98 protein-coding genes (2 of these 98 running past the window's edge) are annotated in these 115,343 nt (G+C 42.4%); 62 read left to right on the top strand and 36 right to left on the bottom strand.

Features of this window, described 5'->3' with window-relative positions; all coding sequences use genetic code 11:
- A protein-coding gene (gene guaB / locus BBW65_RS02345) for an IMP dehydrogenase (RefSeq protein ID WP_066339161.1) crosses the window boundary here: on the top strand, positions 1-961 show its 3' portion. It extends 485 nt beyond the left edge of the window; the window shows 961 of its 1,446 coding nt (coding positions 486-1,446); the start codon falls outside the window, past its left edge; it ends in the stop codon at positions 959-961.
- 2 nt (positions 962-963) lie between these two features.
- Complete coding sequence (locus BBW65_RS02340; RefSeq protein ID WP_066339158.1) at positions 964-1,530, top strand: ComF family protein; 567 nt, start codon at positions 964-966, stop codon at positions 1,528-1,530.
- Here BBW65_RS02340 and BBW65_RS02335 read toward each other — a convergent pair.
- The 5 genes from BBW65_RS02335 to BBW65_RS02315 are packed head-to-tail and all read right to left on the bottom strand — an operon-like array spanning position 1,495 to position 6,567.
- On the bottom strand, positions 1,495-2,643 hold the full coding sequence (locus BBW65_RS02335) for an ABC transporter permease (RefSeq protein ID WP_066339155.1): 1,149 nt from the start codon (positions 2,641-2,643) through the stop codon (positions 1,495-1,497). The two genes, BBW65_RS02340 and BBW65_RS02335, sit on opposite strands and share 36 nt — an antisense overlap.
- Positions 2,640-3,767, bottom strand: coding sequence for an ABC transporter permease (locus BBW65_RS02330; RefSeq protein WP_066339150.1), 1,128 nt, complete (start codon positions 3,765-3,767; stop codon positions 2,640-2,642). Before BBW65_RS02330 ends, BBW65_RS02335 begins: the two co-directional genes overlap by 4 nt.
- Before the next feature lie 5 nt (positions 3,768-3,772).
- A complete protein-coding gene (locus BBW65_RS02325) occupies positions 3,773-4,807 on the bottom strand; it encodes an HlyD family secretion protein (RefSeq protein WP_066339142.1) in 1,035 nt (344 codons plus the stop codon).
- A gap of 11 nt (positions 4,808-4,818) precedes the next feature.
- On the bottom strand, positions 4,819-6,198 hold the full coding sequence (locus BBW65_RS02320; RefSeq protein WP_066339138.1) for a TolC family protein: 1,380 nt from the start codon (positions 6,196-6,198) through the stop codon (positions 4,819-4,821).
- On the bottom strand, positions 6,199-6,567 hold the full coding sequence (locus BBW65_RS02315; RefSeq protein ID WP_066339136.1) for a rhodanese-like domain-containing protein: 369 nt from the start codon (positions 6,565-6,567) through the stop codon (positions 6,199-6,201). It abuts the gene before it with no gap.
- A 252-nt stretch (positions 6,568-6,819) separates the two neighbouring features.
- On the opposite strand from BBW65_RS02315, the gene gyrA reads away from it, so the two are divergent.
- From gyrA to BBW65_RS02300, 3 genes are read left to right on the top strand one after another with little or no spacing between them, the layout of a single operon-like run.
- Positions 6,820-9,291 carry a DNA gyrase subunit A gene (gyrA, locus tag BBW65_RS02310; protein ID WP_066339133.1) on the top strand — a complete coding sequence of 824 codons (2,472 nt, stop codon included), beginning with the start codon at positions 6,820-6,822 and terminating at the stop codon, positions 9,289-9,291.
- Complete coding sequence (locus BBW65_RS02305; RefSeq protein WP_199919501.1) at positions 9,209-9,712, top strand: hypothetical protein; 504 nt, start codon at positions 9,209-9,211, stop codon at positions 9,710-9,712. The genes gyrA and BBW65_RS02305 overlap by 83 nt, the downstream gene beginning before the upstream one ends.
- Positions 9,709-11,013 carry a sigma-54-dependent transcriptional regulator gene (locus BBW65_RS02300; RefSeq protein WP_066339127.1) on the top strand — a complete coding sequence of 435 codons (1,305 nt, stop codon included), beginning with the start codon at positions 9,709-9,711 and terminating at the stop codon, positions 11,011-11,013. Before BBW65_RS02305 ends, BBW65_RS02300 begins: the two co-directional genes overlap by 4 nt.
- A 24-nt stretch (positions 11,014-11,037) precedes the next feature.
- Here the strand turns inward: BBW65_RS02300 and prfA are convergent, their stop codons facing one another.
- Both prfA and rpsT read right to left on the bottom strand, forming a co-directional pair.
- Entirely contained in the window at positions 11,038-12,105 is a 1,068-nt protein-coding gene (gene prfA, locus BBW65_RS02295) for a peptide chain release factor 1 (protein WP_066339126.1), read from the bottom strand.
- A gap of 57 nt (positions 12,106-12,162) precedes the next feature.
- The gene (rpsT, locus tag BBW65_RS02290) at positions 12,163-12,438 is read right to left on the bottom strand and encodes a 30S ribosomal protein S20 (RefSeq protein ID WP_066339123.1); all 276 of its coding nucleotides are present in this window, start codon (positions 12,436-12,438) and stop codon (positions 12,163-12,165) included.
- Positions 12,439-12,542: 104 nt separating this feature from the next.
- Here rpsT and glmM point away from each other — a divergent pair, with 104 nt between their 5' ends.
- The 16 genes from glmM (at position 12,543) to BBW65_RS02210 (ending at position 23,674) form a co-directional block, all read left to right on the top strand.
- Positions 12,543-13,892: a phosphoglucosamine mutase gene (glmM, locus tag BBW65_RS02285; protein ID WP_066339122.1), complete on the top strand. Its 1,350-nt coding sequence runs from the start codon at positions 12,543-12,545 to the stop codon at positions 13,890-13,892.
- A 2-nt stretch (positions 13,893-13,894) separates the two neighbouring features.
- Positions 13,895-14,431, top strand: coding sequence for a signal peptidase II (gene lspA, locus BBW65_RS02280; RefSeq protein WP_083986008.1), 537 nt, complete (start codon positions 13,895-13,897; stop codon positions 14,429-14,431).
- 38 nt (positions 14,432-14,469) lie between these two features.
- A complete protein-coding gene (thrS, locus tag BBW65_RS02275; protein ID WP_066339119.1) occupies positions 14,470-16,278 on the top strand; it encodes a threonine--tRNA ligase in 1,809 nt (602 codons plus the stop codon).
- Positions 16,275-16,793 carry a translation initiation factor IF-3 gene (gene infC / locus BBW65_RS02270; protein WP_066339118.1) on the top strand — a complete coding sequence of 173 codons (519 nt, stop codon included), beginning with the start codon at positions 16,275-16,277 and terminating at the stop codon, positions 16,791-16,793. Before thrS ends, infC begins: the two co-directional genes overlap by 4 nt.
- A gap of 30 nt (positions 16,794-16,823) precedes the next feature.
- Positions 16,824-17,018 carry a 50S ribosomal protein L35 gene (gene rpmI / locus BBW65_RS02265; protein ID WP_066339116.1) on the top strand — a complete coding sequence of 65 codons (195 nt, stop codon included), beginning with the start codon at positions 16,824-16,826 and terminating at the stop codon, positions 17,016-17,018.
- A gap of 82 nt (positions 17,019-17,100) precedes the next feature.
- Positions 17,101-17,451 carry a 50S ribosomal protein L20 gene (gene rplT, locus BBW65_RS02260; protein WP_066339114.1) on the top strand — a complete coding sequence of 117 codons (351 nt, stop codon included), beginning with the start codon at positions 17,101-17,103 and terminating at the stop codon, positions 17,449-17,451.
- A gap of 64 nt (positions 17,452-17,515) precedes the next feature.
- The gene (locus BBW65_RS02255; protein WP_066339112.1) at positions 17,516-17,881 is read left to right on the top strand and encodes a chaperone NapD; all 366 of its coding nucleotides are present in this window, start codon (positions 17,516-17,518) and stop codon (positions 17,879-17,881) included.
- Positions 17,871-18,254, top strand: a complete 384-nt coding sequence (locus tag BBW65_RS02250) for a diacylglycerol kinase (protein WP_407645229.1) — start codon at positions 17,871-17,873, stop codon at positions 18,252-18,254. The genes BBW65_RS02255 and BBW65_RS02250 overlap by 11 nt, the downstream gene beginning before the upstream one ends.
- A gap of 79 nt (positions 18,255-18,333) precedes the next feature.
- Positions 18,334-18,645 (top strand): DMT family transporter, encoded by a 312-nt coding sequence (locus tag BBW65_RS02245; protein ID WP_066339106.1) that lies wholly within the window; start codon positions 18,334-18,336, stop codon positions 18,643-18,645.
- Positions 18,642-18,965 carry a DMT family transporter gene (locus BBW65_RS02240; RefSeq protein WP_066339103.1) on the top strand — a complete coding sequence of 108 codons (324 nt, stop codon included), beginning with the start codon at positions 18,642-18,644 and terminating at the stop codon, positions 18,963-18,965. The genes BBW65_RS02245 and BBW65_RS02240 overlap by 4 nt, the downstream gene beginning before the upstream one ends.
- Before the next feature lie 219 nt (positions 18,966-19,184).
- Positions 19,185-19,985 (top strand): 30S ribosomal protein S2, encoded by an 801-nt coding sequence (gene rpsB, locus BBW65_RS02235; RefSeq protein ID WP_066339101.1) that lies wholly within the window; start codon positions 19,185-19,187, stop codon positions 19,983-19,985.
- On the top strand, positions 19,978-21,045 hold the full coding sequence (gene tsf / locus BBW65_RS02230) for a translation elongation factor Ts (RefSeq protein ID WP_066339099.1): 1,068 nt from the start codon (positions 19,978-19,980) through the stop codon (positions 21,043-21,045). Before rpsB ends, tsf begins: the two co-directional genes overlap by 8 nt.
- Positions 21,045-21,689 (top strand): ABC transporter ATP-binding protein, encoded by a 645-nt coding sequence (locus tag BBW65_RS02225; RefSeq protein WP_066339097.1) that lies wholly within the window; start codon positions 21,045-21,047, stop codon positions 21,687-21,689. Before tsf ends, BBW65_RS02225 begins: the two co-directional genes overlap by 1 nt.
- A 9-nt stretch (positions 21,690-21,698) precedes the next feature.
- Positions 21,699-22,988 (top strand): glutamate-1-semialdehyde 2,1-aminomutase, encoded by a 1,290-nt coding sequence (gene hemL / locus BBW65_RS02220; RefSeq protein ID WP_066339095.1) that lies wholly within the window; start codon positions 21,699-21,701, stop codon positions 22,986-22,988.
- Positions 22,981-23,277: an AtpZ/AtpI family protein gene (locus BBW65_RS02215; protein ID WP_066339093.1), complete on the top strand. Its 297-nt coding sequence runs from the start codon at positions 22,981-22,983 to the stop codon at positions 23,275-23,277. The genes hemL and BBW65_RS02215 overlap by 8 nt, the downstream gene beginning before the upstream one ends.
- Positions 23,237-23,674, top strand: a complete 438-nt coding sequence (locus BBW65_RS02210; protein ID WP_066339090.1) for a hypothetical protein — start codon at positions 23,237-23,239, stop codon at positions 23,672-23,674. The genes BBW65_RS02215 and BBW65_RS02210 overlap by 41 nt, the downstream gene beginning before the upstream one ends.
- Here the strand turns inward: BBW65_RS02210 and BBW65_RS02205 are convergent.
- Genes BBW65_RS02205 through flgB form a run of 4 tightly spaced genes read right to left on the bottom strand, consistent with a single transcriptional unit; the run spans position 23,671 to position 26,705 of the window.
- Positions 23,671-25,440, bottom strand: coding sequence for a peptidoglycan D,D-transpeptidase FtsI family protein (locus BBW65_RS02205; protein ID WP_066339087.1), 1,770 nt, complete (start codon positions 25,438-25,440; stop codon positions 23,671-23,673). The genes BBW65_RS02210 and BBW65_RS02205 overlap by 4 nt on opposite strands.
- A gap of 3 nt (positions 25,441-25,443) precedes the next feature.
- Positions 25,444-25,758, bottom strand: coding sequence for a flagellar hook-basal body complex protein FliE (gene fliE / locus BBW65_RS02200; RefSeq protein WP_066339086.1), 315 nt, complete (start codon positions 25,756-25,758; stop codon positions 25,444-25,446).
- A gap of 10 nt (positions 25,759-25,768) precedes the next feature.
- The gene (gene flgC, locus BBW65_RS02195) at positions 25,769-26,263 is read right to left on the bottom strand and encodes a flagellar basal body rod protein FlgC (RefSeq protein WP_066339083.1); all 495 of its coding nucleotides are present in this window, start codon (positions 26,261-26,263) and stop codon (positions 25,769-25,771) included.
- Between the two features lie 10 nt (positions 26,264-26,273).
- Positions 26,274-26,705 (bottom strand): flagellar basal body rod protein FlgB, encoded by a 432-nt coding sequence (gene flgB / locus BBW65_RS02190; RefSeq protein WP_066341773.1) that lies wholly within the window; start codon positions 26,703-26,705, stop codon positions 26,274-26,276.
- A 170-nt stretch (positions 26,706-26,875) separates the two neighbouring features.
- Here flgB and BBW65_RS02185 point away from each other — a divergent pair, with 170 nt between their 5' ends.
- Positions 26,876-28,033: an FtsW/RodA/SpoVE family cell cycle protein gene (locus BBW65_RS02185; protein ID WP_199919458.1), complete on the top strand. Its 1,158-nt coding sequence runs from the start codon at positions 26,876-26,878 to the stop codon at positions 28,031-28,033.
- Here BBW65_RS02185 and BBW65_RS02180 read toward each other — a convergent pair.
- From BBW65_RS02180 to BBW65_RS02145, 8 genes are read right to left on the bottom strand one after another with little or no spacing between them, the layout of a single operon-like run.
- Positions 28,011-28,844, bottom strand: a complete 834-nt coding sequence (locus BBW65_RS02180) for a tetratricopeptide repeat protein (RefSeq protein WP_066339080.1) — start codon at positions 28,842-28,844, stop codon at positions 28,011-28,013. The genes BBW65_RS02185 and BBW65_RS02180 overlap by 23 nt on opposite strands.
- A gap of 1 nt (position 28,845) precedes the next feature.
- On the bottom strand, positions 28,846-29,454 hold the full coding sequence (locus tag BBW65_RS02175) for a tetratricopeptide repeat protein (protein ID WP_066339078.1): 609 nt from the start codon (positions 29,452-29,454) through the stop codon (positions 28,846-28,848).
- Between the two features lie 24 nt (positions 29,455-29,478).
- A complete protein-coding gene (locus BBW65_RS02170; protein ID WP_066339076.1) occupies positions 29,479-35,103 on the bottom strand; it encodes an autotransporter outer membrane beta-barrel domain-containing protein in 5,625 nt (1,874 codons plus the stop codon).
- Entirely contained in the window at positions 35,100-42,365 is a 7,266-nt protein-coding gene (locus BBW65_RS02165) for a hypothetical protein (protein ID WP_066339073.1), read from the bottom strand. Before BBW65_RS02165 ends, BBW65_RS02170 begins: the two co-directional genes overlap by 4 nt.
- 52 nt (positions 42,366-42,417) lie before the next feature.
- Positions 42,418-44,937, bottom strand: a complete 2,520-nt coding sequence (locus BBW65_RS02160) for an autotransporter outer membrane beta-barrel domain-containing protein (protein WP_066339071.1) — start codon at positions 44,935-44,937, stop codon at positions 42,418-42,420.
- The gene (locus BBW65_RS02155; protein WP_066339069.1) at positions 44,927-46,159 is read right to left on the bottom strand and encodes an autotransporter outer membrane beta-barrel domain-containing protein; all 1,233 of its coding nucleotides are present in this window, start codon (positions 46,157-46,159) and stop codon (positions 44,927-44,929) included. Before BBW65_RS02155 ends, BBW65_RS02160 begins: the two co-directional genes overlap by 11 nt.
- Complete coding sequence (locus BBW65_RS02150; protein WP_066339067.1) at positions 46,156-49,143, bottom strand: autotransporter outer membrane beta-barrel domain-containing protein; 2,988 nt, start codon at positions 49,141-49,143, stop codon at positions 46,156-46,158. The genes BBW65_RS02155 and BBW65_RS02150 overlap by 4 nt, the downstream gene beginning before the upstream one ends.
- Positions 49,143-50,066: an NAD(P)H-dependent glycerol-3-phosphate dehydrogenase gene (locus tag BBW65_RS02145; protein ID WP_066339063.1), complete on the bottom strand. Its 924-nt coding sequence runs from the start codon at positions 50,064-50,066 to the stop codon at positions 49,143-49,145. The genes BBW65_RS02150 and BBW65_RS02145 overlap by 1 nt, the downstream gene beginning before the upstream one ends.
- Before the next feature lie 257 nt (positions 50,067-50,323).
- Here BBW65_RS02145 and BBW65_RS02140 point away from each other — a divergent pair, with 257 nt between their 5' ends.
- The 3 genes from BBW65_RS02140 (at position 50,324) to BBW65_RS02130 (ending at position 57,390) form a co-directional block, all read left to right on the top strand.
- A complete protein-coding gene (locus BBW65_RS02140) occupies positions 50,324-53,962 on the top strand; it encodes an autotransporter outer membrane beta-barrel domain-containing protein (RefSeq protein ID WP_066339060.1) in 3,639 nt (1,212 codons plus the stop codon).
- Between the two features lie 239 nt (positions 53,963-54,201).
- Positions 54,202-54,798: a c-type cytochrome gene (locus BBW65_RS02135; RefSeq protein ID WP_083986000.1), complete on the top strand. Its 597-nt coding sequence runs from the start codon at positions 54,202-54,204 to the stop codon at positions 54,796-54,798.
- Between the two features lie 15 nt (positions 54,799-54,813).
- Entirely contained in the window at positions 54,814-57,390 is a 2,577-nt protein-coding gene (locus tag BBW65_RS02130; RefSeq protein ID WP_083986174.1) for a molybdopterin guanine dinucleotide-containing S/N-oxide reductase, read from the top strand.
- Between the two features lie 68 nt (positions 57,391-57,458).
- On the opposite strand, the gene BBW65_RS02125 is transcribed toward BBW65_RS02130, so the two are convergent.
- From BBW65_RS02125 to BBW65_RS02110, 4 genes are read right to left on the bottom strand one after another with little or no spacing between them, the layout of a single operon-like run.
- Positions 57,459-58,619, bottom strand: a complete 1,161-nt coding sequence (locus tag BBW65_RS02125) for a pyridoxal phosphate-dependent aminotransferase (protein ID WP_066339055.1) — start codon at positions 58,617-58,619, stop codon at positions 57,459-57,461.
- A 24-nt stretch (positions 58,620-58,643) separates the two neighbouring features.
- The gene (locus BBW65_RS02120) at positions 58,644-59,498 is read right to left on the bottom strand and encodes an autotransporter domain-containing protein (protein WP_066339053.1); all 855 of its coding nucleotides are present in this window, start codon (positions 59,496-59,498) and stop codon (positions 58,644-58,646) included.
- Positions 59,499-59,552: 54 nt separating this feature from the next.
- A complete protein-coding gene (tsaD, locus tag BBW65_RS02115) occupies positions 59,553-60,554 on the bottom strand; it encodes a tRNA (adenosine(37)-N6)-threonylcarbamoyltransferase complex transferase subunit TsaD (protein WP_066339051.1) in 1,002 nt (333 codons plus the stop codon).
- Positions 60,551-61,948 (bottom strand): phosphomannomutase/phosphoglucomutase, encoded by a 1,398-nt coding sequence (locus BBW65_RS02110; RefSeq protein ID WP_066339049.1) that lies wholly within the window; start codon positions 61,946-61,948, stop codon positions 60,551-60,553. The genes tsaD and BBW65_RS02110 overlap by 4 nt, the downstream gene beginning before the upstream one ends.
- Before the next feature lie 1,028 nt (positions 61,949-62,976).
- Between BBW65_RS02110 and BBW65_RS02100 the strand changes: the two genes are divergently transcribed.
- Entirely contained in the window at positions 62,977-66,507 is a 3,531-nt protein-coding gene (locus BBW65_RS02100; RefSeq protein WP_066339043.1) for an autotransporter outer membrane beta-barrel domain-containing protein, read from the top strand.
- Here BBW65_RS02100 and BBW65_RS02095 read toward each other — a convergent pair.
- Entirely contained in the window at positions 66,504-66,692 is a 189-nt protein-coding gene (locus BBW65_RS02095) for a hypothetical protein (RefSeq protein WP_066339040.1), read from the bottom strand. The two genes, BBW65_RS02100 and BBW65_RS02095, sit on opposite strands and share 4 nt — an antisense overlap.
- A 1,025-nt stretch (positions 66,693-67,717) precedes the next feature.
- On the opposite strand from BBW65_RS02095, the gene greA reads away from it, so the two are divergent.
- The 11 genes from greA to BBW65_RS02030 are packed head-to-tail and all read left to right on the top strand — an operon-like array spanning position 67,718 to position 76,251.
- The gene (greA, locus tag BBW65_RS02080) at positions 67,718-68,218 is read left to right on the top strand and encodes a transcription elongation factor GreA (protein WP_066339034.1); all 501 of its coding nucleotides are present in this window, start codon (positions 67,718-67,720) and stop codon (positions 68,216-68,218) included.
- Positions 68,208-68,648 (top strand): dUTP diphosphatase, encoded by a 441-nt coding sequence (gene dut, locus BBW65_RS02075; protein ID WP_066339027.1) that lies wholly within the window; start codon positions 68,208-68,210, stop codon positions 68,646-68,648. Before greA ends, dut begins: the two co-directional genes overlap by 11 nt.
- Positions 68,649-68,655: 7 nt before the next feature.
- A complete protein-coding gene (locus tag BBW65_RS02070) occupies positions 68,656-69,240 on the top strand; it encodes a hypothetical protein (protein WP_066339025.1) in 585 nt (194 codons plus the stop codon).
- Entirely contained in the window at positions 69,224-70,231 is a 1,008-nt protein-coding gene (locus BBW65_RS02065) for a hypothetical protein (RefSeq protein ID WP_066339022.1), read from the top strand. The genes BBW65_RS02070 and BBW65_RS02065 overlap by 17 nt, the downstream gene beginning before the upstream one ends.
- Entirely contained in the window at positions 70,231-70,884 is a 654-nt protein-coding gene (locus BBW65_RS02060; protein ID WP_066339019.1) for a type III pantothenate kinase, read from the top strand. Before BBW65_RS02065 ends, BBW65_RS02060 begins: the two co-directional genes overlap by 1 nt.
- A complete protein-coding gene (locus BBW65_RS02055) occupies positions 70,871-71,548 on the top strand; it encodes a sulfite exporter TauE/SafE family protein (protein WP_066339015.1) in 678 nt (225 codons plus the stop codon). Before BBW65_RS02060 ends, BBW65_RS02055 begins: the two co-directional genes overlap by 14 nt.
- Positions 71,549-71,557: 9 nt before the next feature.
- Positions 71,558-72,100, top strand: a complete 543-nt coding sequence (locus BBW65_RS02050; RefSeq protein WP_066339014.1) for a D-glycero-alpha-D-manno-heptose-1,7-bisphosphate 7-phosphatase — start codon at positions 71,558-71,560, stop codon at positions 72,098-72,100.
- Positions 72,084-73,085 carry an ADP-glyceromanno-heptose 6-epimerase gene (rfaD, locus tag BBW65_RS02045; RefSeq protein ID WP_066339013.1) on the top strand — a complete coding sequence of 334 codons (1,002 nt, stop codon included), beginning with the start codon at positions 72,084-72,086 and terminating at the stop codon, positions 73,083-73,085. The genes BBW65_RS02050 and rfaD overlap by 17 nt, the downstream gene beginning before the upstream one ends.
- Positions 73,086-74,480: a D-glycero-beta-D-manno-heptose-7-phosphate kinase gene (gene rfaE1 / locus BBW65_RS02040; protein WP_066339011.1), complete on the top strand. Its 1,395-nt coding sequence runs from the start codon at positions 73,086-73,088 to the stop codon at positions 74,478-74,480.
- A complete protein-coding gene (gene gmhA / locus BBW65_RS02035) occupies positions 74,477-75,034 on the top strand; it encodes a D-sedoheptulose 7-phosphate isomerase (protein ID WP_083985998.1) in 558 nt (185 codons plus the stop codon). Before rfaE1 ends, gmhA begins: the two co-directional genes overlap by 4 nt.
- The gene (locus BBW65_RS02030; RefSeq protein WP_199919457.1) at positions 75,031-76,251 is read left to right on the top strand and encodes an HD domain-containing protein; all 1,221 of its coding nucleotides are present in this window, start codon (positions 75,031-75,033) and stop codon (positions 76,249-76,251) included. Before gmhA ends, BBW65_RS02030 begins: the two co-directional genes overlap by 4 nt.
- On the opposite strand, the gene BBW65_RS02025 is transcribed toward BBW65_RS02030, so the two are convergent.
- From BBW65_RS02025 to BBW65_RS01990, 8 genes are all read right to left on the bottom strand, one after another.
- A complete protein-coding gene (locus tag BBW65_RS02025) occupies positions 76,252-76,800 on the bottom strand; it encodes a tetratricopeptide repeat protein (protein ID WP_066339010.1) in 549 nt (182 codons plus the stop codon). It lies immediately after the preceding gene.
- Positions 76,797-77,825, bottom strand: a complete 1,029-nt coding sequence (pyrC, locus tag BBW65_RS02020; RefSeq protein WP_066339002.1) for a dihydroorotase — start codon at positions 77,823-77,825, stop codon at positions 76,797-76,799. The genes BBW65_RS02025 and pyrC overlap by 4 nt, the downstream gene beginning before the upstream one ends.
- Before the next feature lie 2,265 nt (positions 77,826-80,090).
- Positions 80,091-85,469: an autotransporter outer membrane beta-barrel domain-containing protein gene (locus BBW65_RS02015; protein WP_066339000.1), complete on the bottom strand. Its 5,379-nt coding sequence runs from the start codon at positions 85,467-85,469 to the stop codon at positions 80,091-80,093.
- A 251-nt stretch (positions 85,470-85,720) separates the two neighbouring features.
- Complete coding sequence (yedF, locus tag BBW65_RS02010) at positions 85,721-86,434, bottom strand: sulfurtransferase-like selenium metabolism protein YedF (protein ID WP_066338997.1); 714 nt, start codon at positions 86,432-86,434, stop codon at positions 85,721-85,723.
- Complete coding sequence (gene dapE / locus BBW65_RS02005) at positions 86,431-87,558, bottom strand: succinyl-diaminopimelate desuccinylase (protein WP_066338994.1); 1,128 nt, start codon at positions 87,556-87,558, stop codon at positions 86,431-86,433. The genes yedF and dapE overlap by 4 nt, the downstream gene beginning before the upstream one ends.
- A 9-nt stretch (positions 87,559-87,567) precedes the next feature.
- Complete coding sequence (gene cmoA / locus BBW65_RS02000; protein WP_066341757.1) at positions 87,568-88,281, bottom strand: carboxy-S-adenosyl-L-methionine synthase CmoA; 714 nt, start codon at positions 88,279-88,281, stop codon at positions 87,568-87,570.
- A gap of 23 nt (positions 88,282-88,304) precedes the next feature.
- Positions 88,305-89,690, bottom strand: coding sequence for an NAD(P)H-hydrate epimerase (locus BBW65_RS01995; protein WP_066338992.1), 1,386 nt, complete (start codon positions 89,688-89,690; stop codon positions 88,305-88,307).
- Positions 89,690-91,120: an acetyl-CoA carboxylase subunit A gene (locus tag BBW65_RS01990; protein WP_066338989.1), complete on the bottom strand. Its 1,431-nt coding sequence runs from the start codon at positions 91,118-91,120 to the stop codon at positions 89,690-89,692. The genes BBW65_RS01995 and BBW65_RS01990 overlap by 1 nt, the downstream gene beginning before the upstream one ends.
- 456 nt (positions 91,121-91,576) lie before the next feature.
- On the opposite strand from BBW65_RS01990, the gene BBW65_RS01980 reads away from it, so the two are divergent.
- The 10 genes from BBW65_RS01980 to BBW65_RS01930 all read left to right on the top strand — a co-directional run bounded on the left by BBW65_RS01980 (position 91,577) and on the right by BBW65_RS01930 (position 101,577).
- Positions 91,577-91,900 (top strand): hypothetical protein, encoded by a 324-nt coding sequence (locus BBW65_RS01980; protein WP_066338984.1) that lies wholly within the window; start codon positions 91,577-91,579, stop codon positions 91,898-91,900.
- Positions 91,884-92,153 (top strand): type II toxin-antitoxin system YafQ family toxin, encoded by a 270-nt coding sequence (locus tag BBW65_RS01975; RefSeq protein WP_407645233.1) that lies wholly within the window; start codon positions 91,884-91,886, stop codon positions 92,151-92,153. The genes BBW65_RS01980 and BBW65_RS01975 overlap by 17 nt, the downstream gene beginning before the upstream one ends.
- Positions 92,154-93,748: 1,595 nt before the next feature.
- Positions 93,749-96,541, top strand: coding sequence for a nitrate reductase catalytic subunit NapA (gene napA / locus BBW65_RS01965; protein ID WP_066341756.1), 2,793 nt, complete (start codon positions 93,749-93,751; stop codon positions 96,539-96,541).
- A gap of 2 nt (positions 96,542-96,543) precedes the next feature.
- Complete coding sequence (gene napG, locus BBW65_RS01960; RefSeq protein ID WP_066338976.1) at positions 96,544-97,308, top strand: ferredoxin-type protein NapG; 765 nt, start codon at positions 96,544-96,546, stop codon at positions 97,306-97,308.
- A complete protein-coding gene (gene napH / locus BBW65_RS01955; RefSeq protein WP_066338975.1) occupies positions 97,308-98,204 on the top strand; it encodes a quinol dehydrogenase ferredoxin subunit NapH in 897 nt (298 codons plus the stop codon). Before napG ends, napH begins: the two co-directional genes overlap by 1 nt.
- The gene (locus BBW65_RS01950; RefSeq protein ID WP_066338972.1) at positions 98,194-98,706 is read left to right on the top strand and encodes a nitrate reductase cytochrome c-type subunit; all 513 of its coding nucleotides are present in this window, start codon (positions 98,194-98,196) and stop codon (positions 98,704-98,706) included. Before napH ends, BBW65_RS01950 begins: the two co-directional genes overlap by 11 nt.
- A 237-nt stretch (positions 98,707-98,943) precedes the next feature.
- Entirely contained in the window at positions 98,944-99,672 is a 729-nt protein-coding gene (gene modA, locus BBW65_RS01945; protein ID WP_066338970.1) for a molybdate ABC transporter substrate-binding protein, read from the top strand.
- A complete protein-coding gene (locus BBW65_RS01940; RefSeq protein WP_066338967.1) occupies positions 99,669-100,061 on the top strand; it encodes a TOBE domain-containing protein in 393 nt (130 codons plus the stop codon). Before modA ends, BBW65_RS01940 begins: the two co-directional genes overlap by 4 nt.
- The gene (gene modB / locus BBW65_RS01935; RefSeq protein ID WP_066338965.1) at positions 100,061-100,729 is read left to right on the top strand and encodes a molybdate ABC transporter permease subunit; all 669 of its coding nucleotides are present in this window, start codon (positions 100,061-100,063) and stop codon (positions 100,727-100,729) included. Before BBW65_RS01940 ends, modB begins: the two co-directional genes overlap by 1 nt.
- Positions 100,726-101,577: a sulfate/molybdate ABC transporter ATP-binding protein gene (locus BBW65_RS01930; RefSeq protein WP_066338962.1), complete on the top strand. Its 852-nt coding sequence runs from the start codon at positions 100,726-100,728 to the stop codon at positions 101,575-101,577. The genes modB and BBW65_RS01930 overlap by 4 nt, the downstream gene beginning before the upstream one ends.
- Here the strand turns inward: BBW65_RS01930 and BBW65_RS01925 are convergent.
- The 4 genes from BBW65_RS01925 to BBW65_RS01910 form a co-directional block, all read right to left on the bottom strand.
- Positions 101,574-102,314 carry a tRNA1(Val) (adenine(37)-N6)-methyltransferase gene (locus BBW65_RS01925; protein ID WP_066338961.1) on the bottom strand — a complete coding sequence of 247 codons (741 nt, stop codon included), beginning with the start codon at positions 102,312-102,314 and terminating at the stop codon, positions 101,574-101,576. The two genes, BBW65_RS01930 and BBW65_RS01925, sit on opposite strands and share 4 nt — an antisense overlap.
- Positions 102,299-103,330 carry a bifunctional diaminohydroxyphosphoribosylaminopyrimidine deaminase/5-amino-6-(5-phosphoribosylamino)uracil reductase RibD gene (gene ribD, locus BBW65_RS01920; protein WP_066338960.1) on the bottom strand — a complete coding sequence of 344 codons (1,032 nt, stop codon included), beginning with the start codon at positions 103,328-103,330 and terminating at the stop codon, positions 102,299-102,301. Before ribD ends, BBW65_RS01925 begins: the two co-directional genes overlap by 16 nt.
- A complete protein-coding gene (locus BBW65_RS01915; protein WP_066338958.1) occupies positions 103,330-103,770 on the bottom strand; it encodes a ribosome maturation factor RimP in 441 nt (146 codons plus the stop codon). Before BBW65_RS01915 ends, ribD begins: the two co-directional genes overlap by 1 nt.
- A 112-nt stretch (positions 103,771-103,882) precedes the next feature.
- Complete coding sequence (locus BBW65_RS01910) at positions 103,883-105,202, bottom strand: MFS transporter (RefSeq protein ID WP_066338957.1); 1,320 nt, start codon at positions 105,200-105,202, stop codon at positions 103,883-103,885.
- A gap of 88 nt (positions 105,203-105,290) precedes the next feature.
- Here BBW65_RS01910 and BBW65_RS01905 point away from each other — a divergent pair, with 88 nt between their 5' ends.
- The 15 genes from BBW65_RS01905 to trpS all read left to right on the top strand — a co-directional run.
- The gene (locus BBW65_RS01905) at positions 105,291-105,902 is read left to right on the top strand and encodes a non-canonical purine NTP pyrophosphatase (protein ID WP_066338954.1); all 612 of its coding nucleotides are present in this window, start codon (positions 105,291-105,293) and stop codon (positions 105,900-105,902) included.
- Positions 105,899-106,732 (top strand): tRNA pseudouridine(55) synthase TruB, encoded by an 834-nt coding sequence (gene truB, locus BBW65_RS01900; RefSeq protein WP_066338951.1) that lies wholly within the window; start codon positions 105,899-105,901, stop codon positions 106,730-106,732. The genes BBW65_RS01905 and truB overlap by 4 nt, the downstream gene beginning before the upstream one ends.
- Positions 106,726-106,956 carry a carbon storage regulator gene (locus BBW65_RS01895; RefSeq protein ID WP_066338949.1) on the top strand — a complete coding sequence of 77 codons (231 nt, stop codon included), beginning with the start codon at positions 106,726-106,728 and terminating at the stop codon, positions 106,954-106,956. Before truB ends, BBW65_RS01895 begins: the two co-directional genes overlap by 7 nt.
- Positions 106,953-107,708: a 4-(cytidine 5'-diphospho)-2-C-methyl-D-erythritol kinase gene (locus BBW65_RS01890; RefSeq protein WP_066338946.1), complete on the top strand. Its 756-nt coding sequence runs from the start codon at positions 106,953-106,955 to the stop codon at positions 107,706-107,708. The genes BBW65_RS01895 and BBW65_RS01890 overlap by 4 nt, the downstream gene beginning before the upstream one ends.
- A complete protein-coding gene (gene smpB, locus BBW65_RS01885; protein WP_066338943.1) occupies positions 107,705-108,166 on the top strand; it encodes an SsrA-binding protein SmpB in 462 nt (153 codons plus the stop codon). Before BBW65_RS01890 ends, smpB begins: the two co-directional genes overlap by 4 nt.
- On the top strand, positions 108,166-108,594 hold the full coding sequence (gene exbB, locus BBW65_RS01880; RefSeq protein WP_066338940.1) for a TonB-system energizer ExbB: 429 nt from the start codon (positions 108,166-108,168) through the stop codon (positions 108,592-108,594). Before smpB ends, exbB begins: the two co-directional genes overlap by 1 nt.
- 24 nt (positions 108,595-108,618) lie before the next feature.
- Entirely contained in the window at positions 108,619-108,999 is a 381-nt protein-coding gene (locus tag BBW65_RS01875) for an ExbD/TolR family protein (protein ID WP_233702135.1), read from the top strand.
- Positions 109,000-109,066: 67 nt separating this feature from the next.
- Positions 109,067-109,201: a 50S ribosomal protein L34 gene (gene rpmH, locus BBW65_RS01870; RefSeq protein ID WP_027327788.1), complete on the top strand. Its 135-nt coding sequence runs from the start codon at positions 109,067-109,069 to the stop codon at positions 109,199-109,201.
- A complete protein-coding gene (rnpA, locus tag BBW65_RS01865; RefSeq protein ID WP_083985989.1) occupies positions 109,161-109,595 on the top strand; it encodes a ribonuclease P protein component in 435 nt (144 codons plus the stop codon). Before rpmH ends, rnpA begins: the two co-directional genes overlap by 41 nt.
- Entirely contained in the window at positions 109,588-109,959 is a 372-nt protein-coding gene (gene yidD / locus BBW65_RS01860) for a membrane protein insertion efficiency factor YidD (protein ID WP_066338935.1), read from the top strand. Before rnpA ends, yidD begins: the two co-directional genes overlap by 8 nt.
- Positions 109,960-109,962: 3 nt before the next feature.
- Positions 109,963-111,588, top strand: coding sequence for a membrane protein insertase YidC (gene yidC / locus BBW65_RS01855; RefSeq protein WP_066338933.1), 1,626 nt, complete (start codon positions 109,963-109,965; stop codon positions 111,586-111,588).
- Entirely contained in the window at positions 111,585-112,337 is a 753-nt protein-coding gene (locus tag BBW65_RS01850) for a Jag N-terminal domain-containing protein (protein ID WP_066338930.1), read from the top strand. Before yidC ends, BBW65_RS01850 begins: the two co-directional genes overlap by 4 nt.
- Positions 112,318-113,667 carry a tRNA uridine-5-carboxymethylaminomethyl(34) synthesis GTPase MnmE gene (mnmE, locus tag BBW65_RS01845; protein WP_066338929.1) on the top strand — a complete coding sequence of 450 codons (1,350 nt, stop codon included), beginning with the start codon at positions 112,318-112,320 and terminating at the stop codon, positions 113,665-113,667. Before BBW65_RS01850 ends, mnmE begins: the two co-directional genes overlap by 20 nt.
- Entirely contained in the window at positions 113,668-114,372 is a 705-nt protein-coding gene (locus BBW65_RS01840; RefSeq protein WP_066338927.1) for a methyltransferase domain-containing protein, read from the top strand.
- Positions 114,369-115,343: the 5' portion of a tryptophan--tRNA ligase gene (gene trpS / locus BBW65_RS01835; RefSeq protein WP_066338926.1), read on the top strand. 6 nt of this gene lie beyond the right edge of the window; 975 of the gene's 981 nt are visible here — the first part of the coding sequence; the start codon lies at positions 114,369-114,371; its stop codon lies beyond the right edge, outside the window. The genes BBW65_RS01840 and trpS overlap by 4 nt, the downstream gene beginning before the upstream one ends.

The following is a 115,343-nucleotide window of genomic DNA, read 5'->3' as shown; positions in this document are numbered from 1 at the left end:
GGGGATCAGCCTAGAGGAAGCCAAAGAGATGATGCATAAGCATCGTATCGAAAAACTACCCATTGTGGATAAGGACTATGTGCTCAAAGGGTTAATTACGATCAAGGATATTCAAAAAAAGATTCAATACCCTCAAGCAAATGTGGATGATTTTGGTCGCTTGCGTGTTGGCGGTGCGATTGGTGCAGGTCAGATCGATCGTGCTAGAGCATTGTATGAAGCTGGGGTTGATGTGCTAGTGTTGGATAGTGCGCACGGACATTCCAAAAACATCATCAAGACATTGGAATCAATCAAGCGTGATATGCAGGTTGATGTCATTGTGGGGAATGTCGTGACAGCTCAAGCGACTAGTGATTTGATACAGGCTGGAGCCGATGCGATCAAAGTGGGGATTGGTCCGGGAAGTATTTGCACAACAAGGATTGTTGCGGGTGTGGGTATGCCTCAGATTTCAGCGATTGCAGGGTGTGCAGAGATTGGTCATAAACACAATGTGCCCATCATCGCAGATGGGGGTATCAAATATTCAGGGGACATTGCCAAAGCTTTGGCTGTTGGAGCCTCTAGCGTGATGATTGGGAGCTTGCTAGCAGGAACTGCGGAGAGTCCGGGGGATTTGATGATTTATCAAGGGCGTCAATACAAAAGCTATAGAGGGATGGGGAGCATTGGGGCAATGAGCAAGGGTAGCTCAGATCGCTATTTCCAAGAGGGGACAGCTCAAGATAAACTTGTGCCAGAGGGTATTGAGGGTAGGGTGCCATATCGTGGAAAAATCGCAGATGTGATGCATCAGCTTGTGGGGGGATTGCGAAGCTCGATGGGGTATTTGGGAAGTCAAGATATTGCAACAATGTGGCAAAAGGTAGAGTTTGTGCAAATCACTTCTGCAGGGCTAAGAGAGTCGCATGTCCATGATGTCGTGATCACACAGGAAGCCCCAAATTATCACGGATAAAAATGAAATGCATTGTTTGTGCAAAATGGAGCTTTAGGCTTATTTGCACGCAGTGTCTAGATCAAATCAAAATCACACCTAGCACCCGTCTTGTCGATGAGATGAGTGTGTATAGTTTTTATGCTTATAGTGATGTGGAATTGCTCATCCATTACAAGTATCAAGCTGTGGGGGCTAGGATCTATCATATTTTGGCACACAAAGCAAAAGACTATTATCTGCAAAATATTTCTGCTCCACTATCTGATGTGTATGGGGTAGGGATTGATGATTGCGTGGATAAGGGGTATTCTCACAATGGGGTGATTCTCAAAGCATTCCAAGAAGTCGGCATTTGCCCTATCTATGGGCAATTAATCGCAAAGAATCAGATTCGATATGCTGGTAAAACACTGCAATATCGCAAAGATCATCCCAAAAATTTCCAAAGCAGTGTGAGCGATAAGCAGGTGGTTTTGTTTGATGATATTATCACAACAGGCACGAGTCTCAAGGAAGCCAAGCATTTGCTAGAAAAACAAAACAATCAAGTTTTATTTGCTTTGACTCTGTGTAATGCGAGACTTTAGTGTGTAGATCATTAGGCTCAACAAAGTGTATAAGCAGCCAAGAGCCAAAAGATGTTTGAAATAAGAAAACACTTCTTGAAAACTTGCATTCATCTCATTAAGTCGCAGGAGTGCATTCACGCCTTGAAAAACTGGGATGAATTGCACGCAGAAATTGATGGGTGCAGGTATGGCATAAGAGGGCCAAATGAATCCAAGCAAAAACACAAGTGGTAATGAGCAAAGCAAAATAATCATTGTCGCTCTATATGGCTGTGTGATCAATGAGGCAAAAAAGTTTCCAAAAGAGACTATGGCAAAAATAAAGGCAAGGGCAATGAGCCAAAAATCTGCAATATCTGCTTGACGCCCTACACCATAATAAGCAAAGCCAAATCCAAAATAAAAAGCAAACAGCAAGATTGCCAAAATCGTAAAGATGATACTGCGTGCTGTGACAAGATACAAAATCTTGTGCAAAGGGTTGTGTATGTATGTCGCACCAAAAATCCCCATCCCCACTAATAGCATTTGGTGCAAAATCACAATAAAAATTGCAGCGAGTGCATAATTGATATAGCCCAAAGAGGGATTGAAAAGTGGAGAAGATTGAAGTGTGATCAAGTCTTTTTGGACACTTAGGTTTTGACTACTTTTGGTTCCAAAATCCCCATATAACACTTTTTGTTTTTCTTTGATGAGGGGATTGAGTGCTTGGGTGGAATGATGAAGTCCATTGATGATAGAGCCATAAATCAAAAAATAAGAAGAATTAGCCAAAAATGCTAGACTAGGGGAGCTTTGCAGGTAGGCATTTTTTTCAAAACCTTTGGGGATATACACAATGCCAAAAATCTCTCCCCTCTCAAGCATTCTTTGTGCTTGGATGAGTGAAGTGGAATATTGATAGATCTCTACCTCTGAACTTGCATCAGCCAAAAAGGCTAGTTCTTGAGAGAGTCGCGTGTTGTCTTTGTCAATGATGGCGATTTTTTGCGTTTTGATGACATTGTTTTCGTATGGGCTAGGATAGAGTAGGAAATAGGCAAGGGGTCCGACTATACATACCATTAGGACAGAAGCATTGGTAAAAAAACGCTTGATTTCATCAATCAAAGTGTAGAAAAAGTTCATTTTTGATTCCTCAAAACAAGGAGTGATATTGCAATGATCCCAAAGAGCAAAAAAGGCGTGTTGGTCGCAATCAATCGCAACGCCTCTTGCACACTTCCCCCATAGTTGGCTTGTTGGATATAAAGCTCCAAATAGTGGCTAATGGGTAGAAAGTTGCTCCAAAAAAGAGAAAAGGTATTCATACTATTTGTGGGAAAAGTGATCCCTGCAAATGCAAAACTAGGGGCACTATAAACGCTAATGATACTGATTGCCCTTGTGCTTTGTTTGGTAAGGACGAAAATAAACAGCGTAATGGCATTGTAAGCTAGAATCAAAGTCAAAGCCCCGACAAAAAGTAGTTTCCAATCCCCTCGCATTGGAAGTTGCATCACAACGACAAAAAAGAACATCATCATACACCAAATGATGAGATAGAACATCGTGTTGTTCAAGACTTTGGCAAAAATAGCACATAGCAATTCGCGTGTTGGCACTTGGATCTCAAAAGATGTCCGAGGATCGCGTATCATCGCATTGAGCATTGAACAGCAAACCAAGATGACAAAAGAACAAGGCAAGATCGCAGTGAGTAAAAATTGTGCGTAACTACTATCTGGATTGTAGAGTGCCGTGATTTGTTCAGAGATCGGGACAGATTTGCTCAAGGCTCCTACAAAGGTTTTGTTTTCTACAAGATTTTTTGCCATTTTGAATTTGACATTTTCTGTTCCGATGATTTGCAAAACTTTGGATTGCAGGGTTTTGGCGACAAGCAAAAATTGTGCATTATAAAAAAACGGAATAGGAGTTTGTATCCCTTTTTTGATATTGCTTTGCAAATGCTCTGGAATCACAAGAAGTCCGAAGATTCTTGCATTGGCAAGATCTGATTTTGCATCTTCCAAATTTGTATAGTATTTTTGGATAGATATAGCAGGGGAGGCATTGAGGGCAAAAATGATCTCTGATGAATGGCTTGAGTGGTCTTCATCGACAATGCCGATGGGCATTTGTTTCAAGATACCATTGCCAATAGCAAAATAAAGCAAAAGTGCAATGAGTGGTGCTGGTAGGATGAGAATCAAAAGGGAAAAGGGGCGGTGAAATAGGGAGTGCAAGTCCTTTTTGATTTCTCCAAACATCTGTATCACCAAGATTGAGTTGTGGTTTCTTGAGGTTGGCTGATACTTTTGGGGCTAGCGTTGTGTTTTTGTATCACAACACTCATTCCGATTCTTAGGTTTTCTATAGGTTTGGTGGGTTTGGCATTGATTTCAAAAGTGCGGATGTCATAACCTTTGTCTTGAGTGCTTGATTTCCAAGTGGCAAAATCGCCCATCACAGAGATAAAAGTCACTTGAAATTCTGCATAAGTGTCAAGAGCAGGGATATAGGCTTGGAATTTTTGCCCTTTTGGATAGTGCTTGAGTTCATCCTCTGTGATATTTAGCCTCAAATAAGCTTCACTCATATCTGCCAAAAGCACGACAGGGAAACCACTGGGGGCCAATTCTCCCTCGTGCAACAAAATATTGCTCACCTCTCCATCTGTTGGAGCCAACACCTGCGTGTCTTTGGCATAAGCTTCCACTTCTGTCACACTACCTGCTGCGGCTTTTTCTTTTTCTTCTAGAGCCTTTTTGGTCTCTTGTGTCGCACCCTCAAGGGCTAGTTGGTATTGTTGATAGGCAGTGTTTTCTTTGAGTTTGGCAGCTTCAAAGTTCGCATAGGCTTCATCACGCTTTTGCAAACTCACTACGCCACTTTTGTAGAGATTTTCCACACGCTTGTATGTTTTTTCAGCAAGTTCTCTTAGAGTTGTGGCAGAAAGCCATAAATCTTTGGCAGAGATGATTTGCTGTTCTCTAGCACCTTTTTGAGCTTCTGTGCTGAGTGCTTTGGCTGCTTCATATCCAGCTTTGGCTTGTTGGAGTTTTGCCTCAAGTTCGGGAGAGCTGATGACATAGATCAAATCTCCCTTTTTGACCATATCTCCTTTTTTGACTAGCACTTCTTGGATTCTTCCTGCAATTTTGGAAGACACATTGTATTCGCGTGTCGCTATCTGCCCTTGCAGAATCTCGGGTTTGGGTTGATAGGCTTTGTAAAAACTCATAGAGAGCCAAGCAATCAATAAAACAATACTAGCTAGTAGCGTCAAGATAACGATGATTCTTTTCATTGTTTCTCCTTTTAGTAATCTTTGAAATCTTGGGTTTGATCACATAGTGCCGTGATTTTGGCGATACTCAAGATGTATTTGTAAGCAATGCTTTGCTGTTCGATTTTGGCTTTTGAGAGTTGGTTGCGCGCATCTATGACTTGGGTGCTTGTAGCGATACCTTGCTTGAAAGCCTCTTCTTGCAATCTTAGATTCTCTTCAGCAAGGGCGATTGAGGATTTTAGTGTTTCATAAAGTTCTCTTGAATGCAAAGCCTCTTTGTAAGTTTTTTCGACAAGCAAAGAAATATCTTTGATTGCTTGGGTTTTGATTTTTGCAACTTCTAGTTGTGCGATTTTACTTGCTTGGAATTTTTGATAAGAGCCTTTGTTGTCTAGCAATGGCATACTCGCTTGGATCCCCACAAACCAGCTAGGCAATGAGCGTCCGATAATCGAATCGTGTTGATGATAAGAATAATTTCCAAAAAGGGTGAAATGTGGAATGAAACCAGATCGAGCCATCGCAAGAGCTTCTTTGGCTTGTTTTTCTTTGATATCTACCATTTGCAATGCAGGATAAGAAGCTAGAGTGCGTTTTGTGATTTCTTCAAGGCTCAAGTGTTTGGCATTGGGTTTGATCGTGAGTTGGGAGCTTAGAGTGTAGTCATCGGCTTTTGGGTTAGAAAGCAAGGTTTTGAGTGCAAGTTGTGCAAGTTCTAGCGAATCTTTGGCTTTGAGCGTGTCGTTTTTTGCCCTTTCATAGGCTACTTGTGCGGCTAACACTTCGATTTTGGCGATTTGCCCTTGTTTTTTGAGCTTTTTGGTATTTTCTAGATGTAGCTGATGTCCGCTTTCTATGCTTTGAAGGGTTTTTAGCACTTCTTGATTGAGTAATACTCCATAATACACATTGGCAAGTTGCTCAAATGTGGATAGCTTTTTTAGCCTTAGTGCTTCTTGTGCGTCTTTGAGGGCAAGTTTGCCCAAGGCATTGACTGCTTGGATCGCACCACCCATATAGATTGGATAAATTGCACGAATGGAAGCTGTGATGATGTGTTGATTGCTAAGCTCTAGTGGTTGGAGGCGATCTGTGATTTGGTTGAATATGGGGGCGATTGTTGGAGGGATTTGCTGCGGAAGGTTTGAAGCTACATCTTTGACCATGCTTTTGAGATCAAGCTCGATTGGTTTGCCAAGATAAGCATACCCCGCACTCAGGGTGATATTGGGTGCATAGAGCATTAGGTTGGCTTCACTCATTTTTTCTGCCTTTTGCACTGCAAATGCACCTGCTTGGAGAGAATCATTGTTTTTTAGGACTCTCTCCCAAGCTTCTTGGAAGCTCAAATCTGCTCCAAAAGCAAACTGAACAACAAGACCAAGAGATAGATAGAATTTGTAGCTCATTTATAAATCTCCTTGATTGGGGTATGTCAGAGGAAAATATTCTGCAATGATTTGCAAGTATTCATCAAGCATAAAGATATTTTTCAATCCAGATTCGACAAGTGAGGAGCCATATTCTGCGGCTTGTGCACCGCCATTGCATACAAGTAAAATGGATTGATTCTGATGTTCTTGACAGAAAATGCGTAGTTTTTCAAGTGATGAAATGTTTAACGCCCCTTGCATGTGAGGGGTGTTTTGGAAAACTTGAGGCTCTCTTACATCGATAATAATGTATTGATTTGGAACAAGAGAGTGGAGCGAAACCTTTTTGGCTTTTGTGGTGTGGTTTTGATCTCTTAGGATCTTTTTTAGAATATCTTTTCCCATTGTCGTGTGTCTGTAAAATTCCTTTAAATTTCAAAAATTAGCAATGTTTGTTTTGCACTTCTACCCAAATCTTAGATTAAATGAAAAATTTAATTTTATACTAAAAATCTTAATTTTATCGGTTAATGTATTACGAAATAAAACACCCTAAGACTGCCAAAGTTTCATCAAAACTATCAAAAGCAAGCAAAAAAATCTGTTTTTTTGCTTAAAATATCAATACAAAAAAGCCAAAGAATAATCGGAGTGAAAATGTCGCAAAACCTACTAGATCATACAGAAGTTGTGGATGTAAAAATTGATGATTGTATTAAGGATAGTTATCTTGACTATTCGATGAGTGTGATTGTGGGAAGGGCATTGCCCGATGCAAAAGACGGATTGAAGCCTGTGCATAGGAGGATTTTGTATGCAATGCACGAATTGGGTGTGGGTTCAAGGGCGAAATACAAAAAAAGTGCAAGGATCGTTGGAGATGTGATTGGTAAATACCACCCACACGGTGATAGTGCAGTCTATGAAGCATTGGTGCGTATGGCTCAAGATTTTTCTATGCGGCTTGAGCTTGTCGATGGGCAGGGGAATTTTGGCTCTATTGATGGAGATAATGCTGCTGCGATGCGTTATACAGAGGCTAGAATGACACAAGCTAGCGAGGAGATTCTAAGAGATATAGAAAAAGACACGGTGGATTTTGTGCCAAACTATGATGATACGCTCAAAGAGCCTGATGTGCTTCCTAGTCGTATCCCCAATCTTTTGATCAATGGCTCAAGTGGGATTGCTGTGGGAATGGCGACTTCTATCCCGCCTCATCGCATTGATGAGATTATCGATGCCCTTGTTTATATGATTGAGCACAAAGATTGTGAGCTTGAGGAGCTGATGGAGTTTATCAAAGGTCCAGATTTTCCAACAGGGGGGATCATTTTTGGCAAACAAGGCATTATGGAAGCTTATCGCACGGGGCGTGGGCGTATCAAAGTAAGAGCCAAAGTGCATATTGAGCAGACCAAAAACAAAGATGTGATAGTGATTGATGAAGTGCCCTATCAAGTCAATAAAGCTAGGCTTGTGGAGCAAATCTCTGAACTTGCTAGAGAAAAGGTGATTGAAGGCATTGCTGAGGTGCGAGACGAATCTGATAGAGATGGGATTAGGGTGGTGATTGAGCTCAAAAGAGACGCGATGAGTGAGATTGTGCTCAATCATCTCTACAAATCCACAACAATGGAAAATACTTTTGGGATCATTCTATTGGCAATCAACAACAAAGAACCCAAGATTTTTACTCTCATTGAGCTTTTGAAGCTCTTTATCTCTCATCGCAAAACCATTGTGATTCGCAGGACAATCTTTGAGCTTGAAAAAGCAAAGGCGAGAGCTCATATTTTGGAGGGTCTCAAAATCGCCCTTGATCATATCGATGAAGTGATTGCCCTCATTCGTGCAAGCAAAGATACTGAATATGCCAAAAATGCCTTGATGTCGCGTTTTGGTCTGAGCGAGTTGCAAAGCAAGGCGATTTTGGAGATGAGGTTGCAACGCCTCACGGGCTTGGAGCGTGATAAGATCGAGCAAGAATATGCCGAGCTTCTAGCTCAAATTGAGTTTTTGAATGCGATTTTGCGTAGTGAAGAGAAGCTCAATGAAATCATCAAAACTGAGCTTTTGGAAGTCAAAGACAAATTTAGCTCACCGCGTAAGACTGATATTGAAGATGATTATGATGCGATTGATATCGAGGATCTGATACCCAATGAGCAAGTGGTCGTGACAATGAGTCATCGTGGCTATGTCAAACGCGTCCCACTCAAAGTCTATGAAAAACAAAATCGCGGAGGCAAAGGCAAAATCAGTGGCAACACACACGATGATGATTTCATCGAATCATTCTTTGTGGCAAATGCACACGATACGATTATGTTTGTCACCAATAGAGGGCAATTGTATTGGCTCAAGGTTTATAAGATCCCAGAGGCAGGGAGAACTGCAATCGGAAAAGCCGTTGTCAATCTCATACAGATTCAGCAAGATGAAAAAATTATGGCAACTATTACAACAACGGATTTCAATGAAGATAAATCATTGGTGTTCTTTACCAAAAACGGAATCGTCAAAAGAACAAACTTGAGTGAATATAGCAATATCCGTAGCGTTGGGGTGAGGGCAATCAATTTGGATGAAAACGATGAATTGGTGACTGCCAAAATCATCACTCCTAATGTCAAAGAGCTCTTTATCGCTACTTATGAGGGAATGTGCATTCGCTTTGGTGTGGATGATGTGCGTGAGATTGGGCGTGTGGCACGCGGTGTGACAGGCATTAGATTTAAGAGTGGGGGAGATTATGTGGTAGGGGCTGTGAGCATTGGAAGCGATGGAGACAAATTGCTCACGGTGAGTGAAAAAGGGATTGGCAAACAAACCAACGCAGAATCTTATCGTTTGCAAAGTCGCGGTGGTAAAGGCGTGATTGTGATGAAGCTCACTCCAAAAACCGGAAAGCTCGTGAGTGTAGTGAATGTCAATGATGAAAATATGGATTTGATGGTGCTTACAAGTGGTGGCAAAATGATTAGGGTGGATACTCAAGCGATCCGTGAGGCAGGACGCAACACAAGTGGTGTGAAGATCGTCAATGTCGGCAATGAAAAAGTCGCTTATGCAAGTCAATGTCCAAAAGAGGCACAAGAAGACGAGGTTTTTGAGGGTGAGGAGTAGTGTCCTTTGGTGCTTTTTGGGTGTGTTTGCAATGGCAATAGAGGGGGAGTTTATTTTGAGCTATCGTGCCAAGATGGTGAATGATTTTTTGGAGGGTGAGGAATATAAAGTTTCAAGGGTTTTAAGTCCGAAAGGCAAACAGGGGTTGCAAAATGGAGACTTTGAGATTGTCAAAACTTGCAAGATTGTGACAGAAGAAAATGCAGAGGGTTTGAGCGGTTTGCAAAATATCCTCAAACGCAATCAAGACAAGATTCTTGATTGTTTGTATGGTGGGGAAGTTAGTGTCGATGATGAGGTGGTGACACTCAATTTGCAGGCAAAAAGCAAAACGATTTTGAAGATCCCACCTGTGCGTGTGGTTGCAATATTTGAAGGTGGGGTATTGGAGCTAAATATTTTAGATGAGGTGCCCAAATGAAAGTAGCAGTTGTAGAAGATGATATCAATTTAAGAAAGGCGTTAGAAATTGCACTCAAAGATTACAAGGAGTTTGAGGTCGAGCTTTTCAAAGGTCCCAAAGATGCACTCAAAAAGCTTGATGAGAGTTTTGATTTGGTGGTGACTGATATCAATATGCCACAAATGGATGGGTTGGATTTCCTTCAAGAGCTTGGGGGTCAATATGAAGCCGTTGTGATTACAGCAAATGCCTCTGTCAATAATGCAATCAGGGCGATTCGTCTTGGTGTGAAAGATTTTTTAACCAAGCCATTTGAGATCGAGGATTTGGTTGATGCAATCAAACGGAATCAAAAAATCCAAGAAGTCGCCAAGCGTAAAAATGTAGGTGCAAAGATCGAGCAAAATGCGTTTGTCGCCTCATCTGCAAGTTTGGAAGAGGCTAAAGACAAGGCACTAAAAGTTGCTCCAACTGATGCTAGTGTGATGTTGCTTGGGGCAAGTGGCGTGGGCAAAGAGGTTTTTGCAAACTTCATTCACAAAAACTCTTTGAGAGCTTCCTCTCCATTTGTGGCGATCAATATGGCAGCAATTCCAGAAAATCTATTAGAATCTGAACTTTTTGGTTATGAGAAAGGTGCCTTTACCGATGCAACCACTCCCAAAAAAGGCTTGTTTGAAGAAGCAAATGGGGGGAGTATTTTTTTGGATGAGATTGGGGATATGCCTATTGCCCTTCAGGCGAAATTGTTGCGTGCGTTGCAAGAGCAAGAGATCACAAGACTTGGCAGTGCCAAACCTATCAAGATCGATGTGCGTGTGATTTGTGCAACAAATGCTAACCTCAAAGAAAAGATTCAGAATCATCAGTTTAGAGAGGATTTGTATTTTCGCCTAAGCACGATGCCTATTCTGATCCCAGAATTGAAAGAACGGCAAGAGGAGATTTTGCCTTTGAGCGTTTGGAGATTGAAACAAGTGTGTGAGCGTTATGGTTTTGAATCCAAAAGCCTCAGTCAAGACGCACAACAGGCATTGTTGGAATATCCTTGGCCCGGCAATATACGCGAGTTGTTGGCGGTGATTGAACGCGCAGCGATTTTGAGTGATGGGGAGGAGGTCACGCCTCAGGATTTGTGTTTGCAAATACGGCAAGAGGTGTTCTATGGTCAAAAGGACTCCTCGCGTTTGGAGGATTTGGAGAAAAGTTTGATAGGAGAAGTGCTCAATGAATGCAAGGGGGATTTGCAAAGGGCAAGTGAAATGCTTGGGATGAGTTTAGAGGTGTTTAAGAGCAAAAAAGCAAACTATGGATTGTGATTGGATATTTGGTTGAGGGGTGGATCAGTCTGTGAGATTTCCCATCGCTTGACTTTGTGCATTGGCAATCAATGGATTGATGATCTGATCCAATCCTCCACCAAGCATAATCTCTTCTAGGCTGTATAGCGTGAGATTGATACGATGATCTGTGAGGCGATTTTGGGGGTAATTGTAGGTTCTGATTCTCTCGCTTCGATCCCCGCTACCCACTTGCACTTTTCTGTTTTGTGCATTTTGGCTTTGTTGTGCTTTAATCTCTGCTTCATAAATCCGTGCCTTGAGGATTTTGAGTGCTTTGTCTTTGTTTTTGTGTTGAGATTTTTCATCTTGCATTGACACGCTAATGCCGGTTGGAATATGCGTGATACGCACAGCAGAATCTGTAGTATTGACACATTGCCCTCCGTGTCCTCCAGCCCTAAAAACTTCGATTTTCAAATCATTAGGATTGATGACAACTTCCACATCATCCACTTCAGGCATGATCGCCACTGTGACTGCTGAAGTATGGACACGCCCTTGAGATTCTGTTTCTGGGACGCGTTGAACGCGATGTGTGCCACCCTCATATTTGAGCTTGGAGTAAGCCCCATTGCCTTTGACTAGTGCAATCACTTCTTTGTAGCCACCCACATTGTTTTCACTTGAGCTAATGATTTCTACTTTCCATTTTTGCAAATCTGCATAACGACAATATGCTTTGAACAAATCTCCTACAAAGATTCCTGCCTCATCTCCCCCTGTCCCTGCACGAATCTCAAGATAGATGTTTTTGTTGTCATTGGGGTCTTTTGGTATCAGTAGGAGTTTGATCTCTTCTTTAAGCTGTGTTTTGGTTTCTTCTAGGCTTTTGAGTTCTTCTTTTGCAAGTTCTCCCAATTCTTTATCTTCCAACAACATTTTGTTATCTTGGATTGATTGCAAAGTAGCAATATACTCTCGAGCCTTGTCTGCAATGATGGCAATATCGCTTTGCTCTTTGCTAAGCTCTGTGAGTTTTGCGATATTGCTAGTGATCTCTGGATTCAGAAGTAGTGCAGTGATTTCTTCATAACGAGCAATGATGGGTTTGAGTTTTTCTACAAGCATACGAACAATTCCAAGTGAAATGAGTTGAAAGTTGTCGGAGGGGTGTGCCCTCCAAAATTATGCTGATTGAAGTGCTAGGCGTTTGACATAGGCATTGAGACGACTAACCTTGCGAGAGGCTGTGTTTTTTTTCAAAATGCCTTTGCTTACAAATTTGTGCAATTCTTTGTTTGCTACCTTTAAGCTCTCTTGAGCTTTGCTAAGATCTTTGGCAACTACAGCTTCTCTAATCGCTCTGATGATGTTTTTCATTCTAGTGCGATAGTAGCGATTGCGTTCAGTTCTTTTGAGCGTTTGTCTGATTCTTTTCTCTGCAGATTTATGATTTGCCATTTTGAGCCAATCCTTTTTAGTAAAATTATAAAATTTTGTGAGGTAGAATTATGCCTTATTTATTTTAAAAGTAGTTTAAAAATTAAGTTTTTTGGAGAATGCAAATGAAGATTTTTGGAACAGACGGGGTTAGGGGTAAAGCAGGGGTTGATATTACGCCATTTCAAGTGTTGAAACTTGGAATTTGTGCAGGGGTATTTTTCCGTCGCAGTTCTGTGACAAATAAAATTTTGGTTGGCAAAGATACAAGACGCAGTGGATATATGATAGAAAACGCACTTGTTTCTGCTCTCACTTCTGTCGGCTATGATGTGATTCAGGTGGGTCCGATGCCAACTCCTGCTGTTGCATTTTTGACAGAAGATATGCGTTGTGATGCTGGGATCATGATCAGTGCAAGTCACAATCCTTACGAAGACAATGGAATCAAGTTTTTTGATTCCAAAGGCAACAAACTTGATGTGAGGGCTGAAGAAGAGATTGAAGCACTTTTTGATGATGAGGCGAAGCTAATGCAATACTTTGTGAGTGATCGCGAGATCGGAAGCTCAAAGCGTATCGATGATGTTTTGGGGCGTTATATCGTGCATATCAAAAACTCATTTCCCAAAGATTTGAATCTTCAAGGGGTCAGAATCGTATTGGATGTTTGTAATGGGGCTGCTTATCGTGTCGCCCCTATGGTGTTTCAGGAATTGGGTGCTGATGTGATTGTGATCAATGATGAACCCAATGGATTCAATATCAATGAGCAATGTGGGGCTTTGTATCCACAAGGTTTGGCTAACGCCGTGAGGGAGTATCGTGCTGATATTGGTTTTGCATTTGATGGCGATGCGGATCGGCTTGTCGTGGTGGATGAGAAGGGGGCAGTGATCGATGGAGATAAATTGCTGGGTGCATTGGGGGTGTATTTGCAGGAAAATCAGCGATTGCAGGGCGATAAGATGGTGATCACTTTGATGAGCAATTTGGCTTTGGAGGAGTTCCTCAAATCCAAATCCATAGAAGTAGAGCGATGTAATGTTGGGGATAAGTATGTTTTGCAATCGATGAAAGAATGTGGATGTTGTTTTGGTGGTGAGCAGAGTGGGCATATTATTTTTTCAGAATATGCAAAAACAGGAGATGGCTTGACAAGTGCATTGCAAGTGATGGCAATGGTTAAACAGGGTGGCAAAAAAGCTTCCAAAATGTTGGCACCTTTCAAGCTCTATCCGAGTCAATTAGTCAATCTCGCTGTTGCCTCAAAACCACCACTTGAGCAGATCAATGGCTATGCTCAACTACTTCAAACCCTTGATGCACAGAGAGTGCGTCATCTGATTCGTTATTCTGGCACAGAAAACAAATTGCGTATTTTGTTGGAATGCAAAGATGAAAAAGGGTTGCACAAAATGCTTGAGGAGGTTGTGGAGTTTTTCCGTCTAAAATTAGGAGAAGTGCAGGAGTAGATATGGAAGATAGAGAGTTGAATACACAGGCAACGGAGCGTATTTTTTTGTGTCCTTGCAATGTCTGGAAAAACATCATCATATACAGAAAAGAAGTATTGTGCTTTGTGTTGATAGCGGGGGTGGCGTTGATCCTCGATCAGTGGATCAAGAGGTTGATACTCGGTGGGTTGCGTTATGAAAGCGAGGTGATTTCGATTGTTTATGCATTAAATAAAGGGGTGGCTTTTTCGATGTTGTCCTTTTTGGGAGAATCTCTGAAGTGGATTCAGTGTGTTTTGGTTTTTTTATTGACTTATGTGTTTTTGGCTTCACAAGATTTACTCAGTCGTTATTACATCGCCTTTGCCCTGTTGGTTGGGGCAGGTGTGGCAAACCTATCAGATCGCTTCGTGTATGGTGGCGTCGTGGATTATATCTATTGGCATTATGGTTTTGAGTTTGCGATCTTTAATTTCGCAGATATTTGTATCAATCTTGGCATTGCTCTCTTGCTTTTGCTGATTTTGTGTTCAAAAAAGAAAGTAGCTAATGTATAATTGTCGTTTTTTGAAAAATCCAAAGATTTAAGGAATAAATGTTGCAGATTGGCATTGAATATGATGGCGTGGTTTTGGACCTCCAAACCGCTAGTGCAATGGGTGTAAGTGGGAAGGAAATTTTATTTGACAACTCTCCTCAAGCTTTATCGATTATTAGGCATTCTTGTGCACATTTGATGGCTCAAGCGATCAAGGCTCTTTATCCTGAAGCGAAGTTTTTTGTCGGACCTGTCGTAGATGAGGGGTTTTATTATGATTTTGAAGTTGGGAGCAAAATCTCTGAAGAGGATTTGCCAAAGATCGAAGAAAAAATGAAAGAACTTGCCAAAAAGGGTGCAGAGATCACCAAATACTCTTTGCCTCGCGATGAAGTGATCGTAAAGTTTCAAAACGATGATTTGAAGCTTGCGGTGATTTCGCGTATTGATTCTCCAACTTTGAGTATTTATCAACAAGGCGATTTTCAAGATTTGTGCCGCGGTCCTCATCTCCCAAATACCAAACTCCTCACGGCTTTCAAGCTAACCAAAATCGCAGGAGCTTATCTAGGGGGCGATGAAAAAGCAAAAATGCTTACTAGGATTTATGGCATTGCATTTGCAGACAAAGAAGCACTCAAAACTTATCTGTTTCAACTTGAAGAAGCCAAAAAAAGAGATCATCGCAAATTGGGAACTGAGATGAAACTCTTTGGGTTTGATGATGAAGTTGGGGCTGGGTTGCCTATTTGGTATCCCAAAGGTGCGAGATTGAGACGCAATATTGAAAACTTGATCACACAATCCCAAATCATTCGCCATTACGAGCCTGTCAGAGGACCTGAGATCCTCAAAAGTGATGCTTGGAAGATTAGCGGACATTATGCAAACTATGGCGAGAATATGTATTTCACAACTATCGATGAGTCAGAGTATGGAATCAAACCGATGAATTGTGTGGGGCATATCAAAGTCTATCAAAGTGCGATTAGAAGCTATAGGGAGTTGCCTCTGCGATTTTATGAGTATGGCGTGGTGCATCGCCACGAAAAAAGTGGAGTGTTGCACGGGCTTTTGCGTGTGAGGGAATTCACTCAAGATGATGCCCATATTTTCTGCACCCCTAGCCAAATCAAGCAAGAGGTGGTTTCTGTCGTGCAGTTTGCTCAAAGCATTATGCAAACTTTTGGATTTTCTTATGAGATGGAGATTTCTACCAAACCTCAAAAAGCCATTGGAGATGAGGAGATTTGGGAAATCTCTACCCTTGCGTTGAAAGAAGCTTTGCAAGAGTGTGGCATTGATTATCAGATCGATGAGGGCGGAGGGGCGTTTTATGGACCAAAAATTGACATCAAAATCACTGATGCGATCGGGAGAAAATGGCAATGCGGAACGATTCAAATCGATATGAATTTGCCCCAAAGATTTCAATTGGAATATGTCGATGAGGACAATGAGGCTAAGCAACCAGTGATGATTCATCGTGCCTTGCTTGGCTCTTTTGAGAGATTTATCGCGATTTTGATCGAACATTTTGGCGGAGAGTTGCCTTTGTTTATCGCACCGACACAGGTGATTTTGATCCCTATTTCTGCAGAACAATACGCGTATGCTGATGCTTTGCGTAATAAGATGTTGAGATTTGGTGCTTATTGTGAGATTTTGGACAAAAATGAAACTCTCAACAAACGAATCAGAACGGCAGAGAAGCAAAGAGTGCCACTCATCGTTGTTTTGGGTGAAAAAGAAGTCCAAAATCAGACATTGTCTGTTCGTGATCGTCATCAAAAACAACAATACGAGCAAAGCGAAGAGGAATTTTTGAAAACTTTGGAGAACAAAATGAAAGAGGTTAGCTTTTGAGTAAAGAAGAAGTATTGCTAAATGAAGAAATCAGATTGAAGGAAGTGCGATGCATCGGTGAAGATGGAGAGCAGTTTGGGATCATAAGCTCAAGAGAGGCTTTGGAGTTGGCGGTGGGACAGGATTTGGATTTGGTGTTGATCTCGCCAAATGCCAATCCTCCAGTCTGCAAGATTATGGATTATGGGAAGTATCGCTATCAAGCAGAAAAAAAACAAAAAGAAGCACGCAAAAAACAAAAGCAAATCGAAGTCAAAGAGATCAAACTCTCTGTGCAGATTGCCCAAAATGACATCAATTACAAAGTTAAACACGCTAGAGAGTTTTTGGAAAATGGCAAACATGTGAAGTTTCGCGTATTCCTCAAACAAAGGGAGTTGAGTATCCCGGGCGTTGGGCTTGATTTGCTAAAAAAAGTCGAAGAAATGCTTGAAGACATTGCGATGACTGAAAAAGAAGCCAAGCTTGAGGGGAGATATGTTAATATTCTATTCATTCCAAAAAAGAATAAATAGAATCATTAAATTTTATGAAAGGAGAAGAAAATGCCAAAGATGAAAACCAATCGTGGTGCAGCCAAGCGTTTCAAAGTCAAAAAAAACCTTGTCAAACGCGGTAGTGCTTTTAAGAGTCATATCTTGACAAAAAAAGATCATCAAAGAAAAGCCAATTTGAATGCACCTAAGTATGTTCATGATGCGAATATGGATTCTGTGAAAAAGCTTTTGTGTATGGCTTAATCCAGTAGAGAATAGTGTCCCCCTATTAATAGGGAAAGTTTGATAAAAATATCACACCTTAATCAAAGGTAAAGGAGAAAAAATGAGAGTAAAAACAGGGGTTGTCCGTAGAAGACGCCATAAGAAAATATTAAAACTTGCAAGAGGTTTCTATAGCGGGAGAAGAAAGCATTTCCGCAAAGCAAAAGAACAACTTGAAAGAAGTATGTATTATGCTTTCCGTGATAGAAAGCAAAAGAAAAGAGAGTTTAGAAGCTTGTGGATTGTCCGTATCAATGCGGCTTGTCGTATGCACGACATCAGTTATTCCAAATTTATGCACGGCTTGAAACTCGCCAACATTGAACTTGATCGCAAAATTTTGGCTGATATGGCAATGAACGATTTGAGTGCATTTTCAAAGATTGTAGAGGTTGCCAAAAAGGCTCTCTAATCTTTAGAGACCTTTGGGGTGGAGGGTCTTTTTAGTTGAATCTATTGCCAAGATGGGAGTGATGATGAATATCTCAAGCGTGATTGTGTATGTTCAGGAAGATTTTCAACAAGTTTGCGATTCGATTAAAAAGATCCCCCAGTGTGAAGTTTGTTTGGAAGACGCAGAGCGAAAAATCGCGATTGTAGCGATTGAAGCCAAAGAGATTGCCGAAGAAGTGCAGGTGCTAGAGAAGCTCAATGCGTTATCAGGGGTTTTGAGGGCAGAGATGCACTATAGCTATAGTGAGGATGAGCTAGACAAGGCAAAAGAGCAAATCCAAGGCAGTGTTTCAGAAATCTTGCAGGAGGATTATCCTGCAGAGGCTGTAAGATATAGCGGTAGCGTGGGGTATTATGTCACCAAAGAAAGAGATGAGTTTGAGAAATGACAAAAAGGGCAAAGGGGGATTGAGGCGTATTTATAATGCGTTTTTTTACTCTCTTAGTGGCTTGAAATCCGCTTGGATTGATGAGTCTGCTTTTCGGCAAGTTGTGCTTCTATCGGTTTTGGGGATTTGTATCGCCCCATTTCTCAGCACTTCTTGGGTTGAGTGTGTTTTGTTGGTTTTGTCTTGCGTGTTGATGATTATCTGTGAGTTGATTAACTCTGCGATTGAAAATGCAGTAGATTTCACAAGTTTGGAACTCCACCCATTTGCCAAAAAGGCAAAAGATATGGGAAGTGCGATTCAGCTTTGTTCTATTGTGTTTTTTTTGTTTGTGTGGGGGAGTTTTTTGTTTTGTAGGGTTTGGGGATCTTAGAATCAGCCCAAATAAGCAGTGGTTGATTTGTTTGTGAATATTTACAATCATTGAATTGCTTGGGTTTTTGGAGGTTTTGATGCTTTGGATTCTTATTGGAGCTATATCTGAGGTGGTTTGGGCTTTGGGTTTGAAATATAGCACGGGAAATGTTTGGGAAATTTTGGGGATTGGAGTTGCTTTGGGCATTTCTGCTTTTTGTCTTGTGCAAGCTTGCAAAAAAATGGAAGCTAGTGTGGTTTATGCTGTATTTGTGGGGCTAGGAAGTGCGTTTTTGACTACAATCGATATGTTTATCAATAGCTTAAATCTCTCAAAGCTTGTTTTGATTGTTGTTTTGCTTTGTGGGGTGATGGGTATCAAGTTTCTTGACAAAGGCGTTGCAAAATGAGCTGGTTTGCTTTGGTATTGGCAGGTTGCTTTGAGGTTGCAGGTGTTTTTGTGATGAAAAAACTCTCCTATGCTAAGGGTGTTAGGCTTGTATTGCTGTATGTGGCGATGTCTGTCACTTTTGGAATATCTTTGGCATTTTTGGGATTTGCAATGCGAAAAATCGATATGAGCGTCGCCTATGCAATTTGGACAGGCATAGGTGCAGTAGGGGGCGTGATAATGGGTGCCTTGATCTTTAAGGAAACTTTGAGCTTAGCCAAATGCTTCTGTTTGTTTCTCATTATTGCCTCAGTTGTCGGCTTGAAGCTTTTGGATTGATGGGGTTTGTTGGCATTTGCATTCATATATCCAGAAAAGGAGGGTGGAACTTTTGAAAAACCTTGAAAAATCCTTGTTTTTTGAGTAAAATCCGAGCTTCCTTATTGACACTTGAATATTTTGATTCAAGTAAATCACACACGCTAATTCTTCAAAAGGTTGCCCATTGGGTTAAAGAGCGTGGAGGAAAAACCAAAATAAACTATAGGAGAAGCCATTATGGTTACGATGAAAGACTTATTGGAGTGCGGTGTTCATTTCGGACATCAGACAAGGCGTTGGAATCCAAAAATGAAGAGATTTATTTTTGGTGTGCGAAAAAACATTCATATCATTGACTTGCAAAAGACAATCCGCTATTTTCGTTACACTTACAACATCGTAAGAGACGCTGCAGCAGAGGGCAAGACAATCATGTTTGTCGGCACAAAAAAACAAGCAAGCGAAACGCTTAAGCAATATGCAGAGAGCGTGAATGTCCCTTATGTGAATTATCGTTGGCTTGGTGGGATGCTGACAAACTTCAGCACAATCAAAAGATCTGTAAGAAAGCTTGAAGTGATTGAAGAGATGGAAGCAAGTGGGCAGATTGATTTGCTCACCAAAAAAGAAAAATTGATGCTTCTACGCAAAAAAGACAAGCTCAACAAATATCTTGGCGGTGTGCGTCATATGAAAAAAGCCCCTGATATGATTTTTGTCATCGATGCAGCAAAAGAAAAAATCGCAGTCGCAGAGGCTAGAAGACTAGGAATCCCCGTCGTGGCACCTATTGATACAAATTGTGATCCTGATGTCGTAGATTATCCAATCCCGGGAAATGATGATGCGATCCGCTCTATCCAGCTTTTCTGCAAAGAAATGGTTGAGGCAATCACTGAGGGGCGTGCAATGAGTGGAAATATCGAGATTGAAAATCTATCAGAAGTTGCACCTGCAAGCGAGCAAGAGAAACAAGAAGTGATCGAAGAAGCGGTTCAAGAGCTTGGTGGCAAAATGGAGGATAGTGAAAATGTCTGAAATTAGTGCACAATTGGTCAAAAAACTTCGTGAGATGACAGATGCAGGGATGATGGACTGCAAAAAGGCGTTGGTGGAGGTTCAAGGCGATCTCCAAAAGGCTGTGGAATACTTGAGAGAAAAAGGCTTGAGCAAAGCAGCCAAAAAAGCAGATCGTGTTGCGAGTGAGGGAGTGATTTCTGTCAAAGTGGCAAACGATTTTAGCAATGCTGTAATGCTTGAAATCAATAGTGAAACAGATTTTGTCGCCAAAAATGAGGGATTTGTCGCTTTGGTCAAAAAAAGCACAGAGATTGTGGAGCAACACAAAATCGCAGATGTTGAAGCACTCAATCAAGTGAGTGTTGAGGGTGCAAGCTTTGATGAATATCTCAAAGGACAGATTGCAAAGATTGGTGAAAACATCGTTGTGAGACGCTTGGCAAATGTAAGTGCAAAAGGCAAAGGCGTGGTCAATGGCTATGTCCATAGCAATGGACGCGTCGGTGTGATCATTTCTATCGCTTATCACAATGACAAAAATGCCTCCGCACTTGCAGAGTTTGCTAGAAACCTTTGTATGCACGCAGCGGCGATGAAGCCTCAATATTTGAGCTACCATCAAATCGATGCTGAGTTTATCGCCAAAGAAAAAGTTGCCTTGATTGCAGAGCTTGAAAAAGAAAACGAAGAACTTGCAAGACTTGGTAAGCCGTTGCACAAAATCCCAAGCTATGTGAGCAGAAATGAACTCACTCCTGAGGTTTTGAAAAAAGCCGAAGAGGATTTGAGAGCTGAGCTCAAAGCACAAGGGAAGCCAGAAAATATTTGGGATAAGATTTTGCCGGGACAATTGGAGCGTTTTGTTGCAGATAATACATTGATCGATCAGAGAATGACTTTGCTTGGTCAGTTTTATGTAATGGATGACAAAAAAACAATCGCACAAGTGCTTGAGGCAAAGAGCAAAGAGCTTGATGATACTTTGGAGATCACAGAGTATGTCAGATTTGAGCTTGGAGAAGGGATCGAGAAACAAGTGTCAGATTTTGCTCAAGAAGTGATGGCACAAATCCAATAATGCCTCTTCTTAGTGCAAGGAATCTAACTCATAGCTTTGATTCTTTGCTATATGAGGGGGTGTGCTTGGATTGCAATGCCAAAGAGAGCATTGCGATTTTGGGGGTGAGCGGAAGTGGAAAATCCACAATTCTCAATCATTTATCAACTCTTTTGCCACCACAGCTTGGAGAGGTGGATTTGTTGCACCACAAAAACATCTACACTCTAAAACAAGAAGAACTGCTAAGCATTAGGCGTTTGGAAGTTGGGATCATTTTTCAAGCACATTATTTGTTTCGTGGATTTAGTGCAAAAGAGAATCTAGAAATCGCCAAAATTTTAAGTCAGCAAGAGCTAGATGAGGGGATTTTGGAGAGAATGGGGATTTTGCATACGCTACATCAGCAAGTCGGGCAGTTGAGTGGTGGGCAACAACAGCGTCTCTCTATCGCAAGGATTTTGAGCAAAAAGCCAAAAATGATTTTTGCTGATGAGCCTACAGGAAATCTAGACAAACAAACCGCCGAGGTTGTGATGGATATACTTCTAGAATTTTTGGAGCGTTTTGATTCGGGGTTGGTTCTAGCAACGCACGATGAGTTTGTGGCATCCAAATGCACGAGGCAGTTTTTGTTGGAAAACAAAACCTTTAGAGAATTATAAGGAGATGAAATGCAGATTTTGCACAGCGTGAATGATTTTAATGAGGCAAAGCAAGTGATTGTTGGGGGTGTGAATTCCCCTGTCCGTGCGTTTAAGAGTGTTGGAGGGATACCTCGCTTCATCGATAGAGGGGAGGGGAGCTATCTCTATGATGTGGATGGCAATCAATATCTTGATTTTGTGCAGAGTTGGGGTCCTCTGATTTTGGGGCATTGCAACCAAATGATCATCGAGGCAAGTATCAATGCCTTGCAAAATGGTTCAAGTTTTGGCGCACCAACCGAGCTTGAAACGGCATTGGCAAAAGAAATCATTTTGCTTTATAACGGGGTGGATAAGATGCGTTTTGTAAGCTCTGGGACTGAAGCGACAATGAGTGCCATCCGTTTGGCACGCGCTTATAGCGGTAGAGATGACATCATCAAGTTTGAGGGGTGCTATCACGGACATAGCGATAGTTTGCTAGTGAGTGCTGGTAGTGGGTGTGCGACTTTTGGAAGCCCTAGTTCTCCCGGTGTCCCCCAAGATTTCTCAAAGCACACTTATGTGGCGAGGTTTAATGATCTAGATTCTGTGAGGAGTTGTTTTGAACTAGGCAACATAGGTTGTGTGATTATTGAGCCGATTGCTGGGAATATGGGGCTTGTCCCTGCAGAAAACGAGTTTCTTGTGGGGCTAAGAGCATTGTGCGATGAGTTTGGGGCGGTGTTGATTTTTGATGAAGTGATGAGTGGCTTTCGTGCCTCTTTGAACGGAGCTCAAGGGTATTATGATGTTGTGCCTGATTTGGTGACTTTTGGCAAGGTGATTGGCGGGGGGATGCCACTTGCAGGGTTTGGCGGAAAAGATGAGATTATGAAGCTTTTATCGCCCGTTGGTGATGTGTATCAGGCAGGGACTTTGAGCGGTAACCCTGTCGCCGTGAGTGCGGGTCTTTCGGCGATTTGTCAAATCAAAGCAGATGTGGGGCTGTATGCTAGATTGCAAGATTTGGCTTCAAGGTTGATGGATGGGTTTGCACAAGAAGCACAAAAAAGAGGCATTGCATTGCAAACCTGTGTGCGTGGCAGTATGTTTGGATTCTTTTTCAATTCCAAAGAGGTCAAAAATTTCGATGATGCTAGGGGGAGCGATACACAATTTTTCGCTTCCTTTCATCAAAAAATGCTTGAGAGAGGGATTTATTTGGCTTGTTCGGCATTTGAAACGGGGTTTGTTTGCTCTACGATGACGCAAGAGGAGATTGATAGGGCGATTGTGGCTTGTGGAGAATCTATCGAGGAGATCATCAATGAATGAAAAAAAACTAGAACCAATTACGCGTGAGCCAAAATATGGCAAGGTGGTGTCTGCAATAAGTGGGCTTTCTCTAGGGGTGTCTATGGTGATTGCGGTGTTGCTTGGCGTTGGGTTGGGGATTTGGCTCAAAAGCTTGACAGGGTGGGGTTGGATTTTGTGGCTTGGCGTATTGTGGGGCGTTGGTGGAGCTATTTACAATGTGTATTTGGCTTACAAAAAGCAACAAAAAGCAATGGAAGATTTGCAGAATGATCCAAAATACAAAGAATACAAAGAGCTTGATTCTTAGAATCATCATCACGCTTCTGTTTGGAGCGTTTTTTGGGGGGGTGCTGTCTGTGATATTTGGAGACATTTCAGGAATCTTGAGCTTTGAGATTGCGTTTTGGAGTTTCGTGGGGGTTTTTGCAAGTGTGTTTATGGGGATAAAACCCAAACTCCAAACAGCACTAGATTCTCAACATCCAAACAACGATGAAGAAGACAAACAGATCAACAAAAAGATTGCCTTTGGGCTTAGCCTAAGCTTCTCACTATTGCGTTTGGTGGCTTATGTGCTATTGGTGCTTGCTTTGATAGGGTTGCTTGAATGGCAATGTTTTGATCTGTATTGCTATATGGCAGGATTGTTCGTGTCTTTGATATTGATTGTCGGACATTTGGGCTTGGAGATGTATAAACGCTAGTTAGTGGTTTGTAAGAAGCCATTAGCGATGAGTGCCTTGACAACTTCTGCAAAGATGGGTGCGGCGGTTTTGCTTCCATAATAGCGACCTTCATCGACATTTGGATCAAAGACAACAACACCAATGGTGTAAGATCTCTTTTCATCTTGAGCAAATCCGAAAAAAGAGCTATTGTATCTCTTGGTGTATTTCCCATCCAAAAAGATTCTAGCTGTCCCTGTTTTGCCTCCAGTGAGCACTCCCTCTACTCCTGCTTTTTTCCCTGTGCCATATCTCACGATGTCTTGCAGGATCGATTTGACTTCTTGAGCATTTTGAGAAGAGATGACTGGGATTTTTTGTTTGACTTGTTGGAATGGCACATAGCGTTCTCCCCCCCTGCTGATGTAGTTGATTGTCGTGGGAGTGACTAGGAAACCGCCATTGCTAAAACTTGCATAAGCTCTCAAGATTTGGATAAAAGTCGCACGGAATCCATAACCATAGGAGGTGCTTGCTTTGTATGAGCCTTTGAGTTTCTCAATATTAGGCAACACTCCTGTTTCCTCAGGACCCAAATCGATATTTGTCGCCGAGCCAAAGCCATAGTCTTTGAGTGCGTCATAATACTCTTGTGCATTGAGGTTTTGCGTAAGTTTGATCATTCCGATATTGCTCGATTTGATGAGAATGTCGTGAGGGGTTGCACTTTTCATCGGATGATCATCGCGGATGATGTGTTTGCCGATTTGATAGATTCCATTGTTGAGATCAATAAGTTGGTTGTGTGGGATAAGATGTTTTTGCAATAAAAACGCATAGATGATGGGTTTGATGATACTTCCGGGCTCAAAAGAAGATTCGACAATGTTGTTGTTTAAGAAAGGATAATCCTCCTTTTTGATGTCTTTGGGGTTGAAGCGACCTGAACTTGCAAGAGAGAGGATTTGTCCATTACGCGAATCCATCACTCCCACCAAAATCTCTTTGGCTTGGAATTGTTGATTGAAAGCATCGATAATATTTTCGATTTTGGTTTGCAGTGTGATAGGGATAGAGAGGGTGATGTCAAAGCCATCTTGACGCTGTGTCTGTGTAGAATCCTTGCTTTTGATGATATTAAATCCAACATCACGCAGACCCTCAAGTTTCCCATTTTCTTTTGGCTTGAGATAGACTTCTGCAGATGATTCTATGCCTTGAATGCCTTTGACTTTGGTGATTTCTTGATTGTGGAGTTTTTGTGTGTAGCCAATGAGTGGCTCCATGATCTTGCCATAAGGATATTGGCGACTATATCCACTCAAATCCACAGAGAAGCCCATTTTTGGGTATTCTTTGCCATTTTCTTCAAATCCTTTGAACACTTTGTAGCTATCAAGTTTGTAGTGCAAGAGTTTGAGATTGGCTGCTGTGGGGGCAGAGATATTATAAGAGAGAGTGACATACCCCTCTCGTTTGAGTTTTTGGAGAATCTCAGCTTTTGGAATGCCCGTGTAGATAGAAAACAGATTGACAAAAAGCTCTTTTTTGTCTGGATCGATGTTTTTGGGATTGAGGCTTACTTTGTAGAGTTTTTCGCTTGTTGCTAGAGTGAAGCCATCGCGGCTATAGATATTTCCTCGTGTCGAATAGTCAGGTTTGGTGATATTGAGAGTGGGCGTCCTCCTATCTTGGAACACACGAAACCCAAAAAAACCCACCAAAACCACAAAAATACCACAAAGAATGAATACTAGCCAACCTAGTGCTTTGATATTTTTATCACCATAAGTTTGATTAGGCATTGATCAAACTTGGGTTCTCAAAATCTCTTTGTAGGCGTTAATTGCTTTGTTTCTCACTTCTAGCATTACTTTCATACTTGTTTCAGCTTTTCCGATAGCAATGGCGGCTTGATGCAAATCTTTGATCTGCCCTGTTGCCATATCTCCTAGTGCTTTTTCTGCGACTTTTTGCTCAGCATTGACTTCATTGATGCTGTCTTTGAGCAAGTTCTCAAAAGTTTTTGCCTTGTTTGGATCTACCTGTGGAGCTTTGTTTGGAGTGTTGTTTTGTGAGATATGAGAAATATCGTTTTTGATGATTCCAAACTCATTTGCCATTTTTTATCTCCTATGCTTGAAACATTGTAATCGCATTGCTTGCCATCGTTTTGGCACTTTGGAATGCTGAAACATTCGCCTGATACGCCCTAGTTGCTTCAATCAAATCAGCCATTTCAACAACGGGATTGACATTGGGATAAGCAACATATCCATTTGCATCTGCATCTGGATGACTTGGGTCGTATTTTAGCTTAAAATTCTTATCATCTTGCACAATCTTGTCAATGATGACGCTAGAAATAGGTGGTATTGCTTTTTCATTTTTCAATTCCTCATTGAGTGGATCTTCATAAGGCAAAAAATTCTCATTTTCTGCAATTTTTTGATTGAGCATTTTGTCAAAATTGATCGCTTTGAAAACCACTTCTTTTCTGCGATAAGGTCCGCCCTCATCGGTGCGTGTGGTGTTTGCGTTGGCGATGTTGGATGAAATAGTATTGACACGCACTCTTTGAGCTGAAAGTCCATAACCACTAATATCAAAACTAGATAAAAAAGCCATTTGTTACTCCTTAAATATTTTTTGTCGAATCGATTGCATAAGTGAAAATCCCCTTATGCTTTTTGAGCGCACTCACAAGGGCTTGATACATTACGCTATTTTTGCCCATCTCGCTTGTTTCTACATCCAAATCTACACTATTGCCATCATTTCTAGCCATGTGCCCATCTCTAAAAAATATCGTTCCACCTTTTTTCATATCGGTGTATGGGGTGAGATGAGCAGAGTCAGTTTGTGCCATTTGAAGCTCTAGAGAGCGTGAATGCCCAAACTCCTCATTCATAGATTGAGCAAGATAGCTTTCAAAATCTATATCTCTTGGTTTGTAAAAAGGTGTATCCACATTTGCAATATTGCTTGAGATCAGATCTTGTCGCATTGAGCGATAGTCTAGTGCCTTGTGGGCGTATTTATAAACTGGTGAGATTTCATCAAAAAGCATCGAAACTCCTTTTTGGATTTTGCAAAACTCAAGCAAAAGGCATTCCATTTTGTATCCAAATTTCAAAGAATTGCACGATAGACAAAACATATCTCAATGGATAAAATTGTAGGTAAAATTCCACTTATCAAAAGGGTGGTGATTAGGGGAAATCATATTTAGGAATGTTGATGCAAAAAATACTTTTTTATTCTGTTGCGATTTTGTTATGTCTGGGGATCATTTTTTCGTATTCTTTATCTACCTATGTGTCCGCTGTTTTTGATAATCCTCAGGCATTTTTGTTTCGTCAGTTTGGTTCTGTGGCTGTGTCGTTTTTGGTGATTTTTATCATTGCTCATTGTGATATTGATAAGTTTTTTTATTGGTTTGGAAGATTGTTGATGTTTGCGTCTTTTGGATTGATGTTGTTGATTTTTGTGGGGAAATCTTTGGATTTTGTCGTAAGTGCGGGTGGAGCGACGCGTTGGATACGCGTTGGACCGATTTCTCTTGCACCGCTAGAGTTTTTCAAGGTGGCTTTTGTGATGTTGATGGCAGATAGATTGGCAAACAAATTTGTAATCGGTGCAACGCACACACTGCTCAATGAAATCAAAAATTTTGCTTTTTATTTCTTTGTCATTGCGGTTTCGTTTATTGTGATTTTGTTGGGTTTGAATGATTTTGGGCAACTTGTGGTTTTGAGTATGGTTTTTTGCGTGATGTTGTATTTTTCTGGAGGGAGCAAGAGGTTGATTGGCTGGATTCTTGGGCTGTGTGCATTGTGCGGAATGTTGGTGATCATATTCAATCCGACACGCAACGCGCGTTTTGGAGACTGGCTCAACGGGTTTTTGAATACCCTCTCTTCCAATGCCCATACTGCATCTACAGAGCCTTACCAAATCTCTCAAGCTTTGAATGCTATCCATTATGGAGGATGGTGGGGACATGGGATAGGCGAGGGGATTTTGAAACTCGGCTTTTTGAGTGAAGTGCATACGGATATGGTTTTGGCTGGGATTGCTGAAGAATGGGGGTTTGTCGGTTTTGCTTTTGTCGCACTTGTTTTTGCTTTTGGGGTTGTTGTGCAGATTCTAAGGATTGCACGACGCACTACAAACAAAGCGTATTATGTGTTTTGCATTGGCTCTGCTTGTCTTCTTGCTTTTTCTTTTTTGATGAATGCCTTTGGTGTGGCTGGAACCCTTCCTCTCAAAGGGATTGCCGTGCCGTTTTTGAGCTATGGTGGAAGTGCGATGCTTGCCAATGCCATCATCATCGGCTTGGTGCTTGCGATTGCTAGGCAAAACTACAATCGATCTACTTATAAAACCGATTCTTGATGCGTTTGTGTGGGAACTCTGACATTTGAGTGATTTCTTTGAGCGTTTGGCTCTCTACCACATTTTCATAAAATAACTCTTGTCTAGCTTGTTTGATAGCTTCGCTTTTTTGGCACCCCTTTTTGTTGCCAAGCTCACAAGCTTTTTCAAAGCGTTCTTGTGCACCGATGAGGTTTTGTGCTTTTTGAAAAACAATCCCCATTGCCATAAAATAACTCTCACATGAGCGATCGTCTTTTTTTTGGCAACCTGTATGAAATAGCTCGATCGCTTTGTAAATGTCTTGTTGTGTCCCCCATCCGTGAAAATACATCACGCCCAAATTGCGACATCCACGCAAGTCGCCATTGTCACAAGCCCTTTGCAATACTTCAAGTGCATAGGGGTAATTTTTTTTGAGTCCGACACCACTAGCACTCATTATGCCCACTTCATAGCATCCCAATGCAAGTTCTGATTTGCAAGAATAGAGCAAAAAAGAAGAGGCGTATTCATAGAGTTCTTTGGTAGCTGATGGGGTGTTGTAATAAGTGTATCCTACTTCAAAACACGATTTGCTTACGCGTCCTTTGAGGCATTGTTCGCTTTTGAGTGCAAGTTCCTCTGCAGAATCAATCAGAGAGGGTTTGTATTTGTTGGGCTTCTCTGTTGAAGTTTGTGGGGCGGGAGGATCTTGAGGTGTCTCTTGTGTCTGAGAAACTTCTTGTTCCTCTTGTATCGATTCTAGTGTTTGCACATCAATAGGTGCGTCTTGTGCTAGAAGTATTGGGGGCAGTAGGGTGATCCACAAAAATAAAGCGATTTTTTTCATTTCAATGTCCTAATAGATTGATTTTTTTGTAACCATCACAACCATTCTGATTGCCCAAATCACAAGATTTGCCATAGTAGGTTTTGGCAAGTTTGTAGTCTTGTTTGCTTCCCTCGCCATTTTCAAGCATCATCCCAGCACTCAAACAAGCACTGCCACTTCCATATTCACAAGCTTTGTAAAAAGTGCTGATAGCTTTGAAAAAATCTTGTTTGATTCCTACGCCAAAATAATATTCTGCTCCAGCCAATGCACACCCTTGTGCATTTTTGTATTGACACGCTTTGGCATATTGATTGAAAGATTGTTTGAAATCTTGTTTCACTCCAAGCCCCCCAAAATACATCAACCCCAAGTTGAAACACGCAATGCTGTCTTTTTGTTTGCAGGCTCGTTGAAATAAGTCAAATGCACCTTTGTAATTTTTTTGCACCCCAATGCCATTGACATACATTGCACCCAAATTGCGACATTGGGTCTCATCGCCATTTTTGCACTCTTGATAGAAAAGTTTGGCAGCTTGATAGTATTGCCCTTGTTTATAGAGAGTGATTGCAGAGTTGGCATACACCCCACAAGCCAAAAGAAAAAAACCAATCCAAATTTTCATTGAGATGTATCCTTGATGAAATTATTATCTTAAATCGTCATTTTGCGGGCTTCTTAAAGCCGAATCATCTCGATAGGCTTTGCGTGTATTGAGGAAATAGTCGCCATTGTAGATCGAGTTGCGTTCGTTGAGATTGTTGCGAATGTCAATCTGTGTGTTTTGGTTGATGATGGGCATATTGCGTGGGTCATAATCGGGGTTTGGTATAGGTCCTTGATTGCTAAATTCGGGGATTCTGAGTTGGCGTGTATTTTTGTAGCCAAAGGTGAAACGCACTCCTGCATTGATCCCATAGGTGATATTGGTTTTCCCAAAAAAGCTTGTGGTCGCTTCAAAATGAAGCCGTGCAGAATCATTCAAAATGAGATTGGTCCCAAACTCAATCACTGCCTTGATGTCACCTTTGTGTTGGTATGTGATAGGGTTATCCCCATCATCAAGCAACACATTCCCACCCGTATTGACTTCATAGATGAGTGAGCTTCCAAGATGTACATCTCCTTTGATCGCATAGTCCAAACTGCGTCCGAAGTTCAATCCCGCCCTCAAAATCACAGGGGTGTAGTAGTTGAGGTGGGCATCGATTTTGGTGCCACTCAAATCATAAAATGTCAAATCATTATAATGCACATACCCGCTTAGGATTTGTGCTTCAGGTTGCAAAAAAAAGTAGTTGCGTTTGGAATCACCTAGCTTGAATTTTTGTCCAATCTCAGCACTCACCAAAAATTTGTGATTGGTATAATCCCCCTCATTGCCACTGAGAGCAAAATAATCTACGCTATAAGCACTGATCGTGGCGACATATTTTGCCACGATGTCAAAATAAAAATCATTTCTTGCCAAAAATGTGTCATAAAAATTGAATCCGATATTTTTGAGACTGCCTCTGTAGCTGTCATTTTCAGGGGTGAGTTCTGTGTAATTGAAGGCAAAGCCTATGAAGTTTTGCCCTTTGAGGCTTAGGCTGTTTTGATCATATCCTGCCCAGACTGAATAATAATTGTCATCAGTGGCAATGCGTGCTTGGTTTTCTTCGCTTGAGAGTTTTCCAAGAGAATATCTTGCCCACAAACCTGAAACCCTTCCTATATCTCTCAATTCCCCAAGCCTTTGGTTGAGTGTGTCAAATTGTGCAAAAATAGCGCGATATTGGCTTTGCAAAATAGAGGAGATGACTTTTGTCCCGAAGTTTGGACCTGTGTTTTGGGATTTGCCGATAATCCAATCAAACCCTTGCCCATTGGCTGAAGGCACTTTGATGAGATCGGTTTTGTAAGCTTGTGTTCCGACATTGGTTGTGCCTCCCTCAAAAAGTGCCGTGCTTGTCGGATCGGAGATACTTGCCACTACGATTCGTTTGCCACTCACATCTTCGCTGAAGTTTTTGGGATCATAATACACTTGCACGATATGCCTACCCTCTGCTTTGGCGGAGACAAGCTTGTCGGAGAGTTGATGAACGACATCAGTATAGACGCGGAAAACCCCATTGCTTCCTTTGAGAGAGTCAAGCGTGAGTGTCCTAGTCTGCGTTTGATTGGGCAAGATTGGGGCTGTGTTGGTGAGGATCATTCCGATTCTTGGGATAGCGAGATTTTTGTTTTTGGTCATATCTACCATACTGATTTTTGTGTTTGTGCTGTCTGCGAGCATAAGCTTGGCGTTTGCGACATTGCTAGAGGGGTTGGAGATAGAGAGGGAGCGGATTTTGGAATCATCAGTCATCAGCCATCTCCCGCCATTCCCCGCACTTGCTAGAGAGATTTCTCCTGCAGCGGCGTTTGCCTGTGTGATTTTGCCCACGAGCATACCGCCATTGATTCCGATTTGGAGAGTTGAAGTAGGATCAGGAGTGATGTCAAAATGGATTTGTGCATCGCCCAAAGCCCCCACAATCGCTTGGGCAGTGTTTTTGAGTTCAAGCTCTCCTTTGATGATGGCTCTGGTGTTGGCGATCAGTTTGAGGGTCGAAGTGTCTTTGGCGGTAAGTTTGGTGATCTCACTATCTGAAGCATTGAGGGTGGTGATTGTTAGATTGTTTTGTCCGATGACATTTAGGGATTTGATCGTGCCAAAGGAATGGTTGAGCGTGATGTCTAGTTTGCCTTGAGTGAGTGTCATCTCCTCTGAATTGATTGTGGAATTTTCTGCATTAAGCTTGAGGTTGCCATTGACAGAGGTTTTGGTATTGTTGAGCGTGGAGGCATTGGTCAATGTGAGCAAAAATTCAAAATCTTGTTTGGGCTGGTTGTTGTGGTTGATTTCTCCCTCGATGATTGAGGCATTTGCAGTGATTTTGGTCTGTTTGGTATTGGTGGTTTGGATTTTGCCTTTGAACAAAGAGCCGTTGCTTAGGCTGATTGTTGATTGGTCATTTGTGGAAACCCAATCGCCTATGATAGAGGAGGATTCTAGTGTGGCTTTGAGCGTGAGATTTTTGGTCGTGAGATCGCTAGTCATTGCAGAGTGATTGGAAAAGTTTAGAGTGAGGGAGCTTGGGTTTTCTTGCTTGATCGCACCTGTGAGTTTTGAGCCATCAAGTATGATCGTCGTATCTGAATTTGCTCCTTGATGTGCAGTGGCAGTGATGTCACCATTGATCGTGGATTTGTTGAGGGCACTGATGGTGATTTTTGTGCCGTTTAGGGCGATGTTTCCTGTTTGGGTAGAGTTGTTTTTGAGCGTGAGGAGATTGTCTGTGCCACCTGTGATCTCAAATGTCCCAAGCGTTGAGAATTTGTCAATGGTGAGGTGGGATTTGGCAGTGTTTCCGCTAAAGGTTGTTTTGCCTTTGATGTGGGATTGGTTGGCGAAGGTGAGATCAAGTGTCCCTCCTGTCTGTGTAAAATCTTTGAGTATAGTAAGCCCTGATAGGGGGAATGGGGCACCAGTTCCTCCGGGGTAGAGGGCTCCGCCATTGGTGAGGGTGGAGTTGGTGCTGATAAGACTACCTTTGATTTGGCTTCCTAGCCCTTCACCGCCGATGAAAGCTTGTGTATCATCAAAGGTTAGATTCCCTCCGATTGAACTTGCATTGCTGATTTTGAGCTTGAGTGTGGGATCTTTGGGTCCATTTCCTTTCATCTTGAAATACCCCCCCACTTTTGTCCCATCAAGTGTCATCAAGGTGGTCCCTTTGAGAATATCAATATTGCCTTTAATAGTGGAGTCAAAAAAATGGAAATGAGAATCAGCTTTTACCAAAATCAGATTCCCGCCTATTGTGGCTTGGTTAAACTTGCCCTCGACTTTACCATTTTCGATATGCACATCGCCCCCGATCGTGCCTCCTTGCCCAATATCAAGCTCTAGCTCATTACCCGGATCTGTTGAGGTGACATTGCCTGTGATTTTGGATTGGTTGAGGACGGAGAGTTTGCTACTTGAGTGATTGAGCGTGAAATTCCCATCAAGTATGGTGAGATGATCTAGTTTGAGGGAGTTATCTTTGCCTGAATTGTTGATAGTGTAGTTTTTGAGTTTTGATTCGTGATCAAATGTGACTTTGGAGGCAGTTGCATTGTTAATTGATGTATCTTTGGCGAAATTGCTCTTTGTGTCAAATTTCACATTGGAAGTTCCGCCATTTTGCGAAAAAGTTCCATGCAATGTCAAACCTTTGATCCAACCTGACAGATCCCCTTCGTTTTGGGTGAGATCACCTTTGATCGTTGCTCGTGGGTCTTTGGTTTTGCCATTATTTAGCTTTGTGAGTGTTTTGTTGAGCAAAACACTCCCTTCTATAGTTGAGCCTCCGCCAAGTCCTAGCATAAGGGTCCCTCTGTTTTGTGTGAGAGTGCCTTCTAGTTTGGAGTTTGTATCAAGAGTGGTGACAGATTGTGCATCATAGTTAGTGATTGAGCCTGTGATAGTGGAGTTTCCATCGAGCAACACCTCCTGTTTCCCATTGGTCTGAGTGACAGATCCCGTAAAAGTCGAGCGATCTTGAGCGAATAGGTGTGTGCCTTTGGTGTTTTGAGAAATGAGATCCCCAACGATTTGAGAATTCTCTTTGATTTTAAACGATCCTGTGCCACCATTAATGATGATACCACCCTCAAGGCTTGAAGCGTTGCGTAAATCCATCCAAAATGCGTGATTGTCAGAAGTGATCCCACCTTTGATGATAGCTTTGCTCATACCATAGATATCTGTCGCATACGATCCTGCTACGCTTTCATCAGGGATGTGTTTGTTGCCATCCCTTACTGCGATACCACCTTCAATCGTTGTGTTATCTATGGCGATATAGGCTCTCTCGATTCCGAGTTGATTGATCCCGCCTGTGATTGTGGAGTTTTGAAAAAGCGTGTTGAGCGTTTGTGCTAGATGATCGATACGATAGCCTTGATCCAATTCAACATGTTTGAGTTCCACTTGGTGTTGGATATTGCCAGTGCGAATGTTTGTGAATGCAATGCCTTGTTTGATTTTGGTGTTTGTGGCGTGGAGTTTGGTGAGAGTTCCTTGTATTTGACTCACTCCACCTTCAATCGTGGTGTCCTGTAGAGTGGCTTCAAGGGAGCCGTTGGTTTGGGTGATGTTGCCTGTGATAGTGGAATTGGCAGAAGTAGCGAGCTTTGTGGTGCCATTGGAGTTTGAGAGACTTCCGGCAAGTTTGGAGCTTGAGAGGGTGGTGTGTAGGGTGGCATTGGTCGCAGTGATTGAACCCTGTATCTTTGAATCATTGGATTTTATAGTAAGTGCTCCATTGCTTTGGGAGGCACTTTTCATCGTGGAGCCCTCAATGAGTTCGAGAGTGGTGGTGGAATTGCTTCCGATATAGTCTTGCATTTTTGAACCGACTTTGAGATTGATGGTGTTGTTCCCACCTGTGGTGGAGAGTGTTTGCAGGGTGCTATTATAAAAATGGATGGTTGTTTTTCCTCCACTAAGAGTTGTTGTTTTTTGGAGATCTGAATACCAAAAAGCAATATCTGCAGTTCCACCCGTGCGGATGAAACTTCCCTGTAGCTCCATTCCTTTGAGAATCCCAATCAGATTTCCACCCTCCGTGATGATACCCCCTTTGATTATCGCACTTCGTGTATTGGTAGTCTGCGTCTTGTTTGACCAAAGTTTTGTTTCGGTTACCCCCTGTCTTGAGGTGATGCTACCTTCAAGATTGCCATCAATTGTGGCTTCAAGTGCCCCTGCAGTTTGGGTGATATCCCCTTGCATTTTGGAGCCTTTGCCAATCGTGATGGTGCTAGTGCCATCGTTGCTGATACTGCCTTTAAGCGTGGAGTTTCCTTCAATCGTAGTAGCGAGTGTGGTGTTGCTCCCTGCAAAAACCCCCAAAGGACGCCCATTTTGCCCTGCAGTGAGTTTGAGAGTTGAGCCACCTTTGAGGTGGAAGTCGATTTTGTTGGCTATGTTTTGAGCATTGGCGATACTCAAATCAAGATCAAGTGTCCCATTATTGACATTGAAAATCGCTCCAGCATTGGGATTGAATCCAAACATTGTCGTCTTTACTTGATTTGTCCCAGTAGAATCAAGAGTGAGGAATCCACCACCCTTGAGGATGTAGTCTGCAGTTTGATTCCCAGTGAGGGTTTCAGTTTGTGCAGTGTCAATGGGTTTCCCCATTCCCACGCTCACAAGCAATACAGAGAGACCCAAAGCGATGTGTGTTGGTTTCATTGATCATCTCCATAGATTTCGATCGCTTGATCTCTTGGGGTGGTGCGATAGGTGCGTTGTATCTCTTGCTGTGTGATAGGGGAGGGTGCTGCCACTTTGGGAGATAGGGGGACGACCTCTCGCGATTTGCCTTTGTAGTTTTCGTTGATATCGTGGGTGGTATATTGGCGGATTGTTGGGAGATTACGCCTTGTGTATTCCGGTGGAGGCGTGGGTTCATAGGGATTATAAACCATTGGAATCTTTGAGAGCAGATTGTTTTTGCGTCCAAAAGTGAAACGCAAACCAAAGTTTGCATTGTAAGTGGTGTTGTAAGAACCAAAAAAGCTTGTGTTGAAATCTGCATAGATTTTCCAAGCGTCTGTGAAACTTACATCAGCGTGTGCGTTAAAAGTCATCCTAAAATCTCCACCTTGCAAAAAATCCAACTGCGTTGAATTGTCCTCAAACTCAAGTCTTCCACCACTATTGACATCATAGACAAGAGAGCTACCGATTTTGAGATTTGTGATGATCTCTTCACCAAACCTCTTGCCAAAAAACAATCCCGCTCGAATGATCGCAGGAGCATTGCCACCTACGCTTGAGTGGATTGTCACATTGGATACATCGACAAAATCCAAGCGTGTTTCACCCACCCAGCCACTAGTGATTTGGAATTGTGGTTGTAGATACATCGCATTTTTGTCGTGATCCAAAAAGAAATCATACCCTATTTCACCGCTAACCAAAAATTTGTGATTGTTGAATGCAGGTTTGTTGTTTTCAAGAGAGTAGTTGGAGATCTCAAACGCACTTTGAGTGAAAATGTATTTGGCTAAAAAATCAAAATAAAATCCACTATTGGCTCTAAATGTATCATAAAACCCAAGTGCATAGCTTGAGGAGGTGCCGGTGTATTCTTTGTTTTCTGTGGCGTTGTTGGTGTAGTTTGCAAAGATTCCCAAGAAATTATGCACGGTTAATCCCTTGCTGTTGTAGTCCGTGCCTGCCCATATAGAGTAGTATTGGTCATTGGTGCCTATGCTGTAATCTGTCGCGGCTTTGGTGGCTTTGCCAAAATATCCACGCACCCAAATCCCTTTGTCGCGTTTGATATGTCTCAAGTCCCCAAGTCTCGCATCAAGGTTGTCATACTCGATCGAGAAATTGCGGTATTGGGTTTGCAAAATAGAGGCAATGATTTTGCTTGTGTAGCTTATCCCTGATTTTGTCGCCTGTCCGATGATCCACTCAAAGCCCCCACCTTGTGCGTTTTCTTTGATGATTTGTGTGTCATAGCGGGTGAGCCCCACATCGCTTTGGGTGCCTTTGAAGCTCACAGAGGTTGCAGGATCTGTGACTTTGGCTACGACAATGCGTTTGGCACCGATGTCGCCAAAAGTATCGGGGCGATAAATCACTTGCACAAGATGACTGCCACTTGCTTTTTGGGTGAGGACTTTGTCTGCAAGGGAGGTGCCAAGATCTGCATACACTCTAAACAAGCCATTATCTCCTTTGATGTTGTTGAGCTTGAGTGTCCGTGCATAAGTCTGATTTTGTCCGGGTGGTGGGATAGGTTGCCCTGCTTGTGGGGGTGGGGGAGTGGGAATCATTTCTTTGCCCACTCTAGAGGAGCCTAGGGCGTCGTTTTTTTCGAGGGTGAAATCCACCATACTCAAAGCCCCTTTCAATGCAGGGGTGAAAATCGCTTGAGATTGGATGATGTCTTGTGCATTGCTGATTGTGAGCTCTTCGATCTCAGAGTCATCAGTCACTGCCCATCTCCCGCCCATCCATTTGCCGTTGGGATCTTGCTCGTTTTCAAGGGTGACACTTCCGATGATTTTTGTCGCTATCTGTTTGATACTTCCTTGCAAAATCCCCCCCTTGATTTTGACCTCAAGTGTGCTTGTTTGATCTTTGATCAAAGTATCAAGATTGATATTTCCGTGAGCTGTAGCTGTGTAGGTGGCTTTGGAGTTGTTCAAAGTGACTGAGCCAGTGAGTTTTGCATTGTCTTTGACTATGAGATCAAAAGTAGAGCCTGTGGATGTGAGTGCAGTGATTTCATTGAGGCTTGAATCTTGAGAAGTGATCTTGAGTTTGGTGTTTGTGGCAGATAAATCTTTGATATAGCCTTTGGCATTTGTAAGCTTGAGATCAAACTCTCCTTGAGTGATATGCACCAAATCAGAGTTGAATGTCGAGTCATTGACTTCAATGTTGGAATTGATTTTGGTGAAATTCATTTTTCCTGAATAGGTGGATTGATTGGTGAAAGAGAGGTTTGCTGTAATGTTTTGAGTGTCGGCTGTGTGTGTGATGTCTGCGTCAAGAGTTGAAGCTTGGATATTGGCTTGCAGGTTTGCATTTTTTAGAGTGATTTTGTTGTTGGTGTTTGCAGCAAGTGTTGATCCTTTGGTAAGAGTGAGTGTGAGAGATTCTTTGGTCTGAGAGATAGCACCTGTGAAATTTGAGTTTTCTAGCGTGAGGTTTGTGGGGGCGTTTGTGGCTGTGATTGTGGAGGCTAGGTTGGATTGGTTTGTGGCTGTGATGTCAAGCCTCCCTTGATTTTGCGTGATGTTGCCTTTGAGCTCGGAGCGATTGAGTTTGAAAGTTGTGGTGCTTTTTGTGGCAGTTGTGTCTCCTTTGATAAGTGAATCTAGCTCTGCACTCAATGTCGCTTTGGTCTGATTGAGTGTGATGTTGCCCTTGATGAAAGAATGATTGATGAGATTAATCGTGTTATCGTCACCTTTCGTGATAGTGACTTTGTTGGTGATACCCGAGTTGTTCCTAAAGGTCAAATTGGCACTTGTGGCTTCATTGATTGTCGTGGCTCCTTTGAAATGGGAGCGATCATCAAAGAGGATCGTGGAAGTTCCTTGCTCTTGGGTGAATGTGCCTTGCAATGTGACGCCACTGATGTTGCCTGTGAGTGTTGTCTCTTTTGAGAGGAAGTTGCCCACTATAGAGTTGTTTGCAGGGGATCCTGTGAGGTGGGCAGTAGTGCTTTTGAGCGTGAAAGCTCCTCCAACTTTTGAGCCATTGCTCAGATCAAATTGGAATTTGCCATTTTCTACTTCTACTTTGCCTTTGATTTGTGAGGCATTGAGTTTGATTATATTGTTGCTTTTTACACCTTTGGCAATGAGATCTTGCCCGATACTGCTTCCTGCGACAAAGGCGATGTCTGAAGTTGTGTCTATAAGCTCGACTTTGCCTCCGATTTGCGTGTTGGAATTGGTGCCTGTGATCCCTCCGGTGTTAAACTCGATATTGCCTGTGATGTGGGAGGCTTTGGTGTCAAAATCTAGAGTAGAATCATTTGTGCCTTTGATGTTTCCTGTAATCTTTGAATCTAGCATTTGCAAAAAACCCTTTGCTTTGTCTGTCAGCGTGAGATTTCCTGTCATTGTGGTGTTGTTGAGCAGTTTGAGAGTGTTGTTTTGCCCTCCAGAGATAGTGTAGTCTTTGAGCGTGGATTGATTGAAAGTGAGAGAGGAGGAATTGGCATTGGTGATTTTGGTCTCATTTTGGAATGCAGAGTTGGTGAAGCTCACTTCTGAAGTGCCACCGGTTTGGGTGTAGATCCCTTTGAGTGTCAAGCCATTGATTGCCCCTGTGAGTGTGCCGTTGGTTTGCGTGAAGTTCCCACCGATTTGATTGCCTGTGCCTAGCCCTGAGAGTGTGGTGGTGGCACCTGTTAGATCCACTTTGCCTGTGATTTTCCCCTCATTTGAGAGATCTAGTCCCAAAGTCCCGCCATTTTGAGTGAGATTGCCTTGCAAAGTGGCGTGGTTGATACTAATCGTGCCGGTGGTGTTGGTGTTGGTGATATTGCCTTGAAATTTCGAATCTTGCCTGATGATAATCTCTTGCTTGTTGTTAGTTTGAGTGAGATCGCCGATAAACTCTGAGCTTGTATCAAGTGTGAGTTTGAGATCTGCGTTGGTGAGTTGCATTTGGGTGCTTTTGATTTGAGAGTGGTTTTGTGCGGTGAGGTTGAGAGAACCTCCAGCGATTGTGATGTTGCCCTCAATTTTGGAGCGATCTAGGAATATTTTGGTTGTGTTGTCGGTGGCAGTGATGTCTCCTGTGATTTTAGAATCTTGATAGAGTGACAAAGATGTATTGGCGTGCTCTAGGGTGATGTTGCCTGTGATGTGAGATTGTGCATTGAGTGTGCCAGTTACCCTGCCTCTTGTTTGGCTAAAAGCATTTGCTGCGGTGCCTTTGGTGATCGAGGAGTGATTGAGGGTAAAGTCAAAAACGCTATTTTCTGCTTTGAGTCCCCCCTCTATGCTTGAATCTTGGTTGAGGTTGAGGGAGCCTGAGGCAAGACTAGTGAGAGTGGCACCTTGCTTGATTGAGGATTTGGTGAGGTTCCCTGTGAGATTGCCTCCTGTTTGAGTGTAGCTACCTTGAAATGTTGAGTTTTCTGCATTGAGATTCATCGAGCCGTTGGTTTGGGTGATATCGCCACCCACCTCTGCGTTTTGGGCAGAGATCGTGGTGTTGCCAGAGTTGCTGATGTTTTGTTTGACTTTGGAGCTATTGAGGGTGATAGATAGGGTGGAGTTTGTCCCGCTGACACTTTGTATCTCTGAAGCACTTGAGGCGTTGATAGAGAGTGTGCCTCCGTTTTGGTTGAAGTTTTGGGCAGTGGATTTGGTGAGTGTGATTGTCTGATTGCCACTAGTGCCTTGGAAGTTTTGCATTTCACCATCAGAGAGGGCGATGGAGTTGGTGCCATTTTGGGCAGTCACTGCACCATTGATTTTTGATTGTGCAAGAGTGAAGTTGGCACGTTGGGTATCGATGAGGTTGATTGCTTGAAAAAGTGTTTTGGTGAAAACAAGCTGTGAGGTTCCTCTTGTTTGTTTGAACTCTCCTTTGATCTCCAGATTGCTAGAGGTGCCTGTAGTCTTTGCATTGGTCAGAGTGATGCTTTTGGTTGTGGAATCTGTGGCATAAAGTCCAAAAGACGCATTTGTCGCAGTGATTGTGTTGGTATTGCCATTGGTGATACTGAAAACCATTGAGCCGGTGTTTTGTGAAATATTTCCTTTGACATCTGCTCCGGTGATTGTGATTTTGTTTGTGCTATTGTTGGTTCCTGTGATGTTGCCACTGACTTTTGTATCGGTTTTGAATACCAAACCCCCTCCACTTTGTGTGACATTGTTGATTGCTGTTCTTACAAGTTGAATGTTGTTGTTGGAGTTATCACCTTTAAAATCATTGAGATTTTTCAAGCCTATAATTTCAGCTTTGAGTGAGCCTGTGTTTTGTTTGATGTCACCATTATGAAAATCGCCTTGCAAAATAGTGAGGGTATTAGTGGAATTATTGGTCCCTTCAAATCCACCTGTGAAATCTGTCTCGCTTGAGCTAAGAGTGAGAGATCCACTATTTTGTTTCACTCCTCCTTTGATACTCCCTTTGGTCGTAGTAATCGTGTTGGTGGAATTATTGGTCCCTTCAAATCCACCTGTGAAATTTGTCTCATCTGAAGTGAGCTTGAGAGATCCACCACTTTGTTTTACCCCATCTTTGATACTTCCTTTGGTTGTTGTGATGGTGTTGGTGGAATTGGTCCCTATGAATCCTTTTGTGATATTAGATTCGCTCATTGTGAGATTGAGCGTGCCATCATTTTGGTGGTAATGTCCTCCCACATTTGTTTTGGTAAGCGTGACATTTGCAGTTCCTGCTCCACCTATGACATTGCCTGTGATTTTGCTCTCAGTAAAATCAATAGTGCTAGTGCCTGAATATTCTAGATTCCCCTTTAGCTCTGTTCCTTGCTTAAAAGTGACTTTGTTTGTTGTCCCTTGGGCGATGAGGTTTCCAGCGATGTAGGCAGTGTCTTGGAAAGTAATGCCTGTGCTTCCCGCTGTGATTCTGATGTCGCCTGTGATGTTGGATTTGTTGCCAAAAGCGATCGTAGAATCCCCATTGGTTTGGGTGATATTGCCTGTGATTTGGGCTTGATCTGTGGCGGTTAGTGTGGTTTTCCCCCCTGCAATGCTAGTGTTGCCTGTCATTTTGGAATCTGTATCAAATGTGATGGTGGTATTTCCATCAGTGGTAATACTGCCTTGAATTTGGGCTTGATCTGTGGCAGTTAGCGTATTTGTCCCACCTGTGAGGGAAATATTGCCATTGGTGACTTTGGAGCCACCTTTGAAAAGAATCGTAGAAATGCTGTTTTGTGTGCTGATTGTTCCGTTTAGAGTTGCAGTGTCTTGAAAAGTGATGTTTGCTGTCCCCTGCGTAGTGGAGATCCCACCATTGACTTTGGAGCCACCTTTGAAAAGAATCGTGGAGTTGCTGTTTTGTGTGCTGATTGTTCCGTTTAGAGTTGCAGTGCCTTGGAAACTCACATCTGTTTTTGCTCCTGAAGCAGAAAAATTACCCTGTATTTGAGCTTGACCTGAAGCTTTGAGTGTGCTTGTCCCCCCTGTGGTGGAGGTGTTACCGATGATTTGAGAGTTATCGTTTAGGGTAATATCAGATTTTCCAGTGATTTGCAGATTGCCTTGTATCTGAGCTTGTTTGGAAGCCTGTATCGTGGTTGCTCCACCTGAAGTAGTGATAGCCCCCACTATCTTAGAATCACTACCCAAAGTGATAGTAGAATCCCCTTTTGTTTGAGTGATATTCCCTTGGATTCTTGAGTTGTTTTGATTGAGCGTGATAGTGCTTGTGTTGCCAAGATCAAGATTTCCACTAATATCAACCTGCTTATTTCCACTGATTGTCAAAGTGCTTGAGTTGCTAGTCTTTATCGCAGTGTTGCCCCCTGAAATCTTGATACCACCATTAAAGGTGAGATTTCCACCTGTAGCTTGAAAAATTGTAGCAAGTCCATTGCCTTGCACTTCCACGCTAGCAGTTGTAGTCAAGCCTCCACTTTTCACCATAAATGCAGGGAGATTTGCAGTTGATCGAACATCAAAGATGATTGTTCCTGTGCCATTGATGTTGGCTTGTGTGTTATAGCACGCCACGATCCCACACGCCACTTGTGTGGTTGGATTGCCTTTGATCGTTGCCTTGACTACTCCATTTGCGATTGTAATGTCAGAATCAAGCACTAGCTTTTTGGGTGGTTGGGGTGGTTGAGGCGGTTGAGGTGGAGGCGGTGGATTGTGATTGATGTCAATCGTATCTCCATTATTAAAGTTTGTTTGATTCCAATCAGTGTATTGAGCTCCCATCAGCACACTAGAGGCGACAATGCTAAGCGTGAAATAAGTCTGCAGTTTCACTGATGAGCCTCCCAAATCATTTGGAGTATTTTAGTGTTTTTTTGTTTGGCTTTCATCGATTGTTTTCTTTTGATGATGGGATGTAACTATCTCTTGAAGTGGAGCGATCTTTTGGGGGTGTATCAATCCTCAAATCGCCGTTTGGTTGGTTGTTGCCACTCGCTCCACCTTGTGAGCTTTGCTTGAAGGTGCGTTGATTTCTGATACGATCGATATTTTGCTGATGATGATACATGTTTTCTACTTCATCATCGCGTATGATCGGGATATTGCGAACATTTGGCTTGTATTTATAATGCACTTTTAGGCGATTGGGGTCTGCAGATGGTGGGGGTGGTGGGACATAGCGTTCCCCAAAACTCCATCTAATCCCTGCATTAAACAAATAATCATTGCGATAGATTGCCAAAAAACTCGCATCAAACTCAAGATAAAAGCGTAGATATTCTTCTAGAAATAGATTAGAAGCCAAGCTCAAGCCCACATCAAAATCGCTTGAGAATTCTTTGGTGAGCTGACTTCTAGTGTCTTTGAGCGTGGTGGCAAATCCATTTTTGAGGTTGTAAGTGAGGTATGTCCCTGCTTTGACATCCCCTCTGAAGCTTGAGTTCCACTCATAGCCGAAATTCAAGCCACTTCTGCCAAACAATGGGAATCCAAAATGATAAGGAGCGGTGATTATTTCATCGTGAGTGTCTTTTGTCGTAAAAGTCGGGACAAAAGTGACCCCTGCATTGAGCTTGATTTGAGGCTCTAGGAAGAAAAAATCTAGATCATTATGGAGCTTGATTTTGTATCCGATTTCTGCACTTGCAAGGAGCGTGTGGGAGGAGGTGCTTGAGGTGCCATTGAGGTTTGCTCCATTGAAGTGCAAATCCCCTTGATTGTAGGCATAACGCAATAGCAAATCATAATAAAAACGATTGGCAAAAATCGAGGTGAAATAAGCGTTACCACTGAAGCTCTGAAAATCCCCTTGATAGATTCCATTACGGGTTTGGAGCATTACAAAATCCAAGCCTCCACCCCAAAAGTTGTAGCTAGGTTTGGTGACGACATTGAAATCATATCCTGCAGAAAATGTCATAAAAAAGTCTTGCGTAGGGAGTAGGGAAGTGGTTTTTTGCAGTGCATTTTGTCCGATGTTGTAGCGGAAATAAAGCCCGTTATCTTTGTGGTAGTTGCGTAGATCCCCAAGCCTTAGGTTGAGCGTTTGGGCAAATATTGTGTTGAGTCGTGCGTGTGTGTTGAGTGCGGTAAGCAACGCACTAGCGAGGGTGCTTTCTCCACTCTCTTTGATACCAGCGATGATCCAGTCAGTCGTAGCACCTGTGGCATTTTTTTTGAGGATTGTTTCATAGTCTAGGAGTCCTATTTGGGTTTTCACCCCCTCAAAGACTGCTTTGGAATCAGCCTCTTGGATACTTGCGACGATGAGGTTGTCCTGCTCTGTGATGTTGCGAATGATGTCTTGTGTGAATGTCGCAGGATTGTAGAGAAAATGCACCTTGTGGGTTCCGTTGGCACTTTGCAGATTGATCATATCAGTTTGTTTTTGGGCGACATCTGCATAGAGGTTGAAATCCCCATTGCCCGTGAGTGTTTGAGCTTCTAGTGTCTTTTTTTTGTAAGGACTTTGGAGTCTAGATCCATTGCTATCTTGCGTGAAATCAATAACGGATTGTTTGATGTGTAGATTGCGGATGTGGCTGCTCGCACGCATGAGCCAAGCGGATTGATTGATGAGATTGAGGTCGGATCGAGCTATTGTTTTTTTGGTGATTTTCCCATCTAGCAGGGAGGAGTCAAAGAGTAGGGTGGATTCTTTGGTGGGGTTGGTTTGATTGAGATCAAGCTGTGCAAACGAGTTTCTAGCCTCAAAACTAAGGGTGGAAGCGTCATTTAGAGTGATGATACCTTTGTAGAAAGATCTAGGATTGCTTAGAGAGAGTTTGAACTCTGTGTTTCCACCGATTGTGATGTCCCCTGTGAGCTGTATGGTTTTTGAAGCACTATCCCCACCTTGATTGATAGAGATTTTGGAAGCACCACTTGTGTGGAAAAGTGTTTTGTTTTGATTTTGGCTTAGGTCGATGAATAGGTTGGCGTTGTCTAGTGTGAGGTTAGAGGCATCGATTTTGAAAATCGAGTCAAAATTGCTTGCGGGGGTGGCAGTGATAGTGAGGTTTGAGGTGATTTCTAGAGCTGCTTTACTTTTGAGATCAAAAACTCCAAGGGCGGGTTGAGTCTGCACTTGAGAATCAAGATCAAAAACAATATTCCCGGGATTAAAAGTGAAGCTTTTGCCGTCTGCACAAAAAATCAATCCACATTTGTTTGCCCACTCTGCACCATTTTGCAAGGTGAAGTGGATATTGAGCGTAGCTTCAGGACTGATAAAAGTGATATTGTCTGTAAGGATGTATTTGTCTTTGTTGGCATCGGAGCCATCATAGGTGAAATGCCCATTGAAATCCTCATAGATTCCGACTTTGATGTCACCCCAGTCATTGATTGTGAGGGCGTTGAGTGTGGCACAGGAGATGAGTATCAGTAATGATTTATTTGCCATATTTTCTCTCTAGCTCTCGTTTGTTGTAGTCATAGATTTTTTGCAATTCTTTTTGTTGCAGTTCAGGGAGGTTGCGATTTTGATAATTTGCTTCATTTTCTTCGGTGTCAATATATCTCATAGCCTCCCTTTCTTTGCGTTTTTGTGTGTCTAGCTCTAGCTCCTCTTTGACATTTGGTCCATTGCGATTGTCTTGTGTGTTGTAGATTTTGTTTATATCAGATTCTTTGAGATAATGCAATGCTTGCCACCTTTGACGCCTTTGGTTTGCGTCATTGAGTTGATTGAGCTTGACTTGCTCAAGTGTGCGTGTGTTGCTAGGTTTGCTTGAGTGTTTGGCTTTGGTCCCACCCCAACCAAAACGCACCCCCACACTTGCGTCAAACCCCGGCTCATTGTATCCGAAAAACTCCCCTCTGATTCCTGCATACATTCCAAAATGGGCATTGAAAAACACATCAGTCTCTAGTGTCAAATACAAGCGATGACTTTGGAGATACTCAAGTGCAGGGGGAAACTCTTCAAAGCTCCTATCAAAATCATAAAAAGCCCCTAGCCTCACATCCCCCCTCACTATCCCTCCAAAGTGTGTGCCGATATAGCTTCCTGCTCGGAGATTGAGCAAGGTGAGTGCAGGGATCTCTTGAGATTGCGTGGTGATTGCCATTGAGGCTTTGAGAGAGGGCAGGAGAAACCACGATTGCCAATCCCACAGATAGCCTATCTCCATAGAGCCATAGCCAAGATGTTGGGTGTATGTCCTAGCGTTGAGATCTTGAAGTGTGAGGTTGTATTGCAGTGCCAAGTCGATATAGAGGCGATTTTCAAAGACTAAACTATCATAGAGCAATAACCCCAAAGCGTTGCCTACACCCCCAAAGCTATCAGCACTTGTGTTGATGTGGGCATATTGCACCCCAAGCCCTAGCAGATTGTCTCCAATGCCTAGCCCAAAGGCATAATCATACCCCCCAGAGACTTGAATGCTTGAAACTTGCATTTGGGTAAATATATCTGTGGCTTTGAGCGTGTGCTGTGCGTAGTTGGTTTTGAGCCATATTTGGTGCTCTAGAGGATAGCTTTTGAGTGCGAGTAGGTGAGGGTTGGGGGCGTTGGTGTGGAGTTTGATCAGCTCATAGCCTAGCATTGCTATAGAGGAATGGGGAGTCTGTGCAGAAGCATAGAGCAAAGATGAGAGCACAAGGCTTGTGTAGATTCTCATCTAAAGCCTTTTTGCAATCGGTTTTGGATCTCTCCCATAGAGCGGTTGGAGTTTTGGGGTGTGCGAGGGGCGAGATCAGGGGGAGTGTCTTGCTGATACCTCGTGCTTGGGATTTGGATCTCTTGAGGATTGTCTTGGAAAGTCGGCGGTTGCTTTTGTGGAGCTTGAACTCTTGGTTTGATAGAGGGTTTGATTGGCTCCAAGGATTGCGTATTGCCATCATCAAATGGTTTGGAATCAACATTGATTTTTGGCGGGAGGGTGTAGCGTTTTCTTGAGCCATTGTAATTATCCAAAATGCCTTGTGTGTCGTAGTTTTGCACTTCAGGGATTGTGCGTCTATCTTTGCGATAAAAATCATAAGTTGGCGGAGTGTAGGGGGCGATGTAGGGTAGTTGTGGGTGTAAGCGTCCGAAATTGATTCTCACTCCTGCATTGATTGTAAAAGTAGAATTGATATGCCCAAAAAATGAAGTATCCACATCAAAATACAATCTCCAATATTCATTCAAGATGAGATTGGTTCCTGCGTTGATTCTCCAGTTGAAATTGCTACCTTGCGTAAGTGTCATTTTGTCCAAAAAATCCTCCAGCCTCAGATCCCCACCGCTTTTGACTTCGTATTCAAAACTTGTGCCTAGATATACATCGCCCTTAAGGTTGTTACCATCAAATTGACGCCCAAAACTCAATCCTAGCCGTGTGTTGATAGGCGTATTGAAATCAAGTTGCGTATGGATAGGCTGATTACTCCAATCATATAGAGTGTGGCTTGTGCCACTGCTAAATCCTACGATGAGCTGAGCTTCAGGCTTGAGATAATAAAAACTTCTAGCAAAATCAGGCGTTCGTATCGGAAGCTTGAATTTTTTGCCAGTCTCCAAACTAAACAACACATTGTGATCAAAAAAATCAGGATAATTCCCTGCCAATACTTCTGAACGGATAGAGAGGCGATTGTTGGTGAGATAGTATTTCAAAAACATATCAAGATATACGCCAGAGTTGGACAAAAATGTATCATACACCCCGATAGAATAAGTCCTAGAACTTGCATAATACGCCTCTCCACTCTCATCGACCCCATCTGCGATCCCGTGATTCCTAAAAGCCGTGCTACCTAGTGCGATTCCCACGAAATTACGCCCACCCAAAACATCGAAGTTTTGATCATAGCCCAAAGACACATTGGTGAATTCATCCCACGCTCCGATACGCTCAGAACTTGCTTTGGCATTGAGGCGTCCGTATTTGGTGCGTAGCCACACTCCATGCACGCGTGCCATCTCTCTAAGCTCCCCAAGCCTTAAGTTGAGCGTATCACTCTCGAAGCGGAATATCCTGTATTGGGTTTGATAGAGTGAGTTGAGCAAACGAGAGAGATAGGAGTTGTCTGCTCTTTGCACATCTGAAATGATCCATTGCCACCCTGTAAATTTTTGGGTTCCACCTGCTTGAGTGGTGTATTGGAATTGTTCTTTTTTGAGGTTGGTGATGTAGTTGTAGATCCCCACAGGTGTCACAGCTCCGACAAAATCAGGGGTGGGGTTTGTGTTGTATTGTTGAGCTACGATGATTTTGTCTGCTTCGAGATTTTTGTTGAGCAAACCTTTGTCAAAATTTTTGGGATTCCAAAACAGCTGAATGTAATGGGTGTTGAAAACTTCTTGAGAGTGGATCAAATCCGTGGCGATGTGTTCTTTTTCATTGGTGATTGGGTTAATAACTTCTGTCCAGCCTTTGCGATTGAAAACCCCAAACATACGGAAAACCCCGTTGTTTCCATTGAGTTGATTGAGTGTGAGGGTGTAGCGGTTGTTGGTATCTATGGTGGTGGATTCTCTTAGATTGCCATCTTTGTATCGGAAATCAACAGAAGAGAGGTTTTGGAGGGCTTTGAGATTATCGGTTGTGATGAGGGCTTTGTCATTGTCGATAGTGAGGAGATTGATTGTGTTGCTTCCATTGATGATCCAAATGCCTTGATTTTGCAGCGTGATATTGCCTTGAGCTACGGGGTTTTGGGCAGTGTATTGGAAATCAGCTTCAAGGGTGGAATGATTGACATTGAAGTTGAGGGTTGTGCCTTGTTGTGTTTTGATCTCTGTTTTGATTTTGAGAGAGGAGTCGCTTGAGAGGCTAAAATCTATCGTGGGTTGCTTGTTGCGATTGTGGGCAGTGAGTTTGATCTCTGCATGGGCGGAGTTGCTGAGTTTGAATTTTGTTTGAGAATCACTAAATGCGTGGATGTCGCCTTTGAAAAATGAGTTGGCATTGGCTAGATTGATCGCTGTGGTGCCTGCAAAATTTGCAATATCTCCAGAGAGTTGCACTAGCACATTGCTAGAATCAAGTGGATTGACACTGATGTCTCCTGCTGTATCAAAGAGCATTTTTGCGTCTCTAATGCCGTGAGTTTGTGGTGTCCTATTGTTGAAAACTCCTATCGCCTTGGAGAGATCGATCACAAGGTCGTTTGTAAAAGTCAAAGTGCCAGCATTAAAGAATACAGAATAAATCTTGCTATTTTCCACTGCAGTGATATTGACTTTTGCTTCAGAGGTGAGAGAGGAGCCTCTATCAAGTTTGAAAATCCCACGAGCACCATCTCCCGTGCTTTGTGTAGAGTCGATAGTGATATTGAAGCTCCTATTCCCTAGCCATTTCTTGCCTGTATTGATTTCATAGATTGGTGTTTCTTGCACTATGGAGTTTTTGATATTGGCTATGACATTTAGGTTGTTGTCAAATTGGATACTTCCATTGTATTTGGGGAATTGAGCTGCAAAATTATTGCCTATTGCCTTAAGCGTAAGCGTGCTATCCTCCCAAATCACAAGTGGATCTGTGATGGTGGGGAGGTTTGGTGGCTGTGGTGGGGGATTGTTGGCTTGATCCAACTGCCACCATTGCGTTGCATTGACTCCATAAAGAGCTTGAGCCAAAACAATGCTAAGGAGGGAGGATTGCAAAAGTGTTTTCATCACTTCATCAAAGCCTTCAAACTCTCTTGTGGATTTTTCCCCTCTATGATACTGCTCACCTCTGAAGCGATTGGGGTGTAGATCCCTTCTTTTGTGCTGATTTGTGTGATCGCCCTAGAGCTTCTCACGCCCTCTGCGACTTCCCCAAGACTCGCTAGAATCTCATCGATTTTTTGGTTTTGTGCGAGTGCGAAGCCGACGCGATAGTTGCGTGAGAGTGTGGAGCTTGAAGTGAGAAACAAATCCCCAGCCCCACTTAGCCCTAGAAATGTCTCCATTTTTGCCCCGAAATGCTCTCCGAAGCGGCACATCTCCACTAGCCCTCTTGCAAGGAGAGAGGATTTGGCATTGTTGCCTAGTCCCAGTCCATCGCAAATCCCCCCAGCGATAGCGATGACATTTTTGTAAGCCCCTGCGACCTCTCCGCCGATGACATCAGGGCTCGTGTAGGATTTGATGAAGCTAGGCATCAATTCTGCAAAATTGCGTGCCAAATGGAGATTGTGTGAGTGGAGCACAAGTGCACAAGGCAAACCTTGCAAAACCTCTGTGGCAAAACTAGGACCTGCAAGGTAGCAGAGATTGAGCGGGGAGAAATGCTCTTGGAAAATATCGCTCACAAAAGCCCCGCGATCCTCCTCGATGCCTTTGCTTGCAGAGAGGATTTTGGCTTCTTTGGTGTCGCGTATATCAGCTAGGGCGGGGAGAAATGTGTCATCAAGCCAAGTCCTTAGCACGCTTGTAGCGATAGCGATCACATAAAAATCGCATTGCAGAGCCTCTCGGATAGAAGTCTGCTTGATAGAGTTTGAGGGTAGATCAAGCTCTCTGCGTGAATAAATCCTCACTTCATTTTTAGACGATAGGGCGTAAGCAAGTGCTTTGCCCCAAGCTCCACCACCAAAAACTCCAACTTTTTGCATATCTCACCTTTCTAGAAAATCTAATTATAAACAAACAAAAAAAGTTCCACAATTTTTTGAGTAGTGGAATGGTTGAAATTTTGGATTTTGATCTGGCTTTATTGTTTTATAATTGCATTGCTAAATCTCGACTTGAAGCTTTTCCTAAACTCTATTTAAGATTGGAAGTTTATCTTTTCGAAAGGATACAATCTTGTATGCAAGTTTTTGATGAATGGCTGATCAAGTTGATATATCAATTTTGTAAGGAATCAACAATGGAAAATGCAAATAGACAATCTAGTTCCTACCGCAATTGTGCGGGGGGGGGCATTATGAAGCCCTACAAGCCCATCATCGCCACTTCGTTGGCTCTAGCTCTTAGTGTAAGTGTGGCAAGTGCGACAGATACACCTTGCAATGATAGCAGTAGTGGAATCTGCTACAACACCGATGGTGGAGTAGCCTTTCAAAGCACTAATCAAGTCACAATTGATGGAACAAGCACTTTTAATCAATTAAAAGCAGGCGGTAATACTCTTGATAGTTTAACGCTTAAATTTCAAAAAAATAATCCTACACCACCTACTTTTGCATCCAACACACTCACGCTAGGTGGAGACAAGGCTCAATTCAAGCTTACTAATAAGGGCAATGGACTCCAATTGGGAGATAGTGGGCAAGGCACTCTCACCATTGATTTTGGAGCAATACCTTTTTCTACCCCACCCTCTCGCAAAGCCACTCTTGTGTTTGAAGGCATTACCGACGGAGTTGCTCTCAAAGGCAATCTTAATATCAAAGCTGGTGACTATCGCACTCTTAGTGATGGCGATAAAGTAGAGGCGACTTTTAATGGCGATATGATAGGCAATATCAAAATTGAATCTCAACTCAGTGGAGGACTATATTCCCAATTATCAACAAATTTTAATTTTACAGGAGCTTCAAGTCTTAAGGGAAATTTGGAGACAATATCGATAGGAGAGCTTAAAAATCGCAAACCTAGAGAGCAAAATTTTGTGTTTGACAATGGTGGGATTGAGGGGAGCATTATCACTAGCGGAGGTTTGGTAGAGGGTGGTAAGCTCATAGGTAGAACAGATTCGCATGATTACACAAAAGTCAATATTACCTTCAATGGAACAAATAACTCAATCAAAAAAGGAACAAGTCAAACTGCTGAAATCCGAGCAGAGGGTGGGGATGGGAAGCAAGAGACAAGATACAATGCCCACAATCGAATCCTTTTCAAAAACAAAGGAACGATTGGAGAAAATACCAATCGCGTTAGCATTATTGCAGCACCACGACAGGAGTCTCAAGTCAATGCCGATGGCACACATGCTTACAATCTGATTGCTTTCAAACAACAAGCTACGCTCTATCTAGACAAACTAGAAATCAAACATCGCAAGCAGACAAATTATCGCAATGTCATCAGTCTTGATTTTGCTGGTGGATCTACTGCAGCCGAAAAAAACGCTCTTGACATCAATACAATCATAACAGGGAATTACGATAAGAAAGATGACGCTTTAGCAAGGGTGGATATAGGGTTCAATTTGATTGGCAAGGGGCTTTTGAAGTTTAGAAATTCTGGCGTCGACAATACGGCAAAAGATTTGGATCTCGATCCAAATGTCAATACGCCAGAGGAGATTGATAAGGAAGCACAGCAACTCGAAGCACAGCTCATGCAACCAACTCATGCAAAAACCCTTATTGCCAAAGGAAAGCTCAAGGTGGGGACTATCACCACTATCGCTGAGGGAGGCGGAATCAATGGAATTTTCATAGAAAATCTAGAAGTGACAAATGGGATCTTTGCCAATCGTTCCAAAAACATCATCTCTATCGGCAGTGGTGAGAGCACAATCGGAGCAAATGGCATTAGTGATACTGGGGCGACTAGTGGCGATTATGCTATCTATACTGGGGCTAGTGCCACCAACATTATCAATCTCGAAGATTCTGCCAACCTCACTATAGCAAAGAACATCGGAACAACCGGAGGTGGCACGACGACATTCAATCTCAATGGCACCAATACCACCCTCACCCTAGAGGGTGCAAATAACACGATTAGCACTCTAAATCTGGCAGGAACTGCAGCAACTCTCAAGCTCGTTGGAGGAGCTGACAGCACAAACCTCAAAACAACAGAAGTTGCTACTCTTAATGGTGTCAATGCAGCTAATCTTGAAGTCAATTTCGCTAGTGGTCATTCAAAACTCAAGCTTGGTGGATCAAACAATACACTCCAAGCAATCCGATTGGGTGAGGCGGGTGCCAAAGCTACATTGAGCATTTCTAGTGAGAATGTAGCCGATACGGCTCAAGCTGGTGGCACTCCAACACACGCTTACAACACACTCACTATCACAACGCTTAATGCACAGCATATTGACAAAGGTAGCTACACTTTTCAAGTCTATGCTTCATCTGTTGCTAGTGCTAGTGGGAAATATGCAGATCGCATTGTGATTGATGGTGTTACTGGTGGATCTACAGGCACACAAAAGCAAAACCTTGGAGTGCGTGTCAAAAGCGTAGAGGAGACCCAAACGCTCAATGGACTTGTCGCCCAAGGAAAGAAAATCGCCCTTGCCACGGTGAGAAAGAAAAGTGGTGAGAATGCAGCATTGATTAAATTTGATGCGACAAGACAAGAAATCGCAGTCGGTGGAGAATCATTTGCAGTGACTCTCACTCCAAGTGCAACCGACCAACAAGGAGAAGGATCAAGCGGTAATTACTACACTTATTTCTTGGGTGATTTCCGTTCCAATGGGGTGACCCAAAGTATCCAGCAAGTCACTTCCTCTGCCCTCGCACTCAATTTTGATTTATTCACAGCCAACTTCAACTCTATCAACAAAAGACTTGGGGAACTCAGAGGCAACCCATACAATCAAGGGGTTTGGGCTAGAGTGTTTGGCGGAGAAGCAGTGTCCAACTTCGGTGCCAAAACTGAGACAAGCTATATGACTGCACAGGGAGGCTATGACTATGCACTTGATTTGGATAATGCCAAAAACTACATAGGTGTCGCATTTTCCTACACTCGATCACTAGGCAAAACCCACGCATTGACAGAGCAAGGAAGCGGTGCAAAAGTGAGCCTAGATGACATCCAAACTCAAGGCTTTGAAGTGGCGGTATATAACTCCTATGTCAGCAATGTGGGCTTGTATAATGACACGATCGCCAAGTTTAGCTATTTTGCTTCGGATTTCAAAGTCAGCACTGCCACAGGGGCTAGCAACATCTCTAGCCCTGCTTTTTTGCTCTCCGATGAAGTGGGCTATCGCTTCGCTTTGGGTGAGAACAATAGTTGGTTCATCGATCCACAGGTGGAATTGGGTGTAGGCTACCTTAGTGATGCGAGTTTTGCCACCACAATCAAAGATGGTGGCAATGGCAACAAGCTAAAAGCCAACCAACAATCAGTCCTCCTTGTGCGTTCTCGTGCAGGTGCGAGCTTTGGCAAAGAGTTTAGAGGAGAGGATTGGGCGACTTCACTCTATGTGGGGACATTCTATGAGTATGATGTGCTCAATGGTGGAAAAAGTATCGTTGATTCTGCCATCACAGGTAGCAAAACCCCTACAGAGATCTACAAATCCAATGGACGCTTTGTGCTAAATGTCGGGACCAATGTCGAAGTGGCAGAGGCAACAAGAATTTATCTTGATGTTGAGACAAACTTCGGAGACACATACAAAAAGCTCTATCAAGTGAATGTTGGAGCAAGATATAGCTTCGGAGACAAAGCCACAAAAGCTACGATGACAGACAAAGAGGATAACAAAGCACCTCTCAAAGTCCAAACAGCAGAGGAGCAAGAGGAAGTGGCAGACAAAACCGTAGAGGAAGCGACAGAGACAGGAGTGTCGCAAGAGACTTCCAACTAATCCACCTCAAGCCCCGCTTGAGTGGAAATAGGGGGATTGAACATTTATCAACCCAAATTCAATCAAATACACTCTAAGATTTTATAAGCAACTACAATCAATCTTGCACTTAGCGTCTGTGTTATGTTTTATTTTATATAACGCAATAATTTCAAAAAACATCAAGATTGAGTAGAATCTCAAAACTACTATCCCACAGAGTTTAGGTAGTGGAAGCAAATCGTTTCAAAGGAGAAGGAATGTTATTGAGGACTTTTGGATTGTCGATCGTGTTTTGTGGTTTGGCTTTTGCACAAGCACAATATGCAGATAGTGTGAAAATGTTGTATGCCGATGCAAAAAGCACCAAAGTGATTGGTAAGCTATTGCCAACAGCAGAGGTCAATGTTATCCGCATAGAGGGTAATCGTGTATTGCTAAGCATTGAGGGATATACCGCAGGAGATACGCTACTAGGAGTGTATTTCGTGCCAAACAAAAGAATCTTGAATGCTGGATTTGTCAAAGGAGCCGGAGTCAAAGTCGAGAAGCTCGGCACACAAGAAGTGGATGGCAAAGTTTATAACAAAGTCAAAATAGAAGCTTGGAGTGAGAATGATGGCTTGAGCAACAATCTCAATGCTTTGTTTGCCAAAGGAAAAGAACTCTATGAGCAAAACTGCTCAATGTGTCACGGATTGCACCCTGTCAAAGAATTCACAGCCAATCAGTGGCCCAGTATGTTCAAAGCAATGGCAGGACGCACAGGTATTGACAAAAAAGATTATCACCTTGTCATCGAATACCTACAAAAAAATGCAAAAGATATGAACACAAACACTGAAGCTACAAAATAAAAGGAGAATACTATGATGCAGAGAAGATCATTTTTGAAATATGCGGGGCTTTTTGCAAGTCTTCCATTTGTGAGCCAACTTGCTGATAGAAGCACACTTCTAGCCGCAGGAGCCAACAAATTTAGCACAGATTTGGTGCTCAATGGTGAGGTTTATACAGCGGCACATTGGGGTGCGTTGAGGGTTGTGGTAAAAGACGGAGCGGTCGTAGATAGTGGCGATGCGTTTGGGGAGTTTAAGCCAAGCAGTGTGAAAAATCCTCGATACCTTGATGGAGAAAAAGCACTCAATTCTTTGGATATGCGTTCAAGCGTGGCAGATTTGATTGGTCCAAACAATGGTTTTGATCGCACAAACAGGATCAAAGCCCCAATGGTGAGAAAAAGCTACCTTGAGAAAAAGCCAAACAACAAAGAATTGCGTGGAAGAGATGAGTGGGTAGAAGTCAGCTATGAACAAGCGATCAAGCTTGTCAGTAGCGAAGTGAAGAGGATCCGTGCTAAGCAGGGTGCTTCAGGAATCTATGGCGGTTTTTATGGTTGGCAGTCAAGCGGGAAGCTCCATAGTGCTAGGACTCTTTTGCACCGATTCTTGACGATGGGAGGTGGATTTGTAGGTGGTTTGGGGGATTATTCTACAGGTGCAGCTCAAGTGATTATGCCTCATGTGATGGGGACACTTGAAGTATATGAGCAACAAACTTCTTGGCAACTTGTGCTAGAAAACGCAAAAGTCGTTGTGATTTGGGGGTCAAATCCACTCTCTACTTTGAAACTTGCTTACACTGCGACTGATTCTCAAGGTTTGAAATATTACAACGAGCTTAGAAAAGCTGCCAATGAGAAAAAAATCAAAGTCATCTGTATCGATCCGATCAAAAGCGAGACGATTCAGTTTTTCAAAGGCAAGGCTGATCATATCAAAGTGTGTCCAAACACCGATGTGGCGATGATGCTAGGGATCGCCCACACAATGCTCACAAGTGGCAAATATGACAAAGAGTTTATCGAGAACTACACAGAGGGTTTTGAGAAGTTTGCAGATTATGTGCTTGGCAAAACCGATGGCGTTGCCAAAACCGCAAAATGGGCTTCAGGCATTTCAAAAGTGCCAGAGAAGCAAATCAAAGCCCTTGCCAAACTTTTCTTTGAAAATCGCACAGTGTTGATGGCAGGTTGGAACATCCAACGACAACACCACGGCGAGCAAGCACATTGGATGATTGTCACACTTGCTTCAATGATTGGGCAAATCGGACTTCCGGGCGGTGGATTTGGCTTGAGTTTCCATTATTCAAATGGTGGAAGCCCTACGACAAATGCCCCTGTGCTTGGTGGGATCAATGTGGGCAAAGCTGTGATCAAAGAAAATTGGAAAAGCACAGAAGAGAAAGAGCGAAGTGGTGCAATCCCTGTGGCAAGGATTTCAGACTGCTTGCTCAATCCGGGCAAAACTTTGCAATACAATGGACGCGTGATCACATATCCTGATATTGATATGATTTATTGGGTGGGTGGCAATCCAATCGTGCATCAGCAAAATGTCAATAAGAATCTCAAAGCTTGGAGGAAGCCTACGACGGTGGTGGTCAATGATATATATTGGACACCAAGTGCCAAAATGGCAGATATTGTGTTCCCAATCACAACTTCTTATGAGAGAAACGATTTGAGTATGACAGGAGATTATAGCAATCTCAATATTTGTCCGATGAAACAAGTGGTCGCCCCTATGCCAAAGGCTAAGAGCGATTATCAAGTGTTTGCTGATTTGTCTAGTGCTTGTGGATTTGGCGATGCTTTTACAGAGGGTGGCAAAACAGAAATGCAATGGCTTGAGGAGTTTTATACCACTGCTTACAATCGAGCGACTAATGCCGGTATCACGACTGCTGAAGGTGAGGCAATGCCTGATTTCAAAAAGTTTTGGGAAGACAACAAGCCTTTGACTTTTGCCCCTACAGCAGAGGGTGAGGCGTATGTGAGATATGCAGATTTTAGAGAAGATCCTATCCTCAACCCTCTAGGCACCCCTAGTGGCAAAATCGAGATTTTCTCTGAAACAATCGCAAAAATGGATTACAAAGACTGCAAAGGGCACCCAATGTGGTTTGAACCAGCAGAGTGGCTAGGGATGAAAAACAAACCCGCCGAGTTTGCACTCACTAGCCCACACCCTATCAATCGTTTGCATTCTCAACTTAGCAATACGCGTTTGAGAGATAGCTACGCAGTCGCAGATCGTGAGCCGATTTGGATCAATCCAAAAGATGCGAAAGAAAAAGGCATCAAAAATGGCGATCTTGTGCGTGTGTATAATGCTAGAGGCGAGGCGTTGCTAGGAGCAATCGTAAGTGATATGATGCCTAGAAAAGTCGTGAGGATTTTTGAGGGTGCGTGGTATGATCCAGCAGATGCGCAACAAGATGGCAGTATGTGCAAAAATGGTTGCCCCAATATGCTCACGCTTGATATTCCAACAAGCGAACTTGCCGATGCAAATATTGCCAACACTGCATTGGTCAATATCGAGAAATTCAAAGGCAAAGCTCCAGAGCTTACAGCATTTATGCCTCCCAAAGGTGCGAAGTAAGCTCAAAAAGGGGATTCACAAAGGGGGAGGGGCTATAGAGGGGGGCTATAGAGATACTCACTGAGAATCTAGTTTTCTAAAAATCTTGCAATTTTTTCAAATCCTTTTTGTAATGTCTTAATCGAAGTGGCAAAACTCATCCTCACAAAACCCTCCGCACCAAAAGCAATGCCGGGAACCAATGCCACGCCTTGTCGCTCAAGCAAGAATTGACAAAAGTCTAGGCTGTTGGGATATGGGGTTTTTGAAATATCGATGAAAAGATAAAACGCCCCTTGTGGTTTGTTGAGACGCAGGGGGGCGATACTTTGGGCGGCTTGATAGGCAAAATCTCTGCGTTGCTCAAAAATCCCTCTCATTTCCTCAATCTCTCCTTTGAGGTTCAATGCCGTGATTGAAGCCATTTGTGTGAAAGAATTGATGTTTGAAGTGCTATTGCTTTGTATATTGTCAATGATTTTGAGCAGTGTGCGATCTTTGCTAGCAAGATAGCCCATCCTCCACCCAGTCATCGCACTTGATTTGCTAAGCCCATTGACAAGGATCGTCCTTGTCAACAAATCTTGCGAAAGCGATGGGATGGACACAAACGAAGAATCATAGACAAGCTTTTCATAAATTTCATCACTAATCACCCAAATATCGCTCCCCTCTAGCACTTTTGCAAGTTCTATGATCTCCTCTTTGTTGTAGATAGAGCCTGTGGGGTTGCTTGGCGAGTTGAGAATGATTGCTTTGGTTTTGGGGGTGATGGCTTCTTGGAGATCTTTGGGCGTTATTTTGAAATGATTTTCTTGGGTGGTTTGGATGAAAATCGGTGTCGCTTGATTGTATTTGACCATTTCAGGGTAGCTGACCCAATAGGGAGCGGGGATGATGACTTCATCTTGAGGATTGAGTATCGCTCCCAACGCATTAAACAAAGAATGCTTGGCTCCATTGCTTACGATGATTTCTTGGGGTTGATAGTGGAGTTGATTGTCTCGTGCTAGCTTCTCACAAATCGCCTCTTTGAGATTCAAGATCCCACTGACAGCGGTGTATTTGCTAAAACCTTGATTGATTGCACCAATCGCAGTGTCTTTGACACTTTGGGGGGTGTCAAAATCAGGCTCACCTGTGGAGAGGTTGATGATTTCTTTGCCACTTTTTGCTAGGTTTTGTGCCAACGCACTGATTGCCAAAGTGTTGGATTCTTGTAGATTGAGTGCTTTGTCTGAGTATTGCATCGTTTTCCTTTGTATCAAATGTGATTAGAATTCAAATCCGACAGAACTTGTCAAGCCGACATTATAGAAGTTTTTCGAAATCTCACTACTTAAACCAAGTTTAAAACTCATATCATCCCCATAAAATCCTAGATTTGCCCCTAGATTGACAAGCCATTGGGCAGAATCAAGCTTGAAGCGTTGTGTGTCTGTGGCAAGGTGCAAGGTGTTGTCCAAAACAGAATGAGAGTAGATACCATAGAGATTGATTTGCATCGATCCAAAGAGCGTCTGTGCGATGAGCCCTGCATTGACTGATAGGTGATTGTAGTGTTGGGTTGGGATTGTTTCAAGCCCTTTGTGGTTTTGTAGTTGTAAAAAAGTATAGTTGAGATAGGCGATTGGGGTGAGTCGTGTGGTGTCATCCAAGAGGGGGATGTCATATCCTAGCCCCAATGCCCCTGACGCATAGTATTGTTTGTAATCCACAAGAGACTGCAGGGTGTTGAAGTTTGCACCTCCGCTCAATCCTGCAAAAATCGAGAGTGGCGTTTTGAGCAAGGCAGACAATCCCCCGCTCACATTGTGCGATCGGCTTTTGGAGTGCTTATGATCATCATAAGAATACTCAAGCAAAGACTTCATTTTGAGCTCATCCTCATCATTGGCACCTGTGAGTGCAAGGGATGAGCTGATGATGTCTCCATCATCGGTGCTAGTGTATAAAAAGCTTGGATCGATTGTAAGATCTTCATCTTGATGTGTCCAAATGGTGCTTAGAAGTAGATTGGTGTTGAGACGCTGTTGTGCGTTGATAGTGTGGTGGATGTTTGTGAGATAGGGGGTTTGGGAGAGTAGCACAAGGGGTGCAAACAAAAGAGATAGGCATTTATTTTTCATCGTTGTCCTTTGATATAGAATCTACATACTTTAAATCACCAAAATAAAGCCAATCTAAAACTGAGTCGTGCGTGGAGAAATATCAAGCTCATAGAGTGAGGCAAACTCCCCTTTGAGATAGCTCTCCACTCCAGCGCGTCCAATCATTGCAGCATTGTCTGAGCAGAATTCTAGGGGGCTTAGCAAGAGCGTGGCTTGATAGTCTTGGCAAAGTTGGTGCATTTTGTCTCTGAGTGCGAGATTAGCACTCGCTCCACCCACGATTGCAAAATGTTGGATGGATTGATTCTGTGATTGCTTGTGTTGGAAGTAGAGTTTGCATCGTTGGTAGATGTGGGCGATAGCACTTTCTTGAAAAGCTTTGGCTAGAGCGTTTGGGTGGTAGTCTTTTTCTTGAGTTTTGAGCCTAAAGGCGTTTTTGAGTCCTGAAAAGCTAAACGCCAATTCTTTGCTGTGTTGCAAAGGAATGGGCAGGGTGTAGAGTGAGGGGGCATCGTGGGCGAGTTCTTGGATGATCGGACCACCCGGATAGCCCAAACCTAGCATTTTGGAAGCTTTGTCAAAGCTCTCTCCAAAGCTATCATCCAAACTTTTGGCAATGATTTGAATCTGCGAGTGGGACATCTCTAGGATCATCGTATGCCCACCCGAAACTAGCAGAATGCTCAGGGGGGAAATGATGGTTTTTTGGTTGATGAAAAGCGAGTAAATGTGCCCTTTGAGATGATTGATACTTAGGAGTGGGAGATTGAGGGCAAGTGCAAGAGCCTTTGCCATCATCAGCCCCTCGATGAGCGAGACACTCAAGCCCGGTTCTGTGGTGATGGCGATTGCTTTGATTGCTTCTAGGTTGCCATCAAGGAAGTTTTTGAGTTCTTGCAAAATCTGTGGGAGTTGTTGGGCGTGGAGTCTTGAGGCGATTTCTGGGACGACGCCACCATATCGAGAGTGGTAAGAATCTTGGGAGATTTTTTGGTGGAACACAAGTTTGCACTCTTGGATTGAGGTGAGTGCAAGTGAGCTGTCATCGCAGCTGCTTTCGATGCTAAGGATCATCGCAACTCATCTTCAATCAGAGAGAGCATTTGGGCTTTGTAAAGCTCCAGGTCCTCTTGTGTTTTGGCTTCAAAGCGTGTGACAAGCACGGGCGTGGTGTTGCTAGCACGGATCAATGCCCACCCGTTTTCAAACACTACACGAATGCCGTCTATATCGATGATTTGTTTGATTTTTGGGAATTCTTGATTGGGGTTTTGGAGCTTTTTTTGTAGTGTTGCAATGATTTGGAATTTTTTGTCTTCTGTCGTTGGGATTTTCTCTTCGGGTGTGGAGCAAAGCTTGGGAAGTGAGAGGATTTGCTCCTCTACAGATTCGATACTAGAGTGCAAAAACAGCTCCAAAGCCCTAAGCCCCGCATAGATACCATCATCATAGCCAAAATACCTATCATTGAAAAACAAATGCCCACTCATTTCCCCTGCAAACGAGGCGTTCAGCTCTTTGAGCTTGACTTTGAGGTTGCTATGCCCTGTTTTATACATCACGCTTGTTCCGATTTTGTCAATCTCATCATACATCACTGAGGAGCATTTGACTTCACCGATGATGATTGGTTTCTGGGGTGCTATCTCTTGAGCGATTTGGTGTGCGAAAAGGATGGTGAGCTCATCTCCTTGATAGGCTACCCTTGTGCTTAGCAAAGCGATCCTATCGGCATCTCCATCAAATGCTAGTCCGATAGGAATCTGCTGATCGTGCATTAGGCGTTTGAGATCTTGGAGATTTTTGGCTTCACTGGGGTCTGGGTGGTGGTTGGGGAAATCGCCATCGGGATCTGCATAGAGTGCGACAAAGTCGATGTTGAGTGCTTGCAAAACAGGAATGAGTGCCACTCCTGCCACTCCATTGCCACAATCAATGGCGATTGGGTGTGGGAAATCTCGGAGGGTTTGGAAATGATCGATGAGGAAGGCTTGGTATTCCTCAAGTATAGGAACTTGCGTGATGGCTTTGGGTTGTGGGTTTGTGGGGTGGGGTTTTGGAGTTTGGGCGATGCTGTTTTTGAGTGCTTGAATGCTTTGACCATAAAAAGGTTTGCCTAATAGCGTGATTTTGAAGCCATTGTATTCTTTGGGATTGTGTGAGCCTGTGATCATAATGGAATTGGTGTTTGCAAGGGTAGGGGAGAAGGTGGCAAAATACGCAGTTGGCGTGGGTATCAAACCAAGATCGTTGATTTTGATAGAATGGAGATGCAATCCATCGGTGAGCCATTCAAACAGCTGTTTGGAATGCACCCTTGCGTCATAGCCAATGCTGATGGATTTTTGATTGGCGTCTTTGAGGAGCGCTCCAATCCTCTCGCCAATGCAAGTCACAATCTCTTGATCCAAATCTATATCAAAAATCCCACGAATATCATACTCTCTAAAAATATGCTCTTTTTGCATTCTGTTCCTTTGGTCTTGGGGGTTAATCGTGTGCAATTATATCCAATTTGTAATGCGTTGTGGTGAGAGTGGTATTGCCACCCCCCCCCTTGCCCCTCCCTCTTATAAAAAAGCAAAGCAAGATTTGGTGACTAAGCAGTGTGCTTTTGCAAAACTAACTCCAAAAAGAGAATCTAATAGATTCTAGAATCACCAAAAGGCATACTCACACAAACCAACTTCAAAAGAAAGAATCCAAGCCAAGCTTGAAATACTAAAAGCCGTGGTTTATCCAAACCAAACCCAAAAAAACAAAACTTTGAGATTCGGCAAACTGATTCTTTTATCAAGATTGATTTTGCAGAAGCACGCTTTTTGGTAACCAAATCCCACTTTGCTTTCTCTCTTAAGGGGGCAAGGGGGGTTATTGACAGGCTTTCCCCCCCTTATCCCCCTTAAAATCCCCCAAACTCGCTTTTTGTGTGTTGCCCACATTGTTTTGACTTTTGTTTGATTCTTGATTCTTGTTTTTATTTGAATTTTGAATCTAGATTTTTAGATTCTTGCTTTTATTTTGATAGGGTTTTTGTGAAGATTTTAAGAATCTAAATAAAATTTTGTAAAAAGATTCTGAAAATCAAAGCAGCAAGAAACATCAGAATCTACCTTCAATCAATCCAACAAGCAAACAAATCAAATTAAGAATCTAGATTCAAATAAAAATCAACAAACACAATCAAAGCAAAAGATTGCACTGTGTGAAGTGGTGAGATTGGGGATTGATAGAGCTTGGTAGAGCTTTGGCAAGGATTGAAACCATTGGGTTTGATAGATTTGAGAACCTCCATTGTGTGTTTCAAAAATAAAAGTTTTATGAAAGTAAATGGAGTGTAAATATTAATTATAATTATTCTCAAAAATTTATTTTACATTCAAGAATTTTTTGATACCTTGAGATAAATTTTTTGCAAGGAGTAAAAGATGGAAAAAATAGAAACTAGGAAGCACAATCGTATGGGCAAAATCTCTCTCGGGGGGGGGGGGCAAAAATGAACAGCTTAAACAGTCCCTTATTCAAACCTCTTATTGCCACATCGTTGGCTTTGGCTCTCAGTGTGAGTGTGGCGAGTGCGGGAGATTGTGACGGCAGTGCAAGTGCGATCTGCTGGAGCACTACTAATGGCACAGATTTCAAACAATTCACGGGTTTAAAATTTGGACAAGAAGGGGGATACAATAAACTGCAATTTGCCACGCCTCCGGCAAGTGGGATTACGATCAGTGATTTCACTCTCAAATTTACACAGACTGGCGGTAATGGATCGGTTGGTAGCACTCCCGAAGCCTCTGTGGGTGGCAATAACGCTCAACTCAAACTCATTAATAAAGGTAATGGACTTCAATTAGGGAATGGATTAGGCACCCTCACTATTAATTTTGGGAACCATAACAGAAACTATAATGCAAAAAAAGCTATTCTAAATTTTGAAGGCACAACAACAGAAAATAGCTCAAAAATTGCTTTCAAGGGAAATATTAGAGTCATACCTAGTTATTGGTATGATAAAGTGGAGGCTACTTTCAAGGGAGATATGATAGGCAATATTGATTTATACAATAATGCTAATAACAACACTATCAAAACAATATTTACTTTTCAAGATGGGGCAAAACTCAAAGGCAATCTCACAACAAAACTCGTAGAGGGGCAACAAGATGGACAGAATCTAATCTTTGAAGGAGGTAGCGGAGGGATTGAAGGCAATATCCAAACTTATGGGCGTATTGGCAATACAGGAAGCACAGCTAATGATAATGTTGATGTTAATATTACTTTTAAAACACATAATGAAGGAAATACTACCAATACTATCAAAAAAGGAAGTAGAAACACAGGTACAGGAGAGATTCGAGCCGAAGCTGGACTAGGTGGCCAATGGCTAAACAATGCACGCAATCGAATCCTTTTTGAAAATAATGGAAAAATTGGAGAGGGCACAAGCAATCGTATAGATATCGTTGCATATGCAGATAGGACATATACAGCACAAGCTCACAATCTTATCCAATTCAAAAAACAAGCTACTCTTTATCTCGGAGTTTTAAGAGCAGTGGGGTTAAATACAACTAATCATCGCAATATCCTTAGTCTTGAAAATAATACAGACGCTACAAATATTCTCGACATTACAACAATCATTTCAGACGGCTCTAAAGGGCGTAATTACATCGGCAAAGGCTTTTTAACACTTGGAAGTGGTGGCACTGCCAAAGATTTGGCAATCAATACAAATGCGATAGATAATCCCTCTGCAACCAACATCGCCAAAGGGAAACTTACCACCCAAAGTATCGTAAGCAAAAGTGGTAGCAAAAATACCATTCTCATAGAGGAAATTGATGTTAGTAATGGAATCTTTGCAACAGGTGCTAATTCTAACAATACTATTTTTATCAGCAAAGGCACTGACAATACAATCGGAACAAATGGAATTACCAATGCAGGTGAAACAAGTGGCGGTAGTGGTCTTGATTATGCTATTTACACTGCAGCCAATGGAGCAAATAGCATTACTCTCGAAGCTTCTGCCAATCTCACCATAAAAAAGAAAATTGAAACAGTTGGTAATGGAAACACAACTTTCAATCTCAATGGCACCAACTCCACCCTCACATTAGAAGGCAACACCAATACCATTACCACTTTGAACAATGCTTCAACCGCAAGCACCTTGAAACTTGGCAAAGCTAGTGGAACAACATCTGAAACAACTATTGGTGGCATTACAAATGGTGAGAATCTTACAATCCAATTCTTAGGAGATACTGCAACCCTCAAACTTGGTGGCACAAACAATACAATCAAAGCCCTTGATTTGCAAGCCACAACAAATACCCTCAATATCACATCAGGCAAAACCACCATTACAGATCCAGTAAATAGAGATGGTAGCAAAACCTTTAATGTTGCATTCAGTGGAGACAATTCCACCCTCACACTCAAAGGCAATAAGAATCACATCACAACTTTAAAACTTGATGGTAGTGCCACAAAAGCCACTATTGATATCGCAAGTGACAAATATCCCAATCCTAACACCCCTGCAGGCAACACTCGCAATTTCAACCTCCTTGAGATTGGAACAAATAATGGTGAGGGACTTACTGCAAGCAATCTCACTTTCAAAGTCTTTGTAGATCCCCTAGCAACTCAAGGAAGTAGCACAATCGGAGGGGAGACAACAGGAGCAAGTGGGACATATGGAGTTGCCCACTCTGATCGCATTGTGATACATAGTGCAACTACTGCAGGCACACCTTTGAAAGAAAATCTTGTTGTCATTGTAGATCCTGAAAAATATAATGGAATCGAATATGGAGCAGACACAGGAACAGAAGAAACACAGAGGGTGAGAAACATCGCTGTTGCGACTGTGAAAAATGGATCTGATGACAAGCCTTTGGTTAAATTTGAGGCAAAACATTCTGATATTGGTGGAGAAGCGGTAACAATCGAATTAAGGGAAGCAAAAACCAATCAATATGGGAAACTTCAAGGTGAGAAAGGTTACACCACTTATTTCTTAGGCAAAATCATCAGTCTTGGAGTCACTAGATCCACCCAAAAAGCAGTTGCCTCTGCTCTTGCGATTAATTATGATTTGTATGTTGCAAACTTCAATTCTCTCAACAAACGAATGGGAGAGCTAAGAGATAACACAAACTCTCAAGGAATATGGGCTAGAGTGTTTGGAGGATTGCAAGAGTCTACATTTGGAGCAAAACTTCACACTCAATACATTAGCACTCAAGCAGGATATGATTATGCTCTCAATCTAGAGGGGGCTAGGAATTATCTAGGACTTGCATTCTCTTATATCAACTCAACAGGCACGAGTGGAGATGAGGATCCGATAGATGAGCTCTATCCCACTTCTCTATCCAATGTCCAATCCAATGGTGCAGAAGTGGCTCTTTATAACTCTTATGTGAGTGATATGGGAATCTACAATGACACCATTGCCAAATTTAGCTATATCACTTCAGATTTTAAACTTAGCAATAGTGTAAAAGATAGCCAAACAAACAATCTAGGATTCACTCTTTCCAATGAAGTAGGCTATCGCTTCATCCTTGGAGAGAAGCAAGATTATTTCATCGATCCACAATTGGAGATAGGTTTGGGTTATCTTAATCAATCCAACTTCATCGCCAACCTCAAAGCTCTTACAGGAAGAATCAATGAGCTAAAAGCCAATCAAAACTATATTCTTTTGGCTAGAACTAGAGCAGGAGCAAGCTTTGGCAAAAAGATAGTAGAGCAAGGCAAAAACATCTCCCTCTATGCTGGAGCATTCTATGAATATGATTTCATCGATGGTGGAAGCAACAAAATCACCACCACAAGAATCCAACACACCAACCCTGCACTTGAATCTAATGGTAGAGTGGTGCTCAATCTAGGAACCAATCTAGAACTCAATCAATCCACTAGAGTGTATATGGATATAGAGAAAAGCTTCGGAGATAAACTCAGAACCCACTTACAATTCAACCTAGGAGGAAGGTATAGTTTCTAGAGCACGAGCTCTAGAAAATTGGATTCTTTGCTTGAGATTGATTTGGCAGAAGCACACTTTTGAGGGATTCTAGAATCTCTAGGACTTCCTTTTGGAGTTGGCTTGAGAAGTTGTGTCCTTTGGTGCTGTTTGATTTGTTTGCTAGTTTTTGGGATTGGTTTTGCAGAAGCACACTTCTTAGTCATTGAAACTTACTTTGCTTTTTTCTATAAGGGGGACAAGGGGGTTTATTGCGAGGCACCCCCCTTATCCCCCTTAAAATCCCCCAAACCCCTGCCCGCTTTTTGTGTGTTACCCACATTACTTTGACTTTGTTTTGATTCTTTGGTGTTTCAGGTTTGTTTTTTTGATTTGAATCTAGATTCTTAGAATCTTTTTGAAAACATTCTTGATTCTTGATTCTTTGGTTTCTTAGAATCTTTTTACAATTTTTTAAAAAATCACAAAAATATAAAAATCCTTACTAAGTTATAAAGGCAATGCAAACCGCTTCCCAAACCAACCTTGTAGAACCCAAAAAGATTCCAAGTCAATGTAATCTTGAACGAGCCTTGCTAATGCAATGCTGGGGTTATGGGGGTTGTTAAGGGGGATAAGGGGAACGCTTGCTATAAGTTCCCCTTGACCCCCTTAAGAGAGATGCTAGGGGATTCTAGAATTGCATAAAGGGTGGTTTGCTCAAGCCAACTTGAAAAAGAACCCTAGATTCTAGAATCACCAAAAGAACAGAGCTCCACAAACCAACTTCAAAAGAAAAACACCAAGCCAAGCTTGAAATACCCCAAAGTCGTGCCTTATCCAAACCAAGCTTGAGAAATTAAAAAATGTGCTTTTGTAAAAGCAAACCCCAAAAATAAACCCGAAAAGATTCAAAAATTGCCACAGAGCAGAGTTCCCCAAGTCAAACCCAAAAAGCAAATCAAAGATTCTGGCATTGCCACAAATCCCATTTGTGCAAAACACCATATTTGCTAGTCATTTTTTGCGACTGGATTCTTTTATCAAGATTGCTTTTACACAAGCATAGTCATCAAATCCTGCTTTGTCCCCCCCCCCTTATCTCCCCCACAAGTGCATTTGCAAACACAGAATGGCAATGTTTGATGTAGTTTGAAGCCCCAAAGGCGATGAACTTCTACAAAATATCTAAGAATATAAGAACTTTTGATATGATTTTGTATCTCAAGCAGACTTAGCATAAGGGTGTAAAATGAAAGAACCAATGACAAATTATGGATATGAAATACTATGCCAAGAACTCAAAAAGTTTAAAGAAGTCGAGAGACCAAACATTGTCAAAGAGATCGATGTTGCTAGATCTTATGGCGATTTGAAAGAAAACGCAGAATACCACGCTGCAAAAGACAAGCAGTTGTTCATTGAGGCGCGCATTGCCGAATTGAGCGAGATTTTGGCAAATGCACAAGTGATTGACCCTAGCGTGTTGCCACATGATAAAGTAAGCTTTGGAAGCACTGTGAAAATCCTAAATCTCAGCAATGACAAAGAAACCACTTACACGATTGTCGGTGGGATCGAGAGCAATCCATCCAAAGGGCTTATCTCTTTTGGCTCACCGATTGCCAAAAGCCTGTTGGGCAAAGAGGAGGGGGATGAAGTGACAATCACTCTACCCAACGGAGAAAATGAATATGAGATTTTGGAAGTCGGATACAAGCCCATTGATTTTGGAGAGCCAAATGCAGATTAAGGTGAAAAAACTACACCATCTTGCGAGGATACCGCGATACCAAAGTGTCGGATCGGCTGGGTTTGATTTGCATAGCGTTGAGAATGTCAGAATCAAGCCAAAGCAGTGGAAACTCATCAAAACAGGCTTGGCGTTTGAGTTTGATTCTGATTTTGAAATGCAAATACGATCAAGAAGTGGGCTTGCTTTGAAAAACGGCATCGCAGTGTTGAACGCTCCCGGAACGATAGATAGTGATTATCGCGGTGAGATAGGGGTGGTTTTGATCAATCATTCTGAAGAGGAGTTTGAGGTGGGTATAGGAGATCGCATCGCTCAAGGTGTTTTTGCTCCCGTGATTCAGGTGGAGTTGATAGAGAGTGAGGTGTTGAGTGAAACAGAGAGGGGAGCAGGGGGGTTTGGTAGTAGCGGGGTCGCATCCAAAAAGTGAGGTAAAAATGAAAATCAAAGAAGAAATGCAAGAAGTAAAAAATAGACTTGAAAATGACGAAAAGATGTTAGTGAGTGTTTTAAAAATCGAAAAAATATTGAAAAAATACAAAGGTGTCTTTTTTGCGGTGTTGGCTTTGCTAGTCGGTGGTATGGGCTTGAGTTATTATCTTGATTATCAGCAAGAGGAGCGAGCGATAGAGACAACTAGGATTTTGGATAATTTTTTGCAAAACCCAAGTGATGAAGATCTGATGTCCAAACTCCAAAGCCACAATCAAGAGCTTTATGAAATCATTCTTTTGGCTCAGGCTTTGCAAACGCAAGATGTTGATTCTCTAAAGTCGCTCAAGCAGTCTTCCAATGCCTTTGTTGCCACCACTTCAAGCTATGAGTTAGCTTCACTAGAGAAGGCTTTTCTAGCAGAGGTCAAATATCAGGATTATCAAGATTTGGCAAATCTTGAGCAAGGCTATCTCTTGCTTCTGAAGAATCAAAGGCAGGAGGCAGATGCTTTGTTCGATCAAATCGAGCCAAACTCTCCGTTGAGAGATGTTGTTTTGAGGGTTAAACACTATGGCATTACGCACTAAAAGCATTGTTTTTTTTGTATGTAGTCTGTATTGGGTGATGACGGGGTGCAGTCAGAAAGAGTATTTTCAGCCACAAGAGGTGAATGGAAAATATAGCTTCACAAACACTTTGCCTGCCACAATCGTGGATATTGCATTGCAGGGTGCGACTCTTGAAAACGGCAATCTCATCACTCAAGATGGACTCCAAGATTTCAAACTTGCACCCAACGAGAGTTTTGTCGGTTATGAGGCAGGATCAATCATCACTTCCTATGCTTGCAACACCTTGCGTATCTACAACAAATCCTATGCGCTTACTTCTGAGATTGAGCTCCCTTCTTGTCCGATTGGTGCGTCTATCAAGGGAGATCAGCTTACTTTGATAACCAATGAAAATACGATCTTTGTGTATGAGCTAAGTAGCAAAAAAGAGCTGTTTAGCAAAAAGCACAACACAACTTTGGCGGTCAATTCTATGATCTACCCTCCTGTGTTTTTTGGAAACAAAGTTTTTTTCCCAATGCTAGATGGCAATGTGATCGTGCTTAACCTCAAAAATATGGAAATAGAACGCACGATTGTGGTGGGAACAGAAACCTATTTCAACAATATTATTTTTTTGGAAGTCAAAAAAGATGTGATGATTGCTGCAACAAGCAAAAGGATTTTGAGCTATTTTGGAGGGAGTGATTATAGTTTGGATGAGGAGATTCGCAGTATCAAAGTGCTAAATGACAGAATCTATCTCACCACCCTTGATGGACAAATCAAAGAATTGGATCTAACCCTCAAGCCTCTAAGAAGGCTCAAGTTCCCTTTCGCTTCGTTGCCACTCTTGTTGATCAAAGATGGCGAGTTGTATGCACTAGAGGATGGATCAGGCTATCTTATCAAAGTCCGTATCAAAGACTTTGTGCCATTGATCTACAAAATGGATCTATCCAGAGGCAAAAATCCTTTTTCCCAACAAAACAAAATCTATTATGAAAAGCAATATGTGGAGTTCTGATGATGGATTATGTGCTTTGTGATATTGGCAATTCGTTTTTGCATTTTTATCACAATGGGCACATTTGGCAAGAAAAGCCAGAGCAGTATCACAAGCCGATCAATCAGCAGATTTTTTATATCAGCGTGAGTCCTACAAACCTATCTCATTTTTTGCAAATCAATCCAAATGCGATCGATTTGGCTCCTTATTTTGAGCTTGAGACAGAGTATGTGGGGTTGGGTATCGATCGTTTGGCTGTTTGCTGTGCTATAGAAAATGGTGTGATTGTTGATGCAGGGAGTGCGATAACGATTGATGTGATGGAAAATGGCAAGCATTTGGGTGGATATATCTTGCCCGGTTTTGGGAGCTATATACAAGCTTATTCCCAAATCTCTCCGGCTTTAGATGTGATGCCTGATCTGTCTATGGATTTGCATTTGTTGCCACAAAATACAAAAAGTGCATTGGGGTGGGGGATGCTTAGAAGTGTTGTGGGGTTGATTTCAGAGGTTTCTGCTGATAAGCCTATTTATTTTTTGGGGGGCGATGGGAAGTTTTTGTCGCGGTTTTTTCAAAACTCTCTATACCATCAAGCATTGCTTTTTGTGGGAATGCAAAAAACTTTGGAGAAAAAAGGCTTTTTGAAGGAGTGTCGTGAATCCATTTGATTATTGGTTGATTGCCAATATCGCTTTTTTTTCTTCAATCTCTCATTGTGTGGGGATGTGTGGTGGCATTGCATTGGCTTTGAATACCAAGATTGCCAAAAACAGACAAAATGCATGGCTTGCCAATTTGCTTTATAACTTTGGGCGTTTGACTTCTTATATGCTCATTGGTGCATTGTGTGGGGGAGTGGGGGTTGTGTTTGAAATCACGCCATTGATCAAAGGGGCTGTGCTGATGGGGATTGGAAGCTTGATCGTGCTATTTGCTTTTTTGTTTATTTTTGCACCCAAACAGATTGCTAGGCTTGAGCCAAACCTCCAAAACAATTATCAAAGTTTTTTTAAGAGGCTCTACCAATCTTACAAGCCATCCAGCTATTATCTGATCGGGATTTTGAATGGATTTTTGCCTTGTGGGATCGTGTATTTTTTTGCCCTCATTGCATTGTCAAGTCAAGGGGTTTTTGAGGGGGCGTTGGTGATGTTTGTGTTTGGGATGATGACTTTTGTTCCTATGTTGTTGCTAGGCTTGATCTCTCAATTTTTTCTCAATCTCAATGCCTATCGTTCGTTTTTTCTGAAACTTTCGGCTTTGATGATGTTTGTTATGGGGATTTATACTTTTTATAAAGGAATGCAGACTATAATCTTGCTAGATAATTGAGGGATACAAATGGAAAAGGCTGTCTTTTTTGATCGTGATGGAATCATCAATCGTGATTATGGCTATGTGTATGCACAAGAGGATTTTGTATTTAACCCTAGCATTTTTGATTTGTTGCGATTTTTCAAAGAACGAGGCTATCTTCTGCTTGTAGTGACAAACCAATCAGGGATTGCACGAGGGTATTACACAGAGGAAGATTTTTTGGATTTGACAGATTTTATGCAAAGCCAACTCCAAGAAAAACTAGGCTTTGGTTTTGACAAAGTGTATTATTGTCCGCATTTGGAGGGTTGCACTTGTCGGAAGCCTGATATTGGGATGATTAGAAATGCGTGTTGTGATTTTGCGATTGATTTGAGCCAAAGTCTTTTGATTGGCGATAAAGTCAGCGATATTTTGACAGCTCACAATGCAGGGATTGGTGGCAAATTTTTGCTCACACATCAAAAGACAGATGAGGCATTGAGCGGAGTTGAAAACTTGTTTATCGTGCGACATTTGGAGGAGATCGCTCAAATCATAGAGGAGGAAAATCGTGTATATAGCTGACACATTGGAAAACAAAAAGATTTTGATTACAGGGGGAGCGGGATTTATCGGTAGTTCTTTGGCGTTTTATTTCCAGAAACATCACCCCAAAGCACAGATAGTTGTGCTAGACAAATTTCGTTCTGATGCGACTTTTCCAAGTGGAAACCCCACTTCTTTGGGGCATTTCAAAAATTTGATTGGTTTTGGTGGTCGCGTTGTTTGTGCCGACATCAATGATCATCGCGTGATGCAGTGTCTTTTTGATGAGTATCGTGGATTTGATTATGTGTTTCATCAAGCTGCGATCTCTGATACGACAGCTTTGAATCAAGAGCAAGTGATGCAAACCAATCACGATAGTTTCATCGTTTTGTTGCGATTGACTTTGCAGTTTGGGGGCAAAATGATTTATGCCTCAAGTGCTGGCACCTATGGGAATTCTCCCGCTCCAAATCAAGTCGGCATTGGCGAGGAGCCTGAAAATGTCTATGGGTTTTCCAAGCTTTGTATGGATATGAGTGTCCGAAAGATTTTGGGTGATACGCCCTCAAGCTCTGTGGTGGGATTACGTTTTTTCAATGTCTATGGTCCTAGAGAGTTCTACAAAGGCAAAACCGCCTCGATGATTCTGCAGTTGGGACTACAAGCCCTCACAAGCAAAAAAGTCAGATTGTTTAAATTTGGGGAGCAACAAAGGGATTTTGTCTATATCGATGATGTGGTCCAAGCCAATGTGAAAGCCATAGAGGGAGAGAGTGGGATCTATAATGTCGGAAGTGGTGAGTCTAGAAGCTTCAATGACATTGTGGCAAGGCTCAAGAGACATTTGGGGGAGTTTGAAGTGGAATACATCGACAATCCTTATACTTTTTATCAAAACAACACATTAGCAGACATCGCTTCCACCAAAGAGCGTTTGGGGTATTGCCCACGCTTTAGCCTTGAGGATGGGATCGATGACTATATCGATGAGATCAAGACGCTTGCGACAAAGGCATTCTAAATGAAAACGCCCAAAATCTTGGTGATTGGCGATTTGATGATTGATCACTATATCGTTGGAAATTGCTCACGCATTTCTCCTGAAGCACCCGTGCAAGTGATTGAAGTCTCCAAAGAAGAAAATCGCCTCGGAGGTGCGTGCAATGTGGCAAACAACTTGATTGCACTCGGTGCGGAAGTTGCTTTGTGCGGTGTGATTGGTCAGGATCATAAAGGGCAAGAGTTGCTAGAGATGATGTCAGCACTCAATATACAAACCTCGATGATTCTAGCCGATGCGAAGCGTCCGACAACCCAAAAGAGTAGGGTGCTAGTCTCACATCAGCAGATTTTGCGTGTGGATCGCGAAAGTCGCGAAGCTCTTGATGAATCGATATTGGAGAGTTTGTTTGCAAACATTGTAAAAGAGATTGATTCTTTTGATGGGATGATTTTGTCTGATTATGGCAAGGGGGTTTTGACTGCACAAATGTGTGAGAGGATCATCAGACTTGCCAATGAGCACCGCAAGATTGTTTTGTGCGATCCTAAGGGGAATGATTACTCCAAGTATCGCAATGCCACTCTTTTGACGCCAAACAAAAATGAGATTTATGAAGCAACAGGGATTGCTATCAAAACAGAAAAAGATATTGTGCAAGCACTGGAGTTTCTCAAGAATCAATGCCAAATCAGATTCCCATTGGTGACATTGAGCGAGGATGGGATTGCGATTTTGGAAGATGAGATGAGAGTTTTCCCCACTTGTGCAAGAGAGGTGTATGATGTTACTGGTGCTGGGGATAGTGTCATCGCAGGTTTGTGCTATGTGTTGAGTCAGGGAGGGAGTATCAATCAGGCTTGTGAGTTTGCCAATATTGTCGCAGGTATCGTCGTGGGGAAGGTGGGGAGTGCTGTGGCGACACAAGAGGAGATTGGGAGTTTTGGGCGAGGTAAGATCTTGCAGACACGCATTGAGGATAAAATCATTGAGAGTCCCAAAGAGTTGCCAAAAAATTGCAAGATTGTTTTTACAAATGGTTGTTTTGATATTTTGCACCGCGGACACACTCAGTATTTGCAACAAGCCAAAAAGCTAGGGGATGTTTTGGTTGTGGGGTTGAACACTGATGATTCTGTGAGGGCGATCAAGGGTGCAGATCGACCGATCAACGCACAAGAAGATCGTGCGTATCTGTTGGCATCTTTGGAATGCGTGGATTATGTGATACTTTTTGATGATTTGACGCCACGCGATTTGATTGGGCAGATTATGCCCTCAGTCCTTGTCAAGGGGGCAGATTATGAGGGCAAGGAAGTTGTGGGGAGCGAGTTTGCCCAAGAGGTGCATTTGATCGAGTTTTGCGAGGGTAGAAGCACCACAAGATTGATTGAAAAAATAAAGGAGCAGAGATGATCAAAACAGAGATACAAGAACATTTGCTAGTGACGCAAAAAACTTTGGAAGTTTTGGCTTCTGAGATTGAAAGATTGGCAGATAAGCTCATAGAAGTGCTAAAAAATGGCAACAAAATATTGATATGTGGGAATGGAGGAAGTGCAGGGGATAGTCAGCATTTTGCCGCAGAGCTTACAGGGCGATACAAGACAGAGAGGATAGGGCTACCTGCGATTGCTTTGAGCGTGGATACTTCAGCATTGACTGCCATTGGCAATGATTATGGGTTTGAGTTTGTTTTCTCAAGGCAGATTCAGGCATTGGCAAAAGAGGGGGATGTGGTTTTTGGGATCTCAACAAGTGGCAATTCTCAAAATGTCAATAACGCACTTAGAGAGGGCAAGAGGTTGGGGGCTTTTTGTGTAGGGCTAAGCGGAAGAGATGGAGGGGAGATGAAGGGCTTGTGTGACATCAATGTGATTGTCCCAAGTGAGCATACGCCACGCATTCAAGAGATGCATATTTTGATCATCCATCTTTTGTGCCAAAAGATTGATGAGGCTTTTGTATGATGGACACACAAGATCAAGGTGCCAACATCGCACCAAAGATGACCCCTGCTTTTTTGAAGCGTCTTTTTGTCGCCTCTTCGATTCGGAGGTGGAATGATCAGGCTTGCCCTGTGGAGTTTGTGGAGCTAGACAAACAAGCACATAAGATTGTGATCGCTTATTTTTTGGCAAGATATGAGGAACATTGCAGGGGGGTGGAGATCGATTGGGATAAGATGATTGATTATTTTTGCTTTGAGTTTTTTGAGCGTGTGGTCTTGACAGACATCAAACCCCCAGTATTTCACAAACTACAGCAACAGCACCGCAATGAACTTGCAGATTTTGTGCTAAAAGAGCTAGAGGAGGAGATCTCTTCGTATGCAGTTTTTGAGGATTTGGGAGCTTATTTGAAAGCCCCTCCCAAATGTATCGAGGTAGAGATTTTGAGGGCAGCACATTTTTATGCGTCAAAATGGGAGTTTGATATGATTTATCATTTCAATCCGATGATGTATGATGTGGAAAATATCAAACGCATTATTGACAAAGAAGTCGAGCAGTTTTATCACTTGAGCGGTGTTCAGCAAATCGTGATGTATAAAAAAAGCCGTGAAATCATAGATATGTTTGGGCAATTGCGATTTCAAAAGCGTTGGAGCCAAACGCCAAGAGTGCCACAAACAAGTGTGCTAGGGCATACTTTGATGGTTGCGATTTTGGGATATTTTTTGAGCTTTGATTTGCAAACAAGCCAAGCGATGCGGATCAATCATTTTTTGTGTGGGCTTTTTCACGATCTGCCAGAGATTTTGACACGCGACATCATCTCTCCTATCAAACGAAGTGTCAAAGGGCTTGATGAGCAAATCAAAAAGATTGAAGAAGAGGCAGTGAGTGAAAAAATCCTCAAAAATGTTCCATCAAACATTGCAGAGGATATTATCTATTTCACTCAAAATGAGTTTTTGAATCGCTACAAGGTGGAGCATTTTGTCCATTTTGCCAAAGATGCCAATCAGCTTTTGTGCGAACACAATGGAGAAGAGGACAATGCGGTGTGTGGCGAGTTTTTGAAATTTTGTGATCAGTTGAGTGCGTTTTTGGAAGCACGCATTTCTATCGCACATGGTATCTCAAGCGATGATCTTGTGCGAGGTTCAGAAGCTCTGTATCATCAGTGTAGCCACAAAGAGATTGCCAATGTGGATTTGGGGAAATTGTTTAGGGATTTTTAGCTATTTCATCGCACGATAGGCTTGACATCCCCTGTCGTATCCATAATTGCAGGATTTGAGATAAAAATCTAGAGCTTTTTTGGAATCAAAAGGCACTTCTCCGCGTCCAAACTCATACATAAAACCTATGTTATAACAAGCACCCCCGCTTTTTTTGAGGCAACCTGCTTCAAAGGCTTCAAAGGCTTTGTTGTAGTCTTGCTCGACAATCTTGCCCTCATAATAATAGATGCCAAGTTTCCAGCACCACGCTCCATCTTCATCCAAACAGCGTTGTTTGGCTTCTAGGATCGTCAATTCTTCGCGTGTGATGGGTTTGTTGTTTTCATCGACAAGGATTTCTTTGCCATCTTCATCGATGATGGTTTTGTATTTTGGTTTGGGTTTGGATTTTTTGAGCGTGATTGGTGGGAGGAGTTGGTATTTTGGCACAGGGATGGTGTGGGTCGTGGTTTCGTGACTTCGTTTTTTGACATAGGGGTTGGAGGGATCTTGTGGAGTTTGTGCAAACAAAATAGAGGCACAAAGAAGTATCACAGCATATTTCATACCCTCTCCTTGCCCACAATGCTCCATTGTAGTGTTTGACCAGCATTAAGCGGGATGATCTGATCGTTTTGATGTTGGAGTGCTTGGGGGATCGTGTGCGGAGTTTTTGCAAGAGTGATTTGGTATTGATGGGGCAAAGCAAGATCGTAGTTTTTGATTGCATTATCGCTCACAAAAGTTTGCAAACGCTCTAGGGCATCGTATCGCTCAAAGAGACTGCAAAGCTGTTCTAACGCACTGGGTGCAGAGAAAACCCCAGCACTACCTTGATGAGAGAGTTTTTTGCTCAAAAGATGAGGGGCACTATCAGAGCCGAAGCTGACTTTGGGGTGTGCGTTGAGTGCAAGGTGGAGCAAAGCATCGCGATCTTTTGGGCTTTTGAGGATAGGTTTGCAGAACAAATGGGGATTGAGCCCTTTGCCCAAAAGATCATCCAAAGTCAGGGTGATATGATGTAGCGTGAGTGTCGCAAAGACATTGGGGTATCGCTCTAGCGTAGGGATTGAGCGTCTATCGCTTAGGTGTTCGATGATGATTTTGAGATGTGGGAATTGCGTAGCGATTTCGTGAATATAGGGCAGGAACTCAAATTCACGATCTAGACTATAGCCATTGCTTTCGGCGTGTATGGAGAGGATGAAGCCTTGATTTTGTGCCTCCTCCAAAAGCTCCAATGTCGTAGTATCCAAAATCTCACTGATTCCACTTTGAGAGTTGGTGGTCGCTCCTTTGGGGTAGAGCTTGAGGATATTGATCCCTTCTTTTTTGGCTTTTTGCAATTCTGTTTTCTCAAGTGTTGGAGCAAGGTATATGGTGAGAATGGGGAAAAAACTAGCTTCTAGATGTTGGATCTCTTGCTTGTAGTGCATCGCCATTTCTGCGGTGGTGATTGGGGTGGTCAGATTGGGCATCACAACGCCACCTACAAAACTTCTAGCGCTAAAAGGCAAAACTGATTGGAGTATCGCACCTTCTCGGAGATGGAGGTGCATATCTAGGGGGTTTTTGAGTGTTAGAGTTGTCATAAAAATCCTTATATGAATTCGCTTGTATTATTCTAAGATTTGAGAATAAATATCATCAGGTTTGGGTGTCAAAAATTGAATTTTGTGTTTTCTTTTTGGAGTTTGGTTTTTGCAAAAGTGCATTTTTTGATATTTCAAACTTGGTTTGATCGTTTTCTTGGGGGAGGGGGGGGGTTATGCTTTTTAGGTGATTCTAGAATCTCTTAGATTCTCTTTTTGGGTTTATTTTGGCAAAAACCACGCTTTTTGATTTTTTGTGCGTTTGGCTTGAAACTTTCTTTTGAGTTTTGGTTTTGCAAAAGCACATTTTCTAGTTTCTCAAGCTTGGCTTGGAGTTTTTCTTAAGGGGGATAAGGGGAACTTAAAGCAAGCGTTCCCCTTATCCCCCTTAACAACCCCCATAACCCCAGCATTGCATTAGCAAGGCTCGTTCAAGATTACATTGACTTGGAATCTTTTTTGGGTTCTACAAGGTTGGTTTGGTCAGCAGTTGTTTGTGCTTATATTGAAATAGTGAGGGTTTATAATTGATTAGAGTTTGCAAAAAGATTCTAAAGATTCTAAGAATTAGCAAAGAAATACAAGAATCTAGAATCAAAGTTTTTCACAAAGATTCCAAGAATCTAGATTCAATTCAAAAACACAAGCTAGATACAAATCAATAAATCTAAAATCAAATCAAAAAACCACCAAACAAGAATCAAGCTCAAACATTGCACTCTATCGTTGTATTGTCACACAAAAAGCGGGCAGGGGTTTGGGGGATTTTAAGGGGGATAAGGGGGGTGCCTCGCAATAAACCCCCTTGTCCCCCTTATAGAAAAAAAGCAAAGTCGGATTTGGAAACTAGAAAGTGTGCTTTGGCAAAGCCAATCTCAAACAAAAGAATCAGATTGCATTGGAATCCTTTTGGCTTCTACAAGGTTGGTTTGGTCAGCGGTTTGCCGTGATTGTATGAAATAGTGAGGATTTTTGAAGTTTTGGTTTTGTATAATCATATTTGTGTTGGAGAAGGACGCTTCCTTGTGAAATGAGGTGGTAAGTATGGATTTAACATTCCAACTTATAAGGCTTCTGCTAGCTTTGCTAGAGCTAGCAAAAGCTATCCTTGAGCTTTTGGCTCAATAACATAACTTAAACAAGAGGCATTATACTCAATCTAGCCAAAGTTTTAGTTAATCTTCAACACAGCAAACTATACAAGGAAGTAAGTCCATAAATGGAGGCTAGATTGGGTGGAGTTTATCTCCTGCCTCTCCTTGTAAGTTTATCCCAACAATACAATTTCCAAATAATCAAAGAATTAAGATTAAATCTGAAACACCAAAGAATCAAAACAAAGTCAAACTAATGTGGGCAACACACAAAAAGCGGGCAGGGGTTTGGGGGATTTTAAGGGGGATAAGGGGGGTGCCTCGCAATAAACCCCCTTGTCCCCCTTATAGAAAAAAGCAAAGCAAGTTTCAATGACTAAGAAGTGTGCTTGTGCAAAACCAATCTCAAAAACTAGCAAACAAATCAAGAATCACCAAAGAGTATAGAGCCTATCAAGCCAACTCTAAAATGAAGTCCTAGAGATTCTAGAATCGCTTAAAAGTATGCTTTGCCCAAACCAAGATTCAACAACACAAGAATCCAATCGCAAAAAATGACTAGCAAATGGCGTTTTGCACAAATGAGATTTGTGGTGATTCTAGAATCTCTAAGATTCTCTTTTTTTGGTTTGGCTTGAGGAAAGCACATTTTCTAGTTTTTCAAGCTTGGCTTGGTGTTTTTCTTAAGGGGGTCAAGGGGAACTTATAGCAGCGTTCCCCTTATCCCCCTTAACAACCCCCATAACCGCATTAGCAAGGCTCGTTCAAGATTACATTGACTTGGAATCCTTTTTGGTCCTACAAGGTTGGTTTGGTCGGCGGTTTTCATTGCCTTTATAACTTAGTGAGGCTTTGCGTTTTATGGTTTGTTTGGCGTTGAGGATTAAGTATTGAGTTTTGTAAAACACCCCTGCCTATTGGACAATAGGCAGGAAGGAGATTCTAAAGAATCTAAATGAAAACAAACAGCACAATATTTGTCTGCAGGAGCATTCTAAGGGGCATTTGACACCAAATGCCCCACCAAAGGCTCGATACTTCTTGCAAGGAATGATGATCCCTGTCTCCCTTTTAGCCCCCTTGCCTTTATAATTACCCCTCATTTAACCCCCAACGCCAAAGGCTTTAGCCCCCTTTGCTTTTGAATCACTCCCTTTTTTTCAGAATCTCACTACTTTTTAGTCGCTTTTGTCCCTGTATCCTCTTTGACTTTTTCGGAGGTAGTAGGCACTATTTGAGCTTTTTCTGTTTCCTCTGCAGGAGTGTTCTCTACTTTCAAAGGAGCAGCGTTCTCTACTTTCATACTCTCATCACTTGTTTTCTCTCCAAAGCTGTATCTAGCTCCTAGATTGACTTGATAATCTGTAGTGATTTTGCCACCAAAGCTTCTTTCAAAGTCAAGATAGATCCTAGTATTGTCTTTGACTTCAAAGTTTGTCCCTACATTGATCACACCTCTCATCGTAGAAGTGAGTGCGGTGAGATAGTTAGTCTTTTGCAAATCTGTAGTAAAGGCAATCTGCCCACCATTGAGATAATCATAAACAAAGTAAGTTCCTACATAAGCACTTGCTTTAAATCCTTTGCCCTCTGTGAATTTGTCAAACTTGTATCCATAGCTAGCACCCGCTCTACCACGAATCGTAAAGATATTGCCCTGCTTGCTATCAAGATAAGCTTGTCCCAATGTTTGCCTCATATTGGTTTCATTGAAATAACCAAATCCAAGTTCTGCTTGAGGATCGATATACCATTCTTTGTCATTGCCTAGGATAAATCTGTATCCCACTTCTTGACTAAGAGTGACAGCCCAGTTGTTGGTGTCATAAGACTTGCCATCACCTAGCATTTTGATATTGCTAAGAATGTAGCTAAATTTGACAATGCTATCTGCATACAATCCATTGGCATATCCATTGTCACTGCTTCCACCATTTTGCACATAGGCATTGTAGAGAGCAAGTTCGATTGCATTGGAAGTGACAGAGCTAATCCCTTTGTCAAATCCATCTATATCTTTGCCTCCAACTTTATCTGCAATGGAGTTTGCATAAGAGAGAGCGATACCTGTGTAGTTTTTGGCATTCTCTAGATCGAAGTCATAATCATAACCTGCTTGGATTGTCGTATAGATTGTCTGCATCTTGAGTGCAAACTCTGTCGTTTCCATACCATTAAAAATCCTAGCCCATCCACCTTGATTGTTTGGATTGTTTCTTAGATCTCCCATTCTTTTGTTCAAAGAATTGAAGTTAGCTAGATAGAGAGCGTAGTTTGAGCTGAGTGCAGTGGCACCTGCTTGTTGGTTGGCTTGTGAGGCACCACGAGGATTCACGCTTTTGATGAAGTAGGTTTTGTAGCCATCGCCATCAGATCCACCATTGAGACCTGTTGTGATACCTTCTGTCAATGTTGTCCCAACAACATCATAGCCTTGAATCTGTGTGCTACCTTCAAATGTGATGTTTGAAGTTGCAGCTACTGTAGCCACCGCAATGTTTCCTGCTATTTCTGTTCCTCCACCCTTGTAGCCAATGCTTGCTGCTGATGAGCCTTGCTTGTAGAATGCTCTGATGTATTGTGTTTGGTTATTGTCGCCACCATAGACAATCACCCTACCAGAGTAGATGTTTCCATAAGTGCCAGTTCCACCAGAGCTAGCTTGACCCCCAAGCGTCGCTGTGCTTTGATCTGCATTTGGATTGACAAGAATGGTGAAAAGAGCACTAGTGTCTCCTTTGAGACCACCATTGCTAGGATTATCCTTGTTTCCGATTGTCATTAGGTTGAAGCTTGTGCCATCAAAGTTGATAGTATCAAACGCATTTCCACCTGTTACCAAGTCAATCACGATATTTCTTTGATCAAAAGGGTGCTTCACCGCATCTTGTCTATAGTATGTTTCACTGCCTGCAATCTTTTTGAGATTGAGTGTCTCTAGGGATAGACTCTTTATAGCATTGCCTTGATCATCTGTAACATTGGCAATCAGTGCAGATCCAGAATTCATAGTCAAGGCGATATTAGACCCTTGAGCAAGTGAAATGCCGCCAACAAATGCGGATTTGCCACCCAACACGACATCATAGACTTTGCTCTGTGTGTTACCAAGACTTGAGATGTCTCCTACCGCCAAACCATTCACAGAGACAGTGTCTGTTTGTTCTGTTCTAATGGTTGCAATCGTCACATTGTGGCTTTCATATCCGGGGCGTTTGAATTTGTCAGCATAGTGTTCAAGAATACTTTTTTTCCCGAGTCCCTCCACTCGATCGTATGTGTCAATGATTTTATCTTGGAGTGTGAGTTTCACACCATTGCTATAGGTAGAACCTAGCACTTTATTTTGCTCAATGTCTGTGCTACCACTTGCAAAGCTATCTGCGTTGGTGCTTTTGCTTGCAAAGATTAGATTGATGATACCGCCATTGGCATAATCGATGTTTGCTCCCACTGCAGTTTCAGCTGTATTGACTTTGCTTGTTTGACTTCCCTGTATCACAATATTGGTTATACTATTTTTGCCTGAAATGATATTAAATAGAGGGATTGTAGTGACATTTCCTAAGGCTTGGGCAGTTGTTCTCAAAACAAGATTGACATTTCCGCCATTGTTGGTGAGAACACCGCTATTTGGATTTTCATCACCGATAGCAAAACTAGAAGCTCCTTTTGGTCGTGCAGGCGTTGCGACAGGATTCCATAGGACATTTTCCAAAATGACATTGGTTGTATTGCCTTGGGTATTGGTGATATTGCCATCAAGACCGCCTTTGTGTGTGGTGCTCACAATCTTGATGTTTTTGGTTCCACCACCTGCAATATTTCCATCGATTGCCCAATCAGTAAGCTGTGCGTTTGACAAATCAAGATAAATATTTGCATTTCCTGAAATAGCATTATCCGTAGAAGAAATGACTGCTTCTGTCTGAGTGCTTGCTGCTTTGAAAGAAATGGAGTTCAATCCTGTCTCAGAAGCCAAAACACCACCTCTAATCGTAAGCGTGCCCACTAAAGCATTATCTGCATTGGTGAAATCAAAACCAGGGATTCCATCAGCATTCAAATCATTTGCACTTGCTCCCTCTCCCAACAATCCTTTACCGATGTAGTTGCGACCGCTGTTGTTGGCAGAAACTGCACCTGTGATGTTGAGGGCATTTGTCCCAGTGCCATCAAAGCTAAGGATATTATAGACTTGGTTATCTGTCCCTGTGATTGCTTGGAGACCTGTGAGTGTCAATGTATTGGAGGTTGTTCCGGCAAATCTCAAGAGGTTTCGAGAGTTGTTGCTTTCAGCTTTAATCATTCCGGTGAGTGCTGTAGTGGTTCCGACAAAATTGATTTTGTTGGCACTTGCACCACCAAAATTGGCTGTAATGTTTCCAGTGATTGCAAGGTTGTCTTTGGAGTTGATGATATTTTGTCCATTTGAAGCTGTGACATTGCCTTTGATTGTGATGTTTTGGAAATAAATAATATTCTTGGCACTATCATTGGTATTGGTGCTAATGTTTGAAGCTTGGAAAGTTCCCATTGCGACATTGCCTGAGGAGAGATTCAATATCGGAGTTAGGACACCTGCACTATTTTCACCAAGTAAGCCTTTGCCGATGTAGTTCCCCCCATTACTACTTGAGATATTATTGACTTCTAGGCGATTGTTGGCACTAGTATTTTCAAAGCTTAAGATGTTGTTGCCACTAGAAGCATTGACACTGAGGTCGCTGAGATAAATTTCATTATTTGTTGTGCTATTAAGAAACAGATAGTTGGAGCTGCTGCCACTTGTTGCAGTCATAGAAACTTTGCTACCGGCTGCTCCTATTCTCGTGGTATTCCCACGCAAATTGAGTTGGTTGCTCCCTGTGTCACCTTGAGCTGTGATTGAAGTGTTGATCGTATTGGTGCCCGCAGAAGTATTGGTTCCATAGATATAGTTACTTCCACCATTTGCCAACACTCCGCCACCGATTGTCAAACTATCAGCGAAGATGATGTTTGTGCCCTTGTTTCTATTCCATTGGTCTGCATAGACTTTTTGATCCACTCTTAGATTCTCTGTAGAGATGATGTTGCGTTGAGTGTTCCAAGATTTGATCCCATCAGCACCTGTGACATTAAGAGTGTCGATAAAGATTCCATTGATACCGCCACCTTCGGCGGCAGTTTTGATAGCCTCAGCTGTGAGTGTGCCATTGGCTCTGAGTGTTTGAGCAAGTGTTTTGATTGCATTGTAGTTGTTGCCTTTGAATGTGGCTTCATTGATTTTAGTATCATCTATTACTAAATCTTTTGCAGTTTCTTGACCGCTATTTGCTCCATTTGCAAACTTCAAAAGCCCCTTACCGATGTAGTTGCGACCTGATGGACTTCTCACTTCGATTGTGTTGATGTTAAGATCACCATTTGTGCCACCCTCAAGGCTGATGATATTGAGGCGTTCTGCACCTGTATAATTTTCTATTTGCAATTTATCTAAAAAGAGGGTGGCTTGTCCTTTGAACTGGATAAGATTATAAGATTGTGCACCGGAAAAATAGTGACCTCTTGTCCATCGTGGTCTTGCGATAATGCTCACACGACTAGTTTCATTTTCTCCGATTTTTCCATTGCCTTCAAAAAGGATTCGGTTATGAGCATGGTATTGTTGAGGAATATCTGCACTTTTTGCACCTTCAGCTAGAATTATATTATCATCTGCACCAGTTCCTTTTTTGATAAAGCCTTCTCCTTTGAAGGTAATATTGGTTGTTGTTGTACCGCCCATAGTAGCGTCTATATTCGCAATGTCCAAAGCAGCACTAGTTTTAATACTTCCTTCTATGCCTCCCCTTTCAAATGTGAAATTCTGTCCTCCTTCTACATATTCTACTCTTAGATTCCCTTTTAAGCTTGCTCCATTTTCAAAAGTGAAATTTGTTTTGGCTTTTGCAGCTACACGCCGATATCCGATGCTTTGTCCAACAATCTTAATATTACCTTTCATATCTCCTTTGAAAGTGGCTATGACTTCATCATTGGTAGAATTCCCAGCTTTGATTTCAATATTGCCTTTGAGGGCTGTTTTTGGTGTGCTACCTGCTGTATTGGGTGTAGTGCCTTCAAAACTTAAAGTGGCTTTGCGTGCAAAATTTTGGGCTTCATATTTTCCAAAATCAACAGCAAGGGTGCTAGTTCCTGCACTGCCTAATTGGAGTCCATTACCTTTATTAATGAGTTTAAGTTGAGCATTTTGCCCACCTATAGAGGCTTCAGAGCTACTTTGTTGTCCCTCACCACCATTATTTCTAAATTTGAGAGTGAAATCACTGATCGTAATCCCTTGTGCTGGTGCTGCAGTATATTTAAGTTGATTGAATTGATTGCTTCCTTGTCCTGTTGGTGCAATTGTCAAACTCGTGAATTGTTTGAAATCTGTGCCATTGGTAGTGCTATAGCAGATCGCACTTGTGTTGCCACTTGGACAATTATCTGCTCCACTTGCCACACTCACACTGAGAGCCAATGCCAACGAAGTGGCGATGAGAGGTTTGTAAGATTTCATCATACCCCCCCCCCTACAGAGATTTTTCGCTTATTTTGTGCTGAATTTTTCATTTAAAACACTCCTTAAAATACTGGATAAAGATTGAGATATTTTGTGTATCCAAAATATCAAGCCTTAAAATTAGATAAACAAGAATCTGTATTATAGGTTAAATTTTATTAACATTACCAAAAATTTATGATTTTGTGTAGTTCTATGCAGAATCTGCCAAATGTCCTCTGATACCCCCCCATTGATGTGAGAAGTGGTGGCTAGAATGTGACCACTTCAAACCTAAGCATTTTGCGTGTGATCTCTGCGGAGTTGCTGACACTGCCCACACATAGCAAATCTCTGACATTGTAGTATTCTAGGCAGGTGCCACAGGTGCTGACTGCAACGCCTCTTTGCTCTAGTTTTTTGAGTGTGCGTGTGATGTGTAGGTTTTTCTCGACATCGATACAGGCTAGCACCCCACGATTGATGAAAATCAACTCTCGCGGGATTTTGGCAGTTGTGTAGAGATTGTGCAAAAGCCCCTCTAGAAGCTTCTCCCCTAGATCTCCCTCGCCGATACGATCGCTAGTGAATATGAAAATCTTGTTTTCAAACTCGCTGTTTGGGGGGATGTCTGGCTCTTTTGGCGGCGTGGGAGGGGGTGGGGTGGATACTGGGGTGCTTTGGGGAGATTGATCGGTGGGAGCGGTGGTGGCTTGTGGAGATGATGGCGTGGGAGCGGTGGGAGCCTGTCTGTCTCTACCAAGTATGTGTATCCAAAACTCTCCCTCTTTGATTTCTGTCTGAAAAAGATAGCCCTCAGCAAACAAAAAATCAATCGTTTCATCGCGTCTTTTTTGGGTGTCTGCGATGATTACGATTTGGCTCACGGCGATATTGTTTTGACGCAGTTTGGCGAGGACATTTTGGATCTTGGACACGGCATCGGTGCATAGGGCTTGAGTGATATCGATTTGGACTTGTTTCATTGGTTCTCCTTGCTTAATGTGTATAAAAAATCTTTGAAAATCGCTTTGAGATCTTGGAGCTCTTGTAGGCTCACTCTCTCGTCTTTGGCGTGGATACGATCGTTGATGACGCCTAGCTCCACGACTTCAATCCCATAGGGAGCGAAGTAGCGTGCATCGCTTGTCCCGCCTGTCGTCCCAAGAGTAGGCGTGAAGCCCATCGTGCGTTCTATGCTAGCGCTTAGGGTTTGGACCAAAAAGCAGTCGTGGGGGGTGAGAAATGGGAGGGAGCTTGTTTTGGTTTCTAGGGTGAAGGGCAAGCCTTGCAAAGTCTCTCTGAGGTAGTTATCCACATCGTTGGCATTGGTGAGGGTGGAGTTTCTGACATTGAGCATCATACTCAAGGTGTCAGGGGTGACATTGCTCATCTGCATTCCTGCACGCAAATCTGTGATGACGATTTTGCTCGGCTCAAAATGCTCGTCTCCATTGTCTAGATCGTGCCCGGCGATTTTGCCAAGTCTAGCTCCAAGCATTTCTATGGGGTTTTGGCATTTTTGGGGATAGGCACTATGCCCTTGCACGCCTTGTAATGTGATTTTGGAGTGGATGGAGCCTCTGCGACCGATTTTGATCATATCTCCTAGTTTGTCGGTGCTTGTGGGTTCTGCGATGATAGCAAGATCTGGGAGGAGGTGGTGACGCTCAAGGTATTCCAAAACGACTTTGGTGCCATCGACCCCATCCCCCTCCTCATCGCTTGTGAGCAAGATTGAGATTATGAGGTTGGATCGTGCTTGAAACTCTTGAATCGCAGAGAGAAAACAAGCGATCCCTCCTTTCATATCTTGTGTGCCACGCCCATAGAGATAGCCGTCTTTGATGTGTGGCTCAAAGGGTGGGCTAGACCAGCCCTCTCCTGCAGGGACGACATCGATATGTCCCCCAAAACACAAGTGCAGTTTGGGTTGTGTGCTTGAGGGATTGTAATCTTTGAACAAAAACAGGTTGCTAACGGCGTTGCGGTGGATGGGTATGGCTTGAAAAGAATCAGGCAAAAGGCTTTGGATGTATGAGTAGATCCCGCATTCATTGGGGGTGATTGTGGGGTAGGTGATGAGTTTTTCTAAAATCGCTTGAGGCATAACCACTCCTTATTTTTTGGCGATAAAAATCACGAAATTGATCCAACGGAATAGAATCTCTATGTGTTGGAAACCTGCGTTTCTGAGCATTGTCTCGTTTTCTTGTTGTGTGTAGGGGATCAGGACATTTTCTAGTGCTTCGCGTTTTTGGGCGATTTCGCTAGAAGAGTAACCTTGAGCTTTTTTGTAAGCGAGGTAGTAGTCAATCATTTGCAAATCAAGGGTTTTATCCTCGCAGATGATTTTTTCGCTCATCAAAAAAATGCCCCCGGGTTTGAGTGAGGCAAAGATTTTCTCAATCGCTTTGTTTCTGATGGGGGGGCGGATGAACTGCAGAGTGTAGTTTGCCAAAATAACATCTGAGGGCAACAAAGGATAATCCAACAAATCTGCTTGGACAAACTCGATCTCATAGCCATAGGCTTGTGCTTTGAGCGTGGCGTTGGCACACATTGATGAGGAGCTATCAATCCCTATGAGTGTGCAATCTTGGTTTTTGGTTTTTTGGTGGATGTCAAAGAGTGTGTTGCCTGTAGAGCTTCCAAGATCATAGAGTCTGCCGTGTCGGGGCAAATGCAATGTGGCAAAGTCTGATAGGATCGCAATCTGTTGATGATAAAAAGGGATAGATCTAGCGATCATATCATCAAAGACACTTGCTACTTGAGAATCAAACTCAAACTGCTTGAGAGGTTTGTCTCTAAAAATTTCATCTTTTTGCATTGTGTGGCTCATAGGGCGTTGGCTCATAGGGTTTTGATGGTTTCGATCAAATCCATCGGGTTGAGCCCATAGGTGCTTTTGATTTTGCAAGAAGCCAAAGCGTGTGCCAATACAGCATCAACACTTGCACGCAAACCATCGCGTCCTTGTGCCATCAAAGAGGCGATCATCCCTGCCAACACATCGCCACTGCCACCTTTGGCAAGATTGTTTCTGCCAAGATTGCACACCCATACCTTTTGGTTTTGGGCGATTAGGGTGTTTGCACCTTTGAGAACGATGATGACATTTGGGAATCTTGTGCAAAACACAGAGAGGAACTCATCTCGTTTGGCTTTGATGTCTTCAAGAGGAAGATCGCAAATGCCACACAGACGCAACAATGAGGCAAACTCTTTGATGTGGGGTGTGAGGATGGTTTGACGCTCACGCTGGAGAAAAGGAATGAGGCTAGGGTGGTAGAACACATCCGCATCCAAAAGGCAATCATAGGGAGAGAGTTTGGCAAAGTCTGATTCTTCGATCTCTCCTGCCCCCATACCAAAAGCGACGACTTGAGCGTCTGGGGGGATCGTATCGGTTTTGATGATCTCAAAAGGGATGGATTCTTGGCTTCCGACTAAGCTCACACGCCCAACTCCAAAGGCAATCGCACTGAGTGCACAAAGCACGCTCGCACCGATTTTGCTTCGCGGGGTTTGTTTGGTGAGGACTGCTAGATGTCCATACTCGCCTTTGTGGGTGTCCTCTTTGTGCCGTGTGGGTAATCTGAGATCGGAGGCGTCAAGGAGCTTGATGTTGGAGTTGATTTGATAGTTTTTGTGTGCAATGCCCAAAGGTGCTAGGATCATCTCTCCTGTATAGTCTTTTGCCCATTCTGTGAAAAGAATGCGTTTCAGCCCACCCATACAGATAGTGTAATCTGCTTGAAAAGCTATATCTTGGGGGAGGGTGCTCAAACCGCTAGGAATGTCACAGGCGATTTTGATACGCGGGAATTTGTTCATCTGTGCGATGAGCTCTTTGGTCGCGGTGTCAAGCTCCCCTCTGAATCCACTCCCAAACAAACAATCCACCAACACATCGCTTGGGAAAAGTTTGCTCACAAAATCCACCCCCGCACTTTTGCACCGATAGAGTTCTTTTTCGCATAGAGCGGTTTTGGGAGGGTGGGGCATCAAGACTTTGATATGGTAGTCTTGGTTGAGTTTTCTAGCAAGAGCCAAGCCGTCTGCTCCGTTGTTGCCACCACCGCAGACGATATAGATCAAGCTTTTGGGGTGGGTGAGTTTGGCGATCAGTTGTGCGATAGCATTTGAGGCGTTTTCGACGAGAATCTCTTCTGTGAGTAGGAATTTGTCGATCGCTCTTTTGTCCAAAAGGTTGGTTTCTTCATAAATGTTTTGCATCATTTCCCCTTGTTTCTGTAGGCTAAAGCCGCACAAATCGCACTCAGCTCCTCTGTGTCTGCGTCGTCATCGTGGTCTGTCTCTAGGAGGTGGTGGAGGTGCTTGCTCAAATACGAGGTGTTGAAGTTGCCTTGGCGGAATTTTTTGTCTTTGCAGATGTTTTTGAGGAAAGGAATGGTGGTTTTGATTCCATAGATTGTGAATTCGCTCAAGGCACGCGCTAGTTTTTTGACTGCCAAATCATAGCTTGTCGCCCTCACGATGACTTTTGCCACCATCGAGTCGTAAAATGGCGGGATTTCATAGTCTTTGTAAATGCAACTATCAATCCTTACAGAGGGTCCGAGTGCGGGGTAGTAGGTCGTGATTTTGCCGGGGTTGGGGGCGAAGTTGTTATGCACATCTTCGGCGTTAATGCGTGCTTGAATGGCGAAGCCTTGGAAATGGATGTCTTGTTGCTCAAGCTCAAGGATCTCTCCTGCTGCGATACGGATCTGTCGCACCACAAGATCAATGCCTGTGATTTCTTCTGTGATGCCGTGTTCTACTTGGATTCTTGTGTTCATTTCCATAAAATAAAACTGGTTTTCATCATCAAGGAGGAACTCGATGGTGCCAATGTTTGTGTAATTGGCTGCTTTGGCTGCAGCGATTGCAACAACTCCCATTTTTTTGCGTAAGCCCTCATCGATGTGTGGGCTTGGGGCGATCTCGATGAGTTTTTGATGACGGCGTTGGATGGAGCAATCGCGTTCTCCTAGATGAATGATGTTGCCATAAGAATCAGCAAGGATTTGGAACTCTATGTGGCGTGGGTTGATGATACATTTCTCCATAAACACATCATCATTGCCAAAAAACAATCCCGCCTCTTTTTTGCAAGCTTCAAAGCTTTCAAGCAGTTTGCCCTCCTCCTCTACGACTCGTATGCCTTTGCCTCCACCACCTGCACTTGCTTTGAGGATGATGGGGTAGCCGATGTCTTGAGCGATTTGCTTGAGTTCATCGGGGGTTTTTTGGTTGAGGGGCAAAGTGCCCGGAACGATTGGTATGCCGTTGCTTCTCATCAAATCTCTTGCGACATTTTTGTCCCCCATTTTTGCAATGACTTCAGCTCTAGGTCCTATCCACACCAAACCGCTTTCGGCTACTTTTTGTGCGAAAAGTGCGTTTTCGGACAAAAACCCATAGCCCGGGTGGATGGCTTGAGAGTGGCTTTCTTTGGCGATTTTGATGATGAGATCGGCATCTAGGTATCCTTTGATTGGATCTTGGCTTAGCTCATAAGCAAAATCTGCCATTTTTGCGTGGAGGGATTCTCTATCGGCTTGAGAGTAGATCGCAACGCTCTCGATCCCCAAATCTTTGCACGCACGGATGATACGCACAGCTATTTCTCCACGATTGGCAATTAAAATTCGTTTAAACATATAAAACTCCGATGAAAAAATTGCAGTATTCTAGCTAAAACTATCAAAACTTTGATGTTTTGTGGAAGGGGACAAGGGGGGATGATTTGAGATTCAAATCTAAAAAACAAATCTAAAACACCAAAGAATTAAAACAAAGTCAAACTAATGTGGGTAACACACAAAAAGCGAGTTTGGGGGATTTTAAGGGGGATAAGGGGGGTGCCTCGCAATAAACCCCCTTGTCCCCCTTATAGAAAAAAGCAAAGTGGGATTTGGCGACTAGAAAGTGTGCTTCTGCAAAAGCAATCTCAAGCAAAGAATCCAGTCGCAAAAAAACTGCTAGCAAATGGCGTTTTGCACAAATGAACTTTAGGGTTTGTGGGATTGGTTTTGCTAAATCCGCGTGCTTTGACTACAAAAATATTTGGGGAAATTTAATTATAATTGATCTAGCAATCTAACCAAGGAGTGATTATGCAAACCGCATCAACAAGACAAGATACTCTAGATCAAGCTTATATTGAAAAATTAAGAACAAAAAACGAAAAGCAACTCAAAGGCATGATGGATGCCCTAGAAAAAGAAACGATGAAAATCAATGCAGAGAAAAAGAGGATTGAAAACAAGCTCAACAACAGAATCAGAAAAAAACATTTCATACAAGATGCTCTTATGGAAAAATGGCGCACGCCTAGTGCCAGACTTCTAAATGCGATTGAGGAAGTTGAGAGAGGTGAAGTCGTATCATTTGAAAATCATCAGCAAGCAATGGAATATTTAAATAATGATGAAGATTGATTTTTCTAAGTCTTTTAAAAAGTCGTATAAAAAACTAAGCAAAAAGGATAAAGAATTGTTTTCTAAAGTTTCACTAAAACTAGCAAATGATGAAATCCTAGAACCAAAATACAGAGATCATGCATTAAAAGGCGATTATGTAGGATTTAGAGAATGCCATCTAAAGCCTGATTTGCTTTTAATCTACAAAAAACAAGATGACAAATTGATTCTTTATTGTTTGGATATAGGCTCTCATAGTGAGCTGTTTTGAAATCATTTTGAATATCCAAATCTTTAGGTTCTGTTTTGCATTTCCACAAAGTGCCATATTTCGTTGGTTTTGTGTTCTTGAGAATGGAGTTGGGGGGTTAGGGGGGGGTGATTCTAGAAACTTTGGAGTTTCTTTTTTGGCTTTGGCTTGGGGAAGTCTGTTCTTTGGCGATTCCAGAATCTCTTGAGATTCTCTCTCTTTGAGTTAGCTTGAGCAAAGCACCCTTTATACAATTCTAGAATCCCCTAGGATCTCTCTTAAGGGGGATAAGGGGAACTTATGGCAGCGTTCCCCTTATCCCCCTTAACAACCCCATAACCGCATTAGCAAGGCTCGTTCAAGATTACATTGACTTGGAATCTTTTTTGGTTCTACAAGGTTGGTTTGGGAAGCGGTTTGCATTGTCTTTATAACTTAGTGGGGTTTTATATTTTTGTGATTTTTTAAAAAAGTTGCAACAAGAATCTAAAGAATCAAACTCAAAACACCAAAGAATCAAAACAAAGTCAAACTAATGTGGGTCACACACAAAAAGCGGGCAGGGGTTTGGGGGATTTTAAGGGGGATAAGGGGGGTGCCTCGCAATAAACCCCCTTGTCCCCCTTATAGAAAAAAGCAAAGTGGGAATTGGTGACTAGAAAGTGTGCTTGTGCAAAACCAATCTCAAAAACTAGCAAACAAATCAAGAATCACCAAAGAATATAGAGCCTCTCAAGCTAACTTCAAAAGAACCCCCCCCCTAGAGATTCTAGAAACACCCAAAAGTGTGCTTTGGCAAAGGTAATCTCGATAAAAGAATCCAATCGCAAAAAATGACTAGCAAATGGCGTTTTGCACAAATGAACTTTGAAGCAATTCTAGATTCCCTAAGGGTTTTTTTAAGTTGCTTTTGCAAAAGCACATTTTCTAATTTTTTCAAGCACGGCTTGGAGTTTTTCTTAAGGGGATCAAGGGGAACTTATGGCAAGCGTTCCCCTTATCCCCCTTAACAACCCCCATAACCTCATTAGCAAGGCTCGTTCAAGATTACATTGACTTGGCATCTTTTGGGGTTCTACAAAGGTTTGTTTGGTCAGCGGTTGTTTGTACTTATATTGAAATAGTGAGGTTTGATAATTGATTAGAGTTTTTTAAGAGTTTGCAAAAGAATCTATTGAAATGGTGGGGGGTGGGGTTTGCAAAAAGATTCTAGATCGTGAAAAATATTTAAAATAATCTAAAATGAATATCTTAAGTTAGAAATTTTGTGCTTTGAATCATAAAAATTAGTGTTACTAAAATTTACATTTAGATGATTGATTATCAGAAGGTTTTACAAAATTGCCACAAATTTTTGATTGTCATTTGCAAAACAATCTGATTTTGGAGTCAAATTTGATTTTGATGATAGGCACGAATGTGTTTTTGTTTTGGATTTTTCTGAAAAAGTAAAAGATTATTTGCATTCTTTTGATCCTCAAATCAGCACATTTTAATTTTGCCTCATCTTAAGATTGATCAAAATATTAAATCATAGAATCTTTGACGCAAAGTCGCCAGATTGATTTGTGTTGATTATGGTGATTGACTGATAAGGAGGAAATATGCAAGAGAAGCTGAATCGGCGTGATTTTTTGAAGAGTTCTGCTGTGATGAGTGCGGCTGCAAGTGTTGGAATGGTGATCCCCAAAGCCCTTGAAGCAAAAGCACAACAAGGAGAGAGCGGATGGCGATGGGACAAATCCACTTGTCGTTTTTGTGGAACGGGTTGTGGGGTGATGATTGCGACCAAAAACAATAAAATCGTGGCAATCAAAGGCGATCCTGAAGCTCCTGTCAATCGTGGCTTGAATTGTATCAAAGGCTATTTCTGTGCCAAAATTATGTATGCTCAAGACAGATTGACACAGCCTCTTTTGCGTGTCAATAGTAAAGGAGAGTTTGACAAAAAAGGGAAGTTCCAACCTGTGAGTTGGCAAAAAGCCTTTGATGTGATGGAGCAAAAATTCAAAGAAACTTACAATCGCTATGGACCCACAGCGACTATGGTTTTTGGCTCGGGGCAATACACAATCCCTGAGGGATATGCTGCTATCAAGCTTTTCAAAGGTGGTTTTAGGAGCAACAACATTGATCCAAACGCACGCCATTGTATGGCAAGTGCTGTGGCAGGGTTTATGCAGACTTTTGGAATCGATGAACCTGCAGGGTGCTATGATGATATCGAATTGACAGACACTATCGTGACCTGGGGAGCCAATATGGCTGAAATGCACCCGATCCTTTGGAGCCGTGTGACAGATAGGAAGCTCACAAACAAAGAACAAGTCAAAGTCATCAATCTCACGACATACCGCAATCGCACTTCTGATATTGCAGATATTGAGATTATTTTCAAGCCACAGACAGATTTGGCGATTTGGAATTACATCGCAAGGGAGTTGGTGTATAACCACCCACAATCTATCGATTTGGATTTTGTCAAGAAACATTGTGTTTTTACAACGGGCTTTGTCAATATTGGCTATGGCTTGAGAAATCCAAACTCTCCCTATGTCACCACATCAGAAAAACCCATCGTAGAAAAAGAAAAGACTAAAGTTTTGAGTCAAAATGAAGGCATCACCTTGCAATATTTGGGGCTAAAAACCGGAGAGGCAATGCAGATGGATGGCTCCAAAGCAGGGGCACATTGGGAGATTGGGTTTGAGGAGTTCAAAAAGGGCTTGGAGCCTTATACTCTTGATTTTGTCGCTAAATTGGCTAAAGGAGATGATAGCGAGGACTTGGAGAGCTTCAAGCAAAAGTTGCAAGATTTGGCAAATTATTATCTCCAAAAAGATCGCAAGGTGGTGAGCTTCTGGACAATGGGAATGAATCAGCACCAAAGAGGAACTTGGGTCAATGAGCAGAGCTATATGGTGCATTTGCTACTAGGCAAACAGAGTCAGCCGGGCAATGGAGCGTTTTCTCTGACAGGGCAACCGAGTGCGTGTGGAACGGCAAGGGAAGTGGGGGTGTTTAGTCATAGATTGCCTGCTGATATGGTGGTAGATAATCCAAAGCATCGAGAGATAACAGAAAAAGTTTGGAATCTCCCTCAAGGGACACTCAATGGCAAAATCGGCTCCAATTATCTCAAGGCGATGAGGGAGCTAGAGGAAGGCAAAATCAAGTGGGTTTGGGTGGCAGTCAATAACCCTTGGCAAAATACCGCAAACCTCAATCACTGGATCAAGGCAGCAAGAGAGATGGATAATTTCATCGTGACAAGTGATTGCTATCCGGGCATTAGTGCCAAAGTGGCTGATTTGATTTTGCCTAGTGCGATGATGTATGAAAAATGGGGAGCTTATGGTAATGCAGAGAGACGCACGCAGCATTGGCGTCAGCAGGTGGTACCTGTAGGCGAGGCAATGCCTGATCTTTGGCAGATGACAGAGTTTGCCAAACGCTTCACGCTCAAAGAGGTTTGGGGCAAAGATTATCCTGAGTTGGAGATGAAGTCTGTGTTGGCAGAAGCCAAAAAGATGGGATACAAAGAGAGTGATACACTCTATGATGTTTTGTTTGCCAACAAAAAAGCGCGTAGCTATGTTTATGGCAAAGATTCTGTGACAAAAGGGTTTGAAAACACCGAGGTTCAAGGTGATTTCCGTCAAGTCAAGGGGGGAGATGGCAAAGTAGATAAAGGCTGTGGGTTTTTTATCCAAAAATATCTTTGGGAAGAATATCGCAAGTTTGGGACTGGGCATGGGCACGATTTGGCACCTTTTGATGTTTATCATTATGTGAGAGGCTTGAGATGGCCTGTGATCGAAGACAAAAAAGCCAAGCTTGGGTGGAGAGAAACACTATGGCGTTTCAATGCAGAATACGATGTGTATGCCAAAAAATATGGAGGCGGAGCGCGTTTTGCTTTTTATGGTAACAAAGGCAAATCCATCGCTCAAGGCGATTTGGCAAAACCATCAAACCAAAAAACAGACATCAACAACAAAGCAAAAATCTTCTTGCGTCCTTATATGGATCCTTGTGAAATGCCAGATGAGCAATATCCGATGTGGCTTTGCACGGGGCGTGTGCTAGAGCATTGGCATAGTGGCACGATGACTATGCGTGTCCCTGAACTCTACAAAGCAGTGCCAGAGGCGTTGTGCTATATGAATGACAAAGATGCACAAGAACGCAATCTACAAAATGGCGATGTCATTTGGGTGGAATCTCGTCGCGGCAAAGTCAAGGCAAGGATTGATACAAGGGGACGCAACAAGCCACCCAAAGGATTGATCTATGTGCCTTGGTTTGATGAAAATGTATTGATCAACAAAGTTTGCCTTGATGCGACTTGCCCGATTTCTAAGCAAACAGATTTCAAAAAATGTGCAGTGAAGATTTATAAGGCATAGCAATGAAGTTTGATTGGGAGCGTAGGGAAGCACTGAAGAAGGGAGTGGGGAGCCTCGGAGTTTTGGGGGCTGGTGCAATGATCTGGAGTGAATATCTCAACGCTCAAGTCAAGCAAGATGTGTTGCGACCTCCCGGTGCCAAAAAGGATTTTTTGTCTCATTGTATCCGCTGTGGCTTGTGTGTGGAAGCTTGTCCTTATCTCACATTGAAACTTGCAGAAGTTGGGAATCAAAAGGGCATTAGTGCGGGGACTCCTTATTTTGAACCACGCAAGATCCCGTGCTATATGTGCCAAGATATTCCGTGTATGCGATCTTGTCCTAGCGGTGCATTGAGTGCGGAGGCTTTGAGTGATGCAGAGGGGCAGGTGAAGATTGATTATGCAAGAATGGGGGTTGCAGTCATTGATACGACGCATTGTATCGCTTATGGAGGGATCCAGTGTGATGCTTGCTATCGTGCGTGTCCTTTGATCAAAAAGGCTTTGTATCTCAAGGTGGAGCATAATGATTTCACAGATAAGCATTCCAAGCTTTTGCCGATGGTTGATGCGGAGTTTTGCACGGGGTGTGGAATGTGTGAGAGAGCTTGTGTGACACAAAAGCCGACAATCGTGGTTTTGCCCTATGAGAAAGTGATGGGTGCGGTGGGGGATCACTATATCCGTAGCTGGAAGCAAGGGGATGAAACGCGAATCAATCAAGAGGTAGATTCTAATCCAAACAAAACAAATTCTTTGGATTATCTCAATAATGGAGAGTTTTGATGAGAGCTTATAGGTTTTTGTTTGCTAGACGCTTGATTCAGATAGGGATTTTGTTGCTTTTTGTGTTTGGGAACTATGCTGTTTTGGATATCAGAAAACATCAAGAGGTCTATCAGATGCGATTGCTCAATACCGCAGATGCCGATGTCAATGGTGTGATTTTGCACAAAGAAAACCTCTCTTCGCTTTTGAGTGGGGATTTGAGTTTTGCGTATGTGTTGGGCAAAATACCCTTGAGTGAGCCTTTTGCGACTTTGCAACTTGTGGTTGCTGGAGGTGGATTGGCACTTGATGTGTGGCTAGGCGTGTTTGTCGTGGTTTTGTTTTATGGGCTTGTTGGTGGTAGGCTTTATTGTGCTTATGTCTGTCCTGTCAATCTCATCACAGATTGTGCCAATTTTTTACGCAGAAAACTGGGGTGGCAAGGGCTCAAAATGCTCAATCTCAAAAGATGGTTTAAGTATGGAGTGTTGCTTCTGTCTCTTTTGCTGTCCTTTGTGTTTGGAGTTGGGGCTTTTGAGATGATCAATCCCGTATCTTCTTTGAGTCGTGGATTGGTGTTTGGTATGGGGTTTGGATTGTTGAGCGTTGCGATGATTTTCGTGTTTGATTTGTGCGTCTTGAAGAATGGATTTTGTGGTTATATCTGCCCGATAGGTGCAAGTTTTGGATTGATTGGCAAATTTTCGATTTTGCGTGTATCACATCAAGTCAATCATTGCACGAAATGTAAAAAATGCGTAGAAATCTGCCCTGAACCCCAAGTGCTTGATTTGGTGGGCAAAAGAAGTGGAGTGGTCGATGCGATGGCTTGTATCAAGTGTGGAAGATGTATTGAAGTGTGCCAAGATGAGGCATTGGAATTTAAAATTTTAGGAGGAAGAAATGAATATTAAAACGATGATATTAGTGAGTAGCGTAGGTGCTGGAATCTTGTGGGGTGCTGTGAGCGATAGTGAGATAGGATTGAGGAAGGCTCCTCTTGCCACTGAAGACAAAACAAAGCTAGAGCAGTTTTCATATAGCAAACAAGAGCCCGGAGAAAGCCAAGTGTTTGATCGAGCGTTTGAAAATGCTCCACCGATGATTCCACACAATGTGGAGGGAATGACAGATTTTACACAAAACAGCAATGCTTGTTTGGATTGCCATTCTCCTGATGTTGCAAAAGATATGGGTGCGACACCTGTGCCCAAATCCCATCTTTATGATTTGCGTAATTCCAAAGCAGTCACTGATGGTATTGCTGATAGTCGCTGGAATTGCACGCAGTGTCACGCTCCACAGAGCAATGCCAAGCCGTTGGTGGGCAATCAGTTTAAGCCTGAATATCGCAATAAAAAAAGTCAGAAATCTTCCAATCTCCTTGATGTGATCAATGAAGGGGTCAAAAAGTAAGATCGCTCAAATGCCCCATAGATACAATATCTGTGGGGTAAAAAGCAAAAGCGATTTTGATGCTCATCGGACAGAATAGATGGCGTTGAATGTTTGTTTGTTGTGATCCCCCATATTTGTCTAGCCATATTTGCGTCAGACAATTGGCTAGAGTGCAAAGTGATAGTTTGCTCTGTATCTCTTATTTTTTGTGATAGCATTATATATTTTTGGAAATAACGATAAAAGGAAGTCAAAATGCGTGTTTTGTTTTTTTGTATGGCTTTGAGCGTAGCGATTTTTGGCAAAGAGTTGAATATCTTGGCTGCTGCCAATTTGAGACTTGTTTTGGAGGAAGTGAAACAGGAGTTTTTGCAAGATTATCCAGATGTTTCTATCAATCTAAGCTTTCTTTCTTCAGGAAAGGCGTATGCACAGATTATCAATGGGGCGAAGGCGGATTTGTTTTTTTCAGCAGATGAAGACAAACCACAAAAATTGTTTCAGCAAGGCTATGTCCTTGGAGAGCCGCAAGTCTATGCGTTTGGCACACTTGTGCTATGCACTACCAAAGATTTGAATCTATCTACTTTCAAGGTTTTGCAGTCTTCATCTGTCAAGCATATTGCAATCGCAAACCCCAAACTTGCTCCCTATGGTTTTGCAGGTGTGGAGTTTCTGAAAAATATCGGTGCGTATGCTGATGTGGCTCACAAGCTTGTTGTGGGGGATTCTGTGGGAATGGCATTGTCTTATGTCAAGAGTGGAAATGCAGATCTTGGGTTGAGTGCTTTGTCGCTAGTGATTAATGACAAAAGTTTCACTTATAGGGTTTTGGATGATGATTTGTATCCACCAATCAAACAAGCTTTTGTGGTCTTGGAGCAAACCAAAAACAATGATATCGCCTCAGCCTTTGCTCGTTTTGTGCTTAGCTCTGTGGGGCAAGGGATTTTTGAGCGTTATGGCTACAAAAGGGCAAAATGAATCAGCTCAAAGCACAAATCATTTCACTGCAAGAGAGTGAAAACATACTTTTTATCAAAATGTCTGCCCAAGATTATTGCTTCAGTGCAGTGGGTTTGGGTGGGGATTATGTGCTATGGGAGCAGGTTGATTTGTGCTTCAAAGAAAGCGATGTGATGTTGGCACATCCCAAAAGTGCGGGGTTGATTAGTGCGCGTAATAAGTTCCTCTCGCCCATTTTGCACATTGAGCATAATGGGGTTTTGGCTAGAGTGGAGTTTGATGTTTTGGAAACCAAGGTTTGTGCATTGATCACCTATGAGGCGTTGCGTGAGCTTCAGGTCGAGCAACACGACAAGTTTTATTGGTTTGTGAAGTCTAGCGATTTGATTGTGCAAAAGAGGGCTTGATGTTTGTTCAAACAATGCAACTCACTTTTTCTCTTGCGTTTTGCACGATGGTGATACTTTTCCCGATCGGAATCTGTTTGGGGTATTATCTCTCTTGTTCTAGGGGTGCATTGAAAATGCTAGTTGAGGTTTTGGTCTGGCTTCCTTTGATGCTCCCTCCCACCGTGCTTGGTTTCTATCTACTTTTGCTTTTTAGCCCCAACCTTAGTCCTTTGGGGCAGTTTCTAGATACTTATCTTGATCTTAGGCTTGTTTTTAGCTTTGAGGGTATTTTGCTAGGGAGTGTGATTTTTGGTCTGCCTTTTATGGTCAATCCAATCAAAAGTGGTCTGCAGTCTTTGCCAATTCATCTAAGTGAGGCTAGTTATATTTTGGGGCGTGGGAAGTTTTATACATTGATAAAAGTTTTGCTCCCCAACATCAAACCCTCTTTGTTGATTGCATTGATTGGGACTTTTGTCCATTCTGTTGGTGAATTTGGCGTTGTGGCTGTGATCGGGGGCAATCAGGCTGGAAGCACGCGTGTGGCTAGTATTGCAATTTATGAAATGGTGATTGATGCTCAATATGAGTTGGCACATCAATATGCATTGACTTTGCTTGTGGTGTGTGGGAGTCTTTTGCTTTTGATTTTGTATGTCAATCAAAAATATTTGGGTGCCAAATGATTGAGTTTGCATTTGCCAAAACTTTGGCAGGGAGTGATGGGGAGTTTGAGCTTGATGTCAAAGGGAGGATTGGCTTTGGTGAGCGTGTGAGCTTGTTTGGCAAAAGCGGTGTGGGGAAAAGCACGATTTTGAGAGTTCTTGCGGGTCTATCTGGGATTGATCAAGGTAGGGTTGTTGTTGATGGGGAGGTTTGGAATGATGGGGTATTGATATTGCCTCCACAAAAGCGTAAGATAGGTTTTGTGTTTCAAGATTATGCCTTGTTCCCCAATCTCAATGTGATGCAAAATATCGCATATTCCAAAAACGCCAACCCCAAGCGTGTCAATCAGCTTATAGAGATGATGGGGCTTGGTGGGATTGCGATGCACAAACCTGCCAAACTCTCTGGTGGGCAGTCTCAACGCGTAGCGTTAGCAAGGGCGTTGGCAAGTGAGCCCAAGATTTTGCTTCTAGATGAGCCTTTTAGTGCTTTGGATGATGAGATCAAGAATCATTTGATATGTGAAGTGAATCTATTGCAAAAAGAATTTGGCTTTGTGATGATTGTTGTCAGTCATAGCATTTCTGAAGTGTATCGCTTGAGTGATAAGGTGATGTGCCTTGAGAATGGTAGGATTGCTAAGATCACAACGCCTAAGCATAGGTTTTTGCACAATAATATTTGTCTAGATGGCGAGGTTTTGGCGATAGAGTATTTTTCTATTACAGCTCAGATTCAAGTCCTTGTCGGAAGTGAGGTTCTTTCGTTTGTATGCAATAGGGGAGAGTTGGAGAATGTGCAAGAGGGGAGCAAAGTGAGAATGACTTTTAAGGCATTTTCTCCTATGCTAGAAAAACTTGATTAGCGTGAAGATTCTGTGAGTAAATCTGCAGAATGGACTTTGATGCTATAGGTGTTGCATTTTTTATAAATCTCGCACACTTCATCAGAATAATCGTTTTGAGATTTGCCAATGTGGGTGATGAGCGGTGGGAGGATATTGAGGCTTTGTTTGCTTTGGATTTTGGCATAGATGAGTGCTAGTGTCGCACTTTGGTTGATTTTGGGATAGACGAAACGAGCGACTTGGGCGTTAAATCCGAGATTTTTGAGGGCAAAAAATACGCGATGGACTTCTCTAGCGTCATAGCAAAAAAAGAAGTTTCCATTTGGCTTCAAACATCTTTTGACTTGCTTGAGAAACAAATCGATAGGGAGTGATTTTTCATTGCGTGCAAGGTTGATTCTAGGATTTTTGGAGGGAATGATGTCTCCTCGATAAAACGGGGGGTTTGAGATGATGATGTCAAACTTGTATTCTGTATAAAAATCCAAAAAATCTTGGCACAACACTTGAGAATCAGGGAGATTGATTTGAGCTAGAAATGCCATTGAGCGATCTTTTTCTATCAATGTTGGCACGACATTGCCGTATTTTTGTGCAAGTTTTGCCAAAATCCCACTACCACACCCCACATCAAGCAGGGTTTGCTTGGCTTTCATAAAAGGAAGTGCAAAATCAAACAAAAACAAGCTATCACTATTGTAGCAGTAGCCATCACTGAGTTGGTATAGGCGTGTGGGCGTTAGGGTTTGATCCATATCAACATATCCTTATGGTGTGGGTGATCGATTAGATGTGTGTGCAATACTTCTCCTTGCATTTGTGGAATCACTTGAGGGGCAGTCCCTCCAAAATCAGCTGATAAAATCACCAAAAGCAAATCGATCTGGTGTTTTAGGCTTTCAAGCAAAGCATACCCCCCCTCAATGATATTAAATCCATCTGTTAAATTGAGCGAATCAATGCTAGAGTGGATTGAGATAGAGGGGGCTTGGATACATTCAAGCATTTGGGGCGTGAGGTGTTGGCGTGTGAGAATTTGGATTTGTGGGATTTGGGTGAATCGAGGATAGGCACAACGCACATCAAGGCGTGGTTTGTCTTGGATAATCGTGTTGCCTGAAATGATGAGGCGTGTTGCAACACTGCGTTGGGAATGCGTGAAGGCTTTGGTGTTGGGGTTTGAAATCTGCCCGTGCGTGTAGCTCCCATTGAGATTTTGTGCGATTTTGAAGAGATTCAAAAAACCTTGATGTTGAAATTTGCTGAAAGGATAGAGGAGATCTTGGCATTGTTGTTGCAACACTCCTGTGATGGTGTCTATGTTTGCCGTGTTTAGCGTGTGGATTCCTCCTTGTGCTTTGGGGTTGCTCTCATTGGCTCCGATAATGACGGCTTTGGGCTTGAGGTGGGAGAGTAGTGTGGAGCAGGGTGGCGTTTTGCCATAATGATTACAGGGTTCTAATGTCACAAAAAACAAACAATCATTGAAAGCATTGTCGTGGTGCTGGATAATGAAATCATAGAGTTGTTTGGGTGTGAGATTTTGGAGTGATTGGGCGGTGGAGGGTCTAAGAAGCATAAGGGCTTCTTTGGCCGCTAGAAGCTCAGCGTGTGCTTCACCTGCTTTATGATGAGCACATAGGGCTAAAATTTCTCCTTGTGGAGAGAGGATCAAAGCACCTACGCTAGGGTTGGGGAGTGCAAGAGTTTGAGTTTCCCACGCTTTGGCAATCGCAAGAGACATCAAAGTCTCATAAAACTTCCACTTCATTACCACTCAAAAAAAGTTTTGACTTTTTTGGTTTGATGATAGAAAAATGTCTGTGTGTTTCCTTCGATTTCTAGTGTGAATTTTTCATCATCGCTTGAGTGGAGCGTGCCAATGATTGTGCTTTTGTCAAGGAGACGCACTTCTAGTGTTTCGCCTATGGAATACTTGAAATGGCGTGGAGATTTGAGAATCCGCTCAATGCCCGGGGAGCTGACTTCAAGCGTGTATGGAGAGCTGAAGGGGTCTTGGACATCTAGAAGTGGAGAGATGAGGTTACTCACCTCTTGGCATTTATCTAGTGTGATACCTTGAGGAGAGGTGATCATAATACGCAAAACATCTTGATTGAACTCTTTTGTGATGATGATGTCATAGAGATTGCAATCGCAATTTTGGATATAGGTTTGCAGTGTGTCATAAAGATCTTGTGAGAGTGTCATAGATTTCCTTAAGTAGTTTTTGTGATTTTATCAGAATTTTGATAATTTCTTTGTTTGGGCGAGTTTGCCAAAGAGGAGAACTTCTGTCTGCCAAAGCAATGAGTGCTTTGGATTATTGGAGTGCTTCTTTGATTTGATTTTCGGAGATGATTTGGGGGTTGTAGATGATGGTCAAAACTTCTTGTGTGTGGTAGAAATCCACGATCCCATCAAGCCGTTGCAAGAGGCGGATGTCAGAATATGAGTGGAGAAAAAGTGTTTTGTTTTTTGGAGGATTGTCTAACAATAGAGCAATGATAAGAATCCAAAGAATACAAACACAACTAATGCCTAGTGCCAAGTAGAATAAGCCAATAGTGTGATAAAGCACTCCCCCCAAGATTGCTCCGACAAATGAACCCAAAAATCCAAAAGTAGTAAAAAGCCCAAGAGCAGAGCTTCTTTGGAATGATTTGGGGTATTTACTCGCTAGAGACTGCATAATCGGCTCATGAATATCAAGTGCCACAAAAAACAGCAAAATACTCAATGCAAAAAGCCATAGGATTTGCCCATAATCAGATAGACAAAATCCGATAAAAGCCACGATAAAAATCAAAACCCCCACGCTCATTACAGCTTTGTAAAATCCATATTTTTCTGCAAAAATACTAGCAGGTGCCATCGCAAAAAGCCCCAATACCCCTGCAGGAGCGTAGAATTTCCACAAATCACTTTGAGAAAATCCAAAATCTTGATGAAGCATTAGGGGGATAATGATGAAGCCACAACTAATGAGTGCTTTTTGTAGAAATGAACTAAGGTGCATCACCCACAAATTGCGATTTTTGAGGAAATTTTCTTGTTGTGTGTTATCAAAGCTATAGGTGATTTTGGGAGGTTTTGGAACTTTGTAAAAAAGTATGCCAATACTCAAGAGTGCCAAAGCCCCTGTGAGCCAAAAGAGGAATTTCCCTCCATAAAACCCAAAGAGCACGGGTCCAATAAACATTGCAAGCATAAAGCTTACAGAAATACCTGCCCCCATAATCGCCATTGATTTGGTGCGTTTTTCTTCTGGCGAGAGATCGGCAATCAACGCAGAAATCACACTTGAGACAGCACCCACACCTTGCAAAAAGCGTCCGATGATCAAAATCCACAGATGATCACTCCACGCACACAGAAACGAACCAAATGCAAAGATTGCCAATCCAAAGGCAATCACCAAGCGTTTGTCATATTTGTCGCCCAAGATTCCAAAAGGGGTTTGAAAAATGATTTGTGTGAGATTGTATCCACCAACGATGAGTCCTACCATCAATGGCGATGCTCCAAGCGATATGGCATAAATAGCAATCGTTGGCATCACGATAAAAAGACCAAAAAACCGCAATGATGTAATCAGCGTGAGTGGGAGGGTTTGTTTGAACAATGAGGGTTGTTTTTGCATTGAGATACCTTTGTTTTGTTTTAAAATTATGATTCTAAAAATTTGAGATTTTATCCAAATAAGCAGGAATTTGTGAGAAGGAGTGATGATGAAAGTCATTTTGGCAAGTCAGAATGCAAAGAAAATCAAAGAGATCGAGCAGATTTTGAGAGGTGTGGAAGTTTCATCTTATACAGATTGGATTGATTTGGTGGAGATTTGTGAAAATGGTGAGAGTTTTGAGCAAAATGCGATGATTAAAGCAAAAGAGATTGCAAATCGTTTGCAGTTGAGTGAGGATTATCTAGTGCTTGCAGATGATAGTGGCTTGTGTGTGGAGGCACTTGGTGGAATGCCCGGAGTGTATAGTGCGAGGTATGCCAATCTTGGCGTGTGCGATACAAACGCGAGTGATGAGGCAAACAATCTGAAATTGCTAGAATCTCTAGATGAGGTTGGAGTGTGTGAGAGCAAAGCTGCTTTTGTGTGTGCGATTGCTGTGGTGGGGATGATCAAAGGGGCAAGGGTGGAGCAATGTTTTTGTGGCGTGCTAGAAGGCAAAGTGGGGCATTATGAGCTTGATAATGAAGCATTTGGCTATGATCTTTTGTTTATCCCTGATGGTCATACACAGACACTCAATCACATTGCGGAGAAAAACTCTCTCTCACATCGCTATCTTGCTTTGAAACAATTTCAAGCATTTGTGAATCAACGATGAATCATCTCTTTGTCGTGGATAAACCCGCAGGGATTAGCTCCAATGCGTTTTTGATGCGTTTGAAAAAACAGCACAAATGGAAAAAATGCGGGTATTCTGGGACTCTTGATCCATTTGCAAGTGGGGCATTGATCATTGCAACAGGGGCTTATACGCGTCTTTTTCCTTATATCAAAAAGGGCAAAAAAACCTATGAGGCGACTTTGTGGCTTGGGGCAAAGAGTGCAAGTCTAGACATTGAGCAGATCCAAAGTGTCCAAGAGGTTGCAGAGGTGGAGGTAGGGGTTTTGCAAAGTCTAATGGCTGATTTGCAGGGAGCTTTGAGATACACTCCTCCCAAATTTAGTGCCAAACACATCAACGGCGTGCGTGCATATACTTTGGCGCGCAGTGGAGTGGAGTTTGAAATGCAAGAAGCAACGATGGAGATATTTGAGATTGAGCTTTTGCATTATAGACATCCATTTGTTCATTTTAGAATCTGTGTGAGTGAGGGGGGATATGTCCGTTCTGTTGGGGAGATTTTGGCACAGAGGTTGGGGGTCGTTGGGGCATTGAGCTCTTTGAGAAGAGTGAGTGAGGGCGAGGTCGAGCTAGGGCGTCATTGTGCGATGAGGGAGTTGGATCCATTGAGTGTTTTGGGGTGTTCAAGGATTGTTTTGGAAAGTGAGCGTGAGCGTATTTTTGATGGCAAAAAATTTCAGATACAGAATCAAAAAAATCGCGAAGGGGAAGTTTATTGTGTTGTGTATGATGATTTTTTTTCTATAATTTCATTCAAACAAGACGGAGAAATCCGATACCACTTAAATAGGATGCCTAGATGTTGATTTTGTCGCGAAAGAGTGAAGAGAGTATCGTTATTGGTGAAAATATCGTAATCAAGGTGATTTCTATTGATAAAGGTAGCGTGAGGTTAGGCTTTGAAGCTCCGCCTCAAATGCTTATTTTGCGTTCTGAGTTGAAAGAGGCGGTGGTCAATCAGAATCAACAAGCGATCGTTCTGCCCAATCTTAGCCAACTTGAAGATATTTCTAAACATCTAAAAAAATGAGAATCTACCCAAAAATCAATATCTTTCTCAATGTGTTGGGGGCGAATGATGAGGGGATGCATAGGATTTTGTCAAGATTTGTTTTGGCTTATGGGGCTTTGTATGATGAGATGGAAGTGCGTTGGGGTGGAGATGCTTTTGAGATTTGTGGGGAGTTTGATTGCGTAATGCAAGACAATCTCATTTTTAAGGCAAAAGAAGAGTTTGCAAAATCTTTTCCTGCGTATGCTCAAGAAGTGGAGGGGTGTCGCATAGAGGTGTGTAAGCGTATTCCTTGCGGGGCAGGACTTGGTGGGGGTAGTGCGAATGCTGGAGCATTTCTCACACACATTGCTTCTTATTTTGGAATAGAGTATTTGGAAATCTTGCAAGTGGCACAAAGGGTGGGGAGCGATGTGAGTTTTTTTGTGAGTGGTTTTGAGAGTGCCAATGTTTGTGGAGTGGGGGGAGAGGTGGGGGAGTTTGTCGAGCCAATATATGAATATGAGATTTTTACCCCTCCATTTGCCTGTGCGACGGGGAGTGTTTATCGTGCTTTTGATACACATTGTGGCGGGAATAGAGTGGCTAAGATAGAATGGCTCAATCTCTCAACTTCTGAACTTCTACATCGATTTGTCGCTCAAGAGCTCAATGATTTGTATTTACCAGCCTGCAGAATCTATCCGCAATTGTTGGAGGTGGCTCAAGATTTGGGCGATGGGTGGTTTTTCAGTGGGAGTGGGAGTAGTTTTTTTAGGATGAAGAGATGAAAGTCATAGCACGCAATAAAAAAGCTTTGTTTGATTATCAGATTTTGGAGCGTTATGAAGCAGGGATGGTGCTAAGTGGGGCGGAAGTCAAAGCCATCCGTGCGGGGCGTGTCAATCTCAAAGATAGTTTTGTGAGGATTGTGAAAGGCGAGGCTTTTGTATTTAACGCACATATTACACATTTGCAAACCACTCACTGGTATTATAAGCCCAATGAACGCCGAGAAAGGAAGCTCTTGCTCCACAAAAAACAGATTGATAAGATTTTGGGGGCATTGACACAAGCAGGACTGACTTGTGTGCCATTGAGCTTGTATTTCAACGAACGCAACAGAGCAAAGCTTGAGATAGGAATCGCTAAGGGCAAAAATCTCCACGATAAGCGTGAGACACTCAAAAAAAAGGCATTGGATTTGGAAGTGCAAGGTGCGTTGAAAAAATACCAAAAAGGATTGTGATGAAAGAAGTGCTAGATTATGGAGTGCTTGGATTTTTGCTGTTTTTGAGTGTTGTGGTGGTGGGAATCGTGCTAGAGAGAATCTGGTTTTATGCGACAATGAGGGTGAGTGATTATGAGGATAAACGCTTGTTGGAGCTTGATTTGCACAAGCGATTGACTTTGGTTGCTACGATTGGATCCAATGCCCCTTATGTTGGTTTGCTAGGAACCGTTGGTGGGATAATGATGACTTTTGCGGATTTGGGGCAAGTGGGAGACACCCAAAGCATAATGCTTGGGCTTTCATTGGCACTCAAAGCGACGGCGGCAGGTTTGATGGTAGCAATCCCTGCAATCGTTTCTTATAACCTATTGCTTAGAAAAGCTGAAGTGATTTTGTGTCATTGGGATATTTATCACCACCCTGACAAAAGCGATCAAGCATAAGCGAAGGAGGAGCTTGTGAAAAAAATGGATTCTATGAATCTAGTTCCTTTTATTGACATTATGCTTGTTTTGCTTGTGATCGTGCTAACTTCTGCGAGTTTTATCCAAACTTCCAAAGTGCCTATTGATATTCCAAAATCTCAAGAGGATGGCGTGGGGCAAAAAAAGAATGAAGAAAAAGAAGTCGTGATTGCTATTGACAAAAAAGGAGAGATTTTTGTAGGTGAGGAGCGTGTGGGACTCAAAACTTTGGGGGTGCGTCTTGAATCAATGGACAAAAAAACGCATATCATTTTGAAAGGCGATAAAAAAAGTCAATTTGATGTTTTTGTGCAAGTGATGCAGATGTTGCAAAAATACAAAATCAACAATGTCTATATTTTGGTGCAAGAAAAGCAAAAATAAAAGAGAAAAATAAGAAAAACAAAGGCATAATTGCAACTTTGCAATTTTCTACAAAGAAAGGTTTAAAATGAAAAGAACTTATCAACCACACAACACTCCACGCAAGAGAACTCACGGATTTAGAGTGAGAATGAAAACAAAAAATGGTCGCAAAGTGATCAATGCACGCCGTGCGAAAGGCAGAAAGCGTCTATCAGTCTAAAATGGTGACGCTTAAAAGCAAAGCAGAATTTGACTTTGTCTATAAGTATGGTTTTAGACAGCATTGTAAGATTTTGAGTCTTTACACAATCGACATTCCGCATTTCAAGACCGAGAACAAAGTTTTTACTTACAAAGAGAGAAAAGCCCTATCCTTGTTTTCTGCAGTCAGAGAGGATTATTTGATAGGCTTGAGTGTGTCCAAAAAAAACGGCAATGCCCCTCAACGCAACAAGATCAAGAGGCGTTTGCGTGCCTTTTGTCGCAATCATCAAAAAGATTTGCAATCTCATATTTTGCTTTTTGTGGCAAGGGATGGGATTTTGGATTGCACTTATAGTGCTTTGGAAGAAGAGATTTGGAAAATGCTCAACAAAAGAAGAAAGAGTGTATAGAATCCGATTTCCCAAAGCCTTTTTGATGGCTTTGCTTAGATTGTATCGCCGTTACATCTCTCCATTATTCCCGCCAACTTGTCGCTATCATCCAACTTGCTCTACTTATGCGATGGTGATTTTGCGTTTTGCACCCCTTTGGTATGCTTTGCCTTTGATTTTTTGGCGTCTTTGCCGTTGTAACCAAATGTTCAAAGGAGGATATGATTATCCGTGCGTTTGGGTTTGCCTGAAGCGTGAGGAGATGGTTTTTTTGCCAATTTCTATCACATTTTGGGTGATTCCTAAGAATAATAGCTATACTTTCAATTTGTTTTATCACAAGATAGAATTTCAAGCTTATATCATCACAAATCAAGGATAGATAATGAAACATATACCACCCCCCTATGAGGACCAATCTTTTTCGATGACTAGGATGCTTGTCGCGCTTGTTGTCACTATTGGTGCTTTGAGTCTTTATACTTATTTTTTCCCTCAACAACCCATACAACCCAAGGAAAATGTCGCACAAGTGGCAACGCATAACGCTCCTAGCACTGCTTCCAAAGTGACCCAAGCTAGCACTAGCCCACAAAATGATTTGTTGCTTGTAGTGAAAGCAAAAGACTTTGATATCGAGTTTGATACGTTAGGTAGAATCAAACAAGTGTTTTTGAAAAACAAAAAATTCATCACCCCAAAACAAGAAAGCCTGTTGGCTAAGCTTTTTGGCGTCCAAGATAAACAAGAAGAGCTCAAGGCTTTGCCTTTGTTGCAAGAAGATGGGATACGCCCTTTGGAGGTGCGTTTCGCTGATGTTACGCTCAATCAAAAAGCTTTTGAGGTGCGTTATAGCACGGCACAAAAGGAGATTATCCTTGATGATCAGCCTGTTAGCTTTGTGTTGGAGCAAAAAATCGGAGAAGTGGTGTTGAGGAAACATCTGACAATCAAACCAAATATGAGTTTTGAGATCACAACTTCTTTGGAGGGTTCCAATAGTGTGTATTTCCTCACCAATGGAAGTCGTCCGATCGCTGATTCGGATCAATATGCTTTTTTGGGGACGATTGTGCAAAAAGAAGGTGGGAGTTTGGAAAAACTCGCAGATGGGGATTTGGCAAATGAGGAGATGACACTCAAGCACGCTGTTTTTGCCTCTAGTGTCGATCGCTATTTCACGACACTTTTGTATTCCAAAGAGGGGTTTGAAGTCATCGTTGATGGCAAGATAGCATCTAGTAGTCCGATCGCTTTTGTGCGAATCCAAGACACTGCAAACATTGGTGGATATATTGGACCCAAAAATTACGATGCACTCAAAGCAATCTATAAGCCTTTGGGCGATGTCGTAGAATATGGGATGATTACATTTTTTGCCAAGCCTTTGTTTTCTCTACTTGAGCTATTGTATGGGGTTTGTGGAAATTGGGGTTGGGCAATCGTGCTTTTGACAATTATTGTGAGATTGGTGTTGTTCCCATTGAGTTACAAAGGTATGATGGGGATGCAGAAGCTCAAAGAAATCGCTCCACAGATGAAAGAATTGCAAACAAAATACAAAGATGATCCACAAAAGCTCCAAGCCCAAATGATGGCACTTTATCGCAAAAATGGTGCCAATCCTTTGGGCGGTTGTCTGCCATTGCTTTTGCAAATCCCTGTGTTTTTTGCAATTTACAAGGTTTTGTATTGTGCGGTGGAGCTCAAAAGTGCCCCATGGATTGGGTGGATACATGATTTGTCTGCGATTGATCCTTATTATGTGTTGCCAGTGTTTATGGGCGTTACGATGTATATTTCTCAGATAATGACCCCAACCACCTTCACAGACCCAATGCAGGAAAAAGTATTCAAGCTTTTGCCTGTGTTTTTTATGTTCTTTTTTATTATCTTCCCATTCCCCGCAGGTTTGGTGTTGTATTGGAGTGTGAATAACATTCTTTCGATCATTCAACAGATGATCATTAATCGCATCGTAGAAAAACAAAAATCAGGAAAAGTCAAATGAAAAAAATCAGTGCAACAACTTTACAAGAAGCGTTACAAAAGGCAAGTGTAGTTTTTGAGTGTTCTGTGGCAGAGATAGAGTATGAGATTGTCTCAGAGCCAAGTAGTGGGTTTTTGGGCATAGGGCGTCGTGATGCTGTGATAGTGGCTCGCAAAAAAGACATCCAGCCCACAGAGGTGAGAAACCAACAACAACCCAAAGATCAGAAGGTGGAGAAACATATTAGAGAGAAAAATCGTGCCTTTGAAAAATGCGATGGAATTGAACAGAACTTTTTCAAACAACCAGATGGCGAAATCGAAGAAGACATCCGAAGGCAAGTGCTCAATCTATTTGCCTTGCTTCCTTATGAGATAGGGGATATCAAAGTCCAGATCGGTCATCAGCAAAGTGTCAATCTTGAGTTTGTTGGCAATGATTGTGGATTGCTGATAGGTGAAAAAGGCTATCGCTATAGTGCGATTTATCATATTCTCTCCATTTGGCTCAAAAAAGAATATGATTTGAATCTACGTTTGGAGATTGCAGATTTTCTGAAAAACAAAGAAAAAAAGATTGAAGAATATTTGGAAGAAAATTTTGATCGTATGAGCTCTAGGGGGACTTTTCAAACCAAGCCCTTTGATCAAGTCTCTGTGTATTTGGCATTGAAAAGATTCCGTGCGGCTATCCCTCATCGCTACATCGTATCCAAACCGCTCTCTGAAAACGAAAGTATCATCGTTATCAATGACTTCAAAGGCAAATAGCTCAACAATCGTTGCGATTTCTACTGCTCTAGGGCGTGGAGCAGTGGCTGTGGTGCGACTAAGCGGTCCCCACGCTTTGGAGATTGTTTGCAACATCACACGCAAACAAAAGTTTCAACCGCGTTATGCAACTCTGTGCCACATCTATGATGGCGATGAATTGCTTGATGAGGCGATAGTGATTTATTTCAAAGCTCCATTGAGCTATACGCGTGAAGAGGTGTGTGAGATCCAGTGCCACGGCGGTGCAGTGATTGCACACAGAATCTTAGAGCTGACACTAGAGTGTGGGGCGACTTTGGCGCGCAATGGTGAATTTACGCAACGAGCGTTTTTGAACGGACGGATTGATCTCTCTCAAGCTCAGGCGATTTCTCAAATGATTAGTGCCAAAAGTGTCCAAGCGCAAAAAATTTTGGCAAAGCAGTTGCGTGGAGATCTCAGCCTTTTTGTCAATGAATCAAGGGATAAACTTCTAGAGGTTTTGGCATACAGTGAAGTGATGATTGATTATGCAGATGAGGATTTGCCTCAAGATTTACTCTCCTCAATGCAAAAAAAAATCCTAACATTGCAAAAGATTCTAGAAGAGATTTTGGAAACTTCGGCAAGACGCACTCAAATCTTTGATGGCTTGACTTTGAGTATCATAGGCAAACCAAATGTTGGCAAAAGCTCTCTGCTCAATGCGATTTTGGCGTGTGATCGTGCGATTATTAGCAATGTTGCTGGGACTACAAGGGATACGATTGAAGAGAGGGTCAATATTGGTGGCGTGGAGCTGTGTATCGTGGATACTGCAGGGATACGCCAAAGCCAAGATGAGATCGAAAAAATTGGCATTGAACGCAGTTGTGCGATGATTGCCAAAAGCGAGATTGTGCTTGCGGTGTTTGATGCCTCAAAGCCTTTGGATTCGGATGATGAGGAGATTTTGGCTTTGTTGCAAACACACAAAGACAAAGAGATTGTGCTTGTGCTCAATAAGGCAGATTTGCCACCAAAAATCAAGCCAGACACATTGCCGTTTTTGAGCATTTCTCTCAGTGCCAAAGAATCCCAAATCGCTCCTTTGATGGAACATCTCAAGGGTTTGGTGCAGACACAAGACAATGAGGGCATCGTGCTTTCAAATGCTTCTCAAATCCAAAGTGTCAAAATGACTTTGAAATCCTTGCAAGAAGCCCAAAAGGAGCTTGAAGCAGGAATGCTAGAGTTTTTTTCTTATAATCTCAAAGAGGCGATTGCACACCTTGGACATATCACAAAGCCTTACAAAACAGAAGATTTGCTTGATAAGATGTTTGGAGATTTTTGCTTAGGGAAGTGAATGCGTTATTTTTCTTTTGATCAGCAGGCTGAGAGTTATGTATCTTGTGCGTTGGCTCAGAGGGTTTTTGCACAGACACTTGTCCTAGAGATAGCAGAGAGGCTCGGTAGAGGGTTTGATAGGGTGGCAGATTTGGGGTCTGGTAGTGGAGAGTTGCAAGCGATTTTCAATCAAGAAGGGATTGCTTATCAAGAGTTTGAAGCGTGTGATATTTCCTCCAAGATGCTCCATCTCTACCCCAAAACGCATAACACTCAAGTCTTTTGCCAAGATTTTGATGTGTTTTTGCAAAGGGGGGGGGACTATGATTTGGTTTGCTCTAGCTCGGCATTGCAATGGGCGAGGGATCTGTCAATGACTTTGGAGCGTATATCTTTGCAGACACAAAATGTAGGGCTATGTATCATCACTGATCGCACCTTTGGAAGTTTGCATCGTTTTCTTGGCACTTTTTCGCCTTTGTTATCCACCCATAGAGTGATGGAGCTTTTGGAGCGGTATTTTGATGGATATATGAGAATCAAATGCATAGAATTGCAAATGCAAGATTCTCGAGAAATTATGACGCATTTACGCAGAAGCGGTGTGATGGGTGGAGGCGTTCTTGGTTATAATCAAGCCAAAAAAATGTTGCAGTTTCAAGGCAGTCTTGAGTATGAAGCTGTGATTTTTGTCGGCAAGTCTAAAAATAAGGAGACAAAATGAAAAGAGTGTTTTCAGGGATTCAGCCCACAGGGACAATGACATTGGGGAATTATCTAGGTGCTGTGCAAAATTGGGTGCGTATGCAAAAAGAATATGAGAGTATTTTCTGCGTGGTGAATTCTCACGCGATTACAACCTATCAAGAGCCCAAACTTTTGGTAGAGCAAACTTATGATATGGTGGCGATGCTCCTAGCTTGTGGAATCTCATCTGACAAATCTAGCCTTTTTGTGCAAAGCGAGATCGATGAACATCAAGCGATGAGTTGGATTTTGGATTGCCATATCCCAATGGGCGAGATGGAGAGGATGACACAATACAAGGACAAGCAAAAAAAACAACCCAAAAACATCAATGTCGGCTTGTTCAATTACCCTGCATTGATGGCAAGTGATATTTTGCTCTATCAGACAGAGTTGGTGCCAGTAGGAGAGGATCAGAAGCAACATTTGGAGCTGACTAGAAATGTGGCAGAAAAGTTCAATCGAGATTTTGGGGATACATTTGTGGTGCCAGAGCCTTTGATTGCCGAGACGGGTGCAAGGATTATGGGGCTTGATAATCCAGAAGCCAAGATGAGCAAGTCCTCTCAAAATGAAAATCACGCAATCTTTTTGCTTGATAGTGCTGATGTGATTGCCAAAAAAATCAAAAAAGCAGTCACAGACACAGAAGCATTGATCGCCTTTGATCCTCGACGCAAGGGAGTGTATAACCTATTGTGCATTTATGAGCTTCTCAGTGGCAAAAGCCGTGAAACAATCGAAAATGAGTTGAGTGGCAAGGGATATGGGATACTCAAAGAAAAAGTAGCAGAATCTGTGATTGAGACTTTGAGTCCTATCGCACAGGAATATAGGCGTATCAGAGAGGACCGATCCTATCTTGATAGCACACTTCAGAAGGGTAGGGAGCGTGTTTTGCCCATCGCTCAAAAGACTTACAAAAAAGTCAAAGAAGCGATAGGTTTG

The organism is Helicobacter enhydrae, assembly GCF_001693335.1.
GTDB classification, from domain to species: domain Bacteria; phylum Campylobacterota; class Campylobacteria; order Campylobacterales; family Helicobacteraceae; genus Helicobacter_G; species Helicobacter_G enhydrae.
The sequence above is the reverse complement of the archived record's forward strand: the minus strand, read 5'-3'. Positions and strand labels throughout refer to the sequence as shown.

Coding starts and splice junctions, on each gene's coding strand:
- BBW65_RS02340 (WP_066339158.1), top strand. CDS start 964: ATGAAATGCATTGTTTGTGCAAAATGGAGCTTTAGGCTTATTTGCACG.
- BBW65_RS02335 (WP_066339155.1), bottom strand. CDS start 2,643: ATGAACTTTTTCTACACTTTGATTGATGAAATCAAGCGTTTTTTTACC.
- BBW65_RS02330 (WP_066339150.1), bottom strand. CDS start 3,767: ATGTTTGGAGAAATCAAAAAGGACTTGCACTCCCTATTTCACCGCCCC.
- BBW65_RS02325 (WP_066339142.1), bottom strand. CDS start 4,807: ATGAAAAGAATCATCGTTATCTTGACGCTACTAGCTAGTATTGTTTTA.
- BBW65_RS02320 (WP_066339138.1), bottom strand. CDS start 6,198: ATGAGCTACAAATTCTATCTATCTCTTGGTCTTGTTGTTCAGTTTGCT.
- BBW65_RS02315 (WP_066339136.1), bottom strand. CDS start 6,567: ATGGGAAAAGATATTCTAAAAAAGATCCTAAGAGATCAAAACCACACC.
- gyrA (WP_066339133.1), top strand. CDS start 6,820: ATGTCGCAAAACCTACTAGATCATACAGAAGTTGTGGATGTAAAAATT.
- BBW65_RS02305 (WP_199919501.1), top strand. CDS start 9,209: ATGTCGGCAATGAAAAAGTCGCTTATGCAAGTCAATGTCCAAAAGAGG.
- BBW65_RS02300 (WP_066339127.1), top strand. CDS start 9,709: ATGAAAGTAGCAGTTGTAGAAGATGATATCAATTTAAGAAAGGCGTTA.
- prfA (WP_066339126.1), bottom strand. CDS start 12,105: ATGCTTGTAGAAAAACTCAAACCCATCATTGCTCGTTATGAAGAAATC.
- rpsT (WP_066339123.1), bottom strand. CDS start 12,438: ATGGCAAATCATAAATCTGCAGAGAAAAGAATCAGACAAACGCTCAAA.
- glmM (WP_066339122.1), top strand. CDS start 12,543: ATGAAGATTTTTGGAACAGACGGGGTTAGGGGTAAAGCAGGGGTTGAT.
- lspA (WP_083986008.1), top strand. CDS start 13,895: ATGGAAGATAGAGAGTTGAATACACAGGCAACGGAGCGTATTTTTTTG.
- thrS (WP_066339119.1), top strand. CDS start 14,470: ATGTTGCAGATTGGCATTGAATATGATGGCGTGGTTTTGGACCTCCAA.
- rpmI (WP_066339116.1), top strand. CDS start 16,824: ATGCCAAAGATGAAAACCAATCGTGGTGCAGCCAAGCGTTTCAAAGTC.
- rplT (WP_066339114.1), top strand. CDS start 17,101: ATGAGAGTAAAAACAGGGGTTGTCCGTAGAAGACGCCATAAGAAAATA.
- BBW65_RS02255 (WP_066339112.1), top strand. CDS start 17,516: ATGAATATCTCAAGCGTGATTGTGTATGTTCAGGAAGATTTTCAACAA.
- BBW65_RS02245 (WP_066339106.1), top strand. CDS start 18,334: ATGCTTTGGATTCTTATTGGAGCTATATCTGAGGTGGTTTGGGCTTTG.
- BBW65_RS02240 (WP_066339103.1), top strand. CDS start 18,642: ATGAGCTGGTTTGCTTTGGTATTGGCAGGTTGCTTTGAGGTTGCAGGT.
- rpsB (WP_066339101.1), top strand. CDS start 19,185: ATGGTTACGATGAAAGACTTATTGGAGTGCGGTGTTCATTTCGGACAT.
- tsf (WP_066339099.1), top strand. CDS start 19,978: ATGTCTGAAATTAGTGCACAATTGGTCAAAAAACTTCGTGAGATGACA.
- BBW65_RS02225 (WP_066339097.1), top strand. CDS start 21,045: ATGCCTCTTCTTAGTGCAAGGAATCTAACTCATAGCTTTGATTCTTTG.
- hemL (WP_066339095.1), top strand. CDS start 21,699: ATGCAGATTTTGCACAGCGTGAATGATTTTAATGAGGCAAAGCAAGTG.
- BBW65_RS02215 (WP_066339093.1), top strand. CDS start 22,981: ATGAATGAAAAAAAACTAGAACCAATTACGCGTGAGCCAAAATATGGC.
- BBW65_RS02210 (WP_066339090.1), top strand. CDS start 23,237: ATGATCCAAAATACAAAGAATACAAAGAGCTTGATTCTTAGAATCATC.
- BBW65_RS02205 (WP_066339087.1), bottom strand. CDS start 25,440: ATGCCTAATCAAACTTATGGTGATAAAAATATCAAAGCACTAGGTTGG.
- fliE (WP_066339086.1), bottom strand. CDS start 25,758: ATGGCAAATGAGTTTGGAATCATCAAAAACGATATTTCTCATATCTCA.
- flgC (WP_066339083.1), bottom strand. CDS start 26,263: ATGGCTTTTTTATCTAGTTTTGATATTAGTGGTTATGGACTTTCAGCT.
- flgB (WP_066341773.1), bottom strand. CDS start 26,705: ATGCTTTTTGATGAAATCTCACCAGTTTATAAATACGCCCACAAGGCA.
- BBW65_RS02185 (WP_199919458.1), top strand. CDS start 26,876: ATGCAAAAAATACTTTTTTATTCTGTTGCGATTTTGTTATGTCTGGGG.
- BBW65_RS02180 (WP_066339080.1), bottom strand. CDS start 28,844: ATGAAAAAAATCGCTTTATTTTTGTGGATCACCCTACTGCCCCCAATA.
- BBW65_RS02175 (WP_066339078.1), bottom strand. CDS start 29,454: ATGAAAATTTGGATTGGTTTTTTTCTTTTGGCTTGTGGGGTGTATGCC.
- BBW65_RS02170 (WP_066339076.1), bottom strand. CDS start 35,103: ATGAAACCAACACACATCGCTTTGGGTCTCTCTGTATTGCTTGTGAGC.
- BBW65_RS02160 (WP_066339071.1), bottom strand. CDS start 44,937: ATGGCAAATAAATCATTACTGATACTCATCTCCTGTGCCACACTCAAC.
- BBW65_RS02155 (WP_066339069.1), bottom strand. CDS start 46,159: ATGAGAATCTACACAAGCCTTGTGCTCTCATCTTTGCTCTATGCTTCT.
- BBW65_RS02150 (WP_066339067.1), bottom strand. CDS start 49,143: ATGAAAACACTTTTGCAATCCTCCCTCCTTAGCATTGTTTTGGCTCAA.
- BBW65_RS02145 (WP_066339063.1), bottom strand. CDS start 50,066: ATGCAAAAAGTTGGAGTTTTTGGTGGTGGAGCTTGGGGCAAAGCACTT.
- BBW65_RS02140 (WP_066339060.1), top strand. CDS start 50,324: ATGGAAAATGCAAATAGACAATCTAGTTCCTACCGCAATTGTGCGGGG.
- BBW65_RS02135 (WP_083986000.1), top strand. CDS start 54,202: ATGTTATTGAGGACTTTTGGATTGTCGATCGTGTTTTGTGGTTTGGCT.
- BBW65_RS02130 (WP_083986174.1), top strand. CDS start 54,814: ATGCAGAGAAGATCATTTTTGAAATATGCGGGGCTTTTTGCAAGTCTT.
- BBW65_RS02125 (WP_066339055.1), bottom strand. CDS start 58,619: ATGCAATACTCAGACAAAGCACTCAATCTACAAGAATCCAACACTTTG.
- BBW65_RS02120 (WP_066339053.1), bottom strand. CDS start 59,498: ATGAAAAATAAATGCCTATCTCTTTTGTTTGCACCCCTTGTGCTACTC.
- tsaD (WP_066339051.1), bottom strand. CDS start 60,554: ATGATCCTTAGCATCGAAAGCAGCTGCGATGACAGCTCACTTGCACTC.
- BBW65_RS02110 (WP_066339049.1), bottom strand. CDS start 61,948: ATGCAAAAAGAGCATATTTTTAGAGAGTATGATATTCGTGGGATTTTT.
- BBW65_RS02100 (WP_066339043.1), top strand. CDS start 62,977: ATGAACAGCTTAAACAGTCCCTTATTCAAACCTCTTATTGCCACATCG.
- BBW65_RS02095 (WP_066339040.1), bottom strand. CDS start 66,692: ATGACTAAGAAGTGTGCTTCTGCAAAACCAATCCCAAAAACTAGCAAA.
- greA (WP_066339034.1), top strand. CDS start 67,718: ATGAAAGAACCAATGACAAATTATGGATATGAAATACTATGCCAAGAA.
- dut (WP_066339027.1), top strand. CDS start 68,208: ATGCAGATTAAGGTGAAAAAACTACACCATCTTGCGAGGATACCGCGA.
- BBW65_RS02070 (WP_066339025.1), top strand. CDS start 68,656: ATGAAAATCAAAGAAGAAATGCAAGAAGTAAAAAATAGACTTGAAAAT.
- BBW65_RS02065 (WP_066339022.1), top strand. CDS start 69,224: ATGGCATTACGCACTAAAAGCATTGTTTTTTTTGTATGTAGTCTGTAT.
- BBW65_RS02060 (WP_066339019.1), top strand. CDS start 70,231: ATGATGGATTATGTGCTTTGTGATATTGGCAATTCGTTTTTGCATTTT.
- BBW65_RS02050 (WP_066339014.1), top strand. CDS start 71,558: ATGGAAAAGGCTGTCTTTTTTGATCGTGATGGAATCATCAATCGTGAT.
- rfaE1 (WP_066339011.1), top strand. CDS start 73,086: ATGAAAACGCCCAAAATCTTGGTGATTGGCGATTTGATGATTGATCAC.
- gmhA (WP_083985998.1), top strand. CDS start 74,477: ATGATCAAAACAGAGATACAAGAACATTTGCTAGTGACGCAAAAAACT.
- BBW65_RS02030 (WP_199919457.1), top strand. CDS start 75,031: ATGATGGACACACAAGATCAAGGTGCCAACATCGCACCAAAGATGACC.
- BBW65_RS02025 (WP_066339010.1), bottom strand. CDS start 76,800: ATGAAATATGCTGTGATACTTCTTTGTGCCTCTATTTTGTTTGCACAA.
- pyrC (WP_066339002.1), bottom strand. CDS start 77,825: ATGACAACTCTAACACTCAAAAACCCCCTAGATATGCACCTCCATCTC.
- BBW65_RS02015 (WP_066339000.1), bottom strand. CDS start 85,469: ATGATGAAATCTTACAAACCTCTCATCGCCACTTCGTTGGCATTGGCT.
- yedF (WP_066338997.1), bottom strand. CDS start 86,434: ATGAAACAAGTCCAAATCGATATCACTCAAGCCCTATGCACCGATGCC.
- dapE (WP_066338994.1), bottom strand. CDS start 87,558: ATGCCTCAAGCGATTTTAGAAAAACTCATCACCTACCCCACAATCACC.
- cmoA (WP_066341757.1), bottom strand. CDS start 88,281: ATGCAAAAAGATGAAATTTTTAGAGACAAACCTCTCAAGCAGTTTGAG.
- BBW65_RS01995 (WP_066338992.1), bottom strand. CDS start 89,690: ATGCAAAACATTTATGAAGAAACCAACCTTTTGGACAAAAGAGCGATC.
- BBW65_RS01990 (WP_066338989.1), bottom strand. CDS start 91,120: ATGTTTAAACGAATTTTAATTGCCAATCGTGGAGAAATAGCTGTGCGT.
- BBW65_RS01980 (WP_066338984.1), top strand. CDS start 91,577: ATGCAAACCGCATCAACAAGACAAGATACTCTAGATCAAGCTTATATT.
- napG (WP_066338976.1), top strand. CDS start 96,544: ATGAAGTTTGATTGGGAGCGTAGGGAAGCACTGAAGAAGGGAGTGGGG.
- napH (WP_066338975.1), top strand. CDS start 97,308: ATGAGAGCTTATAGGTTTTTGTTTGCTAGACGCTTGATTCAGATAGGG.
- BBW65_RS01950 (WP_066338972.1), top strand. CDS start 98,194: ATGAATATTAAAACGATGATATTAGTGAGTAGCGTAGGTGCTGGAATC.
- modA (WP_066338970.1), top strand. CDS start 98,944: ATGCGTGTTTTGTTTTTTTGTATGGCTTTGAGCGTAGCGATTTTTGGC.
- BBW65_RS01940 (WP_066338967.1), top strand. CDS start 99,669: ATGAATCAGCTCAAAGCACAAATCATTTCACTGCAAGAGAGTGAAAAC.
- modB (WP_066338965.1), top strand. CDS start 100,061: ATGTTTGTTCAAACAATGCAACTCACTTTTTCTCTTGCGTTTTGCACG.
- BBW65_RS01930 (WP_066338962.1), top strand. CDS start 100,726: ATGATTGAGTTTGCATTTGCCAAAACTTTGGCAGGGAGTGATGGGGAG.
- BBW65_RS01925 (WP_066338961.1), bottom strand. CDS start 102,314: ATGGATCAAACCCTAACGCCCACACGCCTATACCAACTCAGTGATGGC.
- ribD (WP_066338960.1), bottom strand. CDS start 103,330: ATGAAGTGGAAGTTTTATGAGACTTTGATGTCTCTTGCGATTGCCAAA.
- BBW65_RS01915 (WP_066338958.1), bottom strand. CDS start 103,770: ATGACACTCTCACAAGATCTTTATGACACACTGCAAACCTATATCCAA.
- BBW65_RS01910 (WP_066338957.1), bottom strand. CDS start 105,202: ATGCAAAAACAACCCTCATTGTTCAAACAAACCCTCCCACTCACGCTG.
- BBW65_RS01905 (WP_066338954.1), top strand. CDS start 105,291: ATGAAAGTCATTTTGGCAAGTCAGAATGCAAAGAAAATCAAAGAGATC.
- truB (WP_066338951.1), top strand. CDS start 105,899: ATGAATCATCTCTTTGTCGTGGATAAACCCGCAGGGATTAGCTCCAAT.
- BBW65_RS01895 (WP_066338949.1), top strand. CDS start 106,726: ATGTTGATTTTGTCGCGAAAGAGTGAAGAGAGTATCGTTATTGGTGAA.
- BBW65_RS01890 (WP_066338946.1), top strand. CDS start 106,953: ATGAGAATCTACCCAAAAATCAATATCTTTCTCAATGTGTTGGGGGCG.
- smpB (WP_066338943.1), top strand. CDS start 107,705: ATGAAAGTCATAGCACGCAATAAAAAAGCTTTGTTTGATTATCAGATT.
- exbB (WP_066338940.1), top strand. CDS start 108,166: ATGAAAGAAGTGCTAGATTATGGAGTGCTTGGATTTTTGCTGTTTTTG.
- BBW65_RS01875 (WP_233702135.1), top strand. CDS start 108,619: ATGGATTCTATGAATCTAGTTCCTTTTATTGACATTATGCTTGTTTTG.
- rpmH (WP_027327788.1), top strand. CDS start 109,067: ATGAAAAGAACTTATCAACCACACAACACTCCACGCAAGAGAACTCAC.
- rnpA (WP_083985989.1), top strand. CDS start 109,161: ATGCACGCCGTGCGAAAGGCAGAAAGCGTCTATCAGTCTAAAATGGTG.
- yidC (WP_066338933.1), top strand. CDS start 109,963: ATGAAACATATACCACCCCCCTATGAGGACCAATCTTTTTCGATGACT.
- BBW65_RS01850 (WP_066338930.1), top strand. CDS start 111,585: ATGAAAAAAATCAGTGCAACAACTTTACAAGAAGCGTTACAAAAGGCA.
- mnmE (WP_066338929.1), top strand. CDS start 112,318: ATGACTTCAAAGGCAAATAGCTCAACAATCGTTGCGATTTCTACTGCT.
- BBW65_RS01840 (WP_066338927.1), top strand. CDS start 113,668: ATGCGTTATTTTTCTTTTGATCAGCAGGCTGAGAGTTATGTATCTTGT.